General features: G+C 30.7%; 103 protein-coding genes and 2 tRNA genes (2 of these 105 only partly in view). 68 read left to right on the top strand and 37 right to left on the bottom strand.

Going from position 1 to position 115,343, the window contains the following annotated elements; translation table 11 throughout:
• The 8 genes from GYM73_RS08620 to GYM73_RS08585 form a co-directional block, all read right to left on the bottom strand.
• Positions 1–510, bottom strand: the start of a protein-coding gene (locus tag GYM73_RS08620) for a M1 family metallopeptidase (protein WP_220233582.1). The gene continues 1,335 nt to the left of window position 1, outside the view; only the first 510 of its 1,845 coding nucleotides appear in the window; the start codon lies at positions 508–510; its stop codon lies off the left edge, out of view.
• Positions 511–958: 448 nt separating this feature from the next.
• Positions 959–1,294, bottom strand: coding sequence for a cupin domain-containing protein (locus GYM73_RS08615; RefSeq protein WP_220233581.1), 336 nt, complete (start codon positions 1,292–1,294; stop codon positions 959–961).
• Positions 1,295–1,381: 87 nt separating this feature from the next.
• A complete protein-coding gene (locus GYM73_RS08610) occupies positions 1,382–1,951 on the bottom strand; it encodes a Crp/Fnr family transcriptional regulator (protein WP_166005746.1) in 570 nt (189 codons plus the stop codon).
• A 363-nt stretch (positions 1,952–2,314) separates the two neighbouring features.
• On the bottom strand, positions 2,315–4,762 hold the full coding sequence (locus GYM73_RS08605; RefSeq protein ID WP_220233580.1) for a TonB-dependent receptor domain-containing protein: 2,448 nt from the start codon (positions 4,760–4,762) through the stop codon (positions 2,315–2,317).
• Positions 4,763–4,845: 83 nt separating this feature from the next.
• Positions 4,846–5,523 (bottom strand): LysE family translocator, encoded by a 678-nt coding sequence (locus tag GYM73_RS08600; protein ID WP_105296795.1) that lies wholly within the window; start codon positions 5,521–5,523, stop codon positions 4,846–4,848.
• Positions 5,524–5,748: 225 nt separating this feature from the next.
• A complete protein-coding gene (locus GYM73_RS08595) occupies positions 5,749–8,157 on the bottom strand; it encodes a penicillin-binding protein 1A (protein WP_220233579.1) in 2,409 nt (802 codons plus the stop codon).
• 21 nt (positions 8,158–8,178) lie between these two features.
• Positions 8,179–8,631, bottom strand: coding sequence for a gliding motility lipoprotein GldH (locus GYM73_RS08590; protein ID WP_160541692.1), 453 nt, complete (start codon positions 8,629–8,631; stop codon positions 8,179–8,181).
• Between the two features lie 19 nt (positions 8,632–8,650).
• Positions 8,651–9,880: a regulatory iron-sulfur-containing complex subunit RicT gene (locus GYM73_RS08585; RefSeq protein WP_160541693.1), complete on the bottom strand. Its 1,230-nt coding sequence runs from the start codon at positions 9,878–9,880 to the stop codon at positions 8,651–8,653.
• A gap of 168 nt (positions 9,881–10,048) precedes the next feature.
• Here GYM73_RS08585 and GYM73_RS08580 point away from each other — a divergent pair, with 168 nt between their 5' ends.
• Positions 10,049–10,663 carry a SprT-like domain-containing protein gene (locus tag GYM73_RS08580; RefSeq protein ID WP_220233578.1) on the top strand — a complete coding sequence of 205 codons (615 nt, stop codon included), beginning with the start codon at positions 10,049–10,051 and terminating at the stop codon, positions 10,661–10,663.
• Positions 10,660–11,757 carry a mannose-1-phosphate guanylyltransferase gene (locus GYM73_RS08575; RefSeq protein WP_160541695.1) on the top strand — a complete coding sequence of 366 codons (1,098 nt, stop codon included), beginning with the start codon at positions 10,660–10,662 and terminating at the stop codon, positions 11,755–11,757. The genes GYM73_RS08580 and GYM73_RS08575 overlap by 4 nt, the downstream gene beginning before the upstream one ends.
• 14 nt (positions 11,758–11,771) lie before the next feature.
• On the opposite strand, the gene GYM73_RS08570 is transcribed toward GYM73_RS08575, so the two are convergent.
• The 9 genes from GYM73_RS08570 to GYM73_RS08530 all read right to left on the bottom strand — a co-directional run bounded on the left by GYM73_RS08570 (position 11,772) and on the right by GYM73_RS08530 (position 22,347).
• The gene (locus GYM73_RS08570) at positions 11,772–12,548 is read right to left on the bottom strand and encodes an ABC transporter ATP-binding protein (protein ID WP_105296789.1); all 777 of its coding nucleotides are present in this window, start codon (positions 12,546–12,548) and stop codon (positions 11,772–11,774) included.
• Positions 12,549–12,551: 3 nt separating this feature from the next.
• Positions 12,552–13,298: an ABC transporter permease gene (locus GYM73_RS08565; protein WP_166004694.1), complete on the bottom strand. Its 747-nt coding sequence runs from the start codon at positions 13,296–13,298 to the stop codon at positions 12,552–12,554.
• 65 nt (positions 13,299–13,363) lie between these two features.
• Positions 13,364–14,095 (bottom strand): sulfite exporter TauE/SafE family protein, encoded by a 732-nt coding sequence (locus GYM73_RS08560; RefSeq protein WP_160541696.1) that lies wholly within the window; start codon positions 14,093–14,095, stop codon positions 13,364–13,366.
• Positions 14,086–14,547, bottom strand: coding sequence for a FixH family protein (locus GYM73_RS08555; RefSeq protein WP_220233577.1), 462 nt, complete (start codon positions 14,545–14,547; stop codon positions 14,086–14,088). The genes GYM73_RS08560 and GYM73_RS08555 overlap by 10 nt, the downstream gene beginning before the upstream one ends.
• Before the next feature lie 2 nt (positions 14,548–14,549).
• Complete coding sequence (gene ccoG / locus GYM73_RS08550; protein ID WP_220233576.1) at positions 14,550–16,010, bottom strand: cytochrome c oxidase accessory protein CcoG; 1,461 nt, start codon at positions 16,008–16,010, stop codon at positions 14,550–14,552.
• Positions 16,011–16,169: 159 nt separating this feature from the next.
• Positions 16,170–17,174, bottom strand: coding sequence for a cbb3-type cytochrome c oxidase N-terminal domain-containing protein (locus GYM73_RS08545; protein ID WP_220233575.1), 1,005 nt, complete (start codon positions 17,172–17,174; stop codon positions 16,170–16,172).
• A 209-nt stretch (positions 17,175–17,383) separates the two neighbouring features.
• Positions 17,384–19,615: a cytochrome-c oxidase, cbb3-type subunit I gene (gene ccoN / locus GYM73_RS08540; RefSeq protein ID WP_166004686.1), complete on the bottom strand. Its 2,232-nt coding sequence runs from the start codon at positions 19,613–19,615 to the stop codon at positions 17,384–17,386.
• 21 nt (positions 19,616–19,636) lie between these two features.
• A complete protein-coding gene (gene ccoS, locus GYM73_RS08535; RefSeq protein WP_105296782.1) occupies positions 19,637–19,819 on the bottom strand; it encodes a cbb3-type cytochrome oxidase assembly protein CcoS in 183 nt (60 codons plus the stop codon).
• A 143-nt stretch (positions 19,820–19,962) separates the two neighbouring features.
• Positions 19,963–22,347, bottom strand: a complete 2,385-nt coding sequence (locus GYM73_RS08530; RefSeq protein ID WP_220233574.1) for a heavy metal translocating P-type ATPase metal-binding domain-containing protein — start codon at positions 22,345–22,347, stop codon at positions 19,963–19,965.
• 85 nt (positions 22,348–22,432) lie between these two features.
• Between GYM73_RS08530 and GYM73_RS08525 the strand changes: the two genes are divergently transcribed.
• Complete coding sequence (locus GYM73_RS08525; protein ID WP_255448154.1) at positions 22,433–23,146, top strand: Crp/Fnr family transcriptional regulator; 714 nt, start codon at positions 22,433–22,435, stop codon at positions 23,144–23,146.
• Between the two features lie 18 nt (positions 23,147–23,164).
• Here GYM73_RS08525 and GYM73_RS08520 read toward each other — a convergent pair whose 3' ends face one another.
• The 3 genes from GYM73_RS08520 to GYM73_RS08510 all read right to left on the bottom strand — a co-directional run bounded on the left by GYM73_RS08520 (position 23,165) and on the right by GYM73_RS08510 (position 26,147).
• Positions 23,165–25,048 carry an ABC-F family ATP-binding cassette domain-containing protein gene (locus tag GYM73_RS08520; protein ID WP_220233573.1) on the bottom strand — a complete coding sequence of 628 codons (1,884 nt, stop codon included), beginning with the start codon at positions 25,046–25,048 and terminating at the stop codon, positions 23,165–23,167.
• Positions 25,049–25,112: 64 nt separating this feature from the next.
• Entirely contained in the window at positions 25,113–25,376 is a 264-nt protein-coding gene (locus GYM73_RS08515) for a hypothetical protein (RefSeq protein WP_146105549.1), read from the bottom strand.
• A 698-nt stretch (positions 25,377–26,074) separates the two neighbouring features.
• Positions 26,075–26,147, bottom strand: a tRNA-Phe gene (locus GYM73_RS08510).
• A 170-nt stretch (positions 26,148–26,317) separates the two neighbouring features.
• Here GYM73_RS08510 and GYM73_RS08505 point away from each other — a divergent pair.
• The 3 genes from GYM73_RS08505 to GYM73_RS08495 all read left to right on the top strand — a co-directional run bounded on the left by GYM73_RS08505 (position 26,318) and on the right by GYM73_RS08495 (position 29,367).
• On the top strand, positions 26,318–27,589 hold the full coding sequence (locus GYM73_RS08505; protein ID WP_220233572.1) for an OmpP1/FadL family transporter: 1,272 nt from the start codon (positions 26,318–26,320) through the stop codon (positions 27,587–27,589).
• Between the two features lie 81 nt (positions 27,590–27,670).
• Positions 27,671–28,201 carry an LPS export ABC transporter periplasmic protein LptC gene (lptC, locus tag GYM73_RS08500; protein ID WP_220233571.1) on the top strand — a complete coding sequence of 177 codons (531 nt, stop codon included), beginning with the start codon at positions 27,671–27,673 and terminating at the stop codon, positions 28,199–28,201.
• A 116-nt stretch (positions 28,202–28,317) separates the two neighbouring features.
• Positions 28,318–29,367: a hypothetical protein gene (locus GYM73_RS08495; protein ID WP_220233570.1), complete on the top strand. Its 1,050-nt coding sequence runs from the start codon at positions 28,318–28,320 to the stop codon at positions 29,365–29,367.
• A gap of 39 nt (positions 29,368–29,406) precedes the next feature.
• On the opposite strand, the gene GYM73_RS08490 is transcribed toward GYM73_RS08495, so the two are convergent.
• On the bottom strand, positions 29,407–30,066 hold the full coding sequence (locus GYM73_RS08490; protein WP_220233569.1) for a uracil-DNA glycosylase: 660 nt from the start codon (positions 30,064–30,066) through the stop codon (positions 29,407–29,409).
• 49 nt (positions 30,067–30,115) lie between these two features.
• On the bottom strand, positions 30,116–31,996 hold the full coding sequence (locus GYM73_RS08485; RefSeq protein WP_220233568.1) for an ATP-dependent DNA helicase RecQ: 1,881 nt from the start codon (positions 31,994–31,996) through the stop codon (positions 30,116–30,118).
• Positions 31,997–32,220: 224 nt separating this feature from the next.
• On the opposite strand from GYM73_RS08485, the gene GYM73_RS08480 reads away from it, so the two are divergent.
• From GYM73_RS08480 to GYM73_RS08465, 4 genes are all read left to right on the top strand, one after another.
• Positions 32,221–33,333, top strand: coding sequence for an efflux RND transporter periplasmic adaptor subunit (locus tag GYM73_RS08480; RefSeq protein WP_105296773.1), 1,113 nt, complete (start codon positions 32,221–32,223; stop codon positions 33,331–33,333).
• A gap of 262 nt (positions 33,334–33,595) precedes the next feature.
• Entirely contained in the window at positions 33,596–35,530 is a 1,935-nt protein-coding gene (dnaG, locus tag GYM73_RS08475; RefSeq protein WP_220233567.1) for a DNA primase, read from the top strand.
• A gap of 68 nt (positions 35,531–35,598) precedes the next feature.
• On the top strand, positions 35,599–36,240 hold the full coding sequence (locus tag GYM73_RS08470; protein WP_105296771.1) for a DUF47 domain-containing protein: 642 nt from the start codon (positions 35,599–35,601) through the stop codon (positions 36,238–36,240).
• 9 nt (positions 36,241–36,249) lie between these two features.
• Positions 36,250–37,314: an inorganic phosphate transporter gene (locus tag GYM73_RS08465; protein WP_160556941.1), complete on the top strand. Its 1,065-nt coding sequence runs from the start codon at positions 36,250–36,252 to the stop codon at positions 37,312–37,314.
• Positions 37,315–37,325: 11 nt separating this feature from the next.
• Here GYM73_RS08465 and GYM73_RS08460 read toward each other — a convergent pair whose 3' ends face one another.
• Entirely contained in the window at positions 37,326–37,757 is a 432-nt protein-coding gene (locus GYM73_RS08460) for a nucleoside deaminase (RefSeq protein ID WP_220233566.1), read from the bottom strand.
• 21 nt (positions 37,758–37,778) lie between these two features.
• Entirely contained in the window at positions 37,779–38,684 is a 906-nt protein-coding gene (locus tag GYM73_RS08455) for an ion transporter (protein ID WP_255570961.1), read from the bottom strand.
• Between the two features lie 228 nt (positions 38,685–38,912).
• On the opposite strand from GYM73_RS08455, the gene GYM73_RS08450 reads away from it, so the two are divergent.
• The 6 genes from GYM73_RS08450 to GYM73_RS08425 all read left to right on the top strand — a co-directional run bounded on the left by GYM73_RS08450 (position 38,913) and on the right by GYM73_RS08425 (position 42,374).
• A complete protein-coding gene (locus GYM73_RS08450; RefSeq protein WP_105296768.1) occupies positions 38,913–39,389 on the top strand; it encodes an Lrp/AsnC family transcriptional regulator in 477 nt (158 codons plus the stop codon).
• A gap of 5 nt (positions 39,390–39,394) precedes the next feature.
• Complete coding sequence (locus GYM73_RS08445; RefSeq protein WP_160564630.1) at positions 39,395–40,090, top strand: NUDIX hydrolase; 696 nt, start codon at positions 39,395–39,397, stop codon at positions 40,088–40,090.
• A 114-nt stretch (positions 40,091–40,204) separates the two neighbouring features.
• Positions 40,205–40,606, top strand: coding sequence for a hypothetical protein (locus tag GYM73_RS08440; RefSeq protein WP_160568918.1), 402 nt, complete (start codon positions 40,205–40,207; stop codon positions 40,604–40,606).
• Positions 40,607–40,697: 91 nt separating this feature from the next.
• Positions 40,698–40,889 (top strand): hypothetical protein, encoded by a 192-nt coding sequence (locus GYM73_RS08435; RefSeq protein ID WP_220233565.1) that lies wholly within the window; start codon positions 40,698–40,700, stop codon positions 40,887–40,889.
• Positions 40,890–41,162: 273 nt separating this feature from the next.
• Complete coding sequence (trmD, locus tag GYM73_RS08430; RefSeq protein WP_160564626.1) at positions 41,163–41,843, top strand: tRNA (guanosine(37)-N1)-methyltransferase TrmD; 681 nt, start codon at positions 41,163–41,165, stop codon at positions 41,841–41,843.
• A 21-nt stretch (positions 41,844–41,864) separates the two neighbouring features.
• Positions 41,865–42,374, top strand: a complete 510-nt coding sequence (locus GYM73_RS08425; protein ID WP_220233564.1) for a DUF2480 family protein — start codon at positions 41,865–41,867, stop codon at positions 42,372–42,374.
• Positions 42,375–42,532: 158 nt separating this feature from the next.
• Here the strand turns inward: GYM73_RS08425 and GYM73_RS08420 are convergent, their stop codons facing one another.
• From GYM73_RS08420 to thrA, 6 genes are all read right to left on the bottom strand, one after another.
• On the bottom strand, positions 42,533–43,387 hold the full coding sequence (locus GYM73_RS08420) for a prephenate dehydrogenase (RefSeq protein ID WP_220233563.1): 855 nt from the start codon (positions 43,385–43,387) through the stop codon (positions 42,533–42,535).
• 79 nt (positions 43,388–43,466) lie between these two features.
• Entirely contained in the window at positions 43,467–44,021 is a 555-nt protein-coding gene (frr, locus tag GYM73_RS08415) for a ribosome recycling factor (protein ID WP_220233562.1), read from the bottom strand.
• Positions 44,022–44,064: 43 nt separating this feature from the next.
• Complete coding sequence (gene pyrH / locus GYM73_RS08410) at positions 44,065–44,772, bottom strand: UMP kinase (protein ID WP_105296761.1); 708 nt, start codon at positions 44,770–44,772, stop codon at positions 44,065–44,067.
• Between the two features lie 250 nt (positions 44,773–45,022).
• Entirely contained in the window at positions 45,023–46,318 is a 1,296-nt protein-coding gene (gene thrC, locus GYM73_RS08405) for a threonine synthase (protein WP_220233561.1), read from the bottom strand.
• A gap of 24 nt (positions 46,319–46,342) precedes the next feature.
• A complete protein-coding gene (locus tag GYM73_RS08400) occupies positions 46,343–47,284 on the bottom strand; it encodes a homoserine kinase (RefSeq protein ID WP_220233560.1) in 942 nt (313 codons plus the stop codon).
• 262 nt (positions 47,285–47,546) lie between these two features.
• Positions 47,547–49,994 (bottom strand): bifunctional aspartate kinase/homoserine dehydrogenase I, encoded by a 2,448-nt coding sequence (gene thrA / locus GYM73_RS08395; protein ID WP_220233559.1) that lies wholly within the window; start codon positions 49,992–49,994, stop codon positions 47,547–47,549.
• Positions 49,995–50,320: 326 nt separating this feature from the next.
• Here thrA and GYM73_RS08390 point away from each other — a divergent pair, with 326 nt between their 5' ends.
• From GYM73_RS08390 to GYM73_RS08380, 4 genes are all read left to right on the top strand, one after another.
• Positions 50,321–50,650, top strand: coding sequence for a multidrug efflux SMR transporter (locus GYM73_RS08390; protein ID WP_220233558.1), 330 nt, complete (start codon positions 50,321–50,323; stop codon positions 50,648–50,650).
• Between the two features lie 481 nt (positions 50,651–51,131).
• Complete coding sequence (locus tag GYM73_RS09975) at positions 51,132–51,263, top strand: hypothetical protein (RefSeq protein WP_255448155.1); 132 nt, start codon at positions 51,132–51,134, stop codon at positions 51,261–51,263.
• 120 nt (positions 51,264–51,383) lie between these two features.
• A complete protein-coding gene (locus GYM73_RS08385) occupies positions 51,384–52,277 on the top strand; it encodes a type II CAAX prenyl endopeptidase Rce1 family protein (RefSeq protein ID WP_220233557.1) in 894 nt (297 codons plus the stop codon).
• A gap of 80 nt (positions 52,278–52,357) precedes the next feature.
• Positions 52,358–52,552, top strand: a complete 195-nt coding sequence (locus tag GYM73_RS08380) for a lantibiotic dehydratase family protein (RefSeq protein ID WP_220233556.1) — start codon at positions 52,358–52,360, stop codon at positions 52,550–52,552.
• A 286-nt stretch (positions 52,553–52,838) separates the two neighbouring features.
• Here the strand turns inward: GYM73_RS08380 and GYM73_RS08375 are convergent.
• A tRNA-Leu gene (locus GYM73_RS08375) sits at positions 52,839–52,920 on the bottom strand.
• A 410-nt stretch (positions 52,921–53,330) separates the two neighbouring features.
• On the opposite strand from GYM73_RS08375, the gene nuoE reads away from it, so the two are divergent.
• From nuoE to rplT, 18 genes are all read left to right on the top strand, one after another.
• Entirely contained in the window at positions 53,331–53,861 is a 531-nt protein-coding gene (gene nuoE / locus GYM73_RS08370; RefSeq protein WP_160568937.1) for an NADH-quinone oxidoreductase subunit NuoE, read from the top strand.
• 31 nt (positions 53,862–53,892) lie between these two features.
• Positions 53,893–55,224 carry an NADH-quinone oxidoreductase subunit NuoF gene (nuoF, locus tag GYM73_RS08365; RefSeq protein ID WP_160556953.1) on the top strand — a complete coding sequence of 444 codons (1,332 nt, stop codon included), beginning with the start codon at positions 53,893–53,895 and terminating at the stop codon, positions 55,222–55,224.
• Positions 55,211–56,041 (top strand): hypothetical protein, encoded by an 831-nt coding sequence (locus tag GYM73_RS08360; protein ID WP_160541728.1) that lies wholly within the window; start codon positions 55,211–55,213, stop codon positions 56,039–56,041. Before nuoF ends, GYM73_RS08360 begins: the two co-directional genes overlap by 14 nt.
• A gap of 24 nt (positions 56,042–56,065) precedes the next feature.
• A complete protein-coding gene (locus GYM73_RS08355; RefSeq protein WP_220233555.1) occupies positions 56,066–57,058 on the top strand; it encodes a 2Fe-2S iron-sulfur cluster-binding protein in 993 nt (330 codons plus the stop codon).
• A gap of 10 nt (positions 57,059–57,068) precedes the next feature.
• Positions 57,069–58,118: an NADH-quinone oxidoreductase subunit NuoH gene (gene nuoH, locus GYM73_RS08350; protein ID WP_160541730.1), complete on the top strand. Its 1,050-nt coding sequence runs from the start codon at positions 57,069–57,071 to the stop codon at positions 58,116–58,118.
• Between the two features lie 79 nt (positions 58,119–58,197).
• Positions 58,198–58,695, top strand: coding sequence for an NADH-quinone oxidoreductase subunit I (locus GYM73_RS08345; RefSeq protein WP_105296887.1), 498 nt, complete (start codon positions 58,198–58,200; stop codon positions 58,693–58,695).
• Positions 58,696–58,700: 5 nt separating this feature from the next.
• Complete coding sequence (locus tag GYM73_RS08340; protein WP_105296750.1) at positions 58,701–59,195, top strand: NADH-quinone oxidoreductase subunit J; 495 nt, start codon at positions 58,701–58,703, stop codon at positions 59,193–59,195.
• Between the two features lie 32 nt (positions 59,196–59,227).
• Positions 59,228–59,551, top strand: coding sequence for an NADH-quinone oxidoreductase subunit NuoK (gene nuoK / locus GYM73_RS08335; protein ID WP_105296749.1), 324 nt, complete (start codon positions 59,228–59,230; stop codon positions 59,549–59,551).
• A gap of 3 nt (positions 59,552–59,554) precedes the next feature.
• Complete coding sequence (gene nuoL / locus GYM73_RS08330; RefSeq protein WP_220233554.1) at positions 59,555–61,447, top strand: NADH-quinone oxidoreductase subunit L; 1,893 nt, start codon at positions 59,555–59,557, stop codon at positions 61,445–61,447.
• Between the two features lie 27 nt (positions 61,448–61,474).
• Positions 61,475–62,947 carry a NuoM family protein gene (locus GYM73_RS08325; protein ID WP_160541732.1) on the top strand — a complete coding sequence of 491 codons (1,473 nt, stop codon included), beginning with the start codon at positions 61,475–61,477 and terminating at the stop codon, positions 62,945–62,947.
• 416 nt (positions 62,948–63,363) lie between these two features.
• Entirely contained in the window at positions 63,364–64,389 is a 1,026-nt protein-coding gene (gene ruvB / locus GYM73_RS08320; protein ID WP_160541733.1) for a Holliday junction branch migration DNA helicase RuvB, read from the top strand.
• A 1-nt stretch (position 64,390) separates the two neighbouring features.
• Positions 64,391–64,723 (top strand): multidrug efflux SMR transporter, encoded by a 333-nt coding sequence (locus tag GYM73_RS08315; RefSeq protein ID WP_105296745.1) that lies wholly within the window; start codon positions 64,391–64,393, stop codon positions 64,721–64,723.
• A 22-nt stretch (positions 64,724–64,745) separates the two neighbouring features.
• The gene (locus tag GYM73_RS08310; protein WP_220233553.1) at positions 64,746–66,080 is read left to right on the top strand and encodes a dihydroorotase; all 1,335 of its coding nucleotides are present in this window, start codon (positions 64,746–64,748) and stop codon (positions 66,078–66,080) included.
• 48 nt (positions 66,081–66,128) lie between these two features.
• Positions 66,129–66,611, top strand: a complete 483-nt coding sequence (gene ybaK / locus GYM73_RS08305) for a Cys-tRNA(Pro) deacylase (protein ID WP_220233552.1) — start codon at positions 66,129–66,131, stop codon at positions 66,609–66,611.
• Positions 66,612–66,797: 186 nt separating this feature from the next.
• Positions 66,798–68,720, top strand: coding sequence for a threonine--tRNA ligase (thrS, locus tag GYM73_RS08300; protein ID WP_220233551.1), 1,923 nt, complete (start codon positions 66,798–66,800; stop codon positions 68,718–68,720).
• A gap of 48 nt (positions 68,721–68,768) precedes the next feature.
• The gene (infC, locus tag GYM73_RS08295) at positions 68,769–69,287 is read left to right on the top strand and encodes a translation initiation factor IF-3 (protein WP_255410571.1); all 519 of its coding nucleotides are present in this window, start codon (positions 68,769–68,771) and stop codon (positions 69,285–69,287) included.
• A 514-nt stretch (positions 69,288–69,801) separates the two neighbouring features.
• On the top strand, positions 69,802–69,999 hold the full coding sequence (rpmI, locus tag GYM73_RS08290; protein WP_105296740.1) for a 50S ribosomal protein L35: 198 nt from the start codon (positions 69,802–69,804) through the stop codon (positions 69,997–69,999).
• A gap of 122 nt (positions 70,000–70,121) precedes the next feature.
• Positions 70,122–70,469 carry a 50S ribosomal protein L20 gene (rplT, locus tag GYM73_RS08285; protein WP_160556961.1) on the top strand — a complete coding sequence of 116 codons (348 nt, stop codon included), beginning with the start codon at positions 70,122–70,124 and terminating at the stop codon, positions 70,467–70,469.
• Positions 70,470–70,592: 123 nt separating this feature from the next.
• Here rplT and dnaB read toward each other — a convergent pair whose 3' ends face one another.
• The gene (gene dnaB, locus GYM73_RS08280) at positions 70,593–72,149 is read right to left on the bottom strand and encodes a replicative DNA helicase (protein WP_160541738.1); all 1,557 of its coding nucleotides are present in this window, start codon (positions 72,147–72,149) and stop codon (positions 70,593–70,595) included.
• Between the two features lie 320 nt (positions 72,150–72,469).
• Between dnaB and GYM73_RS08275 the strand changes: the two genes are divergently transcribed.
• The 7 genes from GYM73_RS08275 (at position 72,470) to GYM73_RS08245 (ending at position 82,322) form a co-directional block, all read left to right on the top strand.
• Positions 72,470–73,600, top strand: a complete 1,131-nt coding sequence (locus GYM73_RS08275) for a DNA polymerase III subunit delta' (RefSeq protein WP_220233550.1) — start codon at positions 72,470–72,472, stop codon at positions 73,598–73,600.
• 259 nt (positions 73,601–73,859) lie between these two features.
• Positions 73,860–75,182, top strand: a complete 1,323-nt coding sequence (locus GYM73_RS08270) for a c-type cytochrome (RefSeq protein ID WP_160564594.1) — start codon at positions 73,860–73,862, stop codon at positions 75,180–75,182.
• Between the two features lie 26 nt (positions 75,183–75,208).
• Positions 75,209–78,400 carry a TAT-variant-translocated molybdopterin oxidoreductase gene (locus tag GYM73_RS08265; protein ID WP_220233549.1) on the top strand — a complete coding sequence of 1,064 codons (3,192 nt, stop codon included), beginning with the start codon at positions 75,209–75,211 and terminating at the stop codon, positions 78,398–78,400.
• A 19-nt stretch (positions 78,401–78,419) separates the two neighbouring features.
• A complete protein-coding gene (nrfD, locus tag GYM73_RS08260) occupies positions 78,420–79,820 on the top strand; it encodes an NrfD/PsrC family molybdoenzyme membrane anchor subunit (protein WP_160541742.1) in 1,401 nt (466 codons plus the stop codon).
• A complete protein-coding gene (locus tag GYM73_RS08255; protein ID WP_160541743.1) occupies positions 79,807–80,349 on the top strand; it encodes a DUF3341 domain-containing protein in 543 nt (180 codons plus the stop codon). The genes nrfD and GYM73_RS08255 overlap by 14 nt, the downstream gene beginning before the upstream one ends.
• Positions 80,333–80,974: a cytochrome c gene (locus tag GYM73_RS08250; protein WP_105296733.1), complete on the top strand. Its 642-nt coding sequence runs from the start codon at positions 80,333–80,335 to the stop codon at positions 80,972–80,974. Before GYM73_RS08255 ends, GYM73_RS08250 begins: the two co-directional genes overlap by 17 nt.
• Before the next feature lie 7 nt (positions 80,975–80,981).
• Positions 80,982–82,322 carry a quinol:cytochrome C oxidoreductase gene (locus tag GYM73_RS08245; RefSeq protein WP_160564590.1) on the top strand — a complete coding sequence of 447 codons (1,341 nt, stop codon included), beginning with the start codon at positions 80,982–80,984 and terminating at the stop codon, positions 82,320–82,322.
• Positions 82,323–82,388: 66 nt separating this feature from the next.
• Here the strand turns inward: GYM73_RS08245 and der are convergent, their stop codons facing one another.
• Positions 82,389–83,696, bottom strand: a complete 1,308-nt coding sequence (gene der, locus GYM73_RS08240; protein WP_160541745.1) for a ribosome biogenesis GTPase Der — start codon at positions 83,694–83,696, stop codon at positions 82,389–82,391.
• A gap of 210 nt (positions 83,697–83,906) precedes the next feature.
• On the opposite strand from der, the gene GYM73_RS08235 reads away from it, so the two are divergent.
• The 11 genes from GYM73_RS08235 to GYM73_RS08185 all read left to right on the top strand — a co-directional run bounded on the left by GYM73_RS08235 (position 83,907) and on the right by GYM73_RS08185 (position 94,646).
• Complete coding sequence (locus GYM73_RS08235; RefSeq protein WP_220233548.1) at positions 83,907–84,998, top strand: DegT/DnrJ/EryC1/StrS aminotransferase family protein; 1,092 nt, start codon at positions 83,907–83,909, stop codon at positions 84,996–84,998.
• 154 nt (positions 84,999–85,152) lie between these two features.
• Positions 85,153–85,641, top strand: coding sequence for a thioesterase family protein (locus GYM73_RS08230; protein ID WP_105296729.1), 489 nt, complete (start codon positions 85,153–85,155; stop codon positions 85,639–85,641).
• A 7-nt stretch (positions 85,642–85,648) separates the two neighbouring features.
• Positions 85,649–86,206 carry a dTDP-4-dehydrorhamnose 3,5-epimerase gene (rfbC, locus tag GYM73_RS08225; RefSeq protein ID WP_220233547.1) on the top strand — a complete coding sequence of 186 codons (558 nt, stop codon included), beginning with the start codon at positions 85,649–85,651 and terminating at the stop codon, positions 86,204–86,206.
• Positions 86,207–86,209: 3 nt separating this feature from the next.
• Positions 86,210–87,064: a dTDP-4-dehydrorhamnose reductase gene (rfbD, locus tag GYM73_RS08220; protein WP_220233546.1), complete on the top strand. Its 855-nt coding sequence runs from the start codon at positions 86,210–86,212 to the stop codon at positions 87,062–87,064.
• 40 nt (positions 87,065–87,104) lie between these two features.
• Entirely contained in the window at positions 87,105–87,344 is a 240-nt protein-coding gene (locus GYM73_RS08215) for a hypothetical protein (RefSeq protein ID WP_220233545.1), read from the top strand.
• A 262-nt stretch (positions 87,345–87,606) separates the two neighbouring features.
• Positions 87,607–89,124 carry a lipid II flippase MurJ gene (locus GYM73_RS08210; RefSeq protein ID WP_220233544.1) on the top strand — a complete coding sequence of 506 codons (1,518 nt, stop codon included), beginning with the start codon at positions 87,607–87,609 and terminating at the stop codon, positions 89,122–89,124.
• Positions 89,106–90,260, top strand: coding sequence for a glycosyltransferase (locus GYM73_RS08205; RefSeq protein ID WP_220233543.1), 1,155 nt, complete (start codon positions 89,106–89,108; stop codon positions 90,258–90,260). The genes GYM73_RS08210 and GYM73_RS08205 overlap by 19 nt, the downstream gene beginning before the upstream one ends.
• On the top strand, positions 90,250–91,266 hold the full coding sequence (locus GYM73_RS08200; protein WP_220233542.1) for a glycosyltransferase family 2 protein: 1,017 nt from the start codon (positions 90,250–90,252) through the stop codon (positions 91,264–91,266). Before GYM73_RS08205 ends, GYM73_RS08200 begins: the two co-directional genes overlap by 11 nt.
• Positions 91,263–92,318 (top strand): glycosyltransferase family 4 protein, encoded by a 1,056-nt coding sequence (locus GYM73_RS08195; protein ID WP_220233541.1) that lies wholly within the window; start codon positions 91,263–91,265, stop codon positions 92,316–92,318. Before GYM73_RS08200 ends, GYM73_RS08195 begins: the two co-directional genes overlap by 4 nt.
• Positions 92,318–93,385: a hypothetical protein gene (locus GYM73_RS08190; RefSeq protein WP_220233540.1), complete on the top strand. Its 1,068-nt coding sequence runs from the start codon at positions 92,318–92,320 to the stop codon at positions 93,383–93,385. Before GYM73_RS08195 ends, GYM73_RS08190 begins: the two co-directional genes overlap by 1 nt.
• Positions 93,386–93,749: 364 nt before the next feature.
• Positions 93,750–94,646, top strand: a complete 897-nt coding sequence (locus GYM73_RS08185) for an O-antigen ligase (RefSeq protein ID WP_220233539.1) — start codon at positions 93,750–93,752, stop codon at positions 94,644–94,646.
• Here the strand turns inward: GYM73_RS08185 and GYM73_RS08180 are convergent.
• Entirely contained in the window at positions 94,588–95,691 is a 1,104-nt protein-coding gene (locus GYM73_RS08180) for a glycosyltransferase (RefSeq protein ID WP_255490335.1), read from the bottom strand. The genes GYM73_RS08185 and GYM73_RS08180 overlap by 59 nt on opposite strands.
• Positions 95,692–95,831: 140 nt before the next feature.
• On the opposite strand from GYM73_RS08180, the gene GYM73_RS08175 reads away from it, so the two are divergent.
• From GYM73_RS08175 to GYM73_RS08150, 6 genes are all read left to right on the top strand, one after another.
• Complete coding sequence (locus GYM73_RS08175; protein ID WP_166004626.1) at positions 95,832–97,247, top strand: exopolysaccharide biosynthesis polyprenyl glycosylphosphotransferase; 1,416 nt, start codon at positions 95,832–95,834, stop codon at positions 97,245–97,247.
• Between the two features lie 69 nt (positions 97,248–97,316).
• Positions 97,317–97,733 carry a hypothetical protein gene (locus tag GYM73_RS08170; protein ID WP_166004624.1) on the top strand — a complete coding sequence of 139 codons (417 nt, stop codon included), beginning with the start codon at positions 97,317–97,319 and terminating at the stop codon, positions 97,731–97,733.
• Positions 97,734–97,926: 193 nt separating this feature from the next.
• Positions 97,927–102,234 carry a CusA/CzcA family heavy metal efflux RND transporter gene (locus GYM73_RS08165; RefSeq protein ID WP_220233538.1) on the top strand — a complete coding sequence of 1,436 codons (4,308 nt, stop codon included), beginning with the start codon at positions 97,927–97,929 and terminating at the stop codon, positions 102,232–102,234.
• Between the two features lie 10 nt (positions 102,235–102,244).
• Positions 102,245–103,387 (top strand): efflux RND transporter periplasmic adaptor subunit, encoded by a 1,143-nt coding sequence (locus GYM73_RS08160; RefSeq protein WP_220233537.1) that lies wholly within the window; start codon positions 102,245–102,247, stop codon positions 103,385–103,387.
• 247 nt (positions 103,388–103,634) lie between these two features.
• Positions 103,635–104,891, top strand: coding sequence for a putative DNA modification/repair radical SAM protein (locus tag GYM73_RS08155; RefSeq protein ID WP_220233536.1), 1,257 nt, complete (start codon positions 103,635–103,637; stop codon positions 104,889–104,891).
• A gap of 17 nt (positions 104,892–104,908) precedes the next feature.
• Positions 104,909–105,673 carry a TIGR03915 family putative DNA repair protein gene (locus GYM73_RS08150; RefSeq protein WP_220233535.1) on the top strand — a complete coding sequence of 255 codons (765 nt, stop codon included), beginning with the start codon at positions 104,909–104,911 and terminating at the stop codon, positions 105,671–105,673.
• A gap of 299 nt (positions 105,674–105,972) precedes the next feature.
• On the opposite strand, the gene GYM73_RS08145 is transcribed toward GYM73_RS08150, so the two are convergent.
• The gene (locus GYM73_RS08145) at positions 105,973–108,450 is read right to left on the bottom strand and encodes a TonB-dependent siderophore receptor (protein ID WP_255570960.1); all 2,478 of its coding nucleotides are present in this window, start codon (positions 108,448–108,450) and stop codon (positions 105,973–105,975) included.
• Between the two features lie 245 nt (positions 108,451–108,695).
• Between GYM73_RS08145 and GYM73_RS08140 the strand changes: the two genes are divergently transcribed.
• From GYM73_RS08140 to GYM73_RS08120, 5 genes are all read left to right on the top strand, one after another.
• Positions 108,696–109,061, top strand: coding sequence for an NADH-quinone oxidoreductase subunit A (locus GYM73_RS08140; RefSeq protein WP_105296712.1), 366 nt, complete (start codon positions 108,696–108,698; stop codon positions 109,059–109,061).
• Positions 109,062–109,099: 38 nt separating this feature from the next.
• Positions 109,100–109,648, top strand: coding sequence for an NADH-quinone oxidoreductase subunit B (locus tag GYM73_RS08135; RefSeq protein WP_055424507.1), 549 nt, complete (start codon positions 109,100–109,102; stop codon positions 109,646–109,648).
• Positions 109,649–109,665: 17 nt separating this feature from the next.
• Complete coding sequence (locus tag GYM73_RS08130; protein ID WP_105296884.1) at positions 109,666–110,160, top strand: NADH-quinone oxidoreductase subunit C; 495 nt, start codon at positions 109,666–109,668, stop codon at positions 110,158–110,160.
• Between the two features lie 30 nt (positions 110,161–110,190).
• A complete protein-coding gene (locus GYM73_RS08125) occupies positions 110,191–111,435 on the top strand; it encodes an NADH-quinone oxidoreductase subunit D (RefSeq protein ID WP_160541763.1) in 1,245 nt (414 codons plus the stop codon).
• 362 nt (positions 111,436–111,797) lie between these two features.
• Positions 111,798–113,192, top strand: a complete 1,395-nt coding sequence (locus tag GYM73_RS08120) for a DUF6056 family protein (RefSeq protein WP_220233534.1) — start codon at positions 111,798–111,800, stop codon at positions 113,190–113,192.
• A gap of 22 nt (positions 113,193–113,214) precedes the next feature.
• On the opposite strand, the gene GYM73_RS08115 is transcribed toward GYM73_RS08120, so the two are convergent.
• Entirely contained in the window at positions 113,215–113,889 is a 675-nt protein-coding gene (locus GYM73_RS08115; RefSeq protein ID WP_220233533.1) for a hypothetical protein, read from the bottom strand.
• A 13-nt stretch (positions 113,890–113,902) separates the two neighbouring features.
• The gene (locus tag GYM73_RS08110; RefSeq protein ID WP_160541766.1) at positions 113,903–114,220 is read right to left on the bottom strand and encodes a YbjQ family protein; all 318 of its coding nucleotides are present in this window, start codon (positions 114,218–114,220) and stop codon (positions 113,903–113,905) included.
• Between the two features lie 265 nt (positions 114,221–114,485).
• Between GYM73_RS08110 and GYM73_RS08105 the strand changes: the two genes are divergently transcribed.
• Positions 114,486–115,343: the 5' portion of a S9 family peptidase gene (locus tag GYM73_RS08105; RefSeq protein WP_220233532.1), read on the top strand. Its footprint extends 1,188 nt past the window's final position; 858 of the gene's 2,046 nt are visible here — the first part of the coding sequence; its start codon is at positions 114,486–114,488; its stop codon lies off the right edge, out of view.

The raw sequence follows: 115,343 nt of genomic DNA, 5'->3' as shown, positions 1-115,343 counted from the left end.
TTCGGAATTATTTCTTCCGGCTCTTCGAATAACCGGAGGAATCTGTGAGGTCCATTCCATTTCAAAATGAGTGGTGGTATGGGGTAATATAGGTTTTGCCAATTGAACTTTTAAAATAGTTTCTTCAACAGTAAACGTAACCGGTATACCTTCTTGTTTTAAGGATTTAATTTTTTGATACCCTATTTCATTAGATTTCAACGATGAGATTCGTGATTTCCCTTCACCGGTAATCATTCGTTTGTCAGCAGTTTTATTTAGTTCTTGTAATTTCTGATCCATCATTGAATTTGGTTGAAATGCATTCCAATATAAGTGGAAATAGAAAACAGAAAGTGTGTCTTGGGAATTGTTTGTATAAGTAATTTGTTGATGACCCTTATATTGGTAATTTTTAACATCAACATCAATATTCATTTTATAATCTGCCTGTTGTTGATAGTATTTATTTATTTGTGAATTAGAAAGTAATCCTAAGGTTAGGAAACAAATAAAAAATATTTTTTTCATTAAAATTGATTTAACGCAAGTTAAAGATTAATTTTATTAAATAAGCAATAAATTACATTTCAATAATTTTTTAACTTTTGCAGGAATATCCTATCATTTGTGCGTATATTTAAGTTAATGAAATGATTTATAGTAAGAAAATTATATCCTTAAAAGGAATGTTACTAGTAACGATAAAATAACAAGATATAGTATAAATATTTAAAAATCCCCAAATCATATAATTTGAGGAAAATATAAAGTATTGTTTTAATGCAACTAATTAGAGAGTAATAATTTTTACAAATAAGTGATTAATAGAATAATTAAACTTTCTAATACTTAAAATTCTGTTTTCTTACTTGATATTATTTTTGTAGGACCGCCTGAGTTTTTTCTCTTTTTTTATATGTTTTTTTCTTGTATTTATGATAATTCATACATGTTTATTAAACATTGTCTACTATTTTTATAATATAGTTATAAGATCTTCATTATCTTCCAGTAAATAATATGCTAAAAAAATAAGATTTTCTGAATCAGAAGCATTGTCAAAATGTTTAATAGGTTGATTTTTAGGTTCGTAAAATGCATTTCCGGATTTGATGATTTCTGGTTCATGTCCTTCAATTTGGAATAACAAGGTTCCGGATAATACACATCCGATAACCGGACAGGGATGAAGGTGATAATCTGCTTTTCCTTTTGGAGGGATGATGACTTCCTTCATTTCAATTCTTGAAACGGTTTGGCTCTTTAGTACAACAGTCTTTAGATCTTTTCTTGTAACATTACTTTTTAACATGATTATATATTTAAATAAAAAAACACTAACTAATTATGTGCTTATTAAATTAATTTGATCCAAAGGTAGTTGTATATAATTATTTTTTCATTGACTTATGTTAAGAGATTTTAAACGGCTTAATGATTCGGGTTCAATTCCTATATAAGAAGCAATATGATATTGTGGTACCAATTGTTCCACATTTGGATATGTTTGTAGCAATAATTTATATCTTTCATAAGCAGTATTCATTAAAAGAGAAATATCTTTTTGGCATTTTTTAACGAATAAAGTATCTGAAATGTATTTTGCAACTTTAAACCATGCTTTTGATTCATTGAGAAGCAAATCATAATTAGTTTGAGAAAGACATAAAATAGTTGAATTTTCCAATGCTTGTATACTGCCAATGCTTGGTTGTCTTGTTAAGAAACTTCTGTATGAAGTTACTATTGATTCAGGAAAATAGAAGTCAATATTAAATTCTTTTCCATCTTTATCTAAATAAGATCTTAGAACTCCGGTTTTCACAAAACCAATAAAAGAACAAATTTCTCCTTCTTCTATAAGAAAATCTTTTTTAAACAATGTTTTTACTTCCAGCAATTCCGATAATCTGGTATAATATTGAGTTGCTAATTCTAATTTAGTACAAATTAAATCCTTTAAAAACATATGTTGTATTTTTATGTAAATATACCTAAGTAATAAGTAATTTTAGTACAAAAGGAATTTATTAAGTAACTTTCGAATATCAGTCATTTCATTGTACAGTTTAGATATTAGAATATGTGTTTAAGTAATATTACAACTTTACATCGTTTTATAATGAATTTTTAAGTAGGAAACAGATTTATACTATATAAGTATCGGCGATTTCATAGAGTAATTAAAAGTTCAGAACTTTTTAGTTTATAAATAACCATTACAGAAATAATATAATGAATTATAAAAGTTTATGGGCTATATTAATAGTTTTTATACAGTTATGAAATCACCCATGCGATTTTTGTGATGTAAATACTTAAAAAATAAGGATTACATGTTTATATCGTCAAAATCGGAATTAGTATCAGTATTATTTTGTTGGCGATTCTTTTTATTATTACTCCTTTTATCATTACTATTATTGAATCTATAAGTAAAAGATAGGGTAAATTGTCTTGGACGCCATTGCATTTCCGAGTATCTGTAAAAATCGTCTCCGTATGTTTTAAATTTCCTTTTTTTAGAATCAAAAACATCCTGAATATTGAAAAGGAATGTCCCTTGACCTTTTAATATATCTTTGCTGATTCCTAAATCCATTCCGTACATTTCTTTACTTTTATTTTGTCCATTTTTAAAAGGTGCCATATAATTTCCTTGTAATTGAAAATTAAAATTTTCCGGGAGTTTTACTGTCATACTCATACGAGTTCTCCATGTAAACCCTTTTTTATCTAAATTCTCGGTAACTAAGGTGGTACTTCCGGTTATAGTGTTAATTTTTTCATACGAATAATTCCCATAGCTTTCGTATTGAAATAAATTTACATCTCCAAAAATTTTCCACCATTTATAAGGATTTACAGAATAAGACAATTCTCCACCGTATCTATTTTCATGTCCTAAATTGGTAGGCATGGTATTTAAATTTCCGAGAGGGTCTGATGTAGTTATGAATTGTAAAGGATCTTGTGTTCGTTGATAATACAAAGAAGGAGTAATTCCCCAATTACTTTGTTGAAGGTTGTATCCCAATTCAAAAGAATTGATATAGGACGGGTCTAAGTCCGGATTTCCTTGACGAGTATTCCTGTCATCAGAAATGTTTTTATAGGGGATAAGCATTCTGCTGTCCGGACGAAATATCCTTCGGCTGTAACTGATTTGCAATTGGCTTTTTTCCGTTAGATCATAATTTAGGTGCAGAGTAGGAAATAAGTCCGTATAATTTTTAGTAATGGTTGAATTAGCTTGACGAGAAACAACCTTGATAATTGACGTTTCTTCTCTTAATCCTGCTAAAAATGAAAATCCCCCCCATTTATTTCCATATTGTAAATAAGAAGATAAAATGTTTTCTTGATAAACCGTATTGTCTGTTTGATCAGGATTCACTACCCACGAATTATTTTTAAATTCATTTAAAGAAAAATCTGATTTAATTTTAGAATAATCAGCTCTCATTCCGGCTTCTAATTGAGAACCTTCTTTAAAAGGCAATACATAATCAGATTTCAACATTATTTTGGTTTGCGTATTATCATTGGTATTTAAACCGGGAATTCGGTCAAAAATTTTAGAATCGGAATCTTTTAGATTATAAGAGTAGAATCCGTCAACGGTTAGTATATTTCCTTTTTTAAAAAAATTATGCGTAAAATTTAGGTTTCCGTCGATTCCGTAATTATTTCTGTTTTCTCGTTCTTTTCTTTCTGTAAGGCTTTGTATAAGTGAGGGATATAATGTGGTATTATAGTGGGTGGTACTTAAATAATTGCTGGTATTATAATTATATCCTATAGAGGTTGATAATGAGTTTTGTTCGTCAAAAGTAAAATTAAATCCCGTACTTGCATTTAGAGAAGTTCTTTCTCTATTCCTTTTAGAATCTTGTAGGGAATTTTCATCCATAAGGTGGTTCATATCATAACCAATGTAATTTTTTTTCTCTTTACCTTTATTTTTACCATACCTAAAACCGATATTGGTAAACCAGTTCCATTTTTTTTTGCCATATCCTAAATTAATGGATGTACCGTACGATTGTGGAGATCCTCCGGACATTTGAATACTTCCGGTAACACCTTTTTTTCTATTTTTTTTGGTAATTATATTTATAATACCGGCAGTTCCTGAAGATTCATAACGAGCAGAAGCATTGGTAACTACTTCGATTTTTTCGACCATATCAGCCGGTATGGATTTTAAAGCTTCGGCAGTATCATTAATTCCCAACATGGCAGAAGGTTTACCGTCAACTAAAATTTTAACATTGTCATTACCTCGTAAACTGACCGTTCCATCTACATCTACAGTTACCGATGGAACATTTTGCATAACATCTGAAAGAGTTCCTGACTTGGCAGTTAAATCTTGAGATACGTCATATATTTTTTTATCCAACTCAACTTTATATAATGGCTTTTTTCCTTCTACAACAATTCCCTCCAATTCTTTAGCCGTTTGTTCAATCTTTATATTTCCTAAGGAAGTTGATTGAAGAAGTGACTTTTGATCGACATATGAATCAAATCCCGCCTGATCTATCACCAATTCATATTCTCCCGGAGTTACTTTAACAGAAAATTTACCTTTTTCATCAGCCAATCCTCCAAATACTTTAGAAGTATCTTCTAAATTGGTTAAAGTAATGCTGCTGTAGGGGACAGGACGGTTATTATCTGTAATTATGGTTCCTGTTATAACAATGTTTTGTGAAAATATAAAGGTATATAGTACTAAACAAAATGTTGATAGTATGGATTTACTTGAAGTCATTTATTAATTTTATTTTCAGTATAGACAAAGCTAAAACTGAAAGGTTACATCATAAAATAAATAAGAAGAGTTATTTTTTAGTGTTACTTTTTCTTTCGGAAGTTATTATTTTCGATTAATTCAAAAGGATTTTCTGTTTTAGTTTTTATAAAGCTTTTACCAAAGATAATAATACCAAATACGATAAGGGCAATACCTACAATTTTTTTTATTTTATAGGCAAGTTGATCGGTCAACTGGTGCTTAAACTTAGAAGCTAAAAATATTTTTAACATATCAACAGACACCATAGTAATTAATAAAATGGTTATGTATAAATAAAAATCGGAAGGTTTTGAATATTGTGCGGATATTAATACTACTGTTGTCAGCCAAAATACGATAACACCAATATTAACCAAATTAAGTAAAAAACCATTCATATAGGTTTTAAAATAATTGGTAGTCGCAATATTAGCATCTGTTTTAATATGCAAATTACCTTTTGAAAGAATATTGTATAATCCGTAAATAAAAATTACAAAACCGGCAATCATGTATACCGACGGATGTGTGTCTATAAACTTTAGTAAACCTTTACTACCTGTATGCGAAACATAAATACAAAGTATATCTGCAGAGATTACACCCGCTTCAAGAGCTATGGAAGGCTTTATACCTTTAGTAAGACTGGTTTCAATCAGAAGAAAAAATACGGGACCTATTAAAACAAGACTGAGAATTAGCCCAAGTAAAATTGCAGATGTGATTAGAGAAATCATTAAATTATTATAATAATTTGCAAGGTACGTAATTTTGTGTTAACATAATGTGACAGATATTAGTTAGATGAGATTATTTTATGGATTGTTTATCATGTTTATTTGAGTGCAATCCCTAATTTTTATCTCAAATACGAAAAAAATAAAAAAAATGCTCTTTATAATAATAAAGTTTATCAACTTATTTTTAATGTAAAATAAAGAGTGAATTAACTTTTTTATTATTTATTTATCAAAATTCACCGTATCTTTTTTTCTGGTATCTCGATTTATATTTTCCGTTTTATTAGAACCATGGTTTTCGTTCGATGAATTATTATAATACCCTCCGTTCTCATCTGAAGAATAACTTCCGTCGTAAGCACCGTATGAAGCCAAATCATCACAACTAAAATTGTCATTCATAGTTTCCGGTCTGGCAAATTTATCTTTTTGGGTTATTTCCAATTTAGGATCAGCATATATTTTTTGCATAAAATAGGCCCAAATAGGTAAAGCCATACTTGCTCCTTGACCAATGGAAGTTGATTCAAAATGCGCATATCTGTCTTCCCATCCAACCCATATGCCGGTAGCTAATTTAGGAGCAATTCCTATAAACCATCCATCGGCATTTTTATTGGTCGTTCCTGTTTTACCTGCAATTTCAGCATCAATGCCCATACTCCTGACTCTTCGGCCTGTACCTTGGTCAATTACCCCTTTCATTAATTCAATCATAGTGTAAGCGTATATTTCATTCATAACTTCTCTTACCTGTGGTTGATATTCCTTGATTACTTTATTGTTGCTGTCTTCAATACGCCAAACCATCTCAGGTTTAGTGTAATTTCCAAAATTTGCAAAAGTGCTATAGGCTCCAACCATTTCATAAATGGTTAAGTCTGCAGATCCTAAGGCAATAGTATTGTTTCTGGGGATAGGACTTTCAACTCCTAAATCTCTGGCCATTTTTATAACTGCATCATATCCGGTAGCATCAATTAACCTTGCTGTTACCGCATTTTTGGAATAGGCAAGTGCTGTTTTTAAAGGCATAGAAGCGCCGTTACCGGCAACAGTCCATTTACCTTTGGTATAAGTTGCATTTGAAACTTGTGTACAAGGGGTGTAATTAAGGTTTTTAATGGCTGTGGCATATACAAAAGGTTTGAACGTGGATCCAACCTGTCTACGTGCTTGTTTAACATGGTCGTATTGAAAATGTTTCCAATTGATTCCTCCAACCCATGCTTTTATATTTCCCGAATGAGGCTCCATTGCCATTAGCCCTGCTTGTATAATATGTTTATGATATCTTATAGAATCCCAAGGAGATAGTAAAGTATCTTTATCGCCTTTCCATGTGAAGATTTGTAAGTTGATTGGTTTTTTAAATTCCGCAACAATTTCCTCATCAGATAATCCCTTATTTTTCAGGTTTTTATACCTTCCGGTTCTTTTCATGGCATCTGTCATGAGTTTATTGTATAAAAAATCAATTTTGGGATCTCCCGGATAAGTGTAAAAAGGAGCATATTTCCTTTGTTTTTGCTCTCTGAAAAAAGATTTTTGTAGATTTTTTAAATGCTTTTCAATTGCTTCTTCAGCATATTTTTGCATTCTAGAATCTAGAGTTACATATATTTTTAGTCCGTCTTTATAAAGATTATATTTTTTTCCTGTTTGGTTTTCATAATCATTTAAAACAGCATTAACTTCTTTTTTTAATGCATGTTTAAAATAAGCGGAATATCCTTCGCCAATTTCTTTTACCGGTCTGTAGTTAAGCTCAATAGGAGTTTCTTTAATCGAATTGAATTCTGCTTCAGTAATGTAACCTTGGTCCTTCATCAAGCCTAAAACAACATTTCTTCTTTTTTTAGCATTTTCAGGATTAATTTTAGGATTGTTTACCACCGGATTTTCTAACATAGCTACCAATGTGGCACTTTGTGATAGATCCAAATCTTTAACATTTTTGTTAAAATATACCTTGGATGCGGTTGCAATACCATTAGCATTAAATAAAAAATCGAATTTATTTAAATAAAGAGTTAAGATTTCATCTTTAGTATATAATTTTTCGAGTTGAACCGCGATTATAATTTCCTTTATTTTTTGGAAAGCTCGTTGAAATTTATTTTGCGATACCCCTTTGTAAGAAAAGTTACCCTCGTCATCATCTTTTTGCGTAAAAAGAAGTTTAGCTAACTGTTGGGTTATAGTACTACCACCCCCTCTTTTTCCACCATAAAAAACAGCCCTGAATAAAGCTTTTTTATCAACCCCTGAATGGTAAGGAAAACGTTCGTCTTCTTTAGACATTAAAGCATAAATAAGGTAGGGAGGTAAATCTTGATATTCTACCGGGATTCTTTTTTCTTTTTCAAACTTTTGAATTACAACACCATCTGCAGATATAATTTCAGAGGCAACAAATATATCCGGATTTTCCAAATCTCTAACATTGGGCATTTCTCCAAAAAAGCCATAAATTGTTAATAAAAAAAGTAAAGCAAATGATAAAATTCCGGCAAAAAATAATCCCCAAAACCATATAAAAAATTTTCTTATAAATTTTTTAGTGGAATTAGATTTATTTATTTTATTTATAGTATTGGTCTTATTCTTATTTTTATTTGTTAATGCCATAATATATATTCTATGGTAAGTTTATTCAATAGTTACTCCAAAGTCTACAATGCCTTTTAAAGTGTCTTTCCTCATTCCTTGAACAACGGAAAGAGTATAGTCCCCGTTTTTAGTAAATGAGAAATCTTTTTTATATTGAAAATAAATTTCTTTAATGGATCCCATGCCCGAACCAAGCCATTTTCCTGTTTTATCAGCTAATATATAATTTAACGTATCGGTACTAATAACTTTTTTTCCTTCTTTTAATTTAATAAATAAATAGAGATTACTAAACTGATAATCCTCATTATTCCTTACTATAAAGTTTATATTTTTTTTGTCGGAAGCATTTTTAATGGTAAAATTAAAATTTAAAGTATCTTTTTTACTCCAAGAATTATTGATGCTTTTCATTTGTGAGTATTCATACTTATGATTACAATTTATGAAAAGAAGCATTGAGCAAAGAGATATAAAAAGAAATTTTTTCATTTAAAATTGTTCTAAAAAATTATTTAGGTTTTTTAGGAGTTCTTTTTTTGGGTTGATTAGAATTTGATTGAACGTTAGTATTAGTTTTAGCTTTTGGTTTAGGCTTTTCAGTTGTATTTTTTGAATTGGTTCGCTGTTGATTTTTATTTTTGGATTTCCGTTTAGTATTTGATTTCGATTTTTTTTCAAATCGATTCAAATTATTTTCTTCAATTAAATCAACTTTTAAATCTTCTTTTTCCTGAAGTTCATCTAATGGTTTAATAGTTACACCTTTTTTATTAAGTTCAACTAATTTTTTAACCTCATAAATATTTACAGGATACCAAGAAATAGAATTATCAGTATATGTAAACCACATTTGATTTCTAAATACATCCACTTTAATGCAATATGCTTTTCCCTTTTCAGTTTCTAATACAGTTTGGCTGGAAGGAAAATCAGCTAAGGCATCCACATAGGTGTCTAACTCAAAATTAAGACAACATTTCAATTTGCCACATTGTCCGGCTAATTTTTGCGGATTGATGGATAATTGTTGATATCTTGCCGCCGCAGTATTAACTGATCTGAAATCTGTCAGCCAAGTAGAGCAACATAACTCTCGCCCACAGGATCCAATTCCTCCCACTTTGGCACTTTCCTGCCTGTAACCAATTTGCCGCATATCAATTTTTGAGCGAAAGGACATAGCATATTCCTTTATCAACTGTCTAAAATCTACTCTGCCTTCTGCCGTATAATATAAGGTAACTTTTGACCCATCCCCTTGGAATTCTACATCACAAATTTTCATTTGAAGTCCCAAACTCCTGGCAATTTGTCTCGCATCAAGCATAACCGAGTGCTCTTTGTTTTTATAGTTTTGCCAAATTTCAATATCTTTTTGAGATGCTTTCCTATAAACTTTAAACAATTCATCAATTTTAGCCTTTTTTTTCCTCATTTGGATTTTGACTAATTCTCCGGTTAAAGATACAATCCCTACATCATGTCCTGAATTAGCTTCCACAGCAACTATGTCGCCAATTGATAGGGGTAAATGAGAATCATTTAGGTAAAAATCTTTTCTATCGTCTTTAAATCGTACTTCAATATATTGGGGTTGATTTTTTTGAGTAGGGGGGTGTATGTCGGATAACCAATTGAATACAGAAAGTTTACTGTTGCAATTTCCAGTTCCACAAGCTCCATTATTTTTACATCCTTTAGGTAGTTCTCCCGAACTACAAGAACTGCATGTTTCCATATTTTGATATTAATCTAATTCACAAAGATAGATATTTTTAAAGTTATAAGTCTTAAAAATATTTTTTACAATTACCTTTCTTGAGAAAGGTATCTAGTCGTTATATTCCATTATTTAATATAAAAGGCTTACTTTTGAAGAAAATTTACAGAAATATTTAAAAATATAGTGGAAACTTCTAAAAAAGTAGATTATTCAAAATTAAATCCTCATATCCCTAAGGAAGCAATAGCTTTTATTGAAAAATGGCTGGAACCATATTGGTTTCATTTGGTTATAAAAAAACCACGATCAACTAAATTAGGAGATTATAGAGTTCCACAAGAAGGTAATCCTCATATAATAACAGTAAATTCGGGTATGTTAAAATCATTATGTTTTTTAACTTTAACCCATGAAATAGCGCATTTAAGAGCTTTTGATTTGTATTCCAGAAGAATTCAACCTCATGGTAAAGAGTGGAAAAAAACATTTTCTGAAATGATTTCTGAAAGTATTGATGTATATGAAGAAGAATTAAAAGTGATATTGAAAGTTTTTATGCAGAATCCCAAAGCAAGTTTTTATGCAGATAAAAAATTATCTGAATATTTTATAAGAAAGCAAGATCCGAATGCGTTGTTATTGAAAGATTTACATGTAAATGCTTTATTTAAAATTAATAATAAATTTTTTTATAAATTAAAGAAATCAAAAACTCGCTATATTTGCATTGAAAAAAATACAGGTAAAAGATATTTGATTGCGGAGAATGCTCCGGTTACTGAAATAAATGTTTTATGACAAAGAATAAGAATTATTATTGTGTAATTATGGCCGGGGGTATAGGTAGTCGTTTTTGGCCAATAAGTACCACAAAATTCCCAAAGCAGTTTCATGATATTTTAGGTACAGGGAAAACGTTAATTCAGCAAACATTTGAAAGATTAAGTAAGATTATCTTAAAAGAAAATATTTTTGTTATCACCAACCAAGAATACGTTGATCTTACATTGAGTCAATTACCCGATATTTCAAAAAACCAAATTATTGGTGAACCCAAAATGATGAATACAGCTGCCTGTAACATTTATATGGCAGAAAAAATCCATAAATTAAATCCGGATGCAAGTATTATCGTTGCTCCTTCAGACCACTTAATTATCAATGAAAATCAATTTGTTACTAATGTATTAAACGCTTTAAAACATGCTAGTCAAGATAATATATTGGTAACTTTAGGGATTGCTCCTACAAGACCTGACACCGGATATGGATATATTGAGTACGTTAAAGAAGGCAAAGAGGGACTTTACCAAGTGAAATCCTTTAAAGAAAAACCGAATCTTGAAACGGCTAAAGAGTTCTTAAAAAGTAAGAATTTTTTATGGAATTCAGGCATTTTTATCTGGTCAAGCCGAAGTATTCTAAGTTCTTATCAAAAATATCTTCCGGATATGTATCGATCTTTTGAATCTATAATCCCTGAATATAATACAGATAAAGAACCGGAGGCTGTAGAAAAAATTTATTCTAAAATTGAAAAAATTTCAATTGATTATGGCATTTTAGAGAAATCTGATAATGTTTGGGTAATTCCTTCTACTTTTGGTTGGAGTGATTTAGGTACATGGAGTGCATTATATGAGAACTTTAATAAAAACGAAGAAGGGAATGCAGTACACGGTAACAATATTTATACATACGATACCAGTAATACCATTATAAAAACAGACCTATCGAATAAAATATATATTATTGATGGACTAACGGATTTTATAATAGTGGATACTTCAGAAGCACTATTAGTATGTCCCCGAAATAATGACCAAAAAATTAAGGATTATTTAGAAAATATTAAAAAATTGGAAGAAAGTAAGAAATCTTCAAAAGAATAATATTTCTTCGTTTCTTACTTTTTATTATTTTGATGATATAGCATGGCTTCACGAGCCATTTTGAATATTTTTGAAGAGAATACGAAATCTAATAAAGCTTGATTATCAGAAGTTACGATAGAGTTTTTATCTCCTTCCCATTCTTTAACACCGTTTTTTAGGTAAACTATATTTTCACCTATTTCAAGAACAGAATTCATATCATGCGTATTTATAATAGTAGTTGTGTCGTATTCACGGGTTATTTCATGAATAAGTTTATCTATTATTTGAGAAGTCTGAGGGTCTAAACCTGAATTTGGCTCATCGCAAAATAAATATTTTGGATTATTAACAATAGCACGTGCAATAGCTACTCTTTTTTGCATTCCTCCGGAAATTTCAGATGGAAATTTCTTACGCGCATTTGTTAGATTTACACGTTCTAATACTTGATCTACCCGTTCCCTCATATCTTTTTCAGATATATTTGCAAACATTTCAAGAGGAAACTTTACATTTTGTTCAACCGTCATGGAATCAAACAGGGCACTCCCTTGAAAAACGGTTCCTATTTCGCTTCGTAAATTTTGCCTTTCAGATACAGATAATTTGGATGCATCTGTATTTTCGTATAGAATTTGTCCGGAAGTAGGTTCAAATAAGCCAAGAAGACATTTAAGAAAAACAGTTTTTCCGGAACCACTTTGTCCGATAATTAAATTTGTTTTTCCTTTTTTAAAAGTAGTAGTAATCCCTTTAAGGACTTCTACTCCATCAAATGATTTAGTAACGTTTATTGCTGAAATCATTGTTTAATCTAGTAAAAGTTGAGTTAACATTAAATTTGTGATGATGATAAGGACTGTTGTCCATACAACAGCTGAAGTACTATTACGCCCAACTTCCAATGAACCACCTTTTACGGTATAACCATAATAAGAAGGTACTGTTGCTATGATAAAGGCAAATACGATAGTTTTTATAAAACAATAGTAAATAAAGAAATCAGGTGATGCCATTTGTAGTCCTTGTACATAATCTACCGGGGCCCAGCTTCCTGAAAAACTTCCCGCAAAATAACCTCCCAGAATGCCCATCAATAGGCTAATCATGATTAAGATTACATTAAAAAATAAAGAAGCAACCACTTTTGGAAGAATTAGATACGATGGGCTGTTTACCCCCATAATTTCCAAAGCATCAATCTGTTCGGTTACTCTCATAGTACCGATGCTCGATGCAATAAAAGAACCCACTTTTCCGGCTAATACAACACTAATTATTGTAGGGCAAAATTCCAGTATAAGAACCACTTTGGTTGCATATCCCACATAATAATCAGGAATAGGGAAAGAGGATGTCTTGAAATTATTATACATTTGAATGGCAACTACTGCACCCACAAAAAAAGAGGTGAAAGCAACCAAACCTACGGAATTAACTCCTAAATCATTTATTTCTCTAAGTAAATTTTTTCTGAAAATTTTTCTTTTTTGGGGTTTTTTAAAAACCCTTGCCATTAAGAAAGAATATGCTCCAATATTCGAAATCATCCCCATAATGGTGCGAAGTTACTATTTTTTTATTTTTAAAAAAAGAAAGATTATTTTTAAAGGAAACCGTTTTAATGGCAACAACTTTTCGCATGCGATCTTTGTTCCAATTTTAAAGCTTTATCTGAGGGTGACAATAGATGAATACCTAAACCCAACCCTCTTAGTATGAATAAAATGCCTATTAAAACTATAAAGTAGGGAAATATTTTTAGAATCTTGAATCTAACTTTAGCTCCAATAAATTTACCGGTTAATGTTGTTATGAACATGAAAGGAAATGTCCCTAATCCAAAAACGGCCATAAATAGCATACCTTGAATAATTCCACCGGCAGCAATCGAAGAGGTTAAAGCCACATAAACAGCTCCACAAGGAAGAAATCCATTAAGTACTCCGGTAAGAAATCGAGAAGTATTGTCTTTCCTTTGAAGAAATCTACCTAAAAATAGTTTAATTTTAATCATGAACTTATTAATCGGTCTGAAATTATCTCCTATTTCAGTGGTTTTTCCCGGTAATAGTACCATGAGAATTAATAGAATACCGGCAAAGATAGATATGTATTTTTGATATCCGGCTATATTAAAGCTTTTACCCACAATTCCTAAAATGCCTCCTAATAAAGAATAAGTGGTTATTCTTCCCAATTGATATAAAATATTCTGTGTATAGAATTTAAATTTATTAGTTGCATCCAACCCGATGGAAAAAGCGATCGGGCCGCACATTCCTATGCAATGAAATCCCCCCAATAATCCTAAACTAAGTGCTGTATATAAGTAAACGATATCTAATTCCATATTAACGGTATTTCCATCTGATAGTTAGTTTTTTCTTTTTCCCAATATAATTTTAATGTATAATTTCCTTTTACTAAAACTTTAGCCGGTATTAAAATGGTATTAGAAGGAGATAAATCAAGTTCTTTATTGTTAATATCTAAAGCTTGAGAATTGGCTCTGAAAAGTTTAAATTTTCCGGTGGTATTAGTATAATTAAATTCTTTTGGAAAGATTATTTTAATGCCGGATTCAGGTAATATTTCAATTTTAGGTTTTTCTTGTAATAAAGCAGCATGGTTGGTAGCATCAATCTCTTTTTGATAATTTATTTCTTCTTCATAATAATTATCTGTTACTAGGTCAAAAGTATTCTTTGAAAATTCAATGGTGAATATCAATGTACAAATAAATATAATAAAGCAGGCAAGTGCTAAAATAACCCCGTGCCCCCAAGTAAATTTAAATTTCATAATTAAAATCGGATTTTAGACGGACCAATAAAATTAGTTTTATACTCGTCTACTTTTTTACCATTTTCGTCAAAGATACCAATAATTACTTCTTCTTTGGTTTTAATTAAATCAGACTGAGGAATTTTAATAGTGGCTGTACCTTTGAGAGTTTGTTTAGGTTGTATGATAAATTGTGTACCATATCCTACTAAAGTTATACTTGCATGATTGGGTTTAAGTATTTTTACGTTTAGTTTTTTCTTTTCGGTAGTTTTATTAGAAAATATAAATTGATATTCATCAACAACTAATTGTTCTTCTATAGTAAACTGAGTACCTACAATTTTTAAAAATTTGGTTTCCACACTTGATCTAATGAACAATAATGAGATACAAACCGATGTCAAAACCAATAAAGCTATAGTGTAGGCAATTAGTCTCGGAGTAAATTTGAAATCCGTTCTTTTTTCAATCATATTTTCCGAAGCGTACCTAATTAGACCTGTTGGCATTTTCATTCGGGTCATTACCATATCACAAGCATCAATACAAGCAGTACAGTTCACGCACTCCAATTGACTTCCGTTTCTTATATCAATACCCGTTGGACAAACTTCAACACATTGTTTACAATCTATACAATCTCCTTTACCTAAAGCTTTTCTGTCTTCATTTTTTCTCCAACTTGCTCTCCCGGCAGTACCTTCTCCTCTCACGAAATCATAAGCAATATTTATCGTGTCTTTATCAATTAGTACCCCTTGAAGTCTGCCATATGGACAAACAAAAGTACAGGCTTGTTCTCTGAACCAAGCAAATACAAAATAAAATAAAGTGGTAAAAATGATATATACTATACATACGGTGACATTTTTTGAAATACCTTCTTTAAAAATTTTTAGTATTTCATCGGTGCCTAAAACGTAGGAAAATAATACAGCACATATTAGTAAAGAAACAATTAAAAAGATGGACCATTTTAAAATTCTCTTTTTGATTTTTTGACCGTTCCATTCTTGTTTGTCGAGGCGAATTTGCATATTTCTGTCTCCATCGATAAGAAATTCAATTTTCCTGAAAACATGTTCCATAAATATAGTTTGTGGACATATCCAACCGCAAAAAATTCTCCCATATGTCACGGTAAATACAATAATAAAAACCGTGGTTGTCACTAAACCTATACCAAAAAGATAAAAATCTGATGGGGAAAAATAAGCTCCGAATATGTAGAATTGCCTGTTTAATATATCAAATAGGAAAATAGGATTTCCATTGATTTTAACAAATGGAAATATAAACAAAATGATGAGAAGGAATGCACTGACTATATCTCTGTATTTTGTGAATTTGCCATGAGGCTTTCGGACATAAACCCATTTTCTTTCTCCTGATACGTCTGCAGTAGCAAGATTCTCTCTGAATTCTTCCTTTTGTTGTTCAAGGTCAGGAATTTTTTTATCCTCCGTTTCCTGAGACATGATGTTTTGTTTATTTAGTTAATTATTAAGTTTGATATCTATAATTATACTTTATTTCATTAAATTCTACATTTATAAAAAAGAGTAAAATTATATTTAAAAAGCAAAAGTCTGTTAATCTCCAATTGAAACTAAACAGACTTTTATATAATTTTTATTTTACTTCTCTGAGTTTGATGAGTTTTGCGTAGTTGCAGTCGGGGGAGTGGTTTCGGTTGGTGCTGCAGCTGTACCGGATCCCCCTTTATATGCTTTGGACCAAGGGGCTAAATTACCTTGAGGTTCTTTGGCGGTTTTATCTACTGAACGGCCTTCAGAATCTTTAGGAGAATTTTTATTAAGTTGGTACAAGTAACTTGCCACTTTAACAATATCATTTCCTTTTATTTCTCCGGTCGCTCCGAACGCTCTCATGGTAGGATTATTTTTACTACCGTTCCATACTGTATAAAAAATATTTTTAAATTCAGAGTCTTCTTTTGCGTTATTGTATTCTTCTTGAATATTAATCCAATAATCATCCGTTTGGTTAGGACCGGAAAGACCTTTAGCTCCCTCGCCATGACAAGTTTTACAAATTTGTTCATAAATTACTTTTCCATCTGCTACTGCATCCGGATTAAATTGAGCAGTTTCTATAGTAGCTTGAGGAGCTATCTTTTCATATTCGGCAATTTCAGCCATCTGAGTTTTATATTCTTCTTCATATTCAACATCCGGATGCGCAAAACTTGTAAATGCATAGGAAAAAAGATACACAACACCGTAAGTGATAGTTACGGCAAATAAACCTATATACCATCTAGGCAATTGATTATCCAATTCTTTTATATTGTCATACCCATGATCTATTAATTTAATCTCACCGGTTTCTTCTGCTTTACTTTCTTTGAATGCGTCTCTCCAAAGTCGAGTTAAATAAGGGGTTTTTAAAAGTTCTAAATAGTCCTTTTTTTCACTGTCAGAAAGTAACTTAAATTTTTCAGCATCTATTAAAGCATTTAAAGAATTGTTAATAAGTAATAACACAAATGAAATGGCAATAGTGGCTAAAAATATAGGATTTGTGATGAAATCAAAGTTTTGCAAGAACATGTAAAATGCACCGGTAATTAAAAATACCGATAAGATAGCATTTATGACAAAGGGTGTTCTAGGTTTCATATGATCATTTAGTATTTATATTATTAGTTCTTTTTTCATTATCCTCCAAGGGTAGATTGCTCATATCGTTATAGTAATTTTTTGGTTTGTTCATTACCATAAAAGTTACTCCAAGAAAAAATAAGACAAAAAGCAGAAGAGCTAAGCTTTGATAAATTATGGCATTATCTACTCCTGCAATTATTTTATTATAAAATTTGAGCATTTTTCTAATTATTTGCCGTTTCTACCTGTGTTTTTTTGATATCAACACCAAGTCTTTGTAAATAAGCAATTATAGCTACAATTTCCCTTTTTTCCAATGGAACAAAGTTAGCACCCTCAGCCTTTGCAGAGGCATCAAAACCGGCCTTATAGTCGGGTCTGTCTGTAAATATACTGGCTGCAATTTCTTTTGCTTGAGCCTCCATATTTGATTTATAATTGTCAATATCCTTTTGTTCGTAAGGAACATTGAACCAATTTTTCATTAATTCTAACTTTTCTTTAGTTTTGGAGACATTTAATTCGTTATAAATTAACCACGGATATCTAGGCATAATGGATCCGGGAGAAGTTTCTCTAGGGTCGAATAAGTGAGTAAAATGCCATGAATCCGGATTTTTTCCTCCTTCTCTGTGTAAATCAGGTCCGGTTCTTTTAGATCCCCAAAGGAAAGGTCTATCGTATACGTATTCTCCTGCTTTAGAATATTCTCCATATCGAACTACTTCATCTCTAAAAGGACGTATCATTTGGGAATGACAGGCATTACAACCCTCACGGATGTATAAGTCTCGTCCTTCCAATTCTAAAGGGGTATAGGGTTTTACACTTGTTATTTGAGGTATATTGGATTTAACGAATATGGTTGGTAAAATTTCCACGGCTCCACCAACTGCCAAAGCAATTATTGCTAAAACAGAGAAGAATAGAGGCATTCTTTCTAACCAGGAATGCGTTTTTTCATTCGGGCCTTTTGCCGGAGAAACATGTAAAGCAGGAGCTTCTGCCTCTTCGTTAGCTATAAATGTACCTTTTCTAACAGTTGCAATAATGTTTATAACTAATAATATGGCTCCTGAAAGATAAAGTACCCCTCCTATAAATCTAAATATAAAGAAATATCTTAGCGATGTAACGGTTTCAAGGAAATTCTTTGTAACAAGAGTTCCATCCGGATTAAATTGTTTCCACATTAAGCCTTGAGTAAAACCACTCATGTACATAGGGATAACATATAAGATGATTCCCATAGTTCCTAACCAAAAATGCCAGTTGGCTAATTTTACAGAATATAGATTAGTTTTATATATTCTTGGGATGATATAATAAATAACTCCAAAAATGATGAAACCGTTCCATCCTAAAGCTCCTAAATGCACGTGTCCTATAACCCAATCGGTAAAATGTCCGATTTTGTTTAATGTTTTAGTAGCTAATAAAGGACCTTCAAAAGTTGCCATACCATAGCAAGTTACTGCCACAACAAACATTTTAAGAATAGGATCTTCTCGTACTTTGTCCCATGCACCTCGTAAGGTTAATAACCCGTTAAGCATACCTCCCCAAGAAGGCGCTATTAGCATGATGGAAAATGCGGTTCCCAGCATTTGTGCCCATGCAGGTAAAGAGGTATATAATAAGTGGTGAGGACCGGCCCACATGTAGACAAATATTAAGGACCAAAAGTGTATAATAGATAATTTGTAAGAAAAAACCGGTCTATTGGCAGCTTTAGGTAAATAATAATACATTAATCCTAAGATAGGAGTAGTCAAGAAGAATGCTACTGCATTGTGGCCGAACCACCATTGCACCATGGCATCTTGAACTCCTGAATATATAGAGTAACTTTTTGCTCGTAAAATATTTGAATCTAATGGGATTGCCAAGTTATTAAATACCCACAACAAGGTAATTCCACCCCAAGTAGCTATAAAAAACCAAATGGCAACATACATATGACTGATTCTTCTTTTAGCAATGGTAATAAACATGTTCAATCCGAATAATATCCAGATAATGGCTACCATAATATCAATCGGCCATTCATGCTCTGCATATTCTTTGGATGTATTGATTCCCATTAAGAAGGTAATTACTACAGAAACGATAATTAATTGCCATCCCCAAAAATGAATCCAACTTAACAGATCATTGGTTCGAGATTTTAATAATCGCTGGGTAGCATAATAAAACCCTGTAAAAAATCCATTACCTACAAACGCATAAATAACGGCACTGGTGTGAAGCATTCTCAATCTTCCATATCCCAAAAAGCCTTGAGATCTGGCTAAATCGGCTCCTTCAGTACCAAAGAAAAATTCAGGTAATGTCGGTATGAATAATAATGAGGCTACAGTAAGTCCGACTATGAAACCAACAATACCCCAAAGTATAGTGGCATAGGCAAACGCTTTTGTAATTTTATTATCATATGAAAATTTTTGTGTTTCCATTGGTGTTATGTAGTTACTTTATTATTTTTCTTTCTTATCGTTTTTGGATTCTTTTGAATTGCCATCATTGGAATCAAATAAAATTCTTACCGCAGGTGATTCATCATCATCAAATTGTCCTTTCTTGATTCCATAGATAAAAAGGATCAAAAATATAACAGCTAATGAAACACTGCATAATATCATTAAATATAATATTTCCATACTGACTGAACAAAAATACATTTTATTTGATATGAATGATAATGATTTGTAACATATTTTTACATTGCATCTTTAATTTAGAATATTTCTAAATTGAGGTATATTTTAGGTTATTTGATGTGTTTTCTAATAAAGAAATTACCTTATCTTTTTTTAAATGTTTCATATCCAATAACTTTACTTACCACGGTAGTGAATAGTACTACTGAAATGGAACTTACAGGCATAAGTATGGCTGCTACTAAGGGGGAAAGCCTGTTAGAAACTGCAAAACTTAATCCGATTATATTATAGCAAAAACTAATAATGAAACAAATGGAAACTATAACTAAGGCTTTTTTTGATAATTTTAAATATTTAGGTAGATAAGCAAAATTGTTTCCATCTAATATGGCATCAGACGAAGGAGTGAAACTGTTTATATCATCTGAAATGGCAATACCCACATTAGATTGTTTTAAGGCTCCTGCATCATTGAGTCCGTCGCCAAGCATTAAAACTATATGCCCTTGATCTTGTAAATTTTTAATGTAATCGAGCTTATCTTGAGGAGACTGATTAAATTTAATAACCGTGTCTGTGGAAAATATTTTTTCTAAATTATGCTTTTCGGAATTATTATCTCCACTTAATAATGATATTTTATAATGGTTAAGTGATCTGATAATTTCTTTTAAATCTTTTCTGTATTGGTTTTTAATTTTATATAACCCTTTGTATATACCATTGATGGAAATATAAACAGAAGTTTCAGAATTAATATTTTTTTTATTTCCTACAAAGTCGCATGAGCCTATTTTGTATTCTATACCCTTAATGAACCCTTTTATTCCTTTACCTATTATTTCTTCGTAGTCCTTAATAGGTATATGATCAATAGGCATGGAAATAGATTCATAAAGTGATCTGCTTAAAGGGTGATTGGAATTTTGAAGTATAGCTTTTAAGTTTTTTAACTCTTCAACAGTAAGTTTTTCTCCTTCATAACTGATTTTGTTGACTTTATTAATCGTCAAAGTGCCGGTTTTATCAAAAACTATATGGTCTATTTTTGCCAGTTTTTCAACTGTGATAGCATCTTTTACGTAAAATTTTTCTTTACCGAAAATTCTCATGATATTTCCAATGGTAAAAGGTGCGGAAAGAGCTAATGCACAAGGACAGGCAACAATCAATATAGCCGTGATTACTTGATACATTTGCGAAGTGTTTTTTTCAATGAAATACCAGTATAATCCGCTTACAATTGTGATGATTAGTATGACAATCACAAAATATTTACTTATGTTATTGGTTATTGAATCAATAGTTGAAGTATCTTTTTTAAATGCTTCATTATTCCATAGCCGGGTAAGATAGCTTTGATTAACTTCTTTAATGATCTCGAGTTCTATAGTAGTGCCGGATTGTTTTCCTCCGGCAAATATTTTTTCTCCTGTCTTCTTTTCTATTAGTTTGGATTCTCCGGTAATAAAGCTGTTATCAATAAAAGCATCTCCATGAATAAGAATAGAATCGGCAGGAATAATTTCTTGATTGCGTATTAGTATTCTGTCACCAATTTTTAAATTTGAGATCAGAACATTTTCATGAGTTTTATTGGAAGTAATTTTAGTTACGGCTATGGGATAAAAGGATTTGTAATCTCTATCAAAAGCTAAAGTTTTATAAGTTCTTTGCTGAAAATACTTACCTAAAAGCATAAAAAATAAAAGTCCGCTTAGAGAATCGAAATAACCGTTGCTCATTCCCGTATACGCTTCAAAACAACTACGGAAAAATAAGGCAAATATACCGATAACAATGGGCAAATCAATATTTAATATTCCGTGTTTTAGAGCTCCCCATGCAGATTTATAATAATCTGAAGCGCAATAAAAAACTACGGGTAATGAGAAAAGAAACATAAGAATTCTGAAAAAATAACTGTATTGTTGAAGCCAAGGGTCTTTTTCAGTTTCGAGAAATTCCGGAAAGGCAAAAAGCATAATATTTCCGAAAGCAAATCCGGCTATACCTATTTTTACAAGTAGGGTGTGATCTACTTTTTCAGGTTTTTTTTCAGTAGTTTCAAAATTAATGACCGGCTTATAGCCTAAATCTGTTAGAAAATTAGCTAATTCACTTAATTTATAGAATTCATTTTTGTAGGCAATTTGTACCGTTTTAGAAGAAAAATTAACAGTAGAATATGTAATATTAGTATTAATATTTTTTAAACTTTCCAATAACCAAATACAAGCACTGCAATGAATAACGGGTATTTTAAAAGTTATAAGAGTTAATCCCCCTTCCGAATAATCAATAATTTTATCAAAGATTTGAGGGGTGTCTAAAAATTCAAAATAATTTTGCCCCTTTTCAGGTTTTATTCCGGCTTTGGAGTTTAAACTATAGTAATTTTCCAATTTATTTTGATTTAAAATTTCGTATACAGATTTACATCCGTTACAGCAAAATAATTTATTATCAAAATCAATCGGAGTGTCCTCAATGATCTGTCCGCAATGATAACAATGCTCACTCATATATTTGTACTATCACTAAACCTGCAAAGTTATATCCTTTTATTTAAAATTAAAGTATTATTTTTGTCCGTAAATTATTAAAAATATGAGTAATATCATGCCTAAAAATTCAGTAGATTTAATAATATCAGAATTAAAAAATAAAGATGTTTTAAGCCAATTTACAAAAGAAGAACATAGCATATTGGATAAAGAAATGAAGGAGATTCGTTTTGAAAGAGGTCAAGAAATAATACATGAAGGTTATAAACCTACCGGAATATTTGGAGTTATAAGCGGTACGGGTAAAATTAACAGAAAAGGATATAATGGTAAAGATCAAATACTGCGTTTAGTAAAAAAAGGAGAAATTGTAGGATACCGTTCTTTATTAGGGGGAGAAAGTTTTAGTGCTTCTTGTACCGTTCTAGAAGATATTACTGCAGTATATATCCCTGAAATTATTTTTCATCGACTGTTAGAAATAAGTTCCAGAGTTTCTTTTGATGTATTAAAAAAAATATCCCAAGACTTAGGAGAAGCAGGAAAAACCATCACTTGGTTAGCTCAAAATACGGTGAGAGAAAGATTGGCTGCCGTTTTACTTCTTTTAGAGAAAAAACTTGATGTTGATCATGAAGGCTTCATTAAAATTACTCTTACTCGTGAAGAAATGGCAAATTTAATCGGTACAGCAACAGAAAGTGCGATACGATTAATTTCTGAATTTAAAAATGATGAGCTTATAGAAGTGGAGGGACGAAGAATAAAAATTCTTAATCATCAAAAATTATCCCGACTAGGGCATGTTATGTCATAAAAATTATAAATTTTAAATTTAAGCGTTGAGCTCGCTGAGTTCCAGCCATCTAGATTCTTTGTAATCTAAACTTTGAATAAGATTTTCCAGCTTATTGCTAATTTCTTGTATTTCATCAAAACTTAAACTCGAAGAGGATAATTGTTCAGTTAATTTATTTTTTTCTTCTTCTAATTGAGGAATTTCTTTTTCTAGCATTTCTAATTCTCTTTTTTCCTTGAAAGAAAGTTTAGGAGATTTGTTCCCGTTAGTTGGATTACTATTTTTTATTTCCTTTTTAGAAACGTCTTTGATGATTTCATTTTCTTTTTCCTTTGATTTTAAATAATAATCTGTATAATTACCTATAAACCAGGAAATTTTACCGTTGCCCTCGAAAATCATCAATTCATCAACCACTTTGTCCATAAAGTATCGGTCATGGCTTACGATCAAAACACAGCCTTGATATTCATTTAAAAAATTTTCAAGAACAGTTAAGGTTGGTAAATCTAAGTCATTTGTAGGCTCATCAAGTATTAAAAAATTTGGATTGCTAAATAAAATAGATAGCAATTGTAATCTCTTTTTCTCTCCGCCGCTTAATTTAGATATATAAGTATATTGGGATTCCGGTGTAAAAAGAAACATTTCTAAGAATTGACCGGCAGTAATTTGTTTTCCATTGGATAGAGGAAAATAATCTGCTATTTCTTTTACAAAATCAATAACTCGTTGATCTTCTTTGTATGCGAGGCCTTCCTGTTTAAAATGCCCTATTTGTAAAGTTTCGCCCCATTCGATAGTTCCGGAATCAAATTCTTCCTTTCTTTCAAGTATCTTCAAAAAAGTTGTTTTACCTACTCCATTTTTACCGATAATCCCGATTTTTGATCCTCTGGCAAAAGTATGGGAAAAGTTGTCCAAGATTATTTTATTTCCAAAATTTTTGGAAACATGTTCTAATTCAATGATTTTTTTTCCCAAACGAGTCATTTGAATGTCCAATTGAACTTGAGCATCAGAAATACTTTTTTTAGCAAGTTCTTCCGTTTTATAAAAACTTTCAATTCTGCTTTTTGACTTGGATGTTCTGGCCTGAGGTTGTCTGCGCATCCATTCCAGCTCTTTTCGATATAAATTTTTAGCTTTATCGGTTTGAGCTATTTGATTTTCAATTCTTAGAGATTTGTTGGTTACATAAGTCTCATAATCGCCATTATGCGAATATAAGGTTCCGTCTTCCATTTCTAAGATCCGAGTGCAAATAGCATCTAAAAAATATCGATCATGAGTAACTAAAATAAGGGTTTTATTTTCTTTGTTAAGGAAAAATTCCAACCATTCTACCATTTCAATATCTAAATGATTAGTTGGTTCATCCAGAATTAATAATACAGTGCCTTTTTCAAAGCTTATATCGATCAAGAATTTGGCAAGAGAAATTCTTTTTTGTTGTCCACCCGATAAATTTTTTATCTTTTGATCAAGGAAATCAATTTTTAATTTATTGATAATTTCTTGAATTACAGGTTCGACTTTCCATCCGTCCCATTGATCCATTTTTTCTATTAATCCTAATAATTCAGGATTGGAAGGATCATTTTGGACCATGGTATCGTATTGATGAACAATATCCAATACAGGGTTAGAATGGGTAAATATATAATCTTCAGCAGTCAAATCATCATTAAATAGTTCAGATTGTTCAAACATAACTACTTTTATGTCTTTATTGAGCGTAACCGATCCGGAATCGGTAGATTCTAATCCGGACAGGATTTTTAATAAAGTACTTTTTCCACTACCGTTTTTAGCGACTAAAGCAATTTGATCTCCTTCATTTATATGAAAAGAAACATTGGAAAATAAAGTTCTTATGCCAAAAGACTTACTAATGTTTTCAACTGAAAGATAATTCATAGGGTATATATAGAAAAGCAAAAATACGCTTTCTAAATTATTTTATAAAAAGTCAATTTGGGCATTAGTTTGATGATTTATATAATATCATATGACAAACCAGCAAAATAGTCAGAAACACATTGAGTATAACTCCTACAGAAGCATCAATATTTTTAAAATCTTTAATACGGGCATAGATACTAAGCAGGAGACAGAATAATTCAACACCGACCATAGTATAGTTTAGCCAGGAAGGTACAAAACAATATAAATTGCCAAGCAAGAAAGCTATTAGATTTAAAATAACTATTCCTGCTAAAAACACGAAAATACTGACGTTATTCATAATTTATTAATATTAAATTAAAAAAATGCTAATTATATAAGATGTTCTCTTTATTTTCTAAATGATATACTTAAGTAAAAGAGATTAATTATATTAATTAATAGTGTTACATTTTTAATAATCTAATTTTATTCCAAGATTTAAACAATCAAACAAAAAATATTAAATATTCAATGTTTAAGAAATAGAGGTAATAGGTAATTGTGCAAATTAGTGTAAGCTTATTACTAGATAAATAAGAGACAAAAGAGGCTTTTTAAATTAAAATTTTTAACAACAAAAATTTATTGATTTTAAAAAATGCTAACTTGGTATATACAGAGTTTTGTTTGGAATAAAACAGCCCCCATACCACATTAAATAAATTTGCCGGTTGTTTATTGGATAAAAAATGCCTATAAAGCAATAAAAAAAGAAAGGATTATTCATGAACCACTGCATTGACTATATTCAACCATAGTTTCTTGGAGTATATGTTTTGCGGAAGGAAAAAAGAAAATATTCTGATTTTTTACATGGGATTATATAATATTATAAAGGAAAAAATGCTAATGTATTAGGAACTTCAACAGTAAAAAATATTTCATTTTAAGAAATCAAATGATTTTTTTATAGAAATTTCTTAAGGAAAAATATCTCATTAAAAAAACAAAAAATCCACAATCTTTTCTTATTGAATTGATTATGGATTTTTGAAGTGGTACCTCTTGGAATCGAACCAAGGACACAAGGATTTTCAGTCCTTTGCTCTACCAACTGAGCTAAGGTACCCTCGTTTGGGATTGCAAATATAGGGCATATTTTTAAATCACAAAATATTTTTAAAAAAAAATTGAAATTTTTTTTCGGCTCTAAAATTTGACTAAGAATTTTTACTTATAATTATTTTTATAATCGGTACATTATTAACATATTTGTACTTTGTATATAAAACACACTGAATGAAAATTAGATTTTTCTCCATATTATCATCATTTATCATATTTCTGAATGCTGCTTATGCCCAGCAAACTTCTACCTCTCCTTATTCTTCATTTGGCTTAGGAGAAAGTAAAACCAATTCCGATATAGTAATTTCTTCTATGGGAGGATTGGGAACTTCATATATTTCAGATTTTACCAATGAAGCTAATTATGTAAATCCGGCAGCGAATAGAAACTTGCGATATACCAGTTATAACATCGTGATCAATACCGATTATACCAATGCTAAAACTTCAAACGTAAGCAGTGATCGATCCACTACTTATTTAGCTAATTTATCATTAGCCTTTCCAATCGGAACTAAGTCCAGAGTAGGAGTAAATTTACAACCTTACACCAATATAGGATATGATATAAATACAGATAATTCAGATGTTGTAAATCAAAAATCTTTATTTAAGGGAAGGGGAGGACTTAACGCTTTCAGTGGTATGTATTCATATAATATATCCAATGAGTTTTCCTTAGGAGCTAAAATTGGGTATGTTTGGGGCGATTTGAAAAAAGATCAAGAAACATCTTTACAGAATGCTAATTTGATTTCCGGTATATTTAATAAGCAAGAATATGGTTTTTTCGATTATACTTTAGGAGTAGCCTATCGAAAAAAATTAACTAATAATCATTTACTTAATATCGGAGCAACTTATAATATAGGGCATACCATAGATGCTGATATAAATTATTTGTATTCAACCTATTATTATAACAATAATAATGAAAAAGTTTCAATGGATACCTTAAACTATGTTAAGGGAACTCATGATGCAAAATTACCTTCATCATACTCAATAGGAGTAGCCTATGGAAAAGAGCATAAATGGTCATTAGGAGCAGATTTTAAATTTACAGATCAATTTAAACTTAAAATACCGGAAGATAATTTTGATTACAAAAATAAGTACCGCGTAGCCATAGGAGGCTGGTATTTGCCTAATATAAACGGTTTCAGATCTTATTTTGAAAAAATTATTTATCGATATGGGCTGTATTATGAAAATACAGGGCTTAATGTAAACAATAAAACCATTGACCAATACGGGGTAACCGCCGGTCTAGGCCTGCCTTTGGGTAAATCCGGTAAACATGATCCTTCCATGCTTAATTTAGGAATTGAATTAGGACAAAGAGGTTCAAAATCAAACGGTCTAATCAAAGAGAATTTCGTAAATTTTAAAGTTGGATTTAATTTTGATGATCTTTGGTTTAGAAAGAGACAGTACGATTAAAATTTATAACTATCATTTTTTATCCTTGGAAAGATGGTGACTATAAAAAAAATAAAAATCTATTTATATCTTATTTTTTTTGTGATTATTTCCATATCATGTTCCGATGAAAAAGGGGATAATTTAGGAGAAAAAAAAACCAACTTTGCTTCCAGGAGAATCTATAATGCTAATATAACTTTAACAGATTCAGTGTATGCAATTATTAGATTAAGGACTCCACTTATGGAAGAATATGAATTCGTAGAAACACCATATACAGTTTTTCCTAAAGGCTTAGATATGGATTTCTACCAAAAAGGTAAAGAGCCCGGGCATTTGAAAGCAGATTATGCCAAGATAATTGAAAATGCAGGATGGTATGAAGCAAGGAAAAATGTAGTTATTATTAATTCGGATAAAGACACATTAAAAACCAATCAAATTTTTTGGAATAAGAAAGAAAGAAAAATTTTTTCAAACGATACCGTTAAAATCTACAGAGCAGACGGGGTAACTACGAATATTTCTGTTCATGGAATCGAATCTTCAGAAGACTTTAAGAATTTTAAACTGAAAAAAAACACAGGTACTTTGCCCTATGCAAATGATTTAAAAACAGATAGCAAATAAATTTTATTTTGAATAAAAATAATATAAATGTTATTTACAAATAAAATATGAAATTATTAAATAAAGATGTATATTAGTAGCTTCAAAATTTATATTTTTAATAAAAATAGCGAACAATGAAAAAAAAGTATACTGTTTTTCTTTTAATACTTACGCTTTCTGTTTATGCTCAAGAAGGAAAAGTAAAAGAGACTTCTGAAAAAGGAGTTTATTTTGAACAGAATGGGGAAATGATTTTAGTTTATAGGGGATCAAAGGAAGGTAAAGCTAATAGTGGCTATACATTCACTTATGGAAAAGATGGAACATTAGAAGTAAAAGGAAAAGCATCTGCTCCTACATTTAAATCACCCAATGATGTGGTAATAGTTCAAGATGCTGCAGGAAATCGATATTGGAAATTGATTGATGGAACTATTGTAAAAACAGAATTAGCGGGAGAAGTATCAAAATCTGCGGCTGCTAAAGAAGTTTCTGTAATCAGAAAAGAAGAAAATAATGCAGTAGTAAATGAAGTTCCGGTTGAAACAGTAATTAAAGAAGTTCCTATAGAAGTTGTTGAAGAAAAAATAATTGAAACACCGGAAACAGTAAATGCTTTACCGGAAAAAGAAATAGAAATAGAAATTGAAGAGGCAGACATAGCTGAAGAAAAACCTGAAGAGGAAACACTAATACCGGAAGCTCAATTTATAAATGAACAAGATTCAGATGATGTATCTGAGACTGAACAAGCAGAGTCTATCGCTATTCCTACTCCGTCTGCTACAGAAGAGGTGGAAACAGTACCTAGTGCCTCTAGCATAGTTATAGATGAAAATGAATCAAAAAATGTAGAAGAAATTTCAACCCCAACTCCACAAATTGAAGAAGCAGAAACAGTAGAAATCGAATCTATTCCTAGTCAAGAAGCTAATTCAGAAGTTTCTGTACCATCAGAAGAAAAAATTATTTTAGAAGAAGATGCCCCGGAGGAAGATAAAACTATAATTTCTACTATAGGAGATGATGGAATTGAAGAAATTCAAGTAATAGATGGAGAAGTAGGAGATGTGTCTAATATGTTTGAAAAAAATTATGAGGACATGTCTAGAAAAGAAAAGAAATTATATAAAAAGAATGAAAAAAAATTAATGAAGCAATTAGAAAAAGAACTTAAAAATTAATAGATATAAAATTTAATATAAAAAATGAACCTATTCGGTCTACCACTGAATAGGTTCAATTTTTTTTGAGGTTAAATATTCATTAGTAAGACTAAAAGGTCTTGAACCGAAAAAGCCTCTATGTGCGGATAAAGGAGAGGGGTGTACCGATTTAATTATGAAATGTTTTCGAGTATCTATTAAATTAATTTTCTGTTGTGCATAGCTTCCCCATAAAATAAATACAACATGTTCTTTTTCTTCAGATATTTTATGAATTACAGAATCCGTAAACGTTTCCCATCCTTTTTTTTGGTGAGAACCCGCTTGATGTGCTCGTACGGTTAAAGTTGCATTGAGCAAAAAAACACCCTGTTTTGCCCACGGAGTTAAATCCCCCGACTTTAATTCAATACCCGTATCATTTTTTAATTCTATAATAATATTTCTTAAAGAAGGCGGATATACTATTCCATTGGGAACGGAAAAACATAATCCCATAGCTTGTCCTTCTCCATGATATGGATCTTGTCCCAGCAAAACCACTTTTACTTGATCAAAGGGAGTCAATTCAAAGGCCTTAAAAATATTTTTACCTTTTGGATAGCAAGTATGTTCTTTATATTCTTGCTTAACAAAATTTATTAAAGATGAAAAATAAGACTTTTCAAATTCAGGCTTTAATAAATTTTTCCATGATTCTTCAATATTTATATTCATTCAGTAAAGGTAAAAATAAATATAAAAATAGTTGGAAATAAGACAAATATTAAGCAGAATATGTGTTGAAATTTAATGCTTTAATTTTATTTTCTGAAATTAGATCTTGTAAGCATTCATGAATTTTTTCAAAAGAAACATTCCTAAATTCGGCATAAATATCCTCTCTGCTTCTAGGCTGTTCTTTTATATAAGATAAAATATCTTTCAGATAAGATTTTTCTTCAAATTTGGGTTTACAACATACATCACACTTACCGCATGTTTGATTGGTTTTTTCACCAAAATATCCAAGGATTAATTTCATCCTGCAATATTTTGAATTTTTGATAAAAAATTCCAACTCTTTATATTTAACTAATTTATTTTGTTGTATAAGTTGAAATTCATTCCAAAAGCTTCCTAAAAATTTTTGATCGTTTCGTGGTTCTAAAAAGTAAATTTTTTGCTTATTACCATCAACGTAAGAAATATCACCTGATTGGTTATATTTAATAAATTTGGAGTGTAATACGGAAAGAGGAATTAAAAGGCTGTCGGCTAATTTTTTTTCATCAAATTTTATTTGATAAGAAAAAACACCTGTTATTTTTCTGGCAATTTTTTCAAATAAAAAGGAATCATTGCCGTAAAAATTATTGTCAAGTCTTTCTATAGGAAAGTTAATTTTAAGCAGACTATCTGAAGGCTCATATTTCCATTGAAGAACTGAGCTATTATGAAGAAATTCTAAAATAGGTATAATCTTACTTTTATTAATTTTTGTACGTTGTTGAAATAATTTCAAGTCGAAATCAAAAATTGTATCGGGTAACTCATTAGGAACAATACAAAACATTGAATATAAATAACGGATAACTTTTTCATATTCCGATTTTGAAGATATAGTTTGTATGAGTGATGAGTATATATCAGAAAGTTCCGCTTCATTCCACAATAAAAATGTATGTGATAAAAGTCCGTCCCTTCCTGCACGACCAACTTCCTGATAATAATTTTCTAATGAATAAGGAGGAGAAAGATGAATGATCACACGAACGTCTTTCTTATCTATACCCATTCCAAAAGCATTTGTTGAAATTAGAATTTGGTTGGTACTTTCCGTCCAATTTTTTTGTCTTTGCATTTTCTCACTAGGGGATAATCCTGCATGAAAAAATTCAACCTCAAATCCCTTTCTTTTTAAAGTTTCAGACAAAGTTTTAGTTTCATTTCGAGTTCTACAATAAATAATTCCCGAACCCTTATACCTATGTAAAATTCTTTCAATTTCCCCAAATTTGTCTCCGGCATTTAAAACTTGTAAAGAAAGATTTTCTCTATTAAATGATCTTTTAAATACCTGAACATTATGTAAATCGAGTTTTTTTATTATTTCAATTAAGACCTTTTCAGTTGCGGTTGCAGTAAGTGCCATGCAAGGAATTTGAATCCCGATATATTCTCTAAACTTTATAATTTGTTGATACGATGGACGAAAATCATTACCCCATTCAGAAATACAATGGGCTTCATCAACTGCGATAAACGAAATTTCAATATCTTTAATGATCTCTAGAAAAGTTTTATTTAACAATCGTTCCGGAGATACATATAATAATTTCAATTCATTATTTCTCAATTTATTAAATACGGAAAGTTGTTGATCCGCTGTTTGATCCGAAGAAATATACTCGGCCGGAATTAATTTCCTTTTTAATGAATACACTTGATCCTTTATAAGAGCCAATAATGGAGAAATAACAATACAAGTGCCTTGAACCAAAAGAGCGGGGACTTGATAGCAAATAGATTTTCCTGCTCCTGTAGGTAAAAGAGCAATAGTATCTTTACTTTCCAATATAGTAAGTATGATCTCTTTTTGAAGAGGTCTGAATTCTTTATACCCCCAGTAAGATTCAAGAATTTTATTTGGTAATGAAAAGTCCATTTAGACTAGAATTTTTATTGGCAAGTAACAAATATATAAAAGAAAAAATTATCCTAATTTGAATTGACACAATTGTTTGGTGTTGATTTTATGCAAGATAAATTAAAAAAGAATTATATATTTACAGGCAAGATAAACAAGTAATAAAAAAAATACTTAAAAAAAGTGATTTTAACGTAACAAAATTTGTTAAGATAATACAAATTATAGTGAAAAAAGTTGTCATGAATAATAAGGTTCTTAAAATAGTTTTATCTGTTGCTTTTATTGCACTTTTATTGTATTGTATATGGTACGTAATTATAACCAATACACGATCTAATGATAAGTTTGAGACAGAGTCTCCGGTTACTATGACTATTCAGCAAAAAGCTGTGGCAACCGGTAAAATTAATCCCAAAGAAAAGATAGAAATCAAACCTAATATTTCCGGGATTATCAAGGAGATTTATATCAAAGAAGGAGATGAAGTAAAAGTAGGACAATTATTGGCTACGATTAAAGTGGTTCCGGTCGTTTCTACAGTAAATACTGCTATGCAGAATATAAATTCAGCAGAAATTAAGTTAAATAATCAAAAAAGAATTTTTGAACGTCAAAAATTATTATATGAGCAAGGAGTAATTTCTAAGCAGGATTATGAAAGTGCTGAAACGGAATATAAAATAGCAAAACAAAATCTAATTCAAGCACAGAAAGATTATGATATTGCTAAAACAGGTATTACTTCAGGATTAGAAGATTTAGCGAGTATTCAAGTTCGTTCTACTGCAAATGGACAGGCACTGGAAGTACCCGTTGAAGTAGGGGATCAGGTTATTGAAGCCAATACATTTAATGCAGGAACAACTATTGCAAGCATTGCTGATGTCAGCAAAATGATATTTGAGGGTAAAGTGGACGAGTCAGATGCAGGGAAAATGCATGAGGGAATGAAATTAAAAATAATAATCGGAGCACTTCAAGACAAAGATATAAATGGTATTTTAACCTTTATTTCTCCTCAAGGTAAAGAAGAAAACGGGGCTGTTAAATATGAAATTAAAGCAGATATAATTATTCCGGAAGGGGTTTCGATTCGCGCCGGATATAGTGCCAATGCAGAAGTAATATTAAGTGAGAGAAAAAATATTTTAGCAATGAGAGAAGCTTTAATGCAATATGATGGAGAGAGACCTTTCGTTGAAGTACAACAGCCTGATGGAAAATTCAAAAAAGTTTATGTAAAATTAGGATTATCAGACGGTATATTTGTTGAAGTTCAAGGTATTTCACTGAAAGATCAAATTAAAATATGGAATTCTTCAGACGAAGATAAATCATCAAGAAAAAAGTAGTTTTGAAAAAATAGTTTAAACAAGCACCTGATGTAAATCAGGTGTTTTTTATTTTATAAAATCTAAATCGATCTTTATTTGATAGTATAAAAATCATTAAAACATAAGATTTCTAAAGATATTGCGCAGGGTAATGTTTTTATTATACCATTAAAAATTCTATTTTATTCTTGAGTATTGATATATGTATAATTAAATTTGTAAAGAACCATGTGAAGATTTTTTCAAAAATGGAAATTTAAATTAACGTATTTTTGTACTTATGATTTCTAAAGAGACCATAGATAAGATTTTCTCTACGGCAAGAGTGGAAGAAGTAATATCGGATTTTATAAATCTGAAAAAATCAGGGAGTAATTATAAAGGCTTAAGTCCTTTTGTAGATGAAAAAACGCCGTCATTTATGGTTTCCCCATCCAAACAGATTTGGAAAGATTTTTCATCCGGTAAAGGCGGTAATGTGGTTACCTTTATAATGGAACAAGAACATTATACCTATCCGGAGGCCTTACGCTATCTGGCAAAAAAGTATAATATTGAAATTGAAGAAGACAGTAAAGAACTGTCTGACAGTCAAAAAGAATTACAATTAAATAAAGAAAGCCTATATCAATTATCAGAGGTTGCCAATGAATATTTTCAAAACCAACTTTGGAAAACTGAAGAAGGCAATACCATAGGAATATCTTATTTTAGAGAAAGAAGTATACGGGATGACATTATTAAACAATTCCAATTAGGGTATTCACCGAAAGAGTGGGATTCATTTACACATTTTGCATATGAGAAAGGGTATAAAAAAGAAATACTGGAGCAATCCGGTTTAAGCATTTTTAAAGAAGGATCAGATAAAGGATTCGATCGATTTAGAGAGCGAGTACTATTTCCCATTCATAGTTTTTCGGGAAGAGTATTGGGATTTGGAGGTCGGATATTACAAAATAATGCAAAAACGGCTAAATATGTTAATTCCCCTGAGAGTGAAATCTATCATAAAAGTCAAGTTTTATATGGTTTATTTCATGCGAAATCTTTTATCATTAAAGAAGATAATTGTTATTTGGTGGAAGGATATATGGATGTAATATCCCTTTATCAAAATGGTATTAAAAATGTAGTAGCCTCTTCAGGAACTTCATTAACTGTTGAGCAAATTAGACTAATAAAAAGGTTAACCAACAACATTACTGTTTTATATGATGGGGATCAAGCAGGAATTAAAGCTTCATTCAGAAGCATAGATATGATCCTTGAGCAAGAAATGAATGTTAAAGTATTGCTGTTTCCGGATGGAGAAGATCCGGATAGCTTTGCAAGAAAACATTCTGCCGATGAAATAGAAGCATTTTTTAAAGAAAACAGTAAAGATTTTATTCAATTCAAAACAGATGTTTTATTAAAAGAAACGAACGGCGATCCCATAAAAAAGGCCGGATTAATTAGAGATATAGTTGGGAGTATAGCCTTAATAAAAAATCTTATTCAAAAAGAGATTTATGTAAAAGAATGTTCAAGAATATTGGATATCTCGGAGCAAGTTCTATTTAGTGAATTGGCTCAATTAACACAACAAAATATACATTCTAGAGATCGGAATACAAGAAAACAAGTTGCTTTACAACCTGTAACTACATCTCAACAAGAAGAAATTGATTTTACCTATAAAATTGAAGAAGATATTTTAGAATTAATGCTATCCTATGGAGACCATGAAATTTTAATAAACTATGTGGAAGAAGAAGAATCCTATAAAACTACTGTAATAGAAGAAATTGTTCACCGCTTAAAAGAAGATGATTTACAATTTACCGTAGATTTTTACAATAGAATTTATTTGGAAATCATGGAAGGTATTGAAAATAATCAATTGAGAACCGGAGAATATTTTGTTAAATCTAAAGAAGTCGACATCACCGAATTTGCCGTAGGAAAATTATTAAAAAAATACTCAATAAGCAATAATTGGGAACTCAAAGAAATATATGTTCCAACATTGGAGCAAAATCTTGCAAAAAACACAAAAGATGTAATACTTAAATACAAAGCGATAAGAATAGCGGAAATGAATAAAAATTTAGCTAAAGAATTAAGTTCGGGGAATATATCAGAAGAAAGAAGATTAGAAATTTTTAATCAGATTATAACTTTAGATAAACTTCTAAAACAAATACATAAGCTGGAAAATCGGGTAATTTAAAAAAAGATATTTAGGTTAATTTAAAATTCGATATATTTGCTTACATAAAGTAAACTAAAAAGCAAACTATGGGTATTAGTGCATTTTTTAGATTATTTCAACCAAAAGATAAGGTTTTCTATACTTTATTCGAACAAGTTGTTGATAATCTGGCTGCCATGTCCAAGGATATGGTAGAAGGAATGAAATCACAAGAAACTATAACAGAAGCATTTTATAAAAAAATGGAAGATTATGAACATGCTAATGATAAGTTGTCTCACCATATTTTTATAGAATTAGGTAAAAATTTCATTACCCCTTTTGATCGAGAAGATATACATCAGTTAACTTCTGCACTTGATGATATTGCTGATATCTTGTTCGCATCCTGTAAATACATATTACTGTACAAATCTCCGTATATTCCGGCATATTTTACATTTGCAAATCTGATACATGACTGTGTTTTAGAGTTGCAAAAAGCAATCTATAATCTAAGAAACTTTAAGAAACCCAAAGAGGTGTTGGCTTCATGTGTAGAAATCAATAGAATTGAAAATGTTGCCGATGACTTTTTTAGTAAAGAAATTGGAGATTTATTTGAAAGCAAAAGAGATGTATTAGATATTATAAAACTGAAAAATGTATTAGAATATTTAGAAGATGTCACAGACAAATGTGAAGATTCAGCAAATATTATAGAATCTATTTTAGTTAAATATTCATAACCTTTTTTCATGACTCTACTTATAACCATCGTCATATTAGCATTAATATTTGATTATATTAATGGTTTTCACGATTCGGCAAATTCAATAGCCACGATTGTATCGACAAAAGTATTAACGCCATTCCAGGCAGTATTGTGGGCAGCATTTTTTAATTTTGTTGCCTATTTTGTTTCCTTATATATCGTAGGAGAATTTAAAATAGGAAATACGATAGCAAAATCTGTTCATGAGAATTTTATTACTCTCGAAGTTATCTTTTCAGGACTGGTAGCTGCAATCATATGGAATTTATTTACCTGGTGGGCGGGTATTCCCTCCTCTTCATCCCATACATTAATAGGAGGATTTATAGGAGCGGCTGTTGCTCATGTTGGCGGTTTCAGTAAAGCAGGAGAAACAGTAGTCAATTATCCCGTAGTTATCCCAATTATTTTATTTATTTTCATAGCACCGATAATTGGAATGATCGTTTCATCCATCATTACACTCATAATCATGAATATTTGTAGAAATGCCAATCCTTACAAAGCAGATAAATGGTTTAAAAAATTACAATTAGTGTCTTCTGCAGCTTTTAGTATAGGTCATGGAGGTAATGATGCTCAAAAAGTAATGGGAATTATTGGTGCAGCCTTTATCTTCTATGAAGTGAATATTGCCCATTCTGCAGAATATGTTAATCTAACGACAGCCGAAAGATTTCAGCATTTTACAACCGATTATTGGTGGGTGCCCATAAGCAGTTTTATAGCAATTGCTTTAGGAACTATGTCAGGAGGATGGAAAATTATTAAAACAATGGGAACTCGTATTACGAAAGTAACTCCTTTAGAAGGGGTAACAGCAGAAATATCCGGTGCAATTACCTTATTCCTTAGTGAACATTGGGGAATTCCGGTAAGTACAACCCATACTATAACAGGTTCAATAATTGGAGTAGGATTAGTTAAAAGAGTATCTGCCGTACGCTGGGGAATTACCATTAAATTATTGTGGGCATGGGTTCTAACTATTCCGGTAAGTGCAGTATTAGCAATGATCGTTTATTCTATAGTTAAACTCTTTATGTAATACTAATAAGCCTATCTTTTAGACGAAAAAAAATTTTTTAACAATAAAGAACATTCATCTTTTAAAACTCCCGATACGTATTCCGTTTGAGGATGAAGAGATAAGCCTTTAGACTGAAAGCCTCTTTTTTCATCTGATGCCCCTACAACAACTCTGCTTATTTGAGACCAATATAAAGCTCCGGCGCACATAGTACAAGGCTCTAAGGTAACATACAAAGTACAATTAGTAAGATATTTTGCACCCAGTAAATTACTGGCAGCGGTAATAGCTTGCATTTCGGCATGAGCCGTAACATCAACTAATAGTTCAGTTAAATTATATGCTTTAGCTAAAATTTTGTTATTAATGACTATAATGGCACCCACCGGGACTTCATCCTTATACATAGCTTCTTTAGCTTGTTGTAAGGCTATCTTCATATAGTATTCATCGGTAAACATGATCAATTATAAAATTTTTAATCAGCTGTTTAAATCATTATTGTTAGTAGAAGAATTTAAAATATGACCGCAATGTTTACAGTATATAGCATCCGCTTCATTATTTATGGTATTACAAAAATTACACTTTTTACTGTTTAATTGATTTTTTTTATGTCTGGTATATTCAGCAGATAACAAACCTGCCGGAACGGAAATAATAGAATATCCTAAAATCATAATTCCCGATGCAATAATTTTCCCTAAGACCGTTACAGGAGCTACGTCTCCATAACCAACAGTTGTCAAAGTAACTACGGCCCAATACATCGATTGAGGAATACTGGAAAAACTTTCTCGATTTCTTCCTCCTTCAATTACATACATTAAAGATCCTAAGATTAACGTAGTAATTATGATGAAATATAAGAATACAAAAATTTTACGTTTACTTCGTCGCAATGAAATTAAAAGAGAATTACTTTCATCGATATAAGTACCCATTTTAAAAATCCTGAAGATTCGCAAAAGCCTTAGTATACGTATGATGGCTAAATAATGCGATTGTACGAAAAAAATACTTAAATAGGTTGGAATGATCGATAATAAATCAATAATTCCATAAAAGCTGGTCGAATATTTTTTTGCTTTTTTGGCACTGGATATTCTTAAAATATACTCTACGGTAAAAGAAATAGTAACCCACCAATCCAGTATATAAAGCCAAAATCCGATTTTTGAACTAATACCAGGAACACTTTCCAACATAATAATTAGAGTGCTTAAAGTGATGAAAAAGAGAAGAATGATGTCAAATATTTTACCTTTCACCGTATCAGACTCAAAAATAATGTCGTGAAGTTCAGCCTTCCAAATGGCAGTACCTTTTTTACATTCCGGTGTCTTACCTATAAAAAATAATTTTATTTCTTTTACAATTTTTTTCACAACTAAATTATTAATAGTAAAAAAATTATCTTATTATTAATTAATATGATAACAAAGATAAAAATAAAATTAATTATACTTAAAATGAATACCCTGAATTGTTCATTTAGTAGCGAATTTGTTTATATTTTAAAGAATTTATATAAAAACATGTATAGGTTGAAGATTAATTTTATATATTTGTAAAATAAAGATAAATTAAATTAACAAACAATAAAGTTTTTTACCATGAAAGAGAAATTTTATATAGATGAAACTGATAAGAAAATTTTACAATTTTTATCTATTAATACCAGAATGCCTTTTACCGAGATTGCAAAAAAAATGGATGTATCCGCAGGAACAATACACGTAAGAGTTAAAAAGATGGAAGATGTAGGAGTTATAAAAGGAACATGTTTAAATATTGATTATAATATTTTAGGTTATAGTTTTATAGCTTATGTTGGGATTTTATTAACCAAATCAAGCAAAACTCAAAGTGTATTAGAAAAATTAGCAGCAATACCAAACGTAACAACCGCTAATGTAATTTCAGGTAAATACAATATTTATTGTAAAATCAGCGCAAAAGATGCTGAAGATGCAAAAAATGTTATTTATAAAATAGATGATATTGATGACGTATTAAGAACAGAAAGTATGATTTCTTTAGAAGAAAGCATCAATGATCAAAACCGATTAATGGATGCTTTGTTTAAATAAAAATAATGCTTCCTGAAGAAAAAGAAATTTATTTTAAAGTAGCAATTTCTGTATCTTTGGTTTTATTTGGGTTTGATGGGGAAATGCTGCGTATTTTATTAAGTAATGATACAAAAAATGGACCTTTTAAAGGAGCTCCACGACTTCCCTCAGTTTATGTGAAAGCCCATGAGGGCATTGATTCAAATGTAGAAAAATTATTATTCTTACATACACAAAAAGACCACATATTTGTTGAACAACTAAAAGCTTTTGCAAAAGTTTTTAGAAATCCACTAGGAAGGGTAGTAAACATTGCTTACTACGCAACGGTAAAATTAGATGATGAACTATTGCAATACACTAAAGAAAGAGGTGAAGAATGGGTTGAATACTCAAAAATCCCGGACTTAGCATTTGATCATAATGAAATTATTGATTATGCAAAAGAACGGTTGAAACGCAGAGTTAAAAGAAGACCCATAGGTTTTTATCTATTACCGGAACATTTTACCATTTCGCAATTACAAAAGTTGTATGAAACCGCATTAAACCGAGAAATGGATAAAAGGAATTTTAGAAAAAAAATTGTTAATTCTCAATTAATTTTAGAAACAGGTTTAACGGATAATTCCTCTTCAAGAAAATCAGCAAAATTGTATAAATTTGATGAAGAAAAATATCAGAAACTTAGCTTAAAAGGATACGATTTTTTATTTTAAAATTATCAAAAATACTTCATAAATTAGATGAACAGGAGGAATATTATTCCTCCTGTATTTTTTATATACCATCATAAATGTTGTATATTTACTTAAGTTACTAAATAATACTATATGAGTAGTGATGAAGAAATTTTCGGAAAGCGCCCAAAAGAATATTTTGAAGTAAAAGAAAAAAAATCAATACCTTTTATTCTTTCATGTATTTACATGGGCTTTATGGGTTTTATACCTATCTTTCTCGGTATTCTTGGCTTTATGAAAATTTATTTTCCCGGTGCTCCCGCTTGGTTTTTTATTCTAAATATTATTTTAGGAATAGTAATGATTATCGGATCGATCAGTACCTATTATTTTAAAAAATGGGGAGTTTTTCTTTTCGGTTTGACCTTATTTGTAGATATTTTATTTCATTTATCGTTAGGATTTGAAGAGCTTGATGCAATTAACGGCTTATATTTATTTATAGGTTTTGCTTTAGTTCCCATAATACCTCGATGGAAATTTTTTAACTAAATGATACGATCATACAAAATATCGAAAAATTAAAATATCCCATAGGTACTTTTAAAATTCCTGAAAACATATCTAAAGAAGATATAACTTTATGGATTACTCAATTAAAATCTTTTCCGGAAAGATTAAAACAAGCAGTACTTCCACTATAAGACACGCAGTTAGATACGCCTTACAGATCGGGTGGATGGACTATAAGACAGCTAATGAGCAAGTAATCGGTTTATTTACATGGCATGGATATTATCATTTAGCCCATATAACAAATTCAATTAATTTTTAGCTATATAGTTCTAATACTTAGTAATCCTTTAAATTAATTATAATTGTAATATATAATTCTTTTCTATATATACAAAAATTCCAAATTATCTAAAGGTCATAACCGGCTAAATTTAAAATATGTAGATATTCTAATTAATAAAAAGGCCATAAAATACTAAGAATTTTTTCAATAACTAAACTAGAATAATAAAGACTTAGTAACATCGCCGGTTGATATAATTAATCATTAAACGTTACTTTTGTATTTCAATCATTGCCAAATAAAAAATGTATGAGAATAGATATTATAAGTGCGGTGCCAAAACTACTAAAAAGTCCTTTAGAAGAATCAATTATGAAAAGAGCGCAAGACAAAGGATTGGTACAACTATATTTCCACGATTTACGGGAATATGGACAGGGAAATTATAGGCAGATTGATGATACTCAATATGGAGGAGGTGCAGGAATGGTTTTAATGATTGAACCGATTGATAAATGTATTTCTCAACTATTATCCCAAAGATCATACGACGAAATTATCTATATGACTCCTGATGGAGATACTTTAAATCAGAAAACCTGCAATACACTTTCACTAAAAGAAAATATAATTATACTTTGTGGGCATTATAAAGGTGTAGATCAAAGAGTACGTGATTTATATATTACCCGTGAAATATCTATTGGTGATTATGTACTAAGCGGAGGAGAATTAGGAGCTTGTGTACTGGTTGATGCCATAGTTAGGTTGATACCAGGGGTTTTAAATGATGAAACATCTGCCTTATACGATTCATTTCAAGATAATTTACTTGCACCTCCGGTTTATACCCGTCCGGAAGAATACAAAAATTTGAAAGTTCCGGATATACTTTTGAGTGGTAATTTTGCAAAGATAGATGAATGGAGACAGGAAATGTCTTACAAACACACACAAGAGAGAAGACCCGATTTACTAAATGAAAATTAATACCACTATTAATTAAAAATTATGGATGAAATAATTAATAAAGTCGAAAAAAGCGGACTCATTACTCTGGATTTAGAAGATTTTTATCCTAAAGAACCCAGGATGCTATTTGATTTAAAAGACTATTTATATGAAGGTTTAGTTTTAAGAGAAAAAGAGTTTCGTGAAAATCTTTCAAAATTGGATTGGAAAATGTATGAAAATGCTTATGTAGCAGTAACTTGCACATCTGATGCAATTGTGCCTTCTTGGTCATATCTATTAATTGCTAATTATTTAACAGGAGTGGCAAAGTTAATATCATTCGGCACTATAGAGGATCTGGAAAGAGATATATTTACAGAAATTATAGATAAAATGGACGTGGATAATTATAATGATAAAAAAATTATTATTAAAGGCTGCTCACGCAAACCCGTTCCACAAAATGCTTATTTACAACTTATACAAAAACTTAAGCCTATAGCTTCTTCCTTAATGTTTGGAGAGGCTTGTAGTACAGTTCCTATTTTCAAAAAGAAAAAATTATAATTTAAAATTTAAAAATATTACTGACTGGAATAAAAAATTGTTAATACTTTTTAGTTATTTAACTGTTTCATTCACTAGTGTTTGCTGTGAAATTATTAACTTAATAAAAGTTTTTTGAAAAAATAAAATTTAGAAAACTGAAGCTAATAATTCAACGATTATTTTTTCTCTAACTTATTTTTTATTCGGTTAGCTTCTTTAATGAATTCATATAAATGTTCAGATTCTCCATTTTCCAAATAAGATTTAAATTCAGTCAACTTTTCCAAATAAGTAGTAAGAATAGGTAAAATATATTTGGAATTTTGTTCAAAAATAGGAAGCCACATATTAACGGAACTTTTAGCCAGTCGAACAGTAGAAGCAAACCCTCCGGATGCTAAATTGAATATGGCAGCATCATCTTTTTCTTTTTCAAGAACGGAAACGGCCAAAGCATAGGAAATAGCATGAGAAAGATGTGAAACATAACCCACATGTTCATCATGAGATTCCGCATCCATAAGAATAAGTCGCGATCCCAAATGATAATAAACTTGAGAAACCAGATGAACTGCTTTTTGATGTGATTCATTGGAATTACATAGGATGGCAGCCCGATCTTTAAATAACCCATGAAAGGCAGCAGATGGACCGCTATATTCCGTTCCTGCCATGGGATGAGAAGGGACGAATGATTTTCTGTTTGGATGATTTTTAACCTTTTCAATCAAAGAAGATTTAGTACTTCCCACATCCATAAGTACCGAATCGTCAGGGAGAATATCCAATAGATGAGGTAGAAGTTTAATGCTTACATCGACCGGAGTGGATAGAATGGTTAATTCGGAAGAACGTATTGCCTCGTCCATGGGCATAATTTCATCAACAATGGATAATTCCAAGGCTTCTTTTTCATGAAATTTAGACTTATCGGTCCCTATAACTTTTGAAGCAAATCCGCTTTTTTTAAGATCCAGAGCTATAGAACCTCCAATCAAACCTAATCCGATGACACTTATAGTTTTTGACATATAAAGATTCAAAGATAAAAAAAATCGGTTCTTAAAAAAAGAAACCGATTGGGTATTTTAAAAGTATGTTAAGAACGGCTTATACTGTCATGATCTCTTTCTCTTTAACGGAAAGATGTTCTTCTGCCAATTTAACATATTTATCAGTCAACGATTGTATTTGCTCTTCACCATTTTTCTTTTCATCTTCTGAAGCACTCTCTATCTTTTTTATATCGGCATTTGCTTCTTGTCTGGCTTTTCGAATGCCAACCTTAGAATTTTCGCATTCTGCTTTTGCTTGTTTTACTAAGTCTTTTCTTCTTTCTTCTGTTAACGGAGGAATATTAATAATAATATTTTCCCCGTTATTATTTGGAGTAAAGCCTAAATTGGATTGAAAAATAGCTTTTTCAATAGCGCCCAAAGTAGATTTTTCCCAAGGCTGTATGCTTAGAGTCATTCCATCGGGAACGGAAATATTGGCAACTTGAGATAAAGGAGTAGGAGTCCCATAATATTCCACTAAAATGTTTTGAAGCATGAGTGGGTTAGCCCGCCCAGCTCGTATTTTATTAAAAGCTGACTCTAAATGTTTTAGAGAGGATTCCATGCTTTCCTTAGTCGTATTTATAATTAAATTTATTTCTTCCATAATTTTCAGATAAGTTGCCTTGCAAATATAAACTATTAATTAATTAAATAGAAACTAAAGTTCCTACTTCTTTACCTTCAATAATTTTTCTTAAATTCCCTTCTTTGTTCATATCAAATACAATGATAGGAAGCGCATTTTCTTGACTTAACGTAAAAGCAGTCATATCCATAATTTTAAGTCCTTTTTTATAAACTTCATCAAAAGAAATACTGTTGAATTTTACTGCATTTTTATTTTTTTCCGGGTCTGTATCATAAATACCGTCTACTCGAGTCCCTTTTAAGATAACTTCTGCGTTAATTTCAATAGCTTTTAATGTAGCGGCTGTATCAGTAGTAAAATAAGGGTTTCCGGTTCCTGCACCAAAAATTACAACTCTTCCTTTTTCCAAATGCCTATCGGCTCTTCTCTTAATAAAAGGTTCAGCTATTTGATCCATTTTTATGGAAGTTTGCAATCGGGTATGTACTCCCATTGCCTCCAAAGAACTTTGTAAAGCCATTCCGTTAATAACCGTGGCAAGCATTCCCATATAGTCGCCTTGAACCCTGTCAATACCGGTAGCAACTCCCGCAACTCCCCTGAATATGTTTCCGCCTCCTATAACAATTGCTATTTCTACTCCCATTTCAGAAATTTCTTTTATCTGTTTAGAGTAACTTTGAAGAATTTCAGAGCTTATTCCATATTGTTGATTTCCCATTAAAGCTTCTCCACTTAACTTTAAAAGTATTCTTTTATATTTCATGATTAACTAGGGTATATTTATTATTTTTTGACAATGAATTCGAAAAGGATAGTAATGCTATATACTTAAATAGAAGAGTTAAAAAAAAGTAAATAGATACAGAAAGTACTATAAATAGTAATAAAATCATTTATGTTAAATTTCTGTATGCAAATATAATAAGGAATTTTTTAAAAAATGTAACTGCTTTTTATTTTTCCCTTAATGTGCTGTTCTCACTTCCATTTAAGAATTCAACATATTTTACGATTTATGAATTCATTAAAAATGTTTTCAAATCGGAAAAATTATTTTCAAGAGGCGTAGCCAAACTTATTTTATGATCCAACTCTTTTACTTGTTCAGGTATAATAATTTTATTTTTTAAGTTTTCAGGATATACATCCATAAATTTACAAGGATGAGCAGTAGATAAAAATATGGTGAAATCTTGTGGATGATTATACTTCTTTGCAGCTAGATAAGCAACTGCAGTATGAGGACAAGCGATATAGTTGTATTTTTCATATAATTCGTTAATACCGTTCATCGTTTCTGAATCGGTAAATGAATAAGCAGATATAAGATTACGCAAGGAATCTAAGCTTTCATTAAATAAATCGGTAATTCGTACCCAATTACTTGGATTTCCTACATCCATGGCATTAGATAAAGTTTGTATGGATGGTTTAGGCTCATAAGTACCTTTTTGTAAATAAACGGGAACAGTATCATTTACATTAGTTGCAGCAACAAAGTGTTTTACGGGAAGACCTGATTTATAGGCTAGTAACCCGGCACCAATATTACCAAAATTTCCACTGGGAACTACAAAAACTATATCTTTCTTATTCTTTTTGATTGCTTGAGCATAAGCATAAAGGTAATAGAATGTTTGCGGCAATAACCTTGAAATATTGATGGAATTAGCAGAAGTTAATCGTAATTTTGAATTAAGTTCAGCATCATTAAAAGCCATTTTAACTAAAGCCTGACAGTCATCAAAAGTTGCATTTACTTCCAAGGCTCTAATGTTTTGACCGTTTGTAGTCAATTGTTTTCTTTGTATTTCACTGATTTTACCTTTCGGGTATAAAATAGTTACCCGAGTACCTTCAACCCCTAAAAAACCTAAAGCGACAGCACCTCCTGTATCTCCTGAAGTAGCCACCAGAATATCCAACGTTTTATCGTTTTTATCGGATAAATAAGCCATAAGTCGACTCATAAAACGAGCTCCAAAGTCTTTAAATGCTAACGAAGGACCGTGAAATAATTCCAATACAGCCAAATTTTCTTCTAGTAATACCAATGGGGCATCAAAACTAATCGTTTCCTTTATAATTTTTTTCAAGTCTTTTTTAGGGATATCTTCTCCAATAAAAGAATGGGCAATTTCTAAAGCCATTTCAGGAAAAGAATAATCCGTAATATTCTGAATAAAAGTTTCCGATAATTTTGGGATATGCCAAGGCATATACAATCCTTTATCAGAAGGAAAGCTGGTAAATACGGCTTCTTTAAAAGAAACGGAAAGATTTTTATTATTTGTGCTGTATAGTTTCATGATAGAGTAGATTATATGGCTGAATTATGAAAGTACAGTTGCTCCTTTACCATTTATAGGAGAGGAATAACCATTACTTTCTATTTCGTGATTTTTAAGATGTTCTTTAAGTTTTGCAGTAATTGTTTTTGCTGTTTCAATTCCTTTGGTAAAAGCAACTACTGAAGGTCCGGAACCTGAAATACCGAAACCTAAGGCCCCGCATTCCATAGCAATTCTTCTCATGGCTTCAAATTCGGGTATAAGAATGGAACGGGTAGGTTCAATTAATTGGTCTTGTAAACTTCTGGACAGCAAGTTGTAATCCTCTGTAAATAAGCCTGTTATCAATCCGGCAATATTTCCCCATTGAGAAACGGCGTCTTTTAGTTCAACTTTATTCTTTAAAATTTGTCTGGCTGCGCGAGTCTGAACCTCTACATGAGGAAAAATAATGGAACAACAAAGTTCCGTAGGCACGGGAAGGTTAATTACTTCTAACGGTTGATAGCTTCTAATTAATGTTATCCCACCCATTAATGAAGGGGCAACATTATCGGCATGGCCATGCCCGCAGGCCAGTTCTTCACCTTTTAAGGCAAAAGGCAACAGTTCTTTTTTAGATAATGGTTCGCCTAAAAGCTGGTTAATAGCAAACAGACCCGCTATTGTACTTGCTGCACTAGAGCCCAGACCGCTACCGATAGGCATTTTTTTATGAAGTTCAATTTCAATTCCGTAATTTTTTTTACCCAAAAAATCGAGAATCATTTTAACACATGCACTCACCGTATTCTTATCCGGATGGGTAGGTAAAAGCCCTTGATCTCCGGTTATCTTAGTAATTCTTATTCCGGGTTCATCCACGCGTTTTAAAAAAACTTCATCTCCCGGCTCATTCAACGCTAATCCTAAAATATCATATCCACAAATAAAATTAGCTGAAGTCGCCGGAGCAAATACATGCACACTATCTTTTTCTTTCATCGAAATTTGAAAACGTTCAATTTTTAGTGAGACAAATGTAAGCTAATTATATTTGATTTCAAAAGACTAACTTTTTTAAACAATAGGTGTATCAGGTTTATAATTCTACAAGAATTAATACTTTTCTTAAATATTTCGATGCGATTAAGTTGTACTTTTTTTTAAAAAATTTTATATGTCTTATTTTACAATAAGCCTATACCTAAATTAAAAAAATAGTTTTCAACCTAAAATCTAATAGATATCTAGATTTTATAAAACATTAATTAGCTCCAACATTAATAAGATCAGCAAAAACCCCCGCTGCAGTAACTTCAGCACCTGCTCCCGGTCCTTTTATTACCAATGGATTAAATTTATATCGCTCTGTTGTAAATGAGATAATATTATCACTTCCCGTTAAATTGTAAAAAGGATGAGAAGCATCCACGAATTCCAAATTTACGGAAGCCTTTCCATCTTCCAACTTTCCGATATATCTTAAGACTTTATTTTCATTTTCAGCCTTTTCTTTCAGCTCGTTGAAATAAGAATCAGATTTTTTTAATTCTTCATAAAAGTCTTCAATCGAGGGAGCTTTGAAACAGCTTTCAGGAAGGATAGCTCCTAACTCAACATCTTTTTCTTCAATTTGATATCCGGCATCACGTGCGAGAATCATCATTTTACGCATAAAATCTTTTCCGCTCAAATCCTCTCGAGGATTCGGCTCCGTATAGCCTAATTCATGGGCTTTTTTAACAACCTCATAAAAAGAAGTTTTGCCTCTAAAATTGTTGAATATATAAGAAATAGTACCGCTTAAAATAGCTTCAATTTTGATGATCCTGTCCCCGCTGGTCATTAAATCCTTTAAAGTTCGTATGATGGGTAATCCGGCTCCTACATTCGTTTCATAAAAGAAATCGACGCCTCTTCTTCTGGCAGTATCTTTTAAATCTTTATAATCTTTATATGAAGAAGAATTAGCTATTTTATTACAGGTAACCACCGAAACATTAGATTCGAAAAGTTCTTTGTAATACGTTCCGGTTATTGGACTTGCAGTATTATCAACAAAAATACAGTTGGAAAGATTTAACAACTTTATTTTTTGGATGAATTCATCCAAATTAGAGGTATCTCCCTTATTTATTCTTTCCTGCCATTGTGTAAGATCAATGCCTTCTTCGTCAATAATCATTTTTTTGGAATTAGCTATTCCGTTTATCTTTACTTCAATACCATTGTTTTCACGTAAAAAATCACTTTGTGCATCGATTTGTCGCAGCAAGGTTGCCCCGATATTTCCTGTTCCTACACTGAATACATGAAGTGTTTTGGTTAGTTGAGTGAAAAACGCATCATGAACAGCATTTAAAGCTTTCGATATATTTTTACGTTTTATTATTACCGAAATATTGTATTCGGATGATCCTTGTGCAATAGCATGTATGTTGATTCCATTACGTCCTAAAGCCTGGAAAAGCTTGCCCGATATCCCCGGGGTTTGTTTCATATTTTCGCCAACTATGGCTAATACACATAAATTTTCTTCAATGATTGGCGGATTTAATTTATTGGTTTCCAGTTCCAACTCAAATTCACTGTTGAAAAGCTGTTTTGCTTTATGAACATCCTTGGGCTCAATGGCAAATGTAATGCTGTGTTCGGAAGACGATTGGGTAATAAGGATTACATTAATATGTTCGCGTGCTAATAAAGAAAAAAGTTTGCCGCTGAAACCAATCTTGCCAATCATTCCGCTTCCTGTAATATTGATCAGGCTGATTTCATCTATGGAAGAAATACCCCGAATCGGGTATGCATTTTTATGAGTATGTTCTTCAATCCTTGTTCCTTTAAAAGAAGGATTAAAGGTGTTTTTCAATACAATAGGTATTTTTTTTCGAAAAGCCGGAATCATGGCTGGAGGATAGATAACTTTCGCTCCAAAATAAGATAATTCCATTGCTTCCGTATAGGAAAGTTCAGATAATGAAAAAGCTTTTTTTACGACACGAGGATCTGCGGTTAGCATACCGTCTACATCAGACCAAAGCTCAATTTCTTCTGCATCTAAGGCGGCAGCTATTATGGCTGCCGTATAATCACTGCCTCCTCTTCCTAATGTAGTAATTCGATTGTTTTCATTGGAGGCTATAAAACCTGTAAAAAACAGGATTTGATGTGAATGCTCTTTGTAAAATTCTTGCAATAAATGTTCTGTAACGGGAGTATGTACTCGGGCATTTCCAAAATTGCTGTCTGTTTTTATAAGGTTTGAAGTATCTACATAAATACTTTCTGAAAAATATTGTTTGGCTATTTGACTCAATAAAAAAGTGGAGCATTTTTCTCCATAACTTAAAATAAGATCTTTGCTTTGAAGACTGAGTTCCCTCAAGCTATAGACTCCTTGCAAAAGATCTTCGATCTCATTTATAAAAATCTTAATCTGAGTAAATGCAGGATTTTGATTTTTAACCGTAATCATTTCTTTAATAACCGTAAAATGTCTTTGTTCAATTTCAATAAGACCTTTTTTAAAATCCTTTCCTTCAGAGGCAATTTGTGCTAGTTCCGTTAAAATATTGGTAACTCCGCTCATGGCAGATGATACTACTATAAATTTTTCGCCTGAAGCATATTTGTTCTGCAGAATATTAAGTACATTTTGTATACTTTGACCGGAACCGACAGATGATCCTCCAAATTTTACTATTTTCATACGATTACTATCAATTGGTTACAATTTTAGTGAAATTTTATAGGATTAAAAAATATTACTTGAAAATGCATTTAAATATTTTTTATAGAATAAAAGTATATTCAGATAAGTTGTTAAAACTTTGAATTAAATATATGCATAATTTAAGATCAGTTATTTTTATGTAATGTTTGATAAAAAATTAATTATGATTTAACAGAAGTATTACAGCTCAAGATTGTTAATTATATATAAATACATTATATATAAAGATATAAACCATATTAAATAAAAAATAAGTTTTTATTTATTTTTGTGTGGAAAATAAAAGCTTATTAGAGAAAAATATGAATTGGATCTTGTTAATTATCGGCGGTTTGTTTGAAGTCGGATTTACCTTTAGTTTAGGCCAAGCAAAAAATTCTCAAGGAAATGCCGTATACTATTGGTATATCAGTTTTTTAATTTGTATGATTTCGAGCATGTTATTTTTGATTAAGGCTTCTCAAACCCTTCCGTTAGGTACAGCTTATGCAGTATGGACCGGTGTAGGAGCAGTGGGCACAGTATTGTTAGGAATATTTGTTTTTAAAGAACCGGCAACCTTTTGGAGAATATTTTTTATAATTACTCTGGTTAGCTCCATAGTAGGCCTTAAATTTGTATCTAATCACTAAAAGCAATTGATTAATTGTTTATTATAATTTACAAAAGAATTTATTTAAAATTTTTATACATAATTAAAAACGATTTAATCTACTAAATTTTATAAAACAAAAAAAGCAATTAACTTTCAATTAGTTAATTGCTATTTATTTTGATGCATATGAAGGGAGTTGAACCTTATAATTTATTTACATTAGATTATTATTAAATATATTTATATAAAATGTATAAATATAAATAGGTGTAAAATAATCTAATTAAATACAATATAATCGTGCAAATATCATTCATATTCTTGCTTTTGTATAAGCGCAATTATAAATCATAAAACCTTGGCTAATAGTTAATTTCTCTATTGAAGCAAATCTAAATTGGAAATAAGAGCAATAACACTTCGCTTAATTTATAAGAACGAAATAGACCTATTTTATTAATACAGGTTATATTTCACATAGAAAATTTTGGTTTAAAAGTGATGGTAAACAACATGATTTGCCTTATGATAAACTTGCAGGAGTAAAAAAAGAGAAAGATGATTTAGGTAAATTAGAAAACCATATTATTGAAATATTCAATCTAGATAATAATGATGATATTGAAATAAGTAAAGATTTGTTAAAGTAAAAAATAGATATTTTCATTAAGAGAAAACCAGAGAATGAAATTAGCCAATATGACATATCAGAGAAGTATTATAAATTAGGAAAATTAGTATATTTATATGAAAATTAAAACCTGTTATAAATGAAGAAAGTTCTTGCATTTATAAGTATATGTTATCTTATATCAGGTATAATAGGGGTAATTATCTGGAATATTCCTAAGTCACAAAGTACTGTTAATCCTATTCAGTTACTATTCACATTATTATTAATGATTACTCCTGCTTTAGTAGCATTTAAAATAGAAAAAAGGAAATTTTTGGTAACATCAGAAAAATTTCAATTAAATTTTAAAAATATTAATTGGAAACAAACTTATAAATATCTACTGATAACCAATTTGTTACTTCCAGTTTTAGTGATGTTTTATGGGTATTTATTTGGGAATGTATTAGAAATTGAACCCTTTGGAAAACTAATTACAAGTTATCGACAACTAAGTCCAGAAATTTTACAAAAAATACCATCTATATTAAAAATCGACTATTTATTATTCCTATTGGTTCCACTAATGTTCATCGCAAGTTTAATGTCCTCAATATCTATAAATGGTTTCATTGCTTTGGGGGAGGAAATTGGTTGGAGAGGCTTTTTAGAGAAAAATTTAAATTTTTCTTTTTTTAAAAAAAATATAATAATCGGGATCATTTGGGGAGTATGGCACACACCCATAATAATATCTGGACATAATTATCCTAACCACCCTTATTGGGGGATTCTTATGATGGTTATATTATGTATTGCTATGTCATTCTACTTTTCTTTTGCCTTAAAAAGAACACAAAGCCTATTTGTCATTGGCGCTTTACACGGAGGAATTAATGCTATTGAACAAACGTTAGCTTTTATACAGATTGATTATAATGATTTATTTGGGCCTATTGGATTATTAATGTTTTTTTCAGTATTAACAGTATTTTTAATAGATTATACTTTAAGTAAAAAAACAAATGAACCATTACATTTTATTTCATAAATTTATAATAAGAATATCCCTTTTAAATTTTTTTAAAAAAAATAAATGAAAATCCTGTAAATTGTTGAATAAAAAAAATTATGGAAGCTATCTTTTTAGCATCCCTAGAGCTTTATAAGATCATTGTTGAGGAACAGTTTATAAATAAATTTTCTCAAAACAGTATTTATACATTATTAAAATACCTATCAAGAATGATTACAAGTTGTACTCCTTTTGAAATATCTGTCGGAGTTAGTTTAGGTATATTTTCAAATGATAACAAATCATACTAAATAGGTTGAAGCTATTTAAAAATCAAGTTTAATTGAACATGAACGAACAATTTACAATTATTTAGGAAATAAATAAACAGCCTCTAAACAGGTAATTTTTCAAATATGATCTTTTTACATCCATAAGCGAATATTCTTATAAAGAGACGTTAAAATATATTGAATATGTTTACAAAGATGGTATTAGAAATCATTCTTAGTGTTATATAATCGTGCAATAATCTTGCAAATTCTATAAAATAAAAAAGCAACTAACCTTTATTCAGTTAATTGCTTCTTATTTTTGTACGGATGAAGGGAATCGAACCCCCACGCCTCACGGCACTAGATCCTAAGTCTAGCGTGTCTACCAGTTCCACCACATCCGCTTACTGGTTTTGGACTGCAAATATACATTTATTTTATAAAACGGAAAATAATATTTTAATTATTTTTTGAGATTTTAATTAATACATTGATTCAATATAATTTAAAAATCATACTATTTTATTAAGGACTATTCATTTAAACATACTAATAATGTGTGTGAATAATTTTCAATAGAGTAAGATAATGCGTTGTAAAACAAATCTTATAGGAAAAAAGGAGTGTATAAAAAGTAAATTTAACCCGAAATAAGGTAAGCAAAGGTTCTTATAAACAGTTTAATCTCTATAAAACAGTTATTTTGTGTTATTTATAATGATTCCAGATTGTTAAATATAGATTAAAAACAGTTACTTAAACTTTTCAAGTAAAATTCATTATTGTATATTTGCAACCTAACATTAAAATAAAAATGACTAAAAACGGTGTAAGCCCTGATAAAGAGATAGTTTTTAGCAGCGAATCCTTAAATAAAGTACATGAAATAATTGCAAGATATCCGGAAGGTAAGCAAAAATCTGCTTTAATTCCTGTGTTGCATTTGGCTCAAAAAGAATTTGGAGGATGGCTAGATGTCCCTGTTATGGATTATGTGGCTTCTTTATTAAATATTTCACCAATAGAAGTATATGAAGTAGCTACTTTTTATACAATGTTTAATATGCAACCTGTCGGAAAATATGTGTTGGAAGTATGTAGAACCGGTCCATGCATGTTAAATGGAAGCGATCAAATCATAGAACATATTAAAGAAAAATTGCAGATAAAAGAAGGAGAAACAACTGAAGATGGTATGTTTACTCTAAAACCGGCAGAATGCTTAGGCGCTTGCGGGTATGCCCCTATGATGCAAATTGGTAAATTTTATCATGAACATCTGACAAAAGAAAAAGTAGATGAAATCATTGACCTTTGCAGGGCGGGAAATATTGCAATTGATTAAACAATAAGTTAGAAGCATATATTATAATATAATGAGTAAAAAATTATTGCTTAAAAATATTGATGTAGAAGGAATAAAAACTTTTGAAGTTTTTAGAAAGCATGGAGGCTACACTGCAGCGGAAAAAGCCCTTAAAATGACTCCTGATGAAATTTTGGAAGAAGTTAAGACCAGTGGACTTAGAGGTCGTGGAGGTGCCGGGTTTCCTACAGGGTTGAAATGGAGCTTTTTGGCTAAGCCGGAAGGAGTGCCGCGCTATTTAGTGGTTAATGCAGATGAATCAGAGCCGGGAACTTTTAAAGACCGATATTTAATGGAATATATACCTCATCAATTAATAGAAGGTATACTTATTTCATCTTTTTGTTTAGGAGCCAACGTTTCCTATATATATATACGAGGAGAATATTCTTGGATTCCCGAGATCTTAGAACACGCAATACAAGAAGCAAAAGCCAATGGTTTTTTAGGTAAGAATATAAAGAATACAGGATATGATCTGGAAATTTATGTTCAACGCGGTGCAGGAGCTTATGTATGCGGAGAAGAAACCGCATTGTTGGAATCTTTAGAAGGAAAACGAGGTAACCCTAGATTGAAACCGCCTTTTCCGGCTGTTAAGGGGTTATATCAGTGCCCTACCGTAGTTAATAACGTAGAAACCATTGCAACTGTACCGGCTATTATTTCCATAACCGGAGCAGAATATGCTAAAATGGGAGTAGGAAGATCTACGGGAACTAAATTAATCTCCGCTTGTGGAAACCTGAATAAACCGGGAGTATACGAAGTTGATTTCAACTTAAGCATAGAAGAATTTATTTTCAGTGAAGAATATTGCGGAGGAATACCTAAAGGTAAAAAATTGAAAGCTTGTATACCGGGTGGATCATCAGTTCCTATTTTACCCGCTAAATTATTACTAAAGACAGCTAACGGCGAAACCCGTTTGATGAATTACGAAAGTATGGCAGATGGAGGGTTTATTACTGGAACAGCCTTAGGTTCAGGTGGATTTATAGTGTTAGATGAAGACCAGTGTATAGTAAGACATACGATGACTCTGGCGCGTTTTTATAATCATGAAAGTTGTGGACAATGTACACCTTGTCGCGAAGGGACCGGATGGATGTACAGAATACTAAAAAAAATAGAAGAAGGACGGGGAACATACGACGATATCGATTTGCTATGGAATATACAAAGTAAGATAGACGGTAATACGATATGTCCTTTAGGAGATGCAGCGTCCTGGCCGGTTGCAGCAGCTATTAGACATTTTAGAGATGAGTTCCAATGGCATATAAATAATCCAGAATGTTTAACAAAAAATTATGGTATAGCTGAATATGCAACTATTTAACAAAAGTAATTTATTGTTTTTATTAGCAATATTTACAATTGGTGCAGTGGATGCCCAAGAACAAGAAAAGAACAAAAGAAAAGCCCACAGAAAAGGTGAAGTATACGCCTACTGGGGTTGGAACCGAGCCTATTATGGAAGGTCATCCGTCCATTTCACAGGTAATGATTATAATTTTACCCTACATGGAGTAAAAGGTGATGATAAGCCGATTGGCTGGAACTTTCACGATTTTTTAGACCCAACCAGAGTAACGATCCCTCAAGTAAATTATAGAATCGGTTATTTCTTCAAAGATAATTGGGCGGTTTCTTTAGGTATGGATCATATGAAATATGTAGTTAGACCTGGGCAATGGGTTAAATCAACAGGAACAATTAACACTCCCGGATATGAGGATGCAATCGTTGACGGAGAATACATTTATTTAACTGATGATTTTTTACATTTAGAACATACTGACGGTCTAAATTACTTGAATGCAGAAATAGAATATTATCATAATTTCATAAGTTCCGGCTTTTTTAAATTTAATAGTATAGCAGGAGGAGGTTTAGGATTGCTAATCCCAAAAACCAATGCAACTATAATGAATAATGAAAGACATGATAAATTTCATTTAGCAGGATGGGGGTTAGATGCAAAAGTGGGAGCAGAATTGCTGTTCTGGGATCTTTTTTTCCTTAGAACGGAATTAAAAGAAGGAGTTATATCCATGCCGGATATTAGAACAACATCCAGCAGTTCAGATAAAGCTTCTCAAAATATTTTGTATCTCCAATGGAATTACACATTCGGATTCAGTTGGCATTTTTAATGCACCAAGATATATTAAAATCTAATGAACGAAGAACCAAATAAAATAAAAGTAACAATAGATGGAATTACTGTAGAAGTAAATCCAGGGATTCCAATTGTAGAAGCAGCACGACAAATAGGAGGAGCCTCTGTTCCGCCTACTATGTGCTATTATAGTAAATTGGAAGCAAGTGGGGGACGTTGCCGCACTTGTTTGGTGGAAGTGACTAAAGGATCAGAAAAAGATCCACGTCCTATGCCTAAGTTAGTACCGGCTTGTCGTACCAATGTAATGGATGGTATGGAAGTTAAAGTTATTACCTCTGAAAGAGTAATACAAGCCGTACAAGGAGTTACAGAATTTTTATTAATTAACCATCCTTTAGATTGTCCTATATGCGACCAGGCAGGAGAATGTAAACTTCAGGATTTGGCTTATGAGCATGGGTTGGATAAAACCCGTTCTGAATTCCCAAGAAGAACTTTTCAATCCGATGATTTAGGACCGTACATAAAATTAAACATGAACCGATGTATTCTTTGTGCAAGATGTGTATTAGTTGCCAATCAACTTACCGACCAAAGAAATCAAGGGATACTATTCAGAGGAGATCATGCGGAAATAAGTACCTACATAAGCAAAGCTATTGAAAATGATTTTTCAGGAAACATGATCGATGTTTGTCCGGTGGGAGCTTTAACAGATAGAACCGCTCGATTTAAAAGTAGAGTTTGGTTTACTGAACCGGTAAATGCAACTTGTACTTGTGAAAAATGTAGCGGTAAAGCAGTATTATGGATGAAAGGAGATACCATTATACGGGTAACAGCGCGAAAAGATGCATACAATGAAGTAGAAGAATTTATATGCAATGATTGTCGATTTGAAAGAAAAGACCTGAATTATTGGAATATAGAAGGTCCTGCCCATATCAGCGATCATTCTGTAATTTCGGTAAATCATTACGAATTACCATTACCTAAAAATGATCCGCATTATAAAATCGAAAAATTTAAAGCTAAAACATTAGAATAATATATATAATATGTGGTTTACAGTAGTATTGGTAGTTATTTTATTTGCGTTGTGTTTAGGAGCTGCAGCTTATGAAACCTTAATGGAGCGAAAAGTAGCAGCCTTTTTACAAGATAGAATAGGACCCAATAGAGCAGGAATATTTGGTTTAATGCAACCTTTATGCGACGGAGGAAAACTTTTTTTCAAAGAAGATTTTGTTCCAAAAAATGCAGAAAAATGGTTGTTTATCATATCACCGGGAATTTTAATGCTAATAGCATTAAGTACAGGAGCAGTGATTCCTTGGGGAAAATCTTTGTTTATAGCAGGAGAATCTCATTTAGTTCAAGTAGCAAACATTGATGTAGGAGTTCTGTATATAATGGGTATCGTATCCATCGGAGTATACGGAATCATGCTGGGAGGTTGGGCTTCCAATAATAAGTATTCATTGTTAGGGGCAATAAGAGCTTCTTCACAAATGATCTCTTACGAGTTGGCTATGGGATTATCCCTTCTATCCATCATTATGATGACAGGAACATTGGATTTAAGAGCCATGGTAGAGCAACAAGCTTCCAATTTATACGGATTATCATTTTTAAATGGTATGGCTTGGAATGTATTTTATCAACCCTTAGCCTTCGTATTGTTCGTTACCTGTTCGTTTGCAGAACTAAACAGAGCCCCTTTTGATTTGGCAGAGTGTGAATCCGAGCTGATCGGAGGTTATCATACAGAATACGGATCCATGAAATTCGGTACATTCCTTTTTGCAGAATATATAAACATGTTTATTAGTTCAGCTTTAATAAGCACTCTATTTTTTGGAGGTTACAGCTTTCCGTTTATGAATGAATTGGCCAAAAATGGAACACTTGGAGAAAATGCAATAGGAATTATTAGTATAGTAGCATTTTTAATAAAAATAGTCTTTTGTATATTCTGTTTTATGTGGGTAAGGTGGACATTACCTAGATTCAGATACGACCAATTAATGCGTTTAGGTTGGAGAGTCATGATACCTTTGTCCATTCTCAATTTATTAATAACTGCTACTATTGTAGTATTTGGCTAAAATAAAGAAAAAAGTAAAGAAAGAAATTAAATTTATGCAGAGGCTTACCAATAAATCTAAGATAATTTCAAATAAAGAAATGACCTTAAAAGAAAAGATATATCTTCCTGCAGTATTAGGAGGTATGAAAATCACTTTTAGTCATTTTTTCAAAAAACCGGTTACCACTTCATATCCAGAAAAGAAAAGAGAGTTTAGTCCTGTATACAGAGGCAGACATGTACTCAAAAGAGACGATGAAGGAAGAGAGCGTTGTACAGCTTGTGGATTATGTGCATTAGCCTGTCCGGCTGAAGCCATTACAATGGTTGCCGCTGAAAGAAAGCGAGGAGAGGAACACTTATATAGAGAGGAAAAATATGCAGAAAACTATGAAATAAATATGTTACGATGCATATTTTGCGGAATGTGTGAAGAAGCATGTCCTAAAGAAGCCATATTTCTTACTGACCGTTTAGTAATGCCGGAACATTTACGCAAAGAATTTATATACAAGAAAGATAAGCTTGTAGAAAGCATGGACAATAGAATAGACGTTTCACAAAGGCAAATAAAAAAATATACGGTAGAAAAATAAAGAATATGGAAGCAATTTTGTTTTATTTAATATCTGCTAGTGCAATTGTGAGCGCATTATTTGTTGTATTCAGTAAAAACCCTATGTACAGCATCATTTCATTGATCATAACCTTTTTTTCCATATCAGGTTTATATATAATGTTAAATGCTCAATTTTTAAGTGTAGTTCAAATTATAGTTTACTCCGGAGCCATTATGGTTTTATTCCTCTATGTGCTTATGATGTTGAATTTGAAAGAAAAAGATGAGCCTTTAAAAGGAAGTGCTTTTCGAATTTTAGCAACCATATGCGGAGGATTAGTATTCATTGGATTTATTGGAGCATTAAGAGGATATCAACAAATAGATTTTCCTACGAATCCAGACAGTCAAATAGGATTAACTAAAAATTTAGGACACTTATTATTTAGTCAATACGTATTACCCTTCGAATTAGCTGGGATTCTATTTTTAGGTGCATTAGTTGGTGCAGTTATGATAGGAAAAAGAGATTTATAAAAAAATATTTATTTTCTTGAAACAAAAAAGAAATGGTTAACAGTTTATTACAAAGTATACCGGTAGATTATTTTATATACTTATCCGCATTACTATTTTGTATAGGAGTAACAGGAGTATTAGTAAGAAGAAATGCAATCATAATTTTAGGATGTGTGGAGCTGATGTTGAATTCAGTGAATCTATTGTTGGCAGCATTTTCTGCCTACAAAGGAGATGCAGACGGTCAAATATTAGTATTTTTTATTATGGTTGTTGCAGCAGCCGAAGTTGCAGTAGGATTAGCCATCATAACCATGATGTATAGAAATACACGATCTGTAGATGTTAGCTTATTTAATAGATTAAAAGGATAAGAAATGGAGAATATAATATATTTAATACCAATTTTACCACTTATTGGATTTATTATTTGTGGAATTTTTGGAAGTAAAATGCCTAAAACGGCAGTAGGAACAATTGCAAATCTTGCTGTTTGGATACCTTTTTTTCTATCCGTATATTTATTTTGCACGTTTACAGAACCCGTTAAAGCATCCCTGTTTAATTGGTTTGCAGTTGATACTTTAAAAGTTAACTTTTCCTTTCAAATAGATCAGTTATCCTTAGTGATGATGATGATTGTTACAGGAATCGGATCTTTAATTCATCTGTATTCCATTGGATATATGCATGAAGATAAAGGCTTTTATAAATTCTTTTCTTATTTAAATCTCTTTATATTTTCCATGCTGTTGTTAGTAATGGGAAGTAATTTCTTAATACTATTTATAGGATGGGAAGGAGTAGGATTTTGTTCCTATTTACTTATTGGATTCTGGTATACCAATAAAGAATATGGATATGCTGCCAGAAAAGCATTTGTAATGAATAGAATAGGAGACTTAGGGCTCTTAATAGGAATATTCATGTTATTTTATTACTTTGGAAGTGTAGAATACTCCGACATAGCAGCCAAAGCCCATTTATTTAAGTTAAATGATCCTATATTAATTACAGCTACTGTATTTCTATTTATAGGAGCTATGGGTAAATCTGCTCAAATACCACTTTATACATGGTTACCTGATGCGATGGCAGGGCCTACACCGGTTTCTGCATTAATTCACGCCGCTACCATGGTAACAGCAGGTATTTATATGATTATCAGATCCAATGCCATTTATAGTTTAGTGCCGATTACTCTAGACTTTATTATGTATATTGGTTTAGCTACTTCTATACTCGCAGCATTCATCGGATTAAGACAGAACGATATAAAGAAAGTGTTGGCTTATTCAACAGTTTCACAACTTGGACTTATGTTTACCGCTTTAGGAGCAGAAGCTTACACGACTGCTTTATTCCATGTAATCACTCACGCATTCTTTAAAGCATTATTATTTTTAGGAGCGGGTAGTGTTATTCATGCGATGAGTGGAGAACAAGATATGAGATACATGGGAGGATTAAGAAAAAAAATCCCGGTAACTTATTGGACATTCCTAATTGGAACATTAGCTATTTGCGGAATACCTCCTTTAGCAGGGATGTTCTCTAAAGACGAAATTTTAGTAGCACTTTGGACTAAAAACAAAATTATTTGGGGACTTACCTTATTCTCAGCAGCTTTAACCTGTATATATATGTTTCGCTTACTATTCCTTACATTCTTTGGAGATTTCAAAGGTACCGAGGAGCAAAAAAAACATTTGCATGAAAGTCCGGCTATAATGACCATTCCTTTATTGGTTTTAGCTCTATTAACCGTTGTAGGCGGAGGTATAAACTTACCTCATTATTTAGGGGAAGGAATTTCTCAAAAATTGGCGCATTGGTTGCATCCTATTTATGTAGGTTTACCTATACATCAAGAACCTTCTTTAGGTACTGAAATGATGTTACTGGGAATAACTTTAGCTGTAATAGCTATGGTAGCACTTGTTACCTACAACAAATATGTTACCCGAAAAGTACAGGCAACTATTGTAGAAAATATGACCGGATGGGAAAAATTTTCAGCACATGCTGCTTATATCAATGAATTTTATAATGAAGTTATTGTTAATCCGGTTTTAAACTTAGGAAAATTTCTGAAAAATATAGTTGATAAATATATAGTAAACGGAATAGTAGAAGGAACAGCAAAAACAGTTAAGGGATGCGGAAGTGTCCTTAGACTAATACAAAACGGAAATGTAGAATTTTATGTATTTGCAATGTCCTTGGGAATATTCATATTATTATTAGTTGCAGAATTTTTAAGTCATTAATTAAAATACAAAAAGTAAAAAGATATAATGTTAACTTTAGCAGTACTACTTTTACCAATCATAGGATCAGGCTTATTATTTGCCTTAAAAGGGAATATTTCAAAATATATAGCATTTATAATTGCAATATCCGAATTGGTATTAACCGCTATTATATGGTGTAACTTCAAAGCAGATTCAGGAATTCAGTTTGAATTTGGAAAAGAGTTGTATTTTTCACCGATTAAATCTACGTTACATTTCGGTGTTGACGGATTAACTGTCCTAATGCTTCTATTAACCAATGTATTAACGCCAATTATACTCTATTCATCATGGAACGATGAACGCCCTTCCGGCTTTTATGCATTAATTTTATTAATGCAATTTGGATTAGTGGGTATTTTCTCTTCCTTAGATGGTTTAATGTTTTATATATTTTGGGAAGTAACTTTAATTCCTATTTGGTTTATATGTGGAATTTTTGGAACAGGTGAAAACAGATTGAAAATAAACTATAAATTTTTTATTTATACTTTTTTTGGATCTTTATTTATGCTGGTTGCACTAATATATGTTTACTTGCAAGCGGGATCATTTGACTTAAATGCCTTATATGCAGTTAAAATTCCTGCACAAGCTCAAACATTCATTTTTTGGATGTTTTTCTTAGCATTTGCAATCAAATTACCCATATTTCCTTTCCACACTTGGCAAGCAGATACCTATACAATGGCTCCTACCCAAGGCTCCATGTTATTATCCGGTATCATGCTTAAAATGGGAGTATTTGGAATCATAAGATATTTATTACCTCTTTCACCTGAAGCGGTAGGAGGAACTTCCGGTTCCATAGCCTTAATTTTATCAATTATTGGAATTGTATATGCATCTTTAATCGCTATCGTTCAAAAAGATATTAAGAGACTTATTGCTTTCTCTTCAATGGCACACGTGGGACTTATTGCTGCCGGTATATTTGCAAGTGCAATCGTATCCATGCATTGCGGTATTGATAGTACCGGTATTGAAGGAGCCTCAATTCAAATGTTGGCACACGGAGTTAATGTAGTCGGTTTATTTTATGTAGCGGATGTATTAATTAAAAAATTCGGTACCAGAGATTTAAGTAAAATGGGAGGATTAGCATCTAAAGCTCCATTTTTAGCTGTTTTATTTATGATAATCTCTGTTGGAACTATGGCTGTTCCGTTAACCAATGCATTTATAGGTGAATTCCTTTTATTGAAAAGTATTTTTACATTAAGCATTTGGGGAGCAATTATAGCCGGTTTAACCTTAATCTTATGTGCCGTTTATATTACCAAAATGTACGGAATGTCAATGTTTGGTAAAGGAAATCAAGAATTTTTAGAAGGTCAGAAAGATATTAATTTACAAACTAAATTAGGATTGATCGTAATAGCGGCTTTAATTATAGTTTGTGGAATTTATCCTCAACCCCTATTATCATTATCTTCAGAAACGGCTCAACACATAGTATCTCTTTTAGTTAAATAAGTTACTTGATCAATACGTGACAATTTTTCTAATAGTTGTAATTTTCGGGTTAGATTAAAAAATTTAAACATTTTGAAATTTGGCAGATACTGATATGGTATCAACTTATTTCAATTGACAATTTTACTAGGTAAATGAGTGGTAAATGTGAAAATTTGGAAAAAGACTATTCCAAGAAATAAATCATTTATTATTCATATCAATTGTTGTTGAAATTTATCTTCCTTTTATTATTTACAAAATTATTTAGCTGATTAAAGCTTAAAATGTTTTTTTTATTTCCAATTTCTAATCTAAAATTAGAGATTAAGAAACTACCATCTTTAAAAAAAGGAAGAAAACAATTCAAAAATTGTAAATAATAATTTTAAAGTTGTTTACTTTTTATATTTCTCCAGAAGTTTTAAATTTACAAAATGTCAGATTTATTAGATCCGGATAAGAATAAATATTCAAAAGAAGATATTGCTCAAGAAGAGCAGGTGCGTCCTAAAAGTTTTTACGAATTTGTAGGTCAATCTCATATTATGGATAATCTGGAGATTTTTGTAAAGGCTGCCAAATTAAGACGCGAATCTTTGGATCATGTATTACTACACGGTCCTCCGGGGCTAGGTAAAACTACCTTAGCTAACATCATTGCAAATGAATTAAATGTTGGAATAAAAATCACTTCAGGACCTGTATTAGATAAGCCCGGTGATCTGGCAGGTTTATTGACCGGATTGGAAGAAAATGATGTACTGTTCATTGATGAAATCCATAGGCTTTCTCCCATAGTTGAAGAATACTTGTATTCAGCCATGGAAGATTATAAAATAGACATAATGATTGAAAGCGGGCCCAATGCTCGATCAGTTCAAATCAATTTAAATCCTTTTACCTTAATTGGAGCAACGACCCGCTCGGGATTGTTAACAGCTCCGCTTAGGGCACGTTTTGGAATTAACTTTAGATTTGAATACTATCACACAGAATTATTAAGCAGTATTGTAGAAAGAAGTTCGCGCATAATGAATATGCCGATAGATACGCAGGCTGCTATAGAAATAGCATCCCGTAGCAGAGGAACTCCGCGTATTGCCAATGCATTGCTACGAAGAATCAGAGATTTTGCGCAAATTAAAGGTAATGGAAAGATAGATCTTACCATTTCTGAAATTGGTTTAGAAGCGCTAAAAGTAGACAAACACGGTCTAGATGAAATGGATAACAAGATTTTAAGTACCATTATTGATAAATTTAAAGGAGGACCGGTAGGATTAACAACTATAGCAACAGCAGTAGGAGAAAATCCGGGAACTTTAGAAGAAGTATATGAACCTTTTTTAATTCAAGAAGGCTATCTTATGCGTACACCCAGAGGTAGAGAAGCAACGGAAAAAGCCTATAAACATTTAGGCAAAATAAAAATGCTGGGCAATCAATCAGAACTATTTTAATATGAAATCCTATATCTATTTATTCATAGCTATATGCTTAGAGACGGCTGGGACCTCTTTACTTCCGATGACTAAAGAATTTACTAAATGGAAACCAACAGTCCTTTTTTTTGCTCTCTTTTTTGCAGCTTTATATAGCCTGACTAAAGCCATTAGAGTCATACCAATCGGGATAGCCTATGCTATTTGGTCAGGAATAGGAATTGTATTAATAAGTCTTTCAGGCTATTTTTTATACAAACAAAAATTAGATATTCCGGCTATTATTGGAATCGTATTTATCATCATAGGCGTACTTATTATAAACCTATTTTCCAAAACAGCAGGACATTAACTTCAAATAAATAAAAAAACAAATGATACTTATTGAAAACGCTACAATTATAAATGAAGGACAATCGTTTATAGGATCGGTTTTACTGGAAAAAGATATCATTTCCGAAATATACAGAGGCGAAGTTCCTGCGGAAATTAGCGCTCAATCAACCAAAATAAATGCAGAAGGTTTATGGCTGATTCCCGGAGTTATCGATGACCAAGTACATTTCAGAGAACCGGGATTAACCCATAAAGGAGATATTCATAATGAAAGCCGTGCTGCTCTTGCCGGTGGGGTAACTTCTTATATGGAAATGCCTAATACCAATCCACAGACCACAACAATTGAAGCCTTGGAAAATAAGTTTGCCCTTGCATCACAAAAATCGTATGCGAACTATTCTTTTTACCTGGGAGCGACCAATGATAATAGAGAAGAACTAATGAAAGTTAATCCCAAGAAGGTTTGCGGAATAAAAATTTTTATGGGTTCATCCACAGGGAATATGCTGGTTGACAATAAAAAAGCCCTGGAGACTATTTTTTCTGAGGTTGATATGCTGATTGCGGTTCATTGCGAAAAAGAAGAAATTATAAGGAAAAATATCGAAAAATATAAAGCTATTTATGGCGAATATATACCGATTCCTTGTCATCCTTTAATTAGAAGCGTAGAAGCTTGCTATCAATCCTCATTTGAGGCAATTGAATTAGCCCATAAATATGGAACACGTCTTCATGTTTTACATATATCCACAGAAAAAGAATTGAGTTTATTTGAAAATAAACCATTAGAAGAAAAGAAAGTTACCGGAGAAGCTTGTGTACACCATTTGTGGTTTACTGATGAAGATTATGAAAAATTAGGATCCAAAATAAAATGGAATCCAGCAGTAAAAACAAAAAAAGACCGAGATTCTATACTTAAAGCAGTTGTAGAAGATCGGTTAGACGTTGTTGCAACTGATCACGCTCCGCACTTATTGAGTGAAAAAGAAGGCGGATGCTTGCAAGCTGCCTCAGGAGGTCCTTTAGTACAACATTCTTTAGTGATGATGTTAGAATTGGTTAAACAAGGGAAAATTACCAAAGAAAAAGTTATTACTAAAATGTGTCATGCCCCGGCTCAACTGTATCAGATTAAAAAAAGAGGCTATATACGTAAAGGATATTATGCAGATTTAGTTTTGATTAATCCTGAAAAGCCATATACAGTATCACAAGAGAACATTCTTTACAAATGTCGATGGTCACCGTTAGAAAATATAACTTTTAGTTCATCCGTTGAAAAAACTTTTTTGAACGGAAAATTGGCTTACAGTGAAGGAGAAGTAAAAGAAGTAAGAGGAATGGCATTAGAATTTGAAAGATAAAATTGTATAAAAAATTAAGTCAAGAATTAAAGTCTGAGAAATATTTGCATGAGTAAGCAGAAAATACAAAAAACGAATGCGGCGAGATTACTAGATTTACATAAAATTACATATGATCTTATTCCCTATGAAGTAGATGAAAATGATTTAAGCGCCATACATGTAGCAGAGACTTTAGGGGAAAATATAAATCAGGTTTTTAAAACCTTGGTATTAGAAGGGGATAAAAATGGTTATTTTGTTTGTGTAATTCCCGGAAATGAAGAAATAAATTTAAAGCAGATAGCATTACTATCCGGCAATAAAAAATGCGACTTAATTCCGATGAAAAATCTAATAGGATTAACGGGCTATATCAGAGGAGCATGCTCACCCATAGGCATGAAAAAATTATTTCCAACCTATATAGAAGAATCCTGCTTGAATTTCGATTCCATTTACATTAGTGCAGGACAAAGAGGATTACAAATTCAATTAAATCCACAAGATTTAATTAAACTCCTTCAAGCAAAAATTTTTAAAAACAGTTGAATAAAATCAATAAATATTTTTTGTGTTCATAAAAAACTAAAAAGATTTTAGTATTAAGATAACAATTTCGTAAAGAGATAATTACAATCCAAGAATAAATAAAAAATTATTTTCGATATATTTAAAAAACGCAATAATTTCATTTATAAAACTTTCGTAAATTTGTATCCTAAAAATTTTAGAAGAATGATAAAAATTACTCTTCCTGATGGAAGTGTGAAAGAATTTGAAAATTCCGTAACACCGTTGGACATTGCCAAATCCATATCTGAAGGTTTGGCTAGAAATACAATTTCTGCAATAGTAAATGGTAAACAAGTTGAAATTACCGATCCTATTACGGAGGATGCAGCGGTACAATTATTAACATGGAATGATGATTTAGGTAAGAAAGCGTTTTGGCATTCTTCTGCCCACTTACTGGCACAGGCAATTATGGAGTATTATCCAAATGCCAAATTAACTATTGGTCCGGCCATTGAAAACGGATTTTATTACGATGTTGATTTTGGAGATGAAGTTTTTTCAGAAAAAGATTTTGAAAAAATTGAAAAGAAAATGTTGGAAAATGCCAAAAAAGACTCAACGTTCTCTATCCGTTCTGTTTCCAAAAATGATGCATTAGAAGCCTATAAAGATAATCCGTTTAAAACTGAATTAATTGAAAATTTAGAAGATGGATCGATCACATTTGTAACACACGATAATTTTACCGATTTGTGTAGAGGTGGACATATTCCTTCTACCGGAATAATTAAAGCCGTAAAAGTATTAAATGCGGCAGGAGCTTATTGGAGAGGCGATGAAAAAAATAAACAATTGGTACGTGTCTATGGAATTTCTTTTCCAAAACAAAAAGAATTAACTGAATACTTAGAAAGAATAGAAGAAGCAAAAAAGCGTGATCATAGAAAATTAGGAAAAGAGCTGCAATTATTTACCTTTTCCGAAAAAGTAGGAGCAGGATTACCTTTATGGTTACCAAAAGGTGCAAAACTAAGACAAAAACTTATTGACTTTTTAGGAGCGGCACAGCGAAAAGCAGGTTATGAAATTGTAGCAACCCCTCATATCGGGCATAAAGATTTGTATGTTACCAGCGGACATTACGAAAAATACGGAGCAGATAGCTTCCAACCTATAAAAACACCTAATGCGGGTGAAGAGTTTTTATTAAAGCCGATGAATTGTCCACACCACTGTGAAATTTATCGATCTTCCCCTTGGTCGTATAAAGATTTACCGAAACGATTCGCAGAATTTGGAACCGTTTATAGATATGAGCAAAGTGGAGAATTGCATGGACTTACTCGAGTTAGAGGATTCACTCAGGATGACGCCCATATCTTTTGTACTCCGGATCAATTGATCGGGGAATTTGAAAATGTAATAGATCTCGTATTATATACATTTAAATCCTTAGGATTTAACGAATTTACAGCCCAAGTTTCATTGCGAGATAAAGAAAATAAAGAAAAATACATTGGAAGTGATGAAAATTGGGAGAAAGCTGAAAATGCGATTAAACAAGCAGCCGAAAAGAAAGGACTACCTACAGTTGTTGAATATGGCGAAGCAGCTTTTTACGGACCAAAGCTCGATTTTATGGTTAAAGATGCCTTAGGTAGAAACTGGCAATTAGGTACTATTCAAGTAGACTATAATTTGCCGGAAAGGTTTGATCTTTATTACATAGGAGCAGATAATGAAAAACATCGTCCTGTAATGATACATAGAGCGCCTTTCGGTTCTTTGGAACGCTTTGTGGCCATTCTGTTAGAACACACTGCCGGAGATTTACCTTTATGGTTAAGTCCTGAACCATTTATTATACTTCCTATTAGTGAAAAGTATGTAGATTATGCAAAAAAAGTTTTGGATTTAATGGAAAATTCGGATATTTGCGGACGAATAGACGATCGTAACGAAAAGACAGGTAAAAAGATACGAGATGCAGAGATCAATAAAATTCCTTACATGTTTGTAGTAGGAGAGAAGGAAGCTTCCTCCGACACTGTGTCGATTCGTAAACGTGGAGAAGGAGATTTAGGTACTTTTTCTTTAGAAGAAGTAGTAACGATGATGAAAAAAGCAACAAATAATCAATAAAATTTAAATACCATAGCACTTAACAGAAATAATTCAAGAGGGAAGTATATCCCAAAGAAGCAAGAGCCAGAACACAAAATTAACGGAAAAATTGATGTTCCGGAAGTTCGTTTAGTAGGAGATAATGTTACTCAAGGAATCTATCCTATAAAAGAAGCATTAGCTATTGCCGAAGATTTAGAGTTGGATTTGGTAATGATCACAGAAAGTGCAAATCCACCTGTTTGTAGAGTTGTTGATTATAAAAAATTCCTGTACGAACAGAAAAAGAAGCAAAAAGAACTTAAATCCAAGCAAACCAAAGTAGTGGTTAAAGAAATTCGATTTGGACCACAAACCGACGAACATGATTTCGAATTTAAAAAGAAACATGCTCAAAAATTTTTGGAAGAAGGTTCTAAATTAAAAGCTTATGTTTTCTTTAAAGGGCGTTCCATTGTTTTTAAAGACCAAGGACAAATTTTATTATTAAGATTAGCGCAAGAATTAGAAGAATGGGGTAAAGTAGAGCAAATGCCAAAGCTCGAAGGGAAAAGAATGATTATGATGATGTCTCCAAAAAAATAAGATAAAAATAAATAGCTATAGGATATAGCTATTTATTCTTTTATAGTAAGTATACATAAAAAGAGCTCTTTATTTTTTATTCTTATCTTGATAGTAACTAAATTTGTATTACTTATCAATTGAGTAAGATAAACCATCAATTTAAATTTTAAATTGATACCTATTATGCCTTTATAATTTTTTACAATTATTAGTTAGTTAACTTGGATGTTATTTTTTCCATGTTCAAAGAATACGTAATTTATTTTCATAATTTTTTTAGATATGGTTATTTTACTCATAAATTACTGTAATTAAAATATTGATAAGGAAATTCATTGATTTTATTAATACATTACATTATATTGTATTTTTTTAATGATATAAATTTATCATCCAGGAATTTTAAAAATAAAATATCAGAATAGAAAAGGAAAGTCTAAACAAAAAATTTTGCTAAAGTCTAAATGATTTGTTTATTTTTTGAAAAATATCTAATTTTGTAAAATTGATAACGAGGTAAATAAATAAGAAAATGCCAAAATTAAAAACAAAATCAGGTGCTAAAAAGCGTTTTTCAATTACCGGATCAGGTAAAATTAAAAGAAAACATGCATTTAAAAGCCACATTTTAACTAAAAAAAGCACAAAACGTAAACGTAATCTGACGTATTCTACTTTAGTAGATATCGCAGACGAAAAAAGCGTTAAAAGACAATTATTAATTAAGTAAGAGAGAATATCTTTTGAAAGATATTCCGGTTTTTTAAAAATCATTTAAAAGTTTAACCCTGGATTGGGTAAAAGAAGAGAAGATAAAAAATACTTCCACCCACTTCAAAAAAACAAAAAAGTATGCCAAGATCAGTCAATTCAGTAGCGTCAAGAGCGCGCAGAAAAAGAGTCCTGAAATTAGCCAAAGGCTATTACGGGAGAAGAAAAAATGTTTGGACAGTAGCGAAAAATGCTGTTGAAAAAGGTTTGCAATATGCCTATGTAGGTAGAAAGCAAAAGAAAAGAAATTTCAGAGCTTTATGGATACAGAGAATTAACGCAGGTGTCAGACAATACGGTCTTTCTTATTCTAAATTTATAGGTTTACTAAAAGAAAATAATATAGATTTAAATAGAAAGGTTCTTGCAGATTTAGCTATGAACCATCCAGAAGCTTTCAAAGCGGTTGTGGATACTGTAAAAAAATAAATTTAATAATATTTTCGTTATCATAATAAAAACACTCACTATATAGTGAGTGTTTTTTATTTTAATTATTCTTGATTTAAATGCTTAATATACGCAGAAGATTCACAAGATGCTGCCAAAGTTTTAAAAAGGCATATCGGAATCTTGATCATCAATAGTATCATCAATTCCAAACGAATCACTAGGATTAATAGATGGAATATTTATGGAACTGTCAAATGAAGTTTCATCATTGATTTTACTTTCAAAAGTGGTAGAACTTATACTTTCCTGTACGGAAAAATAATCTTCATCGATGTCCGAAAATTTAGCCTGAGAACTCGTAAAACGCAATCGAACATCTTCGAGAGCACCGTTTCTATGCTTTGCAATAATAAATTCTGCTTGACCTGTACAAGGTGTTCCGTCTTCCCAAGTATCTAATTTGTAATATTCCGGTCGATATATAAAGGTTACAATATCGGCATCCTGTTCAATAGCTCCCGATTCCCTCAAGTCCGAAAGTAAAGGTTTTTTACTTCCTCCGCGAGTTTCCACAGAACGGGATAACTGCGAAAGTGCTATAACAGGTATTTCAAGCTCTTTAGCAATAGCTTTTAATGAACGAGAAATCGTAGCGATCTCTTGCTCCCTATTTCCTATACCTTTTCCTCCTGCCGACATTAATTGGAGGTAATCGATCATAATCATTTTTACTCCATGCTGAGAAACAAGTCTACGAGCTTTAGCTCTCAAATCGAAAACAGAAATCCCGGGAGAATCATCTATAAATATCGGCGCATTTTCCAATTTATTAACTCGGGAATAAAGTTGTTGCCACTCTAATTCGGATAAATTGGCTTTTCTCAACTTTTCAGATTCAATTCCGGTTTCACTGGATATCATACGCATCATCAATTGTTCTGCGGACATTTCTAATGAAAATACGCCGATCGGAGTTTCTGCCCCTATGGCAATATTTCTGGCCATGGAAAGAATAAAAGCCGTTTTACCCATACCGGGTCTTGCTGCAATAATTATAAGATCCGAAGGTTGCCAACCGGCAGTAATTTTATCCACATGCTTAAATCCTGAAGGAATACCGCTCATCCCTTGTTTAGATTCTAAAGATTTAATCTTTTTTAAAGCATTGGAAACTAAGTTTTTCGCTTCATTGAACGTTCGTTTCAAAGTACCGTTGGTAATTTCGTATAACTGACTTTCAGAATAATCCAATAAATCGAAAACATCTGAAGTTTCATCATACGATTTTTCAATCATATTAGATGATATTTCGATGAGTTTCCTAAGTATATATTTTTCAAGAATAATTCTTGAATGGTATTCAATGTGAGCCGAAGAAGATATTTTGTTGGAAAGTTGAATCAAATAAAAATCACCTCCTGCAGCCTCCAAATTACCTTGAGATCGTAATTTATTGGATATAGTAAGAATATCAATAGGGTCTGTTTGCTTAAAAAGATCTTCAATAGCTTCATATATTAGTTGGTGCTCTTTTTTATAAAATACTTCGGGAGATAAAATATCTATAATTTCATCTAACCCTTTTTTATCGATCATCATGGCACCTAGTACAGCTTCTTCTAAATCAATAGCTTGAGGGGGAAGCTTTCCTTTTTCTAAGTTAATGATTTTGTTGGATTTAGGAATTTTATTGTATTTAGATTCTAGTTGTTCCATATCAGTTTCAAAAATATGCAAAATTATAAGGTAGACCTATCTTTTTTCTAAACAATTTTTTAGAAGTCGGATGTAACTTTTAATAAACTATTGCAATAATTATTCATATATGTAAATTCATCTAAACAACTTATGAACAATTTTGAGATATGCTGTCTTTTATTCATTTTAGTAAATAAAGGAAACGATTTCCGGCTATCGATTGTCAGTCTATATAAAACTAAATTTATTAAGCCTAAGATAAAAAAGTAAACTTATCAAGTGATTCAATTATTATATAAAAGTAAGTGAATTAGAAAAGTTGATCTATCTTTGTTTACATGAAATGGGATGAAATAATAGGTCAGCATAATTTAAAAAAGCAATTGCAAAATTCAATCAAGGAAGATAGAATTAGCCATGCGCAACTGTATATAGGAAAACCGGGTTACGGAGTTTTACCGCTTGCACTTGCCTATGCTTCAGAAGTTATTTGCAAACAATCTGAAAAATGTTTATTACAGATCAATCGATTACAACATCCCGATTTGCATTTATCTTTTCCTACCATTAATAATACAACAGAAAAAAAAGAAGCCATAAGTTCCGACTACATTAAACAGTTTAGAGAGTTTATTATCGAAGATCCTTATAGGGATATAAATCAATGGTATGCATATATTAATGAAGATAAAAAACAAGGGATCATCTCTGTTAGAGAAATTGAAAATATTATTGATAACTTAAACTTAAAAAGTTTTGAAGGAGGATATAAAGTTCAAATAATTTGGATGGTAGAAACTATGAGAGTAGAAGCTGCCAATAAATTACTTAAAATATTGGAAGAACCGCCTGCAAAAACTTTGTTTATACTCATTGCTGAAGATGATAAAAAAATTCTTCCAACCATATTGTCTCGTTGTCAAAAAATAACTGTTAATGCTTTGGAAAACAATGAAATATCCGATCATTTACAAAATAGGTTTTCCTTAGACAAAGAAACGGCCGATATTTTAGCAAAAAGGGCTGAAGGCGATTGGGATGTAGCTTGTAAGCTAATAAAAAACAATACCTTACAAGAAGAATTCGAGAAATATTTTATTCGATGGAACCGTGCAGCGGTCATGGCTCCTAAAAAACCACAATTTTTAAGAGAAATAATAGATTGGTCTTTAGAAATATCTGCTTGGGGTAGAGAAAAACAAAAGAATTTCTTACAATTTTGTGCCGAAACTTTTAGACAAGCCTTACTACAAAATTACGAATCCTCAAGCTTAGTAAATAATCCATTAACATATGAAAACTTTAAATGGGATAATTTTAGTCATTTTGTTCACGGGAAAAATATAGAAGATATTTTAGAAGAAATTAATAACGCATTTTTTCATATTGAAAGAAATGGAAGTGCTAAAATCATTTTTTTAGATATGGGTATTAAATTAACACGATTTTTGGCTAGAAAAAATGAGTAAATTTTGCCGTATAAGATAAAAAAAGCTGTTTTTTCATCTGGTTTTTAGAAAGGTTATTTGCGTGTATTTCAATTTAATAAGCTGTTTAACAGCTAGATAAAAGCGATCGTTATTTAGAATAATTACAAATTAACAAAAACTAAAAGATATGTTAAAAAAAACATTTGGCAATATAGAGCATATTTTTATTTTTGCATAAGTCGCTTTTAATGGGACAATTATATTATAAATAAGTTTCATTCAATTGAAATCAATTATTATGAATAAAATTATAGCAGTCTGTATGCTGACTCTCTTTACAAGTGTTTCTGTTTTAGCGCAGAAAGTAAATGGAGATGTAAAGAATGGAGAGAAATTATTCAAAGACAATTGTACCGCTTGTCACGCGTTAGACCGAAAACTTACAGGACCTGCACTAAAAGGAATTGTAACAAAATTAACTGAAGAAGGCGCTGATGTGGAATGGATCCAAAAATGGATCATGAATAATGAAGCCTTAAGAAAAAGTGGAGATAAGCGTGCGAATAAAATCTTCGAAGAGAACAATCAAATTGCTATGGATGTTTTCGAAGGCAGATTATCAGTACAAAATATCGATGATATTTTAGCTTATCTTGAAAATCCACCGGCTCCACCGGAAGAAGCTGCTCCCGCCGTAGTTGAAAAGAAAACATCAAATGATCTTAACTATATTTTACTTTCCTTTGCCTCAATAGGGGTAATATTGATTTTTACCTTACTGAAAATCAATAAGCTAGTAAAACTAAAAACATCTAGCGCTGAATTATCAGAACTTGAATCTACAAGAATTAGAACTTTTTCACAATTTTATGTACAATACAAAGGGGGCTTGTATGGATTGGTAACTTTACTATTGGCTTTATCTTTTTACGGAGTATGGGCTTGGTTGATGGGAATAGGAGTCGATAAAGGTTATGAACCGGATCAACCTATTTATTTTTCACATAAAATTCATGCAGGAGAAAATAAAATCAATTGTCAATTGTGTCATTCCGGAGCAAAATATGGGAAAGTTTCCGAAATTCCTTCTCTAAGTGTATGTATGAATTGTCATAGAAATATCAGCGAATATACCGGCAAATATATCGAACCGGGCAAATCTAAAGAATTCTATACTGCTGAAATTAAGAAAATTTATGACCATATTGGTTGGGATGAAGAAAACCAAAAATACACAGGTAAACAAAAACCGGTGAAATGGGAAAGAATTCATAATATGCCGGATTTCGTATATTTTAATCACTCACAACACGTAGTGGCAGGAGAAAAAACAATAATAGCCGATTTCAATAAAAAGAACCCGAACCATCAAATTGACGTGGTATGTAAAGCCTGTCATGGTTCCATAGATACCATGAATGTAGTAAGAATGGCGAATGATTTCACAATGGGATGGTGTGTAGATTGCCACCGTACCACAGAAGTCGATATGACCAATGGATATAATGCAGCTTACTTCAATAAACTTCATGAAAAATTGAAGAAAGAATATGGAGAAGATAAATCTAAAATAACGGTAGATGCCATAGGAGGTTTAGAATGCGGTAAATGTCATTATTAATTAATTAAAATCATCAGAAGATCATTATGGCTTCAAAAGATAAAATAAAATTTAGGAGTTTAGAAGAATTACAAGATCCTTCACTACCAGAGAAATTAGCAGCAAATGAATTTGTAGAAGAGCTTCCTATCGATGAATTTTTAGGAGATGATCAAGCAATGTATTCTACAAAAACTTCTCGAAGAGATTTCTTAAAATTCTTAGGTTTTGGAACAGCAGCTGTAACTTTAGCAGCCTGTGAAGCTCCAATTATTAAATCGGTACCTTATGTGGTTAAACCTGAAGGTATCATTCCGGGAGTACCCAGTTATTACGCCTCAACTCTTTACAATGGATTTGACATTGCCAGTGTTTTAGTTAAAACAAGGGAAGGAAGACCCATTAAAATTGAAAGTAATAAAAATGCAGCCTTTTTTGGTGAAAGCACAGCCAGAAGTCAAGCTTCTGTTCTTTCATTATATGACAATAACAGAGCTAAAGCACCTAAACTGAATGGATCTGAAACCGATTGGAAATCATTAGATGAATATGTAAATAAAGAATTACAGGCAGCTAAGGTTTCGGGTAAAAAGATTGTAATTTTAACACCATCTTTACCTTCTCCCTCCACTAAAAAAATCATTGAAGATTTTACAACCATATACCCAAGCACAGAACATGTCGTTTACGATGCGATTTCCTATTCACCGGCGTTAGATGCTGCTGAAGAGGTTTATGGAGTAAGAGCTTTACCATTATATGATCTAACTAAAGTTGAATTATTGGTTTCTTTTGGTGCTGATTTTTTGAATGATTGGAATGGAGGACATTTTGAGGCAGATTATGCGAAAGCCAAAACCCCGGGAAAAACTATGCTTAAGCATATTCAAATTGAATCCAATTTAAGTTTATCAGGGGCTAGTTCCGATGAAAGAATGCCGTTAAAACCTTCGGAAGTTCAAAAATTATTGGGTGAAGTGTATAAAGCATTGGATGGAACTTCTTCCAATCCTACTGCTCAAAAAATAGCTAAAGAACTTACAAAAAAAGGTTCAAAAGCGGTTGTGTTTGCGGAAGGCGATAAATCAGCCTATGTGATAGCCAATCTGATAAATCAAAAATTAAATTCATTAGCAGTTAGAAAGGATAAAGTATTATTGACTAAAGAATCCAATGATGCACGTTTTTCGGAATTACTATCTTGGTTGTCAACCGGACAAGTAGGAGTATTACTTAACTTTAATACCAATCCGATTTACTCTTATTCAGAGGGAGAAAAATTGAAAGATTTATTTAAAAAAGTTAATTGTTCTGTATCTCTTTCAGAATATGAAAATGAAACAGCTTCTATATGTAAAGCTATTGCACCGGTTCCTCATTGGTTAGAATCATGGGGAGATTTAAATCCGGCAACAGGGGTTTACTTATTATCACAACCAACCATCCAAAGAATTTTTGATACTCGTCAATTTCAAGATTCATTATTGGTTTGGAGGAATGCGGGATTACAAACAAATGCGGTTAAAGAAAATACCACAGTTGCTCCCGTTGGTTCGACTCCATCGGTTGATTCTTTAGCTACTCAATCTAAAAAAGATACGGTTCAAAATGCAACCACTCCGTTTAATTCTACCTATACTACGACAGCAACGCCCCAGCAAACCAATGCATATTATAATTATTTAAAACAATATTGGCAAACGCAGTTAGGAACTAAATTAGGTTATAGTTTTAATCAGGCTTTATATAATGGATACAATGAAACATCTGAAATTACAGAATTAAATGTAATCGGAGGAAATGCGGAACAGGCATTATCTAACTTAGCAGTTATTAAAGCGGGAACTTTTGAATTAAACTTATATCTTAAAACAGCTATTGGAGACGGAGTTCAAGCGAATAATCCTTGGTTGCAAGAGTTGCCGGACCCTATCTCTCGTCTAGCATGGGATAACTATATTACAATTTCATTAGAAGATGCTAAACAATTAGGAATTAAGAATGAGACCAATGGCAGAATGCAATTGGATGGTTCCTTAGTAGATTTAACGGTTAATGGAAAAGTAATAAAAAGTGTTCCTGCATTAATTCAACCGGGACAAGCTAAAGGATCAATTGGATTAGCCTTAGGATACGGTCAATCAAAATCAGGAAAAGTAGGTCAAACCGGAATAAATGCCTATCCTTTTTATCTTAACTCTAATTTAATTCAATATAACATAACTATTAAACCGACTCAAGGAATGCATGAATTTGCATCAATGCAAATGCAAGGTACCTTGATGGGTAGGTATGAAATAGCAAGAGAAGTTTCCTTAGATACTTTCTTAAACGAGGATCCTAAAGAATGGAATGAGCCGTTAAAAATGGATTCATACGTAGGAGAAGTTCCTATGAATAAAGTAGATCTATGGAGAGATTATGACAGTACAGACGGTCCACATTTTAACCTTTCGGTTGATTTAAATGCATGTACCGGATGTGGTGCTTGTATTATAGCATGTCAAGCCGAAAATAATGTTCCCGTAGTTGGAAAAGAAGAAATAAGGATGTCAAGAGACATGTATTGGTTACGGATAGACAGATATTATTCTTCTAAAAAGCAAATAGAGCAAAAAGAAGAAATCTTAGAAAATTTGGATCAAGTTCCTATGTATAAGGAATTAATTGAACCGAATCCAACTAATCCGGATGTAATTTTCCAACCGGTGATGTGTCAACATTGTAATCATGCACCTTGTGAAACGGTTTGCCCGGTAGCGGCTACTTCTCATGGAAAACAAGGACAAAATCATATGGCTTATAATCGATGTGTAGGAACCCGTTATTGTGCCAATAACTGTCCGTATAAAGTACGTCGTTTCAATTGGTTCAACTACGCGCTTAACAATAAGTTTGACTATAATATGAATAATGATTTAGGAAGAATGGTATTAAATCCTGATGTCGTTGTTCGTTCCAGAGGAGTCATGGAAAAATGTTCCATGTGTATACAAATGACTCAGGCTACCATTTTAGAGGCTAAAAAACAAGGCAGAAAAGTGGAAGATGGAGAATTTCAGGTAGCATGTTCACTGGCTTGTTCTAGTGGAGCAATTAAATTTGGAGATATTAATGATTCTTCATCAGAAATTGCAAGGCTATCAAAAGATAAAAGGAAATATGTATTGTTAGAAGAAGTAGGGACAAAACCTAATGTATTCTATCAGCACAAAATTAGGAATAGAAAAGAATCATAAAAATTTTAAGAAAGTTACTATGTCAGGACATTACGAAGCACCTATTCGCGAGCCGTTAATTTTAGGGGATAAAACCTATCATGACATTACGGAAGATATAGCCCGTCCTATTGAAACCAAAGCCGGGAAACTTTGGTGGTTTGCTTTTTATATTGCTTTAGTGGCCTTTATCTATGGAGTAGGGTGTATTGCTTATACGATAGGTACCGGAATAGGGGTATGGGGACTAAACAGAACGATAAATTGGGGATGGGATATAACAAATTTCGTTTGGTGGGTAGGGATAGGTCATGCAGGAACATTGATTTCTGCTGTATTATTGCTTTTCCGTCAAAAATGGAGACTTTCCATTAACCGTTCTGCGGAAGCCATGACTATTTTTGCGGTGGTTCAGGCTGCCATGTTCCCATGTATTCATATGGGGCGTATATGGTTAGCTTATTTTGTATTTCCTATAACTAACCAGTTCGGAACTTTATGGCCCAATTTCAACTCCCCCTTATTATGGGACGTATTTGCCATCAGTACCTATTTTTCGGTATCTGTGGTTTTTTGGTATATCGGACTAATTCCTGATTTTGCCATGGTTAGAGATCGAGCGGTTAAACCGGTAACTAAAAAGATTTATACTATATTGAGTTTTGGGTGGGGAGGTAAAGCTAAGCATTGGCAACGATTTGAGGAAGTGTCATTAGTTTTGGCAGGTCTTGCAACTCCTTTAGTTTTTTCTGTTCATACCATTGTTTCCTTTGACTTTGCAACTTCAGTTATTAAAGGATGGCATTCAACAGTATATCCGCCGTATTTTGTTGCGGGTGCTATATTTTCCGGTTTTGCTATGGTTCAAACCTTGCTTAGCGTGGTTAGAAAAGTATGTCATTTAGAGGATTATATCACTCAAAAGCATATCGAATATATGAATATTGTAATAGTTGTGACAGGAGGTATGGTAACTGTAGCTTATATTACGGAATTCTTTATCGGATGGTATTCAGGTAGCAGATATGAAGATTTTACTTATTTCTCAGTTGGAGCTGCCACTGGACCATATTGGTGGGCATTTTGGTTATTAATCCTTTGTAATGTATTAATTCCTGCTTCTCTTTGGATAAAAAAATTAAGAAGAAATTTTCTATGGACCTTCATTGTTTCCATTGTTATAAATATCGGTATGTGGTTTGAAAGATTTGACATTATTGTTATCAATCTGTCACGTGATTATTTACCGAGTGCATGGACAATGTTCCAACCTTCTTTTGTAGACGTAGGAATATTCATTGGAACGATAGGTTTCTTTTCAGTATTATATCTGTTGTATGCTAGAACTTTCCCGGTTATAGCTCAGGCAGAATTGAAGACAATTATAAAAACATCAAGTGAAGGGTTTAAAAAACATCATTTAGAAAATGAGCACCACTAAGACAATTATTTACGGTTTATACGGAGATGATGATCTCCTTATAGATGGGGTTAAGCAACTTCGTGATAGAGGAATTGAAATTAATGAAGTTTATACACCTTTTCCGGTACATGGATTAGATAAGGCAATGGGATTAAAAGAATCGAGAATGTCTGAATTTGCTTTTTTCTATGGAGCTATGGGGTTAGCTGTTGCTTCTGTGCTTACTTGGTATACGATGAATTATGATTGGCAGCAAAATATAGGAGGAAAACCGAGTTTTACTTGGACAGAAAATATGCCGGCTTTTATTCCAATTATGTTTGAGCTGACAGTATTTTTTGCCGCTCACCTCATGTCCATTACATACCTTATTTTAAACAAGCATTATCCGGGACAAAAAGCTCAAAATCCTGATCCAAGGACTACCGATGATAAATTTTTAGTTGAAATTTCTAATCAAAATTACGACCAAGTAAAGGAAATTTTGATAGCTACAGGTGTTGAGGAAATAACTGTAAAAAAAATTGAAGATGAAAAAAATAACTAAATATATTCTTTTTGCTATAACAGGAAGTTTGTTTATAATTTCTTGTAGTAAGAAAAAACCCAGTTTGGTTTATTTTCCAGATATGTACTATCCGGTAGCCTATGATCCTTATCAAGAGGCAGTAATTGCTTATGGAGAACAAGGAACGACGGTTCCTTTATTTTCAAAGCAAGGAGGAGCAACCGCATTAGCGCCTGTACCCGGAACTATAGCTCAAAATCCCGAAGGAATTTTACCTATGGATTTACCAAATACCCCTGAAGGATACGATGCTTCTAAAAAAATAACGGTTTCACCGCTAAACCCTTTAAACAAAGATAAGGACTTAGCCAGAGGAAAAGATTTATATATAAAAACATGTTCGGCTTGTCATGGTACAGCCGGAGACGGACAAGGTGATATTGTTCAATCCGGAGCATTTTCGGGAGTACCTAATTATAAAGATAGGGATATAACAGTCGGATCTGTACATTATGTTATGGAACATGGAAGAAATGCCATGGGATCTTATGCGGGGCAACTTTTACCCGGAGATATGTGGAGAGTTGCAGAATATGTAATAAACGAATTTAAACCTTCTGCAACATCAAACTCTGCAGAACAGACACAAACAACAGAACAATAATACAGCTATGAGATATACATTTTCATCAAGTCTTAAATTAACGTCCATAGTATTAATCGTAGTAGGATTGATAGCCTTTGGTATAGGGTATTATCAGAATTCACGTATAGATGAACATGCTGTTAAGGAAATTTTACATCATAATGAAGAATTAGCGGGAGCTCAACCCATGAATTCAGTTTATAAAGGAGATGTTGCGCACTCTAAAGAACATATTGAACATGCTGAACATCAAATTCATAACAGACCGTGGTCTGCATTTTTTGTGTCTTTGATGTTATTTTTCGGTATTTCAGCTACTGCCTTGTTTTTTGCTGCTGTCCAACATGCAGGTAATGCCGGTTGGTCTATTGTAGTTATCAGAGTAATGGAAGGTATTGCTTCGTTTCTACCTGTAGGCGGCTTATTAATGGTTGTATTTATTTTTCTTTCATCATATGGTGGTGAACACGGAGGACTGAATCATTTATATCATTGGATGGATCCCTCTTTAACCGATCCTAATTCTTCGCATTTCGATTTGCTTATAAAATCTAAAGAACCGTTTTTAAATAGACCGTTTTTTGTTATTAGAACGCTGATTTATGTGGCCGGATGTATTTTCTTTTTATGGAAAATAAAATCTCTAACGAGAAAGTTGGATGAAACTAAAGAAGTTTCCGATTATAAAAAAGTATACAATTGGAGTGTAGGTGCTATTGTTTTCTTTGCTTTGGCTTCCGCTTGTTGGGCATGGGATTGGTTAATGTCCATTGATCCTCATTGGTATTCAACTTTATATATGTGGTATGTATTAATCAGCTGTTTGGTTTCCTCCGTTGGAGTGATGTTGATTATTTCCATATATCTGAAAAAGAAAGGTTTTTTACCGGCATTTAACGATAACCATATGCATGATCTTGCTAAATTTTTGTTTGGGTTTAGCCTTTTATGGTCTTACCTGTGGTTTGCGCAATTCATGTTGTATTGGTATGCTGATATTCCTGAGGAAACAGTATATTTCTTTGGAAGATACAAGTTATATGGACCTACTTACTTTACCATGTTGATCCCGAATTTAGTTTTACCGTTTTTGATATTAGTTAGCAGTAAAGTGAAGAGAAATTATGTCATTGTTCCTATTATGGCTTGTGTAGTACTATTCGGACATTATTTGGATATGTTTAATATTATTATGCCGGGAACAGTCGGTGCTTTCTGGGGTATAGGATTGTTAGAAATCGGGGCTTTTATTTTTATGTTGGGACTATTTATATTTACTGTAATGTATTCTATAAGTAAGCTTAATTTAGAAGCTAAAGGTAATCCATACTATCATGAAAGTGAATTATTTGAATATCCTTTCTAATCATTAAAAGTATTTATTATAAAAAAAGCATCTCTATCATGAGATGCTTTTTATTTATTATGGAATTTATTTTTGTCTGAAATATATTTCAATCGGAACACCTGTCAACTCAAAATTTTGACGTAATTTATTTTCAATAAATCGTTTATAGGGTTCTTTGATATATTGCGGTAAATTTGCAAAAAATGCAAATTGTGGAGTTCTGGTGGGAAGCTGAGTGCAATATTTAATTTTTATATATTTACCTTTTATACTTGGCGGGGGTGTAGATTCAATTATAGGAAGCATGACCTCATTTAATTTACTGGTTTTAATCCTGCGTGAACGATTTTCATAAACTTTCATGGCAGTTTCTACCGTTTTATACACACGCTGTTTAGTAATAGCCGAGGTGAAAATGATGGGTACATCCGTAAATGGAGCAATCTTTTCTTTTATAAAATTTTCAAATTGTTTTAAAGTATTGGTTTCTTTTTCAACTAAATCCCATTTGTTAACGACGATTACAACTCCTTTTCTGTATTTTTGAGCTAAAAATAAGATGTTCATATCTTGTTTTTCCCAACCTAAGGTTGCATCTATCATTAGGATTACAACATCTGAATCCTCAATTGAACGTATGGAACGCATTACGGAATAAAACTCAAGGTTTTCATTTACTTTAGTTTTTTTCCGCATACCGGCGGTATCAATCAATACAAATTTATATCCGAATTTTTCATATAAGGTTTCGATACTGTCTCTGGTAGTACCGGCTATATCTGTTACGATGTTACGCTCGTTTTCCAATAAGGCATTGGTAAATGTTGATTTTCCCACATTAGGCCTTCCTGCAATAGTTATTCTCGGCAAGCCTTCAAAAGGGTCTACGTAATCTTCCTCTTTAAATGTGGCAACTATATCATCCAGCAGATCTCCTGTACCGCTACCTGTCATTCCTGATATAGTATAATATTTCTCCATTCCCAATGAATAAAACTCCATGGCTTCCGTTTCCAACATAGCATTGTCCACTTTGTTAACAACTAAAAAGACCGGTTTGTCAGTCTTTCTTAAAAGATTGGAAACCTCTTTATCCATATCGGTGATGCCTTCTGTTACATCAACTAAAAATATAATCGCAGAAGCTTCATCTACGGCAAGTTCAACTTGTTTTCTTATTTCTTCTTCGAAAATATCTTCAGATCCAACTACATAACCTCCAGTATCAATAACAGTAAAATCGACGCCGTTCCAGTCACTTTTTCCATAATGCCGATCACGAGTAACCCCGGCCACACTATCAACAATTGCCTCCCTCTTTTGTAGTAATCGATTAAAAAGAGTAGATTTTCCTACATTAGGCCTTCCTACAAGCGCTATAATATTTGACATATCATATTTTTTGCAAAGGTAAATAAAAATAAATAGCAGATTTATATATGGAGTATATAAACATTATTGTAGCTATTATATATTATAATTGTTTTTAATGTTTGTATTCAATAAATTATGTTCTAGATATAAAATTATGTGTATTCTTTGTGAGAATTATTAATTTTGTTATATTTTTGATTTTTAAATTTTAATAATTAAAGGCGTTTTTTGATTTTGGAAAAAAGAATTAATGTAACTAAGGTATTTTTACCTCCTTTATCTGAATATAATGAATATTTAGAAAAAGTTTGGAAAAACCAATGGCTGACCAATAGAGGTGAATTAGTTTTAAAACTTGAAGAGAAACTCAAGAAGTATTTAAATGTTACTAATATATTAGTTACTAATAACGGTACCGTCCCTATTCAAATAGCATTGAAAAATATTGCTGAGGGAGGAGAAGTTATTACTACACCTTTTAGCTTTGTGGCTACTACTTCCGCCATTATATGGGAAAGTTGTAAACCGGTGTTTGTGGATATTGATCCGGATCATCTGACTATAGATGAAAATAAGATTGAAGAAGCAATTACAGATAAAACCACGGCAATATTAGCTACCCATGTATTTGGTAATCCTTGCAATGTGAAAATACTTGAAAAAATTGCAAAAAAATATCAGATAAAGGTTATTTACGATGCAGCGCATTGTTTTGGAGTAGAACATAACAGCAAATCTATATTTGAATATGGTGATATAAGTACCTGTAGTTTTCATGCTACCAAATTATTTCATACAGGAGAAGGAGGAGCTTTATTTTGCAAAGATTCCGAATTGATGAAAAGGTTAAATTATAGTCATAATTTTGGATATACTGAAACCAATGATATATGTGGTGTAGGAATTAATGCTAAAATATCTGAACTACAAGCAGCAATGGGCTTGTCCGTATTACATTATATTGATTATATAATTGCTGAAAGGAAGAAAGTAGTAGATTTTTACGATGAATCACTAGATTTTAGTAAATTAAAATCACTCCAAATAAGAGAAAATACTAAGTGGAATTACAGCTACTATCCCGTTATATTTAATTCTGAAAAGATACTATTAAGGGTACAAGAAAAATTAGCAGAACAAAATATTGTACCCAGACGTTATTTTTACCCTTCATTAAATACAATAAATTATGTTAAAGGTAGTAAAATGTCAGTATCAGAGTCCATATCAGAAAAAATTTTATGTCTGCCTTTATATGTAGGTTTAGAAAATAGTGAATTGGAAATAATAACAAAACTTGTAAATAGATATAGTGAATAATAATTTTATATTTTTAAAAAAATAATCATTTATAAATTAAAACGGGATTCTTTAAAAATTTTGTAAGTTATAGATATTTAGTAACTTTCAAATTAAATTGTATTTAATTTTAATTTAATAATATGATCAAATAGTAAATCATTAAATTCACATTATGAAAGTAAAAGAACCTGAGTCTAAATACAGAGTACGATTTGCAGATTGTGACCCTATAGGTCATCTTTCTAATCTTCGTTATTTTGATTATATGCTAAATGCTAGGGAAGATCATTGTTTAGATAATTATCAGTTAGATAATTTTGAACAATCTAAAAAAACCGGATGTTTATGGGTTGCATTGCAAAATCAGATTGCTTATATCAAAGAAGTTAGATATAATAAAGATATTATAATTACCAGTAAGATAGTAAAATATACAGACAGGACCAATACAGTTGAAGTGTTAATGTTAAATAAAGACAAAAGTTTGACACATGCTGTTTTATGGGTTACTTTGATATATTTTAATTTATCTACCCGAAAATCTGAAGTTCAACCGCAAAATTTTTTGGATCTGTTTCAAGAAATATGTGTAAGTATACCTGAAAATTTGTTTGAGGAACGTGTGGAAAGTTTAAGAAAGCAAAATAAAAAAATTAGTTAAAAAATAGATGATAGTAACTGAAACCACACTTAAAGGATGCTATATTTTAAAACCACAAGTTTTTGAAGATTCACGAGGATTTTTTATGGAGACGTTCAATCTTGATACATTTGAAAAAAAGGTAGGATATAAACCCAATTTTGTTCAAGATAATGTCTCTAAGTCTTCTTATGGGGTTATAAGAGGTTTACATCAGCAGTTACCCCCCTATTCTCAAGCTAAATTAGTGTATGTATTACAAGGTAAAGTAATTGATGTCGCCGTTGATGTTCGAAAAAATTCTCCTACGTACGGGCAATATATATCTGTTGAATTATCGGCATCGAATAAAAAACAATTGTTTATCCCGAAAGGTTTTTTACATGGATTTTCAGTAATATCAGAATCAGTTATTTTTGCTTATAAATGTGAAGGATTTTATCATAAGGAAAGTGAACTGGGTGTTAATCCTTTAGATAAAGATTTAAATATTGATTGGGGTATTGATGCCGGGGATAGAATTATTTCTGAAAAAGACTTAAATGCGATTTCTTTTAAAGAATTCAAACCCATTGAATTATCATAGATTATGAAAAAAATATTAGTTACAGGAGGGGATGGGCAATTAGGAAGATCTTTAAAGCAAAGATTAAAAGAAAAACCTCTTGCAAATTATAGTTTTACATTTACAGATGTTCAAGAGTTGGATATATTAGATGAAATATTTGTAAAAACTTATTTTTTTTCAAACAAGTTTGATTACGTAATTAATTGTGCTGCCTATACTGCTGTTGATAAAGCAGAAACAGATATTGAAATGGCAGAAAAACTTAATGCTGATGCTGTAAAGTTCTTAGCAAAAGCAAGCGCCGCTCAAAAAGCTACTTTTATACATATTTCAACAGACTATGTGTTTTCAGGAGAAGAATCTACACCGCGCAAAGAAGATGATCCCGTAGCTCCTTTAGGTATTTACGGAAAAACCAAATTAAATGGTGAAATACTTGCTCAATATTATAATCCAAAAACTTATATAATTAGAACGGCATGGTTATATTCTCCCTTTGGGAATAATTTTGTGAAAACCATGTTAAAATTATTTAATGAAAAAGAAGAAATAAATGTCATTAACGATCAAATTGGATCTCCTACGAATGCATTTGATTTAGCAGATGCTATCTTAACTATTATACAAAATGATATAGGAGCTTATGGAATTTACAATTTTTCCAATGAAGGAGAATGTTCCTGGTATCAATTCAGTGAAGAAATAAGAAAATTAAGTAAATCTAAAATCAAAATTAATCCTATACCAACTTCAGAATTTCCCACTCCTGCAAAACGACCACAATATAGTTTGTTAGATAAAACTAAAATTAAAAATACTTTTGGAATTTCAATCCCTGAATGGAAAGATAGTTTAAAAGAAATGCTTAATAAATGAATATAATGACATGAATTATCTATATTTGTATAAAAAAAATATGATAAAATTTATTTCATTCTTCATGTTAGGACTAACTTTACTGCTTACAAGTTGCGATAAACCGGTTAACGGTCAAGAAGTAGCACCATCAAACAGGTATTCTTTTCAAGTTATTGAGTCTGCTGACGGATTAAGAACCTATGTTTTCGATGGTAAAACTGGAGACGTTTTCGTTAGAACACCTGACGGAAAATGGTGGGATGATTCCGGAATTAAAACTGCGCAAAAAAATAATTAAAAAATAAATATTTCTAAGTAGCTCTTAATTATTACATAAAAAATAATGAAGAGTTTTTAATTGTTTATATTATCAAAGTAAAGCATTAATTTATTAAAAAATATTTTATAAAGTTTTTTTACTATTTATATACGAATCATAATTTTTAATCAATCATATTCTACACTATATAAAAATAAATATGATTGAAGTAAAAAAATTATTTCTGCTTTATAAGTAGGGATATAAGTTCTTATTTTGATAGTAAATTATTTTGTAGGAAATGGCAATTTCATCACGCAAAATTAGTTTAAATATCTTTATTATAAAGGCACTTACTCTTGTTATAAATTTATTAATTGTTAGTGTTTCCGCAAAGTATTTTGGATTATCATTAGATAGGGATATTTGGATTATATCTACCGCATTTATTATCAACTTAAATAATACATTTTTTAATCCTATATCAGATGTTTTTAGGATAAAATATGTTCAAGTGAAAGAGGAAGAATCGGTTCAATCAGCATTAACTAAAACGGGTTCTTTGTTACTTGTCTATGCTATTATGGTTATTTTATTAGTCATTATTTTTTTCTTTTACGGTAAAAATATTATTCATAGTTTATTCACTGTGGATGGTTTATTACTAAATAGATATTGTTTATTTGTTAATATTTTACTTTATAGTATTTTGTTTACGCAATTTACTTCAATAGGGATAGGTATCTTAAATGCCAATAATATATTTTATATACCAGAAATAACATCATTTTTTACATCTTTTTTTAACTTAGGCATAATATATTTTGGTACAGCATATATAGGTATATTTTCTTTATATGTAGGGCAATACTTTAATTTATTTATTTTATCTTTAATAATACTTTATTTTTTAAGAAAAAATAAATTATTACCTATTTTTAAATGGAATAAAACTTTTATATCTCAAGCAAAGGTGTTTATAGTATTTGGTATTCCTTTTTATTTTCCTTATATAGTTGGTCAAATAAATTCATTAATTGAAAAAAGCTTATCCAATAAAATGGGAGTAGGTATAATTTCAATGATTGATTATGCTCAAAAATTCACTTTATTATTTCAGGTTGTTATTACCAGTATTATATTAACAGCTATAATCCCCCAACTTACTAAAAATTTTTATAGAAAGGAATGGGAAGAATATTATATTTCCTTTTATAATTATTTGAAATTTATCATTTTAATAATAAGTTTTTTTGTACCCTTATTATATTTAAATGCCTATGAAATTAATTATATATTTTTTAAAAAAGGAGAAGTTAGCATAAGTAACATAGAACAAATTTCCCTTTTAACAAAATTATATTCCATATCTTTTATAGCTATTTGTTTATATGTTTATATATCACCGGTTATGATTTCTCAATTAAAAAATAAACAACAAGCGGTATTGGGCGTTTTAACTCAAATAGGAATTATAATATTTAATTGTTTTTTTTATAAGCTATTTAATCAATTTACATTTCCTGTTTCTATAGGTCTTTTTCATTTATTAATAGTTTTTATAATGCTTTATATAATATCTATTCATAATAAGAAGAAAATTTTTTTATATCTATTTAAATCTATCTTAATATTAGTATTATTACTAGTAATTGGAGAAATAATAAACCATTTTATCCATTTTGATAATATTTATTTTTCACTTTTAATTAAAACCGGAATAATGTCAATTATTATTTTAGCTTTCACTCCTTTGTTAGGAATAAATATTTTATTTTATTTTAATCGGCTTTTAAATAAATGGAATCTAAAAATTTAACCTTAGTTTTTGCTCATTTTGAAAAAGAACATTTAGGAAAAGATGTTTTTCTTGTCCCTTATTACCTTGGAAAAGAATTATCCTATGAAGTAACCATAGTATATCAAAAAACTAAAACAAACAATTTATTTATAAATAATAACTACAAGGGAGTTAAATTACGTTCGTTAATAAATATATTTAAGCTAAAAAAATTACAAAATATATCATTTTTTTTATCTTCATTGCTTTATGTTATTAAGAATGGTAAAAAGATTGATTTATTAATGACTTTTCATTTCAGATTTACAAGTGCCATTTTATGCATTTTATATAAAATGATTAATCCTAATGGAAGGTTTTATTTAAAAGTGGATGGAGGAGAAGATATTTTAGATGTTAAAAATAATTCTTCATTTATTAAAAACCAAATTTATAATAAGTTATTGAAGAAATGCGATTATATATCAGTTGAAACTCATTTATCATTTAAATTATGGAATGAAAATTTAAATATTTCAGAAAAAATCTTCTTAATTAAAAATGGATTTGATGAAGAGGAATTAATGAAATTATCACTTAATGTTATTCCTTTTTCAGAAAAAGAAAATAAAATTATAACTGTTGGGCGATTAGGTACATTTCAAAAAAATACAGTAATGTTTTTAAAAGCTATTGAAAAAATTTCAAATTTTAAAAATTGGAAATTTTATTTTATAGGTCCAATAGAGGAAAATTTCCAAAAAGAAATTGAATTATTTTATCATAAAAATCCATCATTAAAAAATAAGGTAATATTTACTGGGCCAATTTTGGAAAAGAAAATTTTATGGGAATATTATAATAAAGCAAAAGTTTTTGTATTGACGTCAATATGGGAGGGATATGCTATCGTTTTTTCGGAAGCTTATAGATTTAATAATTATATTATTTCAACGGATGTAGGTGGGGCAAAAGAAACTATAGAAAAAAATGAAAATTTTGGAAAATTAGTGGGACAGAATAATGATGAAGAATTAAAATCTGTTTTGGAACAAATAATTAATGATAATAATTATTTAATTAAATATCCTGATAAGGATCATACAGATAATTCTTGGCAAATATGTTTAAAATCATTAGTTGATAGTATTAAAAATAATAAAATTGGAGTATAAAATTATTATTGTAAACTATAATGGATGTTCAGACACTATAGAATGTTTGGAATCATTATTAAAATCTACCATACAAAACTTTCAGTTGTTTATTGTAGATAATTCATTGAAATTTGATGATTTTGAAATGTTTAAGAAATGGGGTCAAAACATTTCCATGAAAATAGAAACTAAATTCCCGGAATTAGTTTTTCCAATTTCAGAAAAGTCGAGTCAAGATCTGTTGTATTTAAATGAAGAAGAATTATATGAGTTAAAAGATATTGAACAAAAAATTGTTTTTATTAAAGCAAAGGAAAACAAAGGATTTTCAGCTGCAAATAATATTGTTTTAAAATATTTGAAAAAACAGGATAAATTTGATTATATTTGGCTTTTAAATAATGATACAGTAGTACCCGTTGATTTTTTGCATAATATATCTGAAAAATTTAAAACAATGCAGAATACTATTGGTATAATTGGTAATTCTTTATGTTATTATAATCAGCCGGAAATATTGCAATGTGCAGCAAATAAATATAATGATTGGCTTGCTCATACCTTTCCTTTATATGAATGCATGAATTATTCAGATATTCCTAAAAAAGCAATTTATAATTTAATCCCCATAGGAGCTTCAATGTTTATAAAAAAAGAATGTTTTATGGAAGTAGGTTTTCTCGAAGAAGATTATTTCTTGTATTTTGAAGAGTGGGATTATACTAGTAGAGCAAAGAAAAAAGATTGGAAATCTATAATATTCACTGATTTATATATTTTTCATAAACATGGAACAACTATAGATAACGGAAATAATGAAGGTAAATCAAAAACTTTATTTTCAGATTATTATTTGTTAATTAATAAACTGGTTTTTGCAAAGAAAAACTTAAAATGGTATCATTTACCATCAGTTTATTTAAGTTTTGTACCCATCTTAATTAATAGAATAAGACGAGGGCAATGGGATAGGATAATGATGATATTCAAAATAATTTTAGGATTAAAATATAATGTAAAATGAGTCGTAAGATTATGATCTTATCATTAGGTAGGACAGGAAGCTTACCTCTATATTCTGACAATATAGTTTTACATTTTCCTGAAAATAGTTACGATTATTACAAATCTAAATTTGCTATAGAAGGAATTTCAATACCTAATCAAAAATCGTTAATAACCTATAAATCAGCTTTTTCATTTATTTTAAATACACTATTTATACTTCCATTTTATTGTATAGTTCTTTTACCTAAAATAGTGAAAAATTATAGAATACTATATTTACCGTATTTTCATTTATGGAATTTACCCTTTATTTTGCTCTTTAGATTATTAGGTCGCGACGTAATATTGACAGTACATGATGGTGTTTTACATAAAGGAGAAAATAGTTTATTGATCCAGCAATATTCTAATTTAAATATTAGATTGAGCTCTAAATTAATATTTTTGACAAACTATGTTAAAGTTAATGTAGAGAAAACATTAAAATTAATTAAACCGAGTATTATAGTTCCACATGGATTAATTGAAACAACGTCATTAAGTGATTCCCCTGCGAAAATAAATAGGGGAAAAAATATACTTTTTTTAGGCAGGATTAGTCCCTATAAAGGGGTGGAGCTTTTAGCTGAAGTTATTGAAGATATAAGAGATAAAATAGATAGATGTATAATTGCCGGAAAAAGCATTTACGAATTAAAAATCAAAGATACAGAAAAATTAAAGATACAGGATAAATACCTGTCAGATTTGGAAATAGGTAAACTTTTAAATTGGGCTGATATTTTAGTTTTACCATATTTGGAAGCGACACAATCGGGAGTTATTACTCTCGGGATTAGTTCAGAATTACCTATGGTTTGTACAAATGTTGGAGGTTTTTGTGAACAATTAGATCAAGATGAATGTGTTTGGGTTGAGCCCAATAAAGATTCATTAAAAAAAGGTTTAGTACATCTAATTGAAGATCAATTTCAAAGAGACTATTTAATTAAACAAATGCATAAAAAGAAAACATCCCTTAGTTGGGATAGAATTTCATTGCAAATATTTAAATTTTTAAAATACTAATGAATAATCTGACGATTACAAAAAGTAAGTTTATTTTTTTCAGTTTTTCTTTTTTAGGATTAATAGCTGCAATCTGCAGTAGCTATGTATTACCTAAAAAATATTTTTCAGATGCATTAACGATCATTCATAATCCATGGAATTTAAAGGGAGTAGTTGGAGGCTTTCAACTTTCAATTTTTTTTTATTCCATTACAGGTATGAGGTGGATGCCTTTTTCTTTAGTGGCTTTAATACAATATCCGATTCTAATATATATTTTAACTAAAATTGGTATTCCTTCTAATTTTGATAAGGTAAAAGTAAACAATCTTTTGATGTATGCCTCTTTTTTTGTTATTGGTATATTTATATCAATGCAAACTAAAGAGTTTATTACATTTATATTTTGTGCTATTCTTGTTAAATTAATTAAAAATAAAAATAAAGAATATGTTTTTCGAAATAGGATAATTATTTGTTTAATGATTTTATTATATTCCTATATATTTAGGGAATATTATTATTTAGTTCTAATTTTATCTATATTTATTAGTATTTTGAGTTATTGTAATTTAAAGCTTAATTCATTTTTAATTATAATATACGGATTGATAATGATTATTCTTATAAGTTGTGGACATAATATGGTAAAACATGGATATCTTTCAGATAAAACTCGCACGGAGCTAAATGAAAGACGATTAGATGATCCTAAAATAAAAGAAGAATCAAAATCTGCTATAATCCCTCCATTACCGACCAATACTTGGTATGGAGATGCTGTGTCAATAATATACGGATTTATGGTAGTAAATATACCTATCACATCAATTTTTTCTGCATCACCACAAGTTGCATTATTTTCAATTTGGCAATTGACATTATTTTTTTGTTTATCTTTAAAATTTGATCAAATTTTGAAGGTTAAAAAAAATAATAATATTAGATGGGCATATTATATAACATTTTCATTTTTTATTGTTCAAGGCTTGTTTGAACCTGACTTAGGATCTTCCATTAGACATAAAGCGGGTATATTTCCATTGATTTATTTTATTTTATTTTATGATGATAAAGAAAAATAATTTTGAAAAGATAAATTTTATTTTTTTAATATTAATTTTAAGTACTATACTATTCAGATCGATTTGTACGATTTTAATTATTTCCTATATTGTGTTCCAAATTTTTGCTTTTATCAATTTAAAAGTCAAAATAAAATTCAATGGGTTGGTAATTTTATTATCGATGCCTTTTCTTATCGAAGTTTTAATGTTTTGGAATAATGATTATGCTTATTATGGATTTAAGTCTTTAGAAAAAAAAATTATCTATTTATTTTTCCCCTTTTTTATTATTTTATCTCCTTTTAAAATTGACATTTTTAAAATAATTAATTATTGGACAAAAATTATATGCTTGATACTATTTTGCTTTTTAATTAGGTATGTGATTTTTTATCAAGATAATATAAATAATTATTTAAATGGCATAGATGTGTGGGACATGGGGTATAGCTTTTCGAGAAGTATCGACAACAATCATGCACCGGCACTCAATTTAATTGTATCATTTTGTTGCATTAGTTCCTTATATAATTTCTATAATACAACCTCCAAAAGACGTCTCGATAAGATAACTAATTTTATAACCTATACAATGTTGCTGGGTTTTGTTTTCTTAATTAATACTAGAATAGCTGTTTGCAGTTCAATACTAGGGTCAATATTCATAACCTTGTATCAATTTAAATCATCATTTACTTTAAAACAAAGTGTTTTAATTACAGCCATAGTTTTTATATTTATAGTCATTTTTATAACACTTTTCCCTTATACAATAAAGAAATATACAACGGTTTCATTTGGGAACATGGATAAAATCGGAAAGCTGGATGAAGTTGAGAACCCTGAAGGTGAAATTTACAATTCGTTAGTAACAAGGTTAAGTATTTGGAAATCAGCTTTTGACTTGTCTAAAAGGAATATCTGGTTTGGAGTAGGAGCTTCAGACGGAAAAAGAAAACTATTCGAATACTACTATGAAACAGACCAAATGTTTTTGTTTAAATATAAATTTCCGGTTCACAATCAATACTTAGATTATTTAGTTAGATTTGGAATTATAGGATTCGTATTATTAATTATTTTCATGGCATTACCACTTTATATTGGATTTAAATTGCATAACTCTTTAATAATTTATTATTCTCTATCATTTATAGTAGCCAATATAACAGATGATTTTTTAATTCGATTTGATGGAATCGTATTTAGCTGTATTTTAGTTAGTTTTTTTGGGTATTTATATGTAAAGAATCAAGATAAATATTTTTTAAAAGAGTAAAATTTTTATTAAGGTCAAAATATTCTACGCACCTTTTTAATCCTAATTTACCCATTTTTTTACGTGTTGAACGGTCTTTTAAGGCTTCAATAAATTCTTGAATGTCATTTTCATCCGTAAATAAAAATCCGGTTTCTCCATGTTTTACAATGTCTTTATTTCCAATGATATTTGTTGCAAGAACCGGCTTTTGAAACGCCATAGCTTCTAAGGGGGCAATAGGCAGGCCTTCCCATAAAGATGTTTGAATATATATGTCTAATTTAATTAAATAGTCAAATATCTTATCTCTGTCTAACCATCCGGTAATTGTAATGTTAGGAGAAGTAATAACATTTCTTAATTCACCATCGCCAATCCATAAAAAGTCAATATCCAAATTATTTTTTGCAATCTTGTCAAAAAGAGTTGGGTTTCTGGCATAGGTTATTCTTCCTACAATTCCTATGCTTAGGCGATTTTTAATGATCTTATTTTCTACATATTTAGGTAATATAGATTCTAAATTAATTCCATTCCTAATTAATAAGGTCTTACCTAATTTAGTGCCATTTTCAAATTCACTATCTCCACAGGCAATTGTGGTGCCTCCCAAATATTTAGTAGTAAATTTTTCAATGTTATAATATAATTTTTTTTTAACAGGAGAAATATCTTTTCTTATAAAAGAGTATCCATGTGGAGTATAAAACAGCAGAGCTTTTTTATAAAATAATGATGCAAATTTACCCAAGATTCCTGCTTTAGAAGAATGAAGGTGTATTATTTGAGGTTGTAGAGATTTGCATAAATTTATAAGTTCGTAAGTACTTTTAAAATCTTTTAAAGAGATTTCTTTATTCATATCCAGTTCTATTAATCTAACCCCATTTGATAACTCTTTTTTTAAATCTAAATTGGATACCTCCGGGCGTTTAGAACTATATGCAATAGTAGTATCGAATATATTATTATATTTTCCAAAAAAAATAGATAAATCTTTTATATATGTATATACCCCTCCACCTAGAGCTTCAACTATATGTAAAACTTTTATTTTTTTCATCAATATAAAATTATTTAATATTTATTAAGTTCACATTAATTTAGTCTAATATAGTAAAATTATAGATATTTGTTTAATAAAAAATAACTATTTTTATCAATTAATAAATATTTATTTTTTTTTTATAAATTATAGGATGTATGAGATATACTCGATATTTAAAAAATAGTTATTTTTTACAACTATTGTTCGATATAGTTTTCATAATTATTTTATTCTTTTATTTTTTAAAAATTCAGTATTATCATTTAGGGATATATGTTGTTTCATTAAAAGAATTATTAGATGCACATTATAAGGTATTAATATTACTTTTGATGAGCTGGTATTTTATTTCACTAAAAACCCATTTATATGAGATTAAAAGGAATACCGGTATTGGAATAATTTTAAAAAATAACATTTTTCAGATTATTTTATTTGGTGTCATAACCTTCTTTGTCTCCGGATTAAAAAAGGATGATCTATTTTCAAATAAAGTAACTATATATTTTTTAATATCACTTTTTCTGATAACTTTTTTTATTAGAGTTGTTCTTTTTCTATTTTTAAAAATATATAGAAGTTTAGGAGGAAATTATATAAGAGTTATTTTTGTTGATGAGAATAATAATACCTTATCATTTATAAAATTTTTGTCTAAAAGAAAAGATTATGGATATGTTAATTGTGGAAGTTTTTTAGCAAATATTAAAGACGATATAAAAAAAAATAAATACAAATTTGATTTAGAAAAGTTAAAAAGTTTTATACTTGAAGAAGAAATACTAATCATATTTTTTTCATTAAACGGTAAACTATCGCATTCTGTTCATGATGAATTAGTCGTATTAGCACAAAAACTTCATATAGAAATTAGATTTATTCCAAGCACTTTATACAATTCATTTTATAGTCTGGATTTAGAATATTATGATACGTATCCAATATTGTTATTTAAAAAATTTCCTTTAGATGATTTTTGGAATCAATTTATAAAAAGGCTATTTGATATTCTATTTTCATTGTTTGTTATAATTTTTATTTTAAGTTGGCTATACCCTCTTATTGCAATAGCAATTTTACTAGAATCGGGCAAACCTGTAATCTATGCTCAAAAAAGAGTGGGATTAGGAGGGAATATATTTTATTGCTATAAATTCAGAACGATGAAAAACAGTGAAGATAATGACATTAAAGCTACTGTGAAAGATGATTCCAGAGTTACCCAATTAGGTAGAATATTACGAAAATCAAGTTTAGATGAAATGCCTCAGTTTTTTAATGTATTGAAAGGAAATATGTCTGTTGTTGGTCCTAGACCTCATATGGTTGTTCAAGATAATTATTATAATGATCTTTTATTAAGATATAGTCGTAGACATCATGTTAAACCCGGAATTACCGGATTAGCTCAAGTAAAAGGTTTCAGAGGGGAAATAAATTCCAGAGAAGATATGCAAAAAAGAATAATTGCAGACATTTATTATGTTAGAAAATGGACCTTTTATTTAGACATGATTATAATCTTGAGAACCGTATTTAAGACTATTGGAGGAGATAAAAAAGCAATTTAAATTATGTTATAGTGAAATAATATATAAAATATATAATTTATTTTAATAAAATATATATTTTTGTAATGCTTGAAAATAATAAGTAAAATATCCATATTTTTTGCTACGTTTCTAATTGTAGCGCATTCCTTTGTTCCTCATCAACACAAGGTTAAATTTGAAATTGTTCTTCACGAATGTTTTTTATCTGAGGCTAAAAATAATCATTCTGTAAACTTATTCGAGAAACTCGAAGATATAATCAAACATATAAATTTAGGAGAAAAAAATTTAGACGATTTTAAATTATCTATTTCTAATTATGAATTTTCTCAACAACTCATTTATATTATACCGGAATCTTTTTTGGGGCATAATTTTCTATTATTAAATTCTTCGAATAAAGATTCAAATTTCTACTATGCATATACAAAAACCACTTCTGAAAAATTTTTAGGAAGAGGTTTGAGAGCTCCCCCATTAGTAAATCCCTTAAACTCAAACTGATTTAAGTATTCGGAGATAATAAATATATTATTGATTCTTATTCTCCGTAACTAAAGTTTCTATTCAAAAAATTAAGTAACAGTTAATTTTTATATAAAAAATAATATTGATGAATTACAACTTATTATTTAAACTATTGTTTAAATAATGAGAATAATGATCCATTTCAATACATAATTCAAACAATTTAATCATGTTTCAAACCATAATTGATTTATCAATAAAATATAAATTATTGGTTGCATTGGGAGTAGTAGCATTAATGGTATGGGGACTTTATTCTCTTAAAAATATACCCATAGATGCTACCCCTGACATAACCAATAATCAAGTGCAGGTAGTAACTACCTCACCTACCTTAGCCCCACAAGAAGTGGAACAATTATTAACCATACCTCTTGAATCAGAATTAAGAAATATTCCCGGAGCAATAGAAGTACGATCTATTTCAAGATTTGGTTTATCCATAATTACCGTTGTATTTAAAGAAGACATTCCCATAATACAAGCCAGACAGCTGGTTAAAGAACAAATAGATATCGCTAAAAGTGAAATACCCGATGGAATAGGAGAACCGCAATTAATGCCTATTACAACAGGATTAGGAGAAATTTGCCAATATATAATTAAAGTTAATCCCAGATATGAATCAACTTATAATCTTGAAGAATTAAGGACTATTCAAGAGTGGATAATTAAAATGCAACTCAACGGAATCGAAGGAATAATAGAAATCTCAAGTTTTGGAGGAAAAGTAAAAGAATATGAAGTAGCTATAGATCCCATCTTATTACAAAGTTACAATATCACTTTAGAAGAAGTTAATAATGCATTAGAGAAAAATAATCAAAATTCCGGATCCGGTTACATTCAACAAAAGCATAATTTGTTCTACATACGAACAGAAGGGAGACTAAAAAATTTTCAAGATATTGAAAATACGGTTATAACAGTAAAAGATCAAGTACCCATAAAAATTTCAGATATAGCGATAGTAAAATATGCTTCTGCCCAAAGATTTGGAGCTATGACAATGGATGGAAAGGGAGAAGTGGTTGGAGGAATCACGTTGATGTTAAAAGGAGAAAACTCTTATAAAACAGTTAACAAGGTAAAAGAAAGAATCAATCAAATTAAAAAAACATTACCTAAAGGCCTAGATCTTTATATTTATTTAGATAGAGCAAATCTTATAGAAAAGACTATTTCAACCGTTAAAAAAAATTTACTGGAAGGTGGAATAATAGTAATGTTAGTGGTTATTATCTTAATAGGCGATATAAGAGCGGGGCTAATAGTAGCATCCATTATTCCACTTTCATTATTATTTGCTCTGATACTGATGAATTTATTCGGAGTTTCTGCAAATTTACTTTCTTTAGGGGCTATAGATTTTGGAATAGTTGTAGACGGGGCAATTATAATTATAGAATCGGTCATTTCAGTTTTACATGCAAACTATTTAGGAAAAAAGCTTACTCAAAAAGAATTAGATAACGTAGTATCTAAAACAGCAGGGGAAATATATAAATCAGCAGCTTTCGGAATCCTTATTATCATTTTAGTGTTTATTCCCATTATGACTTTACAGGGAATAGAGGGTAAAATGTTTAGGCCCATGGCCTTCACTGTTAGTTTTGCCATAGTTGGAGCTTTTATCTTATCATTAACCTATGTACCCGTATTGTCAACATTTGTCCTTAAAAAAAATATTGAAAACAAAGTAACCTTCTCAGATAAAATCATGAATAAATTAAAATCAATTTATTTGCCTGTTTTAGAAAAAGTGTTGCAAATACCCTATATTCTCATAGGTAGCATTTTTGTAATCTGGCTTTTTTTTCTCTTTGTTTTCTCCAATATGGGAGCCGAATTTGTTCCCACCTTACAAGAAGGAAATATAGCGATGCAAATGAGCATACAGCCCGGAAGTTCATTAGAAGAGAGTATACGCACTACTTCAAAAGTTGAAAAGATAATTAAAGACAATTTTCCGGAGGTAGTACATGTAATTTCAAAAATAGGAACGGCCGAAATACCAACGGATCCAATGGGTATAGAAGATTCAGATATCATGATTGTTTTAAAAGAAAAAAATCAGTGGGTTTCAGCCAAAACACAAGATGAATTAGTAGAAAAAATAAAAGAAAAGCTGTCGATAATATTAGGAGCTTCTTTTGAATTTTCTCAACCAATACAATTAAGATTTAATGAGCTTATGACAGGAGCAAAATCAGATATAGTAATTAAAATTTATGGAGAGGATGCAAGAGAATTAAAAAAGTTGGCAGATCAAACGGCTCAGATTATAAATAAAATAGAAGGAGCAGCCGATGTAAAAGTAGAACAAACCGAAGGGCTAAAACAAATGAAAATAAGTTATGATAGAAATAAATTAGCACAATATGGATTGGATATAACTACCTTAAATAAAGTTATCCGATCTTGGGTAGCAGGAGTAAAATCAGGAGTTATAATGGAAGGAGAACGCCGTTTTGATTTAATAATGCGACTGAATGAAAAATATAGAAAAGGTTTAAATTTAGATCAATTACCAATACGTACGGCTACCCAAAATTTAATTCCCGTTTCCGAAGTGGCAACCGTGAATTATGAATCCGGACCAATTATGATTTCAAGGGAACAAGCACAAAGAAAAATTAATATTGGAGTAAATGTGCGTAATTCCGATATAAATTCCCTGGTACAAAAAATTCAATCAAGAGTAGAAGAAAATATCAAATTACCACCGGGATATTCAATTGAATATGGTGGAGCATTTAAAAATTTACAAGAAGCAACTTCGAGACTGAGCATTGCAATTCCCATAGCTTTAGTAATTATACTTATATTATTGTATACAACCTTTAAAAGCTTTAAAGATGCAATATTAATTTTTACATCCGTACCCCTGGCTTCCATAGGAGGAGTTATAGCTTTATGGATACGTGAATTACCATTCAGCATTTCAGCAGGAATAGGTTTTATCGCCCTTTTTGGAGTTGCTGTCTTAAATGGAATCGTGTTAGTAAGTGAATTAAATAGACTGAAAAATTCAGGCAACTATATTTCACTCAAAGAAATAATTAAAAAAGGAGGACTAAACCGTCTGCGTCCGGTGGTTATAACGGCAATGGTTGCAACCTTAGGCTTTATTCCAATGGCCATGTCAACATCAAACGGAGCAGAGGTACAAAGACCCTTGGCTACTGTAGTTATTGGAGGACTGGTTACCTCAACTTTATTAACCTTACTCGTTATTCCGGCTTTATATTATGTTTTTGAAAATAAAAATTTTCAAAAGAATATAAATGTAAAAAAGATGCTAATCATACTAATTTTTTTAGGCAGTATTGGCTCAGTGAGTGCTCAAAAAAAAGTTTCTCTTTCCTACCTTGTAGAAAGAGCTTATAAAGAAAATAGAGAGCTTAAATCCAGTCAATTGCAAATTCAAAAAGAAAAGATTGAAAAAAAATATGCCTATACAATCAATTCTACTTCAATGACTATCGGTTTTGGACAATTTAACAATAAAGATGCTGATTATCAATGGGAAGTGTCACAAGATTTAGGAAATCTATTTTCACAAACCAAAAAAAAGAGCCTCATTGATAGTCAGTTAGAATGGTTGACGGCTAAATCTAACTTACAAAAACATATAATAACCTATCATTTAGAACAATTATATAATAAATGGATTTACATCTTGGAAAAGAATAATTTATTTATCCGAATAGATTCCATATATAGAGAAGGATTAAAGAAAGCTGAATTAAAATATGTAAAAGGAGAGACGGATTATATGGAAAAACAATTTTTTAAGGCAGAATTAGAACAAGTAATTCAGCAAAAAACTATAAATGAGCAAGAAAATATGGAAGTTGAAAATAAGATATATTCATTATGTGGAATAAGTGCAGATGAAAATATAGTACCTCTTGAATCATTTAAAAAATTAGAAAAAAATCCCTTGACGGATAGTTTGAATAATCTATACTTGGATGAATTAGATAAAGAGCTGCATGTTAATAACAAAACATTGATTCTGGAAAAAGCCAAAAAATTACCTGAATTTTCAATTGGCGGATTAATGCAAAGCATTGAACACAAAACCAGTTATTTTGCGGGTGTGGTTAATATAAGCATTCCCTTATTTAACAATGTTTATAAAAAAATTAAAGAACAGAATCTTCTTGAAAATAACAATGCTGAATTTAAAAAAAGGGAGATAACACGAAATTTAAATTTAAGAATCAGGCAATTAAAAAAGCAGCAAAAATATTTAGATAAGGAATTAAGCATATTTGGAACTTCACATTCAGAAGAACTACAAAAAATGATAAAAATAGCGACGATTAAATACCAATACGGAGAAATAGACTATTTGCAATATTGCAGTATACTAAAATCTTCTATAGATGCTCAAACCACCTATTTAGATTTATTAAACAACTACAATCAAACCTTAATTGAGCTAAACTATTTAACACAATCCAATTAATTTATCCATCATGAAAATAATAACTCATATAATCTTACTTTTTATTTCAATATTGCTTGGTTATTCCTGTTCATCCAAAAATAAAGAAAACTCTATCGAAAAAGAATCCCGTGTACATTCAGGAATTACCTTGAGCGAAGAACAGATTAAAACCAATGATATAAAATTCGGTACTGCAGAATTACGTCCCATTGAATCCAAAATTATGGTTACCGGCGTCATACATGCCTTGCCTCAAAATAAGGCATCTATACATAGTAAAATAGATGGATTTATTGGAAAAATAAACTTCATAACCGGTGATTTCGTTCGTAAGGGGCAAGAATTGGCAACGGTAAATAATCCTTCATTCATCTCTTTACAAAAACAATTTTTAGAGAGTTATTATACAATGAACTTGGCATATAAGGATTATCAGCGAAAAAATGCCCTATTAGAAAGTGATGCAATTAGCAGAAAATCGTATGAACAATCTTTAGCAACGTATCAAGTTTCAACTGCAGAATATGAAAGTCTGAAATCTGAATTACAATTACTGGGATTTTCTCCTGCTACTATAATTAAAACAGGAAAAATTAATCCGGAATTAAAAATTATAAGTCCTTTAAGCGGATTTATTCAAGCAAAGGAAATTTCTCCCGGTAAACAAATAACTACCACAGAAGAATTATTCTTAATAATAAATCAGGAAAAACTACATGTAGAATTAAATGTTCCCGCAAAATATGCTTCAACCCTCTTTGTAGGACAAAAAATTGAATTCACATTGCCTGAAATTTCAGATACCTTACAAGGAACTATTCACATTATAGGAAAAGTAACAAGTACCGAAAACAACACCATACAGGTTCATGCAGATATTCAAACAAAATTGCCTGACACAAATTTCTATGAAAATCGATTTGTAAATGCATATATAATTAATAAAAGTAAGGAAGTGCTAACTGTACCTAAAGAGGCAGTATATGAAGAAGAAGGCAAAAATTATGTATTTATTAGAAAAAATAATCAAATAGAACAAAAAGAAATACTAATTGGAAATTCAAATAATAATTTTGTGGAGGTGACTAATTTAGATACTCATCAAGAACTTGTAATTTCAGGGGTTTATTATCTACAATCCGGAGAAATGGAATCCGGACATAATCACTGATTAAAAAATTACTAAACTTATTGAATAGATAATAAAAATCAATCTTTTGGTTATGGCAAGTTAATAAACACAACTTGGCATAATTAAATGATCAATAACATCCAATTATGAAAATAGTTTTTTTAATGGCTAAATTTAAAAAAACTAAATAAAAAATTTATCTTAAGTGGTTGTTAATTAAATATTTAAGTTTCTTTTATGATTTAATATTTCCTTAAAAATAGCAGTATTTGTAATTTTGTTATATATGAATGAACAAATTATCAATAAACTCGCAACTTTAGCAGAATCAGCTAAATATGATGTTTCTTGTTCCTCAAGTGGAGTTGGAAGAAAGAGTAAAGTCGGAGGTATAGGCTCAACTTCATCTTCAGGAATTTGTCATACATTTACTGAAGATGGACGATGTGTTTCCTTATTAAAAATTATGATGACCAATTATTGCATGTACGATTGTGCCTACTGCATTAGTCGTAAAAGCAATGATATAAAAAGAGCTTCGTTTAGCGTTAAGGAATTGGTGGAATTAACCCTAGAATTTTATAAAAGGAATTACATAGAAGGCTTATTTTTAAGTTCGGGAGTGGTTAAAAGTCCGGATCATACAATGGAAAGAATGGTGCGGGTTATTAAAGAACTCCGAACGGTTCATAAATATAATGGATATATCCATATGAAAAGCATCCCTGGCGCCAGTAAAGAATTAGTTACACAAGCCGGATTGTATGCAGACAGGCTCAGCGTAAATATTGAAATACCCACAGAAAAAAATCTCAAATTTTTAGCTCCCGAAAAAGACCATAAAAGTGTCTTTGCACCTATGAAGTACATTCAAAACGGGGTATTAGAATATAAAGAAGAAAAGAAAAAATATAAATCTACTCCTAAATTCACCCCTGCCGGGCAGAGTACACAAATGATTATTGGAGCAACCAATGAAACCGATCAGGATATATTGAAAGTTTCTTCACTTTTATATATGCAATCAAGCATGAGAAGAGTGTATTATTCGGGATTCATACCGGTCAATCCTCACGACAACAGGCTTCCTGCTTTACAACAAGCGCCTCTTGTAAGAGAAAATCGATTATATCAGGCGGATTGGTTAATGAGATTTTATCATTTCACGGCTGATGAAATAATTGATGATACAAACCCAAACCTTGATTTGGAAGTAGATCCAAAATTATCCTGGGCTCTTCGTCATCCCGAAATGTTTCCTGTTGATGTAAATACAGCAGAATACAGGCAAATAGTACGAGTGCCCGGCATCGGAATTAAATCGGCTAAATTGATTATAGCTTCCCGTAAATTTGGTAAATTAGATAGGTATCAATTAAAAAAAATAGGTGTTATCATAAAAAGAGCCCAATATTTTATTACTTGTAGAGATTCGTCAGGAACAACAATTAATGAATTAAAGCCTGAATTCGTAAAAAAAATACTTGTAAATAAAAAACATACATTCCAAAACACCAATCAAATATCTTTGATTTTCCCTTAAAAAAAGCTATTAAAATTATGATAGTATTCTCTTACGATAAGTCGTTGGATGGACTTTTATGTGTAATTTATGAAGCATACGAAAGAAAAATTTTTCCTGAACTATTAATTCAATCGGGAGAAATACCCCCGTTGTTCGTTGATCAATTACTTGAAATACAAACACAAGATGAAATTGTTTGTAAAACTTGGGCATATTTAGAGAAAAAGATGTCTAAAGAATCTCTTAATATAATGCAAGCTGTATGGTTGTCAGAACAAGACGATAGAGATTGGCTATTATATAAATTTATTAAAAAAGCCATTGATACAAAATTTACTGGACATACTGATTTTGGGGATGAAGACATTATTAATATTCATAATTTGGCTAAAAAAGTATACAAAGAAGGCTATAATTGGAAACAATTTGTAAGATTTAAAAAGTCGAAAGACGGAATTTATTTTGCTCCCGTATATCCAATTTATAATAGTTTACCATTGGCGATTCCTCATTTTAAAGATCGATTTTCTTCACAGTCTTGGATTATTTATGATTTAAACCGCAATTATGGATTTTATTATGATGGAAAAGTAGTGATTGAAATGACTTTGGAAAGCGATAATGAATATTTTAATTCAGAACAACCCAACGAAAAATTATTAGATTCAAAAGAAATTTTATTTCAAGAATCGTGGAAAAAATACTTTCAAGCTTTATCTATAAAAGAGAGAATTAATTTGAAATTACAAAAACAACATATGCCTAAAAGGTATTGGAAATATCTCACAGAAATGCAATAAATATAAAAAGGTATTTGAACTTTAATTTCTTAGGTCATCTATTTTGAAGAATAACTCATATATTCAATTTTGTTTCAGAAAATGAAAACATGTTTTTAATAGACAGATGAAAAAATAGGCAATACATACAGAATTTTAAATCTGGCAAAAGTTGTATAAGTCATAAGTTAATTTTCAAAAATTATCAATCCCATTTATATCATATTGAATTATCAAGAAATAAAAATTTTTTTAAACAAAAAACTACCTGTTTTACAGGTAGTTTTTATAGTGTAATTAAAAATTATTTTATGAAAAAATTAGAAATTATATGAAAGTTGAAGTTTAAAATTTCTAGGATCAATTTGATTAATATAACCTCCTCTATAATATGAAGTATAACCAATTTTATCGAATATATTATTAAAGAAGAATTTCAAACCAACTTTTTTATACGTGTATCCCAATTGAGCATTAACAGTTGTATAATCCGGCATGTTGAAAGGTTTAATGCCCGGTGTTGAACCGTGTCCATCTGCTCTTAAGTTTGAGCTGTAGTCATTAATTGGACGATCTCCCACATAATAAACACCTACACCCAAAACAAGATTTTTTAATGTTCCTCGATTAAATAAATATTGTACCCATCCGTTAGCGGTAGAATAAGGAGCATTCATAGGTCTGGAACCGTTTACATAGGCAACGCTGTTTTTATATTGAACATCCGAATAAGAATATCCTAAAATTACTTGTAAATTTTCCAAAATATGCCCGTTTGCCTCAATTTCAACACCGTTTCTTCGTAAATCACCTGCTTTAGAGTAAAAGCCTGTTCCCACTCCATTTTCGTATATCTGATATGAAATATCATTATTCTTAATAAAGTAATAGGTTACATTGAAATCTAATTTTTTATTAAACCAATCAGATTTTACTCCAACTTCAAATTGGTTGGTAACTGAAGATCCAATAGTCCCTCCATCTTTAGTAGGATTACTTGCTGAACGCAAATTGGTTGTAGTAGCATAATTACCAAAAAGACTTATATTTTTTACCGGACTAACCATAATTCCTACAAAAGGATCCCATGCTTCATTAGCAGCACCTATATTGGGTTTTTTAGCATCTTGACTATAACGTAATCCAACATTGGCTCTTATATATTCATTGATTTCAACAGCATCTTGAATCATAATACCATAAACTTCAGATTCGCTGGAGCTGGTAGAAGCTATGGCATCAAAAGATGATTTATTGATTCCCTTAGGTAATACGTTAGGTATTTTGTCAAATATATTAATAACATCTACTTCAATGGATCTGTCAATAAGAGGCAAACCGGTTTTTGGATCTAAGATAACTTTTCCGTCTTTATCTTTTCTGTATTTTCCGTGAGTGGTAGAATTCGTATTATTGATCTTATAATCAAATCCTGTCTGAAAAGTATGTTTTACCTTACCGGTATATAAATTTTTTCCAATTAAATCAATCTGAATCACTTTGTTTTTATCTTCACTTTCAGACCAAGTTAGATTTCTTGTACGTCTTAAAAAATCCGAAACTTTTTGACCGGTAGCTTTATCAGTAAAAGTATAAGGACTAGCTAAAGAACCTAATCCATAGGTTTCTTCGTTATTTATAGAGGCCGCATATAAGGCACGTAAACTTAATACTTCATTTAATTTTCGTACAATTTTGGCGCTATAGGTAGTAGTCCTAGTATTTTGATTATCCGTTGTCCAACCATAAAATTTATGGGTAGTATCTAATAAATTATTTTTATCGGCATCAGTTGAATTTACAGTACCTCTGTCTGGAGTTATATTGTTATTGATATAATCCATTTCTAAAGTAACAGTCGTTCTATCATCCGGTCTCCATTCAAAAGAAGGATTTATATAAACTCTATTATTGTCAACTCTTGGTTTATAGCTGTCCGCTCTTTGATATGCACCATTTAAACGAAATGCAGCAGTACCTTTTTTGTCCAAAATGGTTTGATAATCAAAAGTTGGTCGAAATAACCCCCAGCTTCCGGTTTCAATAGCAACATTTCCTCCGGTTAAAAATAATGGAGTCTTGGTAACTACATTAATTACTCCTCCCGGACTTCCTAATCCGTTACCAATACCTTGAGTTATAGCAGCTGATCCACGTAAAACTTGAATGCTTGATACCCCTTGCATATCTGTCAACAAAGACGCAGAACGAAAATCAGAATCAACCTGAACTCCGTTTTTCAACACAGGAGTTCCACGATATCCTCTGATAGACATACTTTCCGAAGAACCTCCATAAGTACCGAATAAGTTAACCCCCGGAACATTTCTAACCGCATCGGTTATAGTAAGTGCACCCTGTTCGTTAATAATTTCACTGGAAATTACGGATATATTTTGTGGTAATTCTCTGGGAGCAACCGGCAAACGAGTAATCATGTCTAAACCATGTATTTGTTTAGTTCCGTATATGGTAACATCATCAATATCTCCTTTACCGTATAATGTTATATTAATTTCTTTTACCTCATCAGGATTGAGAATAACGGATTCGTTATAATCATTGAATTTAGGAGAAGAAATGGTCAATTTATGAAATCCATCACTTAATCCCGATATTTCAAAAAAACCGGTTTGATTGTCGATCTCAGAAATTTTTTCACCGTCAATGTAGAAAGTTGCTTTTTTTATCGGTTTGTCTTCTACATCAAATAAATATCCTTTGATCCCTGATGTGTATTGCGCTAATAGAAGCTGCCCTAAACATAAAAGAACAAAAGCTATGTATGTTTTTTTCATAATAATTTTTATTTTTAGGCAAATATAATTTTAATTTAGACCAATTACAAATAAAAAGGTTGTTTTATATTATCTTTTTTTATAAACAGTTGAAATATAATAAGATATGTGTTTTTTGAACGGTTTTTTTAATATGAATAAAATATGGACTAATTAGATGATGTTTACAGGTTTAAATAGAGATCAACTCTAAAAAATATATTAACTTTGCAATCTAAATTAGAAAGTATAATAAATTAGAAAGGATGAGTTTACCTATAGATTATGTTCCGGTACTTATACAGGTTGCAGTTGCTTTGGGTTTCAGTGTGATAGCACTGGTCGGTTCAGCAATGTTAGGTTCGAGAGTACACGGTAAAGTTAAGGATGATACCTTTGAATGCGGGATTGCTTATGAAGGTGATGCCCGTTCGCCTTTTTCAGTTAAATATTTTTTAACAGCAATATTATTTGTACTATTTGATATTGAGATTATCTTCTTTTATCCTTATGCGTTGAACATCAGAGATTTTGGAGTAGAAGGCTTTTTAGCAGTATTAACCTTTATCTCGGTTTTTCTTTTAGGATTCGTATATGTTGTTAAAAAAGGAGCGTTAGATTGGGAAAAATAGGAATAAAATATCTATTTTAAATATTTTTTAAAAAAGACATGGCAGAAAAAAAAGTTAAGATTGTTGATGCTCCTGAAGGAGTAAGTGGGCCCGGATATTTTGCCGGAAGTTTTGATAAAATTATAGGATTGGCAAGGTCATATTCTTTATGGCCGTTACCGTTTGCTACCTCTTGTTGTGGAATTGAGTTTATGGCTATACAAGCTGCCAATTATGATTTATCGCGTTTTGGAGCAGAAAACATGTGTTTTTCGCCAAGACAGGCAGACCTTTTAATGGTTTGCGGAACGATATCCAAAAAATTAGCTCCGGTTTTAAAACGAGTATACACTCAAATGGCAGAACCAAAATGGGTAATGGCTGTCGGAGCTTGTGCTTCCAGCGGTGGAATTTTTGATACCTATTCTGTATTGCAAGGAATAGATAAAGTCATACCTGTAGATGTATACGTGCCCGGTTGTCCTCCAAGACCCGAACAAATTATAGAAGGTTTTATGCAGATACAAGAAATAGCTAGAAATGAAAGCTTACGAAGAAGAGAATCTGCTGAATATAAAGAGTTGTTAAAATCCTATGAAATATCGTAATCATGGAAGGGAAAATTATAGATAATCAATTGGTATTGCAACTCATATCAGATGAGTTTGGTGATGGTATTATAAGGGCATACGAGCCGGATGGAATTTTAACCATTGAAATAAAAAAAGATATTGTACTTTCCTTACTAACATTTATTAAAAATCATGAGATAAAAATTGATTTTTTAACTGATGTGTGCGGAATACATTATCCCAATAATAAAGGATCGGAATTAGGAGTTATTTACCATCTACATAGTTTCATAAACAACTTTAGAATACGAATTAAAGCATTCTTTTCTATTGAGAATCCTGAAATTGATTCGGTTACCTCAATTTATTCTGCAGCTAACTGGCAGGAAAGAGAGACTTTTGATTTTTACGGAATAGTATTTAAAGGACATCCTAATTTAACAAGGATTTTAAACAGGGATGATATGGACTATCATCCGCTTTTAAAACAATATACGCTGGAAGATACTACCCGTACGGATAAGAATGATGCCATGTTCGGCAGATAATTAGTAAATTAAAAAAGTTAGAATTAAAAAATGTCTAAACAAAAAAATATAAGTGATTTGGTCGATTTATCCAATACGGTGGACAAATACATTGTTAAGGAACAAGTCGATGGAGAATTACAAAAAATAAATTTAGGACCAACACACCCATCTACCCATGGTATTTTTGAAAATAAAATATTAATGGATGGGGAAAGGATTGTTTCAGCAAAATCAACCGTTGGATATATTCACCGTGCATTTGAAAAAATCTCTGAAAGAAGAACATATTCTCAAATAACCACCTTAACCGATAGACTTAATTATTGCTCTTCTCCCATAAATAATATGGGATGGCATATGACCATGGAAAAATTTTTGGGCGTGAAAGTATCCAAAAAGATTGATTATATGCGTATCATTATTATGGAGTTGGCAAGAATTGCTGACCATTTGGTTTGCGATTCAGTAATGGGAGTTGATACAGGTGCTTTAACCGGATTTACTTATGTATTTCAGGATAGAGAAAAGATATATGACCTCTATGAACAGGTTTGCGGAGCTCGAATGACTACCAATATTGGAAGAATTGGAGGGTTTGAGCGTGATTTTAGTCCAAAATTCCATCAATTAATAAAAGAATTTATTGCAGAATTTCCAAAAAGATTGGAAGAATTCGCTAAATTATTGGAAAGAAATCGAATCTTTATGGACCGTACGATCGGGGTAGGAGGTATTTCCGCTGAAAGAGCATTGAATTATGGATTTACCGGTCCTAACTTACGTGCAGCAGGGGTAGACTATGATGTGAGAGTCATGAGCCCTTATTCTTCTTATGATGACTTTGATTTTATTATTCCTATTGGGACTTCAGGAGATGCTTACGATCGATTTATGGTTCGTTTGCAAGAAATGAGGGAAAGTTTCAAATTGGTTAAAAATGCTTATGAAAATTTACCTGAAGGAAATTATCATGTAGAAGTTCCCGAATATTATCTTCCGGATAAGCCGGATGTTTATACCAGTATGGAAGCTCTTATCTATCATTTTAAAATTATCATGGGAGAAACAGATATTCCTACCGGTGAAGTTTTCCATTCAGTTGAAGGAGGTAATGGTGAATTAGGATTTTATATGGTTAGTGACGGAGGAAGAAGTCCTTATAGATTACATTTTAGAAGACCTTGCTTTATTTACTATCAAGCCTATCCGGAATTAATCAAAGACCAAATGCTGTCTGATGCTATTATTACGTTAGGAAGTTTAAACGTAATTGCGGGTGAACTGGATGCATAAAAATTACTCAATACAAAATTGAATTAATATAAATAAAAAAACTCTCATTTTTGAGAGTTTTTTTATTTTGAAATAATTGACATTGTAATTTAATGTTTTATAATTATAATTTTAATAATTGCTCGAAGATACTTTGTTAATAAAAAATAATAACATTATGTATAATAATATTTATTGAATTATAGCTTAATAGATATTAAATGATTGTTTTTATGGGTTAATAGTAATTTAATTTTTATTAATATTTTATTATAATATAAATACTAATTAATTTTTATATATATTTCAATATGGGACAAATTTATTTATTTTTAGTTTAAATTTAATAATTTTGCGGGGTATATAGCGTGTAAGCATAATTTATGAAATCAACCTTTCCCTACAAATTTTTTAATTGGAGTATTATAATATTATTTTTAGCAACTTTATTTCCCTTATTACTTTTAAGTTTTTATTCAGAACCGATCCTTGATGATTATGTATATGCCATTAAACTTTTATCGAGATCTTTTTTTGACGTACAAGTTTATGAATATATGTATTGGGGTAGTAGGTATACAGCGACCGGAATATTAATTACTAATCCAATTTATTTTGGATGGTTTGGGGGATATCATGTACTTTCATTCTTAATGATATTTTTATTTGTCTTGGGATCATATTTTATGTTTTATCAGATTTCAAGAAATAAAAAAATCACAGTGGTTTTAATGGCTGCATTTTGCTTTACCTATTTTTTTATGTTACCGGATATAACCTCGGCTTTTTACTGGTTGGCGGGTTCAGCTACTTATAATTTAGGTAACATTCTTTCTTTATTTTTTATAGGAAGCATAATAAAGGCAAAAAAATGCGATAATTATTTTTATAAGATCATTGTTTTTGTATTAGTATTTTTAATTATTGGATGCAATGAAATATCCATGATCTATATAGATGTATTTATTTTCCTATTGTTCGTCTATTCATATTTTAATAATAAGAAAATCGATGTATTATATTTGTCATTGTTTATTTTTGCGGGGGCATTAACATTGCTCATTTTTGCATCGCCCGGAAACCAACTCAGGTCTTCATCAACAATTGCTCATCATTTGTCTTTGTCTCAATGTATTTTAAAAACTATAAAAAAGTCTATGACGATCATAGTAAGGTATTTCATATTAGTTTTTATAATTCAACTTTTAGTATTATTTAATATAAGGGAATGGCTAAAAAAAAGAAATTTTCCATATTTAAAACATTCAATAGCATTTTTTATATTTCTTTTACTAGCTGTTTTATTTTTAGGTTCTTTTCCAAGTTTATGGTCCGTAGGTTTTTTTCCGCCTTTGCGAACGGTAAATGTGATTTTCTTTGAAATGTTAATCTTCTCCATGATTATAGCACATAAAATAGTTATAATGCCGTATTTCGATACTATTAAAATTTCACCCTATTTTTTAGTAGTAATCTTATTTGTAACTATTTTTAGTTATGTATTTGCTGTTCAAGATAAGAAAGTTTATGATTTAACAAATAATCTATATCATTCTTATAAAGACATAGTAAGCGGTGATATGATAAAATATAAAAAAGAAATGGAGGAAAGGTATGAATTTATACGCAATTCTAAAGAAGATACAATCTATGTTAAGCCTATTAAGATTAAACCAGAAACTATTTTTAGAAGCGATTTAAAGGAAACTAATGACCATTTTTATAACAAAAATATGGCAAATTTCTTTGGTAAAAGTGCAATAATACTTAGAAAATGAAAATTCTTAAAATAGTGGATAATCAAAAATGAATTTTCATGTAATTTATAAACAGCGTTCGATATAATTCATTATTTTCATCAAGAGGTACAAACTTATAAATAATCATATGTTCAGAATCTAATTTATATAAATAAAAGCTATCTTGAATCGGGTTATATTGAGAATTTATACATTTTTTTAAAAATTTATCCGTTTTATTTTTCGGGAAAGTTATTTCGGATGGTTCAGAAACAGATTCAGTAGTTAGAATTCCACTTTTATTATTTAAGTTAAAACATCCTGTATATGTACTTGTAGAAGATACAGGCTTTTTTATAAATAAATGAGTAAAATAGTTAAACTCTAATGTTTCATTAATTTCATATTTTTCCCATTCTTCGAAATTTTTTCCCGAAAAATCCGAAACAGATTTTAAAATCCAGGCTCCGTGTAAATCTTTTATTTTAAATTTTTTCTGAGTTCTTTTTTTTAAATATTGTAAAACATCTTCACGTACCTCATAATTAAATTGATCGGGATTAGCTTCCATTTCAAAGACTGTCCCTGAAGTAAGATCTTTAAAACTTCTTTTAATATATTTTCCGCTGGTATCTTTTTTTATTTCAAACAGTACAGTAACATTTTCTTGATCTATTTCCATTTGGGAATAGCTATAAACGCTCCACAAAAGAAAAAATAGTAAAATAACCTTCATAAATAATAGGATTTTAAATTACAACTGCAGTGCCACAGATCGAAACCATCAACATGCTGCCTTTAGCTCCTAAGGCTTCATAATCAATATGAATACCGATTACAGCGTTAGCTCCTAAAAGAATTGCTTTTTCTTCCAATTCTTTCAATGCGGTTTGTTTAGCTTCAACCAATACTTTTTCATAAGCGTTAGATCGGCCACCGAAAAAATCTGTAAGATTGGCTTTAAAATCCTTAATAAAATTAGCACCAATTATAGTTTCTCCGGTTACAATTCCTTTGTACTCTTTGATTGAAGATCCTTCAATAGAGTTAGTTGTAGTTAAAATCATTGATTGTTAAATTTAAATGATAAAAGTAAATATAAAGATATTCTTATAATTTGAATACATAGTCACATAAATTACCAATTTATACGTATGAAGTTTAGGACAAATTTCTAGCCTAATGAGATAAGTTAATTGTTAAATTATTAACAATTAGTTATGAATACAATAGATCTATTTTAATTAAATACGCTTTTAAATAAAAAGACTAATATAATTGATTTTCTATAGTATTACCCTTATTTTTGATGTTTATATAAATAAAGTATCTATGAAGGCACCGGTAGCAAAAAAAATTCCTAAAAAATTAATTACTCATAACGATATTCGAATTGATAATTATTATTGGCTTAACGATAGAGAAAACCCTGAAGTAATAAAATATTTGGAGGAAGAAAATGCTTATACAAAAGAGCAGATGAAATCTACCGATTTATTGCAAAAAAAATTATTTGAGGAAATGAAGTCCAGGATAAAAGAAGATGATGAGTCTGTTCCCTATAAATTCAATCAATATTGGTATACCACCAAATACATAAAAGGAGGAGAATATCCTCTCTATATAAGAAAAAAGGACTCTTTAGAAGCCAAAGAAGAAATCATGTTTGATGTCAATGAGATGGCCAAAGGACATAAATTTTACCAAATTGGAAGTGTTAGCGTTAGTCCGGATAATACCATGGCTTGTTATTCAGTTGATACAGTGAGTCGAAGAATATATACCATTCAAATAAAAAATTTGGTAACCGGCGAAATACTTTCCGATGAATTAAAAGATACTACAGGAAATGTAGTATGGGCCAATGATAACCGAACCATTTTTTATTCTGTACAAGACCCTAAAACTTTGCGTTCATCTAAAATATATAAACATATTTTGGGAACTTCTCAAAAGGAAGACCTTTTGGTCTTTGAAGAACATGACGAAACATTTAATGTCTATGTAACCAAAACTAAATCCTTACAATATATTGTAATAGCCTCCGGAAGTACGTTAACAGATGAGTATAGATTTATTCCTGCCGATCATCCCGAAGCTGAATGGAAAATATTTCAAGAAAGGATCAGGGGATTGGAATATTCTTTTGATCATTATGAAGGATTTTTTTATATTCTTACGAACAAAGAC

Origin of the sequence: Apibacter sp. ESL0432 (genome assembly GCF_019469225.1) — a bacterium.
Classification (GTDB): Bacteria; Bacteroidota; Bacteroidia; order Flavobacteriales; family Weeksellaceae; genus Apibacter.
Note: the sequence above shows the minus strand (reverse complement) of the source record. Positions and strands in the feature narration are given on the sequence as shown.

Bases quoted from the DNA above. Each gene is read 5' to 3' on its own strand.
- GYM73_RS08390 (WP_220233558.1), top strand. From the start codon at position 50,321: ATGAATTGGATCTTGTTAATTATCGGCGGTTTGTTTGAAGTCGGATTT.
- GYM73_RS08110 (WP_160541766.1), bottom strand. From the start codon at position 114,220: ATGATTTTAACTACAACTAACTCTATTGAAGGATCTTCAATCAAAGAG.
- GYM73_RS08340 (WP_105296750.1), top strand. From the start codon at position 58,701: ATGGAAGCAATTTTGTTTTATTTAATATCTGCTAGTGCAATTGTGAGC.
- GYM73_RS08275 (WP_220233550.1), top strand. From the start codon at position 72,470: ATGAAATGGGATGAAATAATAGGTCAGCATAATTTAAAAAAGCAATTG.
- GYM73_RS08155 (WP_220233536.1), top strand. From the start codon at position 103,635: ATGAATGAACAAATTATCAATAAACTCGCAACTTTAGCAGAATCAGCT.
- GYM73_RS08315 (WP_105296745.1), top strand. From the start codon at position 64,391: ATGAAATCCTATATCTATTTATTCATAGCTATATGCTTAGAGACGGCT.
- dnaB (WP_160541738.1), bottom strand. From the start codon at position 72,149: ATGGAACAACTAGAATCTAAATACAATAAAATTCCTAAATCCAACAAA.
- pyrH (WP_105296761.1), bottom strand. From the start codon at position 44,772: ATGAAATATAAAAGAATACTTTTAAAGTTAAGTGGAGAAGCTTTAATG.
- GYM73_RS08125 (WP_160541763.1), top strand. From the start codon at position 110,191: ATGTCTAAACAAAAAAATATAAGTGATTTGGTCGATTTATCCAATACG.
- GYM73_RS08505 (WP_220233572.1), top strand. From the start codon at position 26,318: ATGAAAATTAGATTTTTCTCCATATTATCATCATTTATCATATTTCTG.
- GYM73_RS08230 (WP_105296729.1), top strand. From the start codon at position 85,153: ATGAAAGTAAAAGAACCTGAGTCTAAATACAGAGTACGATTTGCAGAT.
- dnaG (WP_220233567.1), top strand. From the start codon at position 33,596: ATGATTTCTAAAGAGACCATAGATAAGATTTTCTCTACGGCAAGAGTG.
- trmD (WP_160564626.1), top strand. From the start codon at position 41,163: ATGAGAATAGATATTATAAGTGCGGTGCCAAAACTACTAAAAAGTCCT.
- GYM73_RS08435 (WP_220233565.1), top strand. From the start codon at position 40,698: ATGGATTACTCAATTAAAATCTTTTCCGGAAAGATTAAAACAAGCAGT.
- thrA (WP_220233559.1), bottom strand. From the start codon at position 49,994: ATGAAAATAGTAAAATTTGGAGGATCATCTGTCGGTTCCGGTCAAAGT.
- GYM73_RS08425 (WP_220233564.1), top strand. From the start codon at position 41,865: ATGGATGAAATAATTAATAAAGTCGAAAAAAGCGGACTCATTACTCTG.
- GYM73_RS08585 (WP_160541693.1), bottom strand. From the start codon at position 9,880: ATGGAAACATGCAGTTCTTGTAGTTCGGGAGAACTACCTAAAGGATGT.
- GYM73_RS08560 (WP_160541696.1), bottom strand. From the start codon at position 14,095: ATGGAATTAGATATCGTTTACTTATATACAGCACTTAGTTTAGGATTA.
- GYM73_RS08470 (WP_105296771.1), top strand. From the start codon at position 35,599: ATGGGTATTAGTGCATTTTTTAGATTATTTCAACCAAAAGATAAGGTT.
- GYM73_RS08190 (WP_220233540.1), top strand. From the start codon at position 92,318: ATGAATAATCTGACGATTACAAAAAGTAAGTTTATTTTTTTCAGTTTT.
- ccoS (WP_105296782.1), bottom strand. From the start codon at position 19,819: ATGGAAATATTATATTTAATGATATTATGCAGTGTTTCATTAGCTGTT.
- GYM73_RS08205 (WP_220233543.1), top strand. From the start codon at position 89,106: ATGGAATCTAAAAATTTAACCTTAGTTTTTGCTCATTTTGAAAAAGAA.
- GYM73_RS08210 (WP_220233544.1), top strand. From the start codon at position 87,607: ATGGCAATTTCATCACGCAAAATTAGTTTAAATATCTTTATTATAAAG.
- GYM73_RS08120 (WP_220233534.1), top strand. From the start codon at position 111,798: ATGAAATCAACCTTTCCCTACAAATTTTTTAATTGGAGTATTATAATA.
- GYM73_RS08465 (WP_160556941.1), top strand. From the start codon at position 36,250: ATGACTCTACTTATAACCATCGTCATATTAGCATTAATATTTGATTAT.
- GYM73_RS08525 (WP_255448154.1), top strand. From the start codon at position 22,433: ATGAGTAATATCATGCCTAAAAATTCAGTAGATTTAATAATATCAGAA.
- frr (WP_220233562.1), bottom strand. From the start codon at position 44,021: ATGGAAGAAATAAATTTAATTATAAATACGACTAAGGAAAGCATGGAA.
- der (WP_160541745.1), bottom strand. From the start codon at position 83,696: ATGTCAAATATTATAGCGCTTGTAGGAAGGCCTAATGTAGGAAAATCT.
- GYM73_RS08150 (WP_220233535.1), top strand. From the start codon at position 104,909: ATGATAGTATTCTCTTACGATAAGTCGTTGGATGGACTTTTATGTGTA.
- GYM73_RS08360 (WP_160541728.1), top strand. From the start codon at position 55,211: ATGCAACTATTTAACAAAAGTAATTTATTGTTTTTATTAGCAATATTT.
- rfbD (WP_220233546.1), top strand. From the start codon at position 86,210: ATGAAAAAAATATTAGTTACAGGAGGGGATGGGCAATTAGGAAGATCT.
- GYM73_RS08615 (WP_220233581.1), bottom strand. From the start codon at position 1,294: ATGTTAAAAAGTAATGTTACAAGAAAAGATCTAAAGACTGTTGTACTA.
- GYM73_RS08545 (WP_220233575.1), bottom strand. From the start codon at position 17,174: ATGAAACCTAGAACACCCTTTGTCATAAATGCTATCTTATCGGTATTT.
- rplT (WP_160556961.1), top strand. From the start codon at position 70,122: ATGCCAAGATCAGTCAATTCAGTAGCGTCAAGAGCGCGCAGAAAAAGA.
- nuoF (WP_160556953.1), top strand. From the start codon at position 53,893: ATGAGTAAAAAATTATTGCTTAAAAATATTGATGTAGAAGGAATAAAA.
- nuoH (WP_160541730.1), top strand. From the start codon at position 57,069: ATGTGGTTTACAGTAGTATTGGTAGTTATTTTATTTGCGTTGTGTTTA.
- nuoE (WP_160568937.1), top strand. From the start codon at position 53,331: ATGACTAAAAACGGTGTAAGCCCTGATAAAGAGATAGTTTTTAGCAGC.
- GYM73_RS08590 (WP_160541692.1), bottom strand. From the start codon at position 8,631: ATGAAAAAATTTCTTTTTATATCTCTTTGCTCAATGCTTCTTTTCATA.
- GYM73_RS08385 (WP_220233557.1), top strand. From the start codon at position 51,384: ATGAAGAAAGTTCTTGCATTTATAAGTATATGTTATCTTATATCAGGT.
- GYM73_RS08140 (WP_105296712.1), top strand. From the start codon at position 108,696: ATGAGTTTACCTATAGATTATGTTCCGGTACTTATACAGGTTGCAGTT.
- GYM73_RS08600 (WP_105296795.1), bottom strand. From the start codon at position 5,523: ATGATTTCTCTAATCACATCTGCAATTTTACTTGGGCTAATTCTCAGT.
- GYM73_RS08255 (WP_160541743.1), top strand. From the start codon at position 79,807: ATGAGCACCACTAAGACAATTATTTACGGTTTATACGGAGATGATGAT.
- GYM73_RS08595 (WP_220233579.1), bottom strand. From the start codon at position 8,157: ATGGCATTAACAAATAAAAATAAGAATAAGACCAATACTATAAATAAA.
- GYM73_RS08555 (WP_220233577.1), bottom strand. From the start codon at position 14,547: ATGAAATTTAAATTTACTTGGGGGCACGGGGTTATTTTAGCACTTGCC.
- GYM73_RS08355 (WP_220233555.1), top strand. From the start codon at position 56,066: ATGAACGAAGAACCAAATAAAATAAAAGTAACAATAGATGGAATTACT.
- GYM73_RS08450 (WP_105296768.1), top strand. From the start codon at position 38,913: ATGAAAGAGAAATTTTATATAGATGAAACTGATAAGAAAATTTTACAA.
- GYM73_RS08270 (WP_160564594.1), top strand. From the start codon at position 73,860: ATGAATAAAATTATAGCAGTCTGTATGCTGACTCTCTTTACAAGTGTT.
- GYM73_RS08485 (WP_220233568.1), bottom strand. From the start codon at position 31,996: ATGGACTTTTCATTACCAAATAAAATTCTTGAATCTTACTGGGGGTAT.
- GYM73_RS08160 (WP_220233537.1), top strand. From the start codon at position 102,245: ATGAAAATAATAACTCATATAATCTTACTTTTTATTTCAATATTGCTT.
- GYM73_RS08480 (WP_105296773.1), top strand. From the start codon at position 32,221: ATGAATAATAAGGTTCTTAAAATAGTTTTATCTGTTGCTTTTATTGCA.
- GYM73_RS08135 (WP_055424507.1), top strand. From the start codon at position 109,100: ATGGCAGAAAAAAAAGTTAAGATTGTTGATGCTCCTGAAGGAGTAAGT.
- GYM73_RS08380 (WP_220233556.1), top strand. From the start codon at position 52,358: ATGGAAGCTATCTTTTTAGCATCCCTAGAGCTTTATAAGATCATTGTT.
- GYM73_RS08495 (WP_220233570.1), top strand. From the start codon at position 28,318: ATGAAAAAAAAGTATACTGTTTTTCTTTTAATACTTACGCTTTCTGTT.
- GYM73_RS08195 (WP_220233541.1), top strand. From the start codon at position 91,263: ATGAGTCGTAAGATTATGATCTTATCATTAGGTAGGACAGGAAGCTTA.
- rfbC (WP_220233547.1), top strand. From the start codon at position 85,649: ATGATAGTAACTGAAACCACACTTAAAGGATGCTATATTTTAAAACCA.
- GYM73_RS08180 (WP_255490335.1), bottom strand. From the start codon at position 95,691: ATGAAAAAAATAAAAGTTTTACATATAGTTGAAGCTCTAGGTGGAGGG.
- GYM73_RS08175 (WP_166004626.1), top strand. From the start codon at position 95,832: ATGAGATATACTCGATATTTAAAAAATAGTTATTTTTTACAACTATTG.
- GYM73_RS08610 (WP_166005746.1), bottom strand. From the start codon at position 1,951: ATGTTTTTAAAGGATTTAATTTGTACTAAATTAGAATTAGCAACTCAA.
- GYM73_RS08445 (WP_160564630.1), top strand. From the start codon at position 39,395: ATGCTTCCTGAAGAAAAAGAAATTTATTTTAAAGTAGCAATTTCTGTA.
- GYM73_RS08345 (WP_105296887.1), top strand. From the start codon at position 58,198: ATGACCTTAAAAGAAAAGATATATCTTCCTGCAGTATTAGGAGGTATG.
- GYM73_RS08250 (WP_105296733.1), top strand. From the start codon at position 80,333: ATGAAAAAAATAACTAAATATATTCTTTTTGCTATAACAGGAAGTTTG.
- GYM73_RS08490 (WP_220233569.1), bottom strand. From the start codon at position 30,066: ATGAATATAAATATTGAAGAATCATGGAAAAATTTATTAAAGCCTGAA.
- ccoN (WP_166004686.1), bottom strand. From the start codon at position 19,615: ATGGAAACACAAAAATTTTCATATGATAATAAAATTACAAAAGCGTTT.
- GYM73_RS08440 (WP_160568918.1), top strand. From the start codon at position 40,205: ATGAGTAGTGATGAAGAAATTTTCGGAAAGCGCCCAAAAGAATATTTT.
- GYM73_RS08605 (WP_220233580.1), bottom strand. From the start codon at position 4,762: ATGACTTCAAGTAAATCCATACTATCAACATTTTGTTTAGTACTATAT.
- GYM73_RS08515 (WP_146105549.1), bottom strand. From the start codon at position 25,376: ATGAATAACGTCAGTATTTTCGTGTTTTTAGCAGGAATAGTTATTTTA.
- GYM73_RS08145 (WP_255570960.1), bottom strand. From the start codon at position 108,450: ATGAAAAAAACATACATAGCTTTTGTTCTTTTATGTTTAGGGCAGCTT.
- GYM73_RS08165 (WP_220233538.1), top strand. From the start codon at position 97,927: ATGTTTCAAACCATAATTGATTTATCAATAAAATATAAATTATTGGTT.
- GYM73_RS08400 (WP_220233560.1), bottom strand. From the start codon at position 47,284: ATGAAAGAAAAAGATAGTGTGCATGTATTTGCTCCGGCGACTTCAGCT.
- ruvB (WP_160541733.1), top strand. From the start codon at position 63,364: ATGTCAGATTTATTAGATCCGGATAAGAATAAATATTCAAAAGAAGAT.
- GYM73_RS08265 (WP_220233549.1), top strand. From the start codon at position 75,209: ATGGCTTCAAAAGATAAAATAAAATTTAGGAGTTTAGAAGAATTACAA.
- GYM73_RS08245 (WP_160564590.1), top strand. From the start codon at position 80,982: ATGAGATATACATTTTCATCAAGTCTTAAATTAACGTCCATAGTATTA.
- GYM73_RS08325 (WP_160541732.1), top strand. From the start codon at position 61,475: ATGTTAACTTTAGCAGTACTACTTTTACCAATCATAGGATCAGGCTTA.
- GYM73_RS08520 (WP_220233573.1), bottom strand. From the start codon at position 25,048: ATGAATTATCTTTCAGTTGAAAACATTAGTAAGTCTTTTGGCATAAGA.
- GYM73_RS08420 (WP_220233563.1), bottom strand. From the start codon at position 43,387: ATGTCAAAAACTATAAGTGTCATCGGATTAGGTTTGATTGGAGGTTCT.
- GYM73_RS08310 (WP_220233553.1), top strand. From the start codon at position 64,746: ATGATACTTATTGAAAACGCTACAATTATAAATGAAGGACAATCGTTT.
- nuoL (WP_220233554.1), top strand. From the start codon at position 59,555: ATGGAGAATATAATATATTTAATACCAATTTTACCACTTATTGGATTT.
- GYM73_RS08460 (WP_220233566.1), bottom strand. From the start codon at position 37,757: ATGTTTACCGATGAATACTATATGAAGATAGCCTTACAACAAGCTAAA.
- GYM73_RS08115 (WP_220233533.1), bottom strand. From the start codon at position 113,889: ATGAAGGTTATTTTACTATTTTTTCTTTTGTGGAGCGTTTATAGCTAT.
- nuoK (WP_105296749.1), top strand. From the start codon at position 59,228: ATGGTTAACAGTTTATTACAAAGTATACCGGTAGATTATTTTATATAC.
- ybaK (WP_220233552.1), top strand. From the start codon at position 66,129: ATGAGTAAGCAGAAAATACAAAAAACGAATGCGGCGAGATTACTAGAT.
- nrfD (WP_160541742.1), top strand. From the start codon at position 78,420: ATGTCAGGACATTACGAAGCACCTATTCGCGAGCCGTTAATTTTAGGG.
- thrC (WP_220233561.1), bottom strand. From the start codon at position 46,318: ATGAAACTATACAGCACAAATAATAAAAATCTTTCCGTTTCTTTTAAA.
- thrS (WP_220233551.1), top strand. From the start codon at position 66,798: ATGATAAAAATTACTCTTCCTGATGGAAGTGTGAAAGAATTTGAAAAT.
- GYM73_RS08565 (WP_166004694.1), bottom strand. From the start codon at position 13,298: ATGGGGATGATTTCGAATATTGGAGCATATTCTTTCTTAATGGCAAGG.
- GYM73_RS08530 (WP_220233574.1), bottom strand. From the start codon at position 22,347: ATGAGTGAGCATTGTTATCATTGCGGACAGATCATTGAGGACACTCCG.
- rpmI (WP_105296740.1), top strand. From the start codon at position 69,802: ATGCCAAAATTAAAAACAAAATCAGGTGCTAAAAAGCGTTTTTCAATT.
- GYM73_RS08215 (WP_220233545.1), top strand. From the start codon at position 87,105: ATGATAAAATTTATTTCATTCTTCATGTTAGGACTAACTTTACTGCTT.
- GYM73_RS08570 (WP_105296789.1), bottom strand. From the start codon at position 12,548: ATGATTTCAGCAATAAACGTTACTAAATCATTTGATGGAGTAGAAGTC.
- GYM73_RS08575 (WP_160541695.1), top strand. From the start codon at position 10,660: ATGACAAAGAATAAGAATTATTATTGTGTAATTATGGCCGGGGGTATA.
- ccoG (WP_220233576.1), bottom strand. From the start codon at position 16,010: ATGTCTCAGGAAACGGAGGATAAAAAAATTCCTGACCTTGAACAACAA.